This window comes from Amycolatopsis albidoflavus, assembly GCF_039525725.1.
Lineage (GTDB): Bacteria > Actinomycetota > Actinomycetes > Mycobacteriales > Pseudonocardiaceae > Amycolatopsis > Amycolatopsis albidoflava.
Genome location: NZ_BAAAHV010000022.1, coordinates 164,036 through 276,281, shown reverse-complemented (window position 1 = coordinate 276,281; position 112,246 = coordinate 164,036). Strand labels below are relative to the sequence as shown.

The 112,246-nt window shown below is 69.1% G+C and carries 108 protein-coding genes, 2 tRNA genes and 1 pseudogene (2 of these 111 cut by a window edge); 62 read left to right on the top strand and 49 right to left on the bottom strand.

What is annotated here, in order from left to right; all coding sequences use genetic code 11:
* From ndk to ABD156_RS34395, 3 genes are all read right to left on the bottom strand, one after another.
* On the bottom strand, positions 1-280 hold the 5' portion of the coding sequence (ndk, locus tag ABD156_RS34405; protein ID WP_020660996.1) for a nucleoside-diphosphate kinase. Its footprint begins 131 nt before the window's first position; only the first 280 of its 411 coding nucleotides appear in the window; its start codon is at positions 278-280; its stop codon lies off the left edge, out of view.
* 70 nt (positions 281-350) lie between these two features.
* Entirely contained in the window at positions 351-1,910 is a 1,560-nt protein-coding gene (locus ABD156_RS34400) for an alkaline phosphatase D family protein (RefSeq protein ID WP_344283720.1), read from the bottom strand.
* A gap of 97 nt (positions 1,911-2,007) precedes the next feature.
* The gene (locus ABD156_RS34395) at positions 2,008-2,484 is read right to left on the bottom strand and encodes a GNAT family N-acetyltransferase (protein ID WP_344283717.1); all 477 of its coding nucleotides are present in this window, start codon (positions 2,482-2,484) and stop codon (positions 2,008-2,010) included.
* 53 nt (positions 2,485-2,537) lie between these two features.
* Between ABD156_RS34395 and ABD156_RS34390 the strand changes: the two genes are divergently transcribed.
* Positions 2,538-2,918 (top strand): VOC family protein, encoded by a 381-nt coding sequence (locus ABD156_RS34390; protein ID WP_344283714.1) that lies wholly within the window; start codon positions 2,538-2,540, stop codon positions 2,916-2,918.
* Here the strand turns inward: ABD156_RS34390 and ABD156_RS34385 are convergent.
* From ABD156_RS34385 to folC, 3 genes are all read right to left on the bottom strand, one after another.
* On the bottom strand, positions 2,902-3,174 hold the full coding sequence (locus tag ABD156_RS34385) for a hypothetical protein (RefSeq protein ID WP_344283711.1): 273 nt from the start codon (positions 3,172-3,174) through the stop codon (positions 2,902-2,904). The two genes, ABD156_RS34390 and ABD156_RS34385, sit on opposite strands and share 17 nt — an antisense overlap.
* Positions 3,171-3,572, bottom strand: coding sequence for a DUF4233 domain-containing protein (locus ABD156_RS34380; RefSeq protein WP_344283708.1), 402 nt, complete (start codon positions 3,570-3,572; stop codon positions 3,171-3,173). The genes ABD156_RS34385 and ABD156_RS34380 overlap by 4 nt, the downstream gene beginning before the upstream one ends.
* Positions 3,573-3,654: 82 nt before the next feature.
* Positions 3,655-5,334, bottom strand: coding sequence for a bifunctional tetrahydrofolate synthase/dihydrofolate synthase (folC, locus tag ABD156_RS34375; protein WP_344283705.1), 1,680 nt, complete (start codon positions 5,332-5,334; stop codon positions 3,655-3,657).
* 168 nt (positions 5,335-5,502) lie between these two features.
* On the opposite strand from folC, the gene ABD156_RS34370 reads away from it, so the two are divergent.
* Positions 5,503-6,135, top strand: coding sequence for a class I SAM-dependent methyltransferase (locus ABD156_RS34370; RefSeq protein ID WP_344283703.1), 633 nt, complete (start codon positions 5,503-5,505; stop codon positions 6,133-6,135).
* Between the two features lie 94 nt (positions 6,136-6,229).
* Positions 6,230-7,105 carry an SGNH/GDSL hydrolase family protein gene (locus ABD156_RS34365; protein ID WP_344283700.1) on the top strand — a complete coding sequence of 292 codons (876 nt, stop codon included), beginning with the start codon at positions 6,230-6,232 and terminating at the stop codon, positions 7,103-7,105.
* Positions 7,106-7,388: 283 nt separating this feature from the next.
* Here ABD156_RS34365 and ABD156_RS34360 read toward each other — a convergent pair whose 3' ends face one another.
* A complete protein-coding gene (locus ABD156_RS34360; protein WP_344283698.1) occupies positions 7,389-10,016 on the bottom strand; it encodes a valine--tRNA ligase in 2,628 nt (875 codons plus the stop codon).
* A gap of 60 nt (positions 10,017-10,076) precedes the next feature.
* Between ABD156_RS34360 and ABD156_RS34355 the strand changes: the two genes are divergently transcribed.
* From ABD156_RS34355 to ABD156_RS34340, 4 genes are all read left to right on the top strand, one after another.
* Positions 10,077-10,418 carry a hypothetical protein gene (locus ABD156_RS34355; RefSeq protein ID WP_344283696.1) on the top strand — a complete coding sequence of 114 codons (342 nt, stop codon included), beginning with the start codon at positions 10,077-10,079 and terminating at the stop codon, positions 10,416-10,418.
* 316 nt (positions 10,419-10,734) lie between these two features.
* Complete coding sequence (locus tag ABD156_RS34350) at positions 10,735-11,181, top strand: MarR family winged helix-turn-helix transcriptional regulator (RefSeq protein ID WP_344283692.1); 447 nt, start codon at positions 10,735-10,737, stop codon at positions 11,179-11,181.
* Positions 11,182-11,252: 71 nt separating this feature from the next.
* Complete coding sequence (locus ABD156_RS34345; RefSeq protein ID WP_344283689.1) at positions 11,253-12,596, top strand: MFS transporter; 1,344 nt, start codon at positions 11,253-11,255, stop codon at positions 12,594-12,596.
* Between the two features lie 46 nt (positions 12,597-12,642).
* Positions 12,643-14,955 carry an FdhF/YdeP family oxidoreductase gene (locus ABD156_RS34340; protein WP_344283686.1) on the top strand — a complete coding sequence of 771 codons (2,313 nt, stop codon included), beginning with the start codon at positions 12,643-12,645 and terminating at the stop codon, positions 14,953-14,955.
* A 53-nt stretch (positions 14,956-15,008) separates the two neighbouring features.
* Here the strand turns inward: ABD156_RS34340 and ABD156_RS34335 are convergent, their stop codons facing one another.
* From ABD156_RS34335 to ABD156_RS34325, 3 genes are read right to left on the bottom strand one after another with little or no spacing between them, the layout of a single operon-like run.
* Entirely contained in the window at positions 15,009-16,433 is a 1,425-nt protein-coding gene (locus ABD156_RS34335; RefSeq protein ID WP_344283683.1) for an LCP family protein, read from the bottom strand.
* A gap of 56 nt (positions 16,434-16,489) precedes the next feature.
* On the bottom strand, positions 16,490-17,233 hold the full coding sequence (locus tag ABD156_RS34330) for an SDR family NAD(P)-dependent oxidoreductase (protein ID WP_344283680.1): 744 nt from the start codon (positions 17,231-17,233) through the stop codon (positions 16,490-16,492).
* On the bottom strand, positions 17,230-17,652 hold the full coding sequence (locus ABD156_RS34325) for a VOC family protein (protein ID WP_344283678.1): 423 nt from the start codon (positions 17,650-17,652) through the stop codon (positions 17,230-17,232). Before ABD156_RS34325 ends, ABD156_RS34330 begins: the two co-directional genes overlap by 4 nt.
* Before the next feature lie 72 nt (positions 17,653-17,724).
* Here ABD156_RS34325 and ABD156_RS34320 point away from each other — a divergent pair, with 72 nt between their 5' ends.
* Together ABD156_RS34320 and ABD156_RS34315 are read left to right on the top strand one after the other, a co-directional pair.
* Entirely contained in the window at positions 17,725-18,402 is a 678-nt protein-coding gene (locus ABD156_RS34320) for a GntR family transcriptional regulator (RefSeq protein ID WP_344283676.1), read from the top strand.
* A 43-nt stretch (positions 18,403-18,445) separates the two neighbouring features.
* Complete coding sequence (locus tag ABD156_RS34315; RefSeq protein ID WP_344283673.1) at positions 18,446-18,793, top strand: hypothetical protein; 348 nt, start codon at positions 18,446-18,448, stop codon at positions 18,791-18,793.
* On the opposite strand, the gene ABD156_RS34310 is transcribed toward ABD156_RS34315, so the two are convergent.
* From ABD156_RS34310 to ABD156_RS34295, 4 genes are all read right to left on the bottom strand, one after another.
* Positions 18,777-20,021 (bottom strand): MFS transporter, encoded by a 1,245-nt coding sequence (locus ABD156_RS34310; RefSeq protein WP_344283670.1) that lies wholly within the window; start codon positions 20,019-20,021, stop codon positions 18,777-18,779. The genes ABD156_RS34315 and ABD156_RS34310 overlap by 17 nt on opposite strands.
* Positions 20,018-20,560 (bottom strand): ArsR/SmtB family transcription factor, encoded by a 543-nt coding sequence (locus tag ABD156_RS34305; protein WP_344283667.1) that lies wholly within the window; start codon positions 20,558-20,560, stop codon positions 20,018-20,020. The genes ABD156_RS34310 and ABD156_RS34305 overlap by 4 nt, the downstream gene beginning before the upstream one ends.
* Positions 20,561-20,629: 69 nt before the next feature.
* Positions 20,630-20,761, bottom strand: coding sequence for an MFS transporter small subunit (locus ABD156_RS34300; RefSeq protein WP_344283664.1), 132 nt, complete (start codon positions 20,759-20,761; stop codon positions 20,630-20,632).
* The gene (locus ABD156_RS34295) at positions 20,761-22,113 is read right to left on the bottom strand and encodes an L-lactate MFS transporter (protein ID WP_344283661.1); all 1,353 of its coding nucleotides are present in this window, start codon (positions 22,111-22,113) and stop codon (positions 20,761-20,763) included. The genes ABD156_RS34300 and ABD156_RS34295 overlap by 1 nt, the downstream gene beginning before the upstream one ends.
* Before the next feature lie 153 nt (positions 22,114-22,266).
* Between ABD156_RS34295 and fdhD the strand changes: the two genes are divergently transcribed.
* Entirely contained in the window at positions 22,267-23,091 is an 825-nt protein-coding gene (gene fdhD / locus ABD156_RS34290) for a formate dehydrogenase accessory sulfurtransferase FdhD (protein ID WP_116205611.1), read from the top strand.
* Here fdhD and ABD156_RS34285 read toward each other — a convergent pair whose 3' ends face one another.
* The gene (locus ABD156_RS34285) at positions 23,092-24,405 is read right to left on the bottom strand and encodes a carotenoid oxygenase family protein (protein ID WP_344283656.1); all 1,314 of its coding nucleotides are present in this window, start codon (positions 24,403-24,405) and stop codon (positions 23,092-23,094) included. It lies immediately after the preceding gene.
* Positions 24,406-24,470: 65 nt separating this feature from the next.
* Here ABD156_RS34285 and ABD156_RS34280 point away from each other — a divergent pair, with 65 nt between their 5' ends.
* Both ABD156_RS34280 and ABD156_RS34275 read left to right on the top strand, forming a co-directional pair.
* Positions 24,471-25,121 (top strand): TetR/AcrR family transcriptional regulator, encoded by a 651-nt coding sequence (locus tag ABD156_RS34280; protein ID WP_344283653.1) that lies wholly within the window; start codon positions 24,471-24,473, stop codon positions 25,119-25,121.
* Positions 25,122-25,169: 48 nt separating this feature from the next.
* Complete coding sequence (locus tag ABD156_RS34275) at positions 25,170-26,099, top strand: alpha/beta hydrolase (RefSeq protein ID WP_377927188.1); 930 nt, start codon at positions 25,170-25,172, stop codon at positions 26,097-26,099.
* 16 nt (positions 26,100-26,115) lie between these two features.
* Here ABD156_RS34275 and ABD156_RS34270 read toward each other — a convergent pair whose 3' ends face one another.
* The 6 genes from ABD156_RS34270 to tig form a co-directional block, all read right to left on the bottom strand.
* A complete protein-coding gene (locus tag ABD156_RS34270; protein WP_344283650.1) occupies positions 26,116-26,610 on the bottom strand; it encodes a hypothetical protein in 495 nt (164 codons plus the stop codon).
* 42 nt (positions 26,611-26,652) lie between these two features.
* Positions 26,653-27,051: a hypothetical protein gene (locus ABD156_RS34265; protein ID WP_344283647.1), complete on the bottom strand. Its 399-nt coding sequence runs from the start codon at positions 27,049-27,051 to the stop codon at positions 26,653-26,655.
* 70 nt (positions 27,052-27,121) lie between these two features.
* Positions 27,122-28,417, bottom strand: a complete 1,296-nt coding sequence (gene clpX, locus ABD156_RS34260; protein WP_009081145.1) for an ATP-dependent Clp protease ATP-binding subunit ClpX — start codon at positions 28,415-28,417, stop codon at positions 27,122-27,124.
* Between the two features lie 222 nt (positions 28,418-28,639).
* On the bottom strand, positions 28,640-29,299 hold the full coding sequence (locus ABD156_RS34255; protein ID WP_344283640.1) for an ATP-dependent Clp protease proteolytic subunit: 660 nt from the start codon (positions 29,297-29,299) through the stop codon (positions 28,640-28,642).
* A gap of 25 nt (positions 29,300-29,324) precedes the next feature.
* Complete coding sequence (locus ABD156_RS34250; RefSeq protein ID WP_067595252.1) at positions 29,325-29,930, bottom strand: ClpP family protease; 606 nt, start codon at positions 29,928-29,930, stop codon at positions 29,325-29,327.
* 144 nt (positions 29,931-30,074) lie between these two features.
* Positions 30,075-31,466: a trigger factor gene (gene tig / locus ABD156_RS34245; RefSeq protein WP_344283635.1), complete on the bottom strand. Its 1,392-nt coding sequence runs from the start codon at positions 31,464-31,466 to the stop codon at positions 30,075-30,077.
* A gap of 175 nt (positions 31,467-31,641) precedes the next feature.
* Between tig and ABD156_RS34240 the strand changes: the two genes are divergently transcribed.
* From ABD156_RS34240 to ABD156_RS34215, 6 genes are all read left to right on the top strand, one after another.
* The gene (locus ABD156_RS34240) at positions 31,642-32,490 is read left to right on the top strand and encodes a fructosamine kinase family protein (protein WP_344283632.1); all 849 of its coding nucleotides are present in this window, start codon (positions 31,642-31,644) and stop codon (positions 32,488-32,490) included.
* Positions 32,491-32,951: 461 nt separating this feature from the next.
* Positions 32,952-34,472, top strand: coding sequence for a sensor histidine kinase (locus ABD156_RS34235; protein ID WP_344283629.1), 1,521 nt, complete (start codon positions 32,952-32,954; stop codon positions 34,470-34,472).
* A 39-nt stretch (positions 34,473-34,511) separates the two neighbouring features.
* The gene (locus ABD156_RS34230; RefSeq protein WP_344283626.1) at positions 34,512-36,323 is read left to right on the top strand and encodes a glycosyltransferase family 39 protein; all 1,812 of its coding nucleotides are present in this window, start codon (positions 34,512-34,514) and stop codon (positions 36,321-36,323) included.
* Positions 36,324-36,426: 103 nt separating this feature from the next.
* Positions 36,427-37,692 (top strand): bifunctional glycosyltransferase family 2/GtrA family protein, encoded by a 1,266-nt coding sequence (locus ABD156_RS34225; protein ID WP_344283623.1) that lies wholly within the window; start codon positions 36,427-36,429, stop codon positions 37,690-37,692.
* Positions 37,689-39,515 (top strand): ArnT family glycosyltransferase, encoded by a 1,827-nt coding sequence (locus tag ABD156_RS34220; protein ID WP_344283620.1) that lies wholly within the window; start codon positions 37,689-37,691, stop codon positions 39,513-39,515. Before ABD156_RS34225 ends, ABD156_RS34220 begins: the two co-directional genes overlap by 4 nt.
* An 88-nt stretch (positions 39,516-39,603) precedes the next feature.
* Complete coding sequence (locus ABD156_RS34215) at positions 39,604-40,305, top strand: PP2C family protein-serine/threonine phosphatase (protein ID WP_344283617.1); 702 nt, start codon at positions 39,604-39,606, stop codon at positions 40,303-40,305.
* Between the two features lie 6 nt (positions 40,306-40,311).
* On the opposite strand, the gene ABD156_RS34210 is transcribed toward ABD156_RS34215, so the two are convergent.
* The 4 genes from ABD156_RS34210 to ABD156_RS34195 form a co-directional block, all read right to left on the bottom strand.
* Positions 40,312-40,797 carry a DUF2127 domain-containing protein gene (locus ABD156_RS34210; protein ID WP_344283614.1) on the bottom strand — a complete coding sequence of 162 codons (486 nt, stop codon included), beginning with the start codon at positions 40,795-40,797 and terminating at the stop codon, positions 40,312-40,314.
* A 694-nt stretch (positions 40,798-41,491) separates the two neighbouring features.
* On the bottom strand, positions 41,492-41,965 hold the full coding sequence (locus tag ABD156_RS34205; RefSeq protein ID WP_344283611.1) for a hypothetical protein: 474 nt from the start codon (positions 41,963-41,965) through the stop codon (positions 41,492-41,494).
* Positions 41,966-42,128: 163 nt separating this feature from the next.
* On the bottom strand, positions 42,129-42,359 hold the full coding sequence (locus ABD156_RS34200) for an HC3 family zinc finger protein (RefSeq protein ID WP_344283608.1): 231 nt from the start codon (positions 42,357-42,359) through the stop codon (positions 42,129-42,131).
* Between the two features lie 556 nt (positions 42,360-42,915).
* Positions 42,916-43,542: a maleylpyruvate isomerase family mycothiol-dependent enzyme gene (locus ABD156_RS34195; RefSeq protein WP_344283606.1), complete on the bottom strand. Its 627-nt coding sequence runs from the start codon at positions 43,540-43,542 to the stop codon at positions 42,916-42,918.
* Between the two features lie 535 nt (positions 43,543-44,077).
* Here ABD156_RS34195 and ABD156_RS34190 point away from each other — a divergent pair.
* The 5 genes from ABD156_RS34190 to ABD156_RS34170 all read left to right on the top strand — a co-directional run bounded on the left by ABD156_RS34190 (position 44,078) and on the right by ABD156_RS34170 (position 48,385).
* The gene (locus ABD156_RS34190; RefSeq protein ID WP_344283604.1) at positions 44,078-44,368 is read left to right on the top strand and encodes a hypothetical protein; all 291 of its coding nucleotides are present in this window, start codon (positions 44,078-44,080) and stop codon (positions 44,366-44,368) included.
* A 1,206-nt stretch (positions 44,369-45,574) separates the two neighbouring features.
* Entirely contained in the window at positions 45,575-45,862 is a 288-nt protein-coding gene (locus tag ABD156_RS34185; protein ID WP_377927193.1) for a DUF397 domain-containing protein, read from the top strand.
* Positions 45,863-46,016: 154 nt separating this feature from the next.
* Entirely contained in the window at positions 46,017-46,895 is an 879-nt protein-coding gene (locus ABD156_RS34180; RefSeq protein ID WP_344283601.1) for a helix-turn-helix domain-containing protein, read from the top strand.
* A 31-nt stretch (positions 46,896-46,926) separates the two neighbouring features.
* Positions 46,927-47,796, top strand: coding sequence for an SAM-dependent methyltransferase (locus tag ABD156_RS34175; protein WP_344283598.1), 870 nt, complete (start codon positions 46,927-46,929; stop codon positions 47,794-47,796).
* A gap of 40 nt (positions 47,797-47,836) precedes the next feature.
* Positions 47,837-48,385, top strand: a complete 549-nt coding sequence (locus ABD156_RS34170; RefSeq protein ID WP_344283595.1) for a phosphoribosyltransferase family protein — start codon at positions 47,837-47,839, stop codon at positions 48,383-48,385.
* Here the strand turns inward: ABD156_RS34170 and ABD156_RS34165 are convergent, their stop codons facing one another.
* Positions 48,386-49,228: an NAD(P)H-binding protein gene (locus tag ABD156_RS34165; RefSeq protein ID WP_344283592.1), complete on the bottom strand. Its 843-nt coding sequence runs from the start codon at positions 49,226-49,228 to the stop codon at positions 48,386-48,388. It abuts the gene before it with no gap.
* Positions 49,229-49,317: 89 nt separating this feature from the next.
* Between ABD156_RS34165 and ABD156_RS34160 the strand changes: the two genes are divergently transcribed.
* Positions 49,318-49,695, top strand: a complete 378-nt coding sequence (locus tag ABD156_RS34160) for a winged helix-turn-helix transcriptional regulator (RefSeq protein ID WP_344283589.1) — start codon at positions 49,318-49,320, stop codon at positions 49,693-49,695.
* 8 nt (positions 49,696-49,703) lie between these two features.
* On the opposite strand, the gene ABD156_RS34155 is transcribed toward ABD156_RS34160, so the two are convergent.
* Positions 49,704-50,543, bottom strand: coding sequence for a helix-turn-helix transcriptional regulator (locus ABD156_RS34155; RefSeq protein ID WP_344283586.1), 840 nt, complete (start codon positions 50,541-50,543; stop codon positions 49,704-49,706).
* Between the two features lie 101 nt (positions 50,544-50,644).
* On the opposite strand from ABD156_RS34155, the gene ABD156_RS34150 reads away from it, so the two are divergent.
* Positions 50,645-51,409 (top strand): SDR family oxidoreductase, encoded by a 765-nt coding sequence (locus tag ABD156_RS34150; protein WP_344283583.1) that lies wholly within the window; start codon positions 50,645-50,647, stop codon positions 51,407-51,409.
* A gap of 1 nt (position 51,410) precedes the next feature.
* Here ABD156_RS34150 and ABD156_RS34145 read toward each other — a convergent pair whose 3' ends face one another.
* Positions 51,411-52,865: an amidohydrolase gene (locus ABD156_RS34145; protein ID WP_344283580.1), complete on the bottom strand. Its 1,455-nt coding sequence runs from the start codon at positions 52,863-52,865 to the stop codon at positions 51,411-51,413.
* A gap of 499 nt (positions 52,866-53,364) precedes the next feature.
* Between ABD156_RS34145 and ABD156_RS34140 the strand changes: the two genes are divergently transcribed.
* From ABD156_RS34140 to ABD156_RS34130, 3 genes are read left to right on the top strand one after another with little or no spacing between them, the layout of a single operon-like run.
* Positions 53,365-53,700 carry an ArsR/SmtB family transcription factor gene (locus tag ABD156_RS34140; protein WP_344283577.1) on the top strand — a complete coding sequence of 112 codons (336 nt, stop codon included), beginning with the start codon at positions 53,365-53,367 and terminating at the stop codon, positions 53,698-53,700.
* Positions 53,697-54,167, top strand: a complete 471-nt coding sequence (locus ABD156_RS34135) for an SRPBCC domain-containing protein (RefSeq protein ID WP_344283574.1) — start codon at positions 53,697-53,699, stop codon at positions 54,165-54,167. The genes ABD156_RS34140 and ABD156_RS34135 overlap by 4 nt, the downstream gene beginning before the upstream one ends.
* Positions 54,167-54,796: a dihydrofolate reductase family protein gene (locus ABD156_RS34130; RefSeq protein WP_344283571.1), complete on the top strand. Its 630-nt coding sequence runs from the start codon at positions 54,167-54,169 to the stop codon at positions 54,794-54,796. Before ABD156_RS34135 ends, ABD156_RS34130 begins: the two co-directional genes overlap by 1 nt.
* Positions 54,797-54,837: 41 nt before the next feature.
* On the opposite strand, the gene ABD156_RS34125 is transcribed toward ABD156_RS34130, so the two are convergent.
* Positions 54,838-56,064, bottom strand: coding sequence for an alkaline phosphatase (locus tag ABD156_RS34125; protein ID WP_344283568.1), 1,227 nt, complete (start codon positions 56,062-56,064; stop codon positions 54,838-54,840).
* Between the two features lie 134 nt (positions 56,065-56,198).
* Here ABD156_RS34125 and ABD156_RS34120 point away from each other — a divergent pair, with 134 nt between their 5' ends.
* Entirely contained in the window at positions 56,199-56,921 is a 723-nt protein-coding gene (locus ABD156_RS34120) for a dienelactone hydrolase family protein (RefSeq protein WP_344283565.1), read from the top strand.
* Here the strand turns inward: ABD156_RS34120 and ABD156_RS34115 are convergent.
* Positions 56,918-58,051 (bottom strand): ROK family protein, encoded by a 1,134-nt coding sequence (locus ABD156_RS34115; protein ID WP_344283562.1) that lies wholly within the window; start codon positions 58,049-58,051, stop codon positions 56,918-56,920. The two genes, ABD156_RS34120 and ABD156_RS34115, sit on opposite strands and share 4 nt — an antisense overlap.
* A gap of 78 nt (positions 58,052-58,129) precedes the next feature.
* Between ABD156_RS34115 and xylA the strand changes: the two genes are divergently transcribed.
* Positions 58,130-59,278 carry a xylose isomerase gene (xylA, locus tag ABD156_RS34110; protein WP_344283559.1) on the top strand — a complete coding sequence of 383 codons (1,149 nt, stop codon included), beginning with the start codon at positions 58,130-58,132 and terminating at the stop codon, positions 59,276-59,278.
* Between the two features lie 288 nt (positions 59,279-59,566).
* Positions 59,567-60,811: an aspartate--tRNA(Asn) ligase gene (gene aspS, locus ABD156_RS34105; RefSeq protein WP_344283556.1), complete on the top strand. Its 1,245-nt coding sequence runs from the start codon at positions 59,567-59,569 to the stop codon at positions 60,809-60,811.
* 51 nt (positions 60,812-60,862) lie between these two features.
* Here the strand turns inward: aspS and ABD156_RS34100 are convergent, their stop codons facing one another.
* Positions 60,863-61,315, bottom strand: a complete 453-nt coding sequence (locus ABD156_RS34100) for a MarR family winged helix-turn-helix transcriptional regulator (protein ID WP_344283554.1) — start codon at positions 61,313-61,315, stop codon at positions 60,863-60,865.
* A gap of 334 nt (positions 61,316-61,649) precedes the next feature.
* On the opposite strand from ABD156_RS34100, the gene ABD156_RS34095 reads away from it, so the two are divergent.
* Together ABD156_RS34095 and ABD156_RS34090 are read left to right on the top strand one after the other, a co-directional pair.
* The gene (locus ABD156_RS34095; RefSeq protein ID WP_344283552.1) at positions 61,650-62,972 is read left to right on the top strand and encodes a serine/threonine-protein kinase; all 1,323 of its coding nucleotides are present in this window, start codon (positions 61,650-61,652) and stop codon (positions 62,970-62,972) included.
* Between the two features lie 94 nt (positions 62,973-63,066).
* Positions 63,067-63,228, top strand: coding sequence for a hypothetical protein (locus ABD156_RS34090; protein ID WP_344283549.1), 162 nt, complete (start codon positions 63,067-63,069; stop codon positions 63,226-63,228).
* Positions 63,229-63,258: 30 nt separating this feature from the next.
* Here ABD156_RS34090 and ABD156_RS34085 read toward each other — a convergent pair whose 3' ends face one another.
* The gene (locus tag ABD156_RS34085) at positions 63,259-64,770 is read right to left on the bottom strand and encodes a SpoIIE family protein phosphatase (RefSeq protein WP_344283546.1); all 1,512 of its coding nucleotides are present in this window, start codon (positions 64,768-64,770) and stop codon (positions 63,259-63,261) included.
* A gap of 155 nt (positions 64,771-64,925) precedes the next feature.
* Here ABD156_RS34085 and ABD156_RS34080 point away from each other — a divergent pair, with 155 nt between their 5' ends.
* On the top strand, positions 64,926-69,653 hold the full coding sequence (locus ABD156_RS34080; protein ID WP_344283543.1) for a HAMP domain-containing protein: 4,728 nt from the start codon (positions 64,926-64,928) through the stop codon (positions 69,651-69,653).
* On the opposite strand, the gene ABD156_RS34075 is transcribed toward ABD156_RS34080, so the two are convergent.
* A tRNA-Gly gene (locus tag ABD156_RS34075) sits at positions 69,622-69,695 on the bottom strand. The two genes, ABD156_RS34080 and ABD156_RS34075, sit on opposite strands and share 32 nt — an antisense overlap.
* A gap of 100 nt (positions 69,696-69,795) precedes the next feature.
* Between ABD156_RS34075 and ABD156_RS34070 the strand changes: the two genes are divergently transcribed.
* From ABD156_RS34070 to ABD156_RS34040, 7 genes are all read left to right on the top strand, one after another.
* Positions 69,796-69,869: transfer RNA gene (locus ABD156_RS34070), tRNA-Pro, on the top strand.
* Between the two features lie 43 nt (positions 69,870-69,912).
* Positions 69,913-70,431 (top strand): hypothetical protein, encoded by a 519-nt coding sequence (locus ABD156_RS34065; RefSeq protein ID WP_344283541.1) that lies wholly within the window; start codon positions 69,913-69,915, stop codon positions 70,429-70,431.
* Positions 70,432-71,185: 754 nt separating this feature from the next.
* Positions 71,186-71,656, top strand: a complete 471-nt coding sequence (locus ABD156_RS34060) for a hypothetical protein (RefSeq protein WP_344283539.1) — start codon at positions 71,186-71,188, stop codon at positions 71,654-71,656.
* A 100-nt stretch (positions 71,657-71,756) separates the two neighbouring features.
* Entirely contained in the window at positions 71,757-72,566 is an 810-nt protein-coding gene (locus ABD156_RS34055) for a hypothetical protein (protein ID WP_344283536.1), read from the top strand.
* A 596-nt stretch (positions 72,567-73,162) separates the two neighbouring features.
* Positions 73,163-74,104, top strand: a complete 942-nt coding sequence (locus ABD156_RS34050) for an amidohydrolase family protein (protein ID WP_344283533.1) — start codon at positions 73,163-73,165, stop codon at positions 74,102-74,104.
* A gap of 292 nt (positions 74,105-74,396) precedes the next feature.
* Complete coding sequence (locus ABD156_RS34045) at positions 74,397-74,831, top strand: hypothetical protein (RefSeq protein WP_344283530.1); 435 nt, start codon at positions 74,397-74,399, stop codon at positions 74,829-74,831.
* 64 nt (positions 74,832-74,895) lie between these two features.
* Positions 74,896-75,264, top strand: coding sequence for an RHS repeat-associated core domain-containing protein (locus tag ABD156_RS34040; protein WP_344283527.1), 369 nt, complete (start codon positions 74,896-74,898; stop codon positions 75,262-75,264).
* Between the two features lie 62 nt (positions 75,265-75,326).
* On the opposite strand, the gene ABD156_RS34035 is transcribed toward ABD156_RS34040, so the two are convergent.
* Both ABD156_RS34035 and ABD156_RS34030 read right to left on the bottom strand, forming a co-directional pair.
* Positions 75,327-75,947 carry an NADPH-dependent F420 reductase gene (locus ABD156_RS34035; RefSeq protein ID WP_344283524.1) on the bottom strand — a complete coding sequence of 207 codons (621 nt, stop codon included), beginning with the start codon at positions 75,945-75,947 and terminating at the stop codon, positions 75,327-75,329.
* A complete protein-coding gene (locus ABD156_RS34030; protein WP_344283521.1) occupies positions 75,944-77,164 on the bottom strand; it encodes an FAD-dependent monooxygenase in 1,221 nt (406 codons plus the stop codon). The genes ABD156_RS34035 and ABD156_RS34030 overlap by 4 nt, the downstream gene beginning before the upstream one ends.
* 362 nt (positions 77,165-77,526) lie before the next feature.
* Between ABD156_RS34030 and ABD156_RS34025 the strand changes: the two genes are divergently transcribed.
* From ABD156_RS34025 to ABD156_RS34015, 3 genes are all read left to right on the top strand, one after another.
* The gene (locus ABD156_RS34025) at positions 77,527-78,477 is read left to right on the top strand and encodes a LysR family transcriptional regulator (RefSeq protein WP_344283518.1); all 951 of its coding nucleotides are present in this window, start codon (positions 77,527-77,529) and stop codon (positions 78,475-78,477) included.
* A gap of 616 nt (positions 78,478-79,093) precedes the next feature.
* The gene (locus tag ABD156_RS34020; RefSeq protein ID WP_344283515.1) at positions 79,094-80,116 is read left to right on the top strand and encodes a hypothetical protein; all 1,023 of its coding nucleotides are present in this window, start codon (positions 79,094-79,096) and stop codon (positions 80,114-80,116) included.
* A 159-nt stretch (positions 80,117-80,275) separates the two neighbouring features.
* Positions 80,276-81,802 (top strand): GH25 family lysozyme, encoded by a 1,527-nt coding sequence (locus ABD156_RS34015; RefSeq protein ID WP_344285283.1) that lies wholly within the window; start codon positions 80,276-80,278, stop codon positions 81,800-81,802.
* 133 nt (positions 81,803-81,935) lie between these two features.
* Here the strand turns inward: ABD156_RS34015 and ABD156_RS34010 are convergent, their stop codons facing one another.
* A complete protein-coding gene (locus ABD156_RS34010; RefSeq protein ID WP_344283512.1) occupies positions 81,936-82,973 on the bottom strand; it encodes a M48 family metallopeptidase in 1,038 nt (345 codons plus the stop codon).
* 417 nt (positions 82,974-83,390) lie between these two features.
* Here ABD156_RS34010 and ABD156_RS34005 point away from each other — a divergent pair, with 417 nt between their 5' ends.
* Positions 83,391-84,248 (top strand): SAM-dependent methyltransferase, encoded by an 858-nt coding sequence (locus ABD156_RS34005; RefSeq protein ID WP_377927205.1) that lies wholly within the window; start codon positions 83,391-83,393, stop codon positions 84,246-84,248.
* A 27-nt stretch (positions 84,249-84,275) separates the two neighbouring features.
* Here the strand turns inward: ABD156_RS34005 and ABD156_RS34000 are convergent, their stop codons facing one another.
* Positions 84,276-85,232 carry an SMP-30/gluconolactonase/LRE family protein gene (locus ABD156_RS34000; RefSeq protein ID WP_344283510.1) on the bottom strand — a complete coding sequence of 319 codons (957 nt, stop codon included), beginning with the start codon at positions 85,230-85,232 and terminating at the stop codon, positions 84,276-84,278.
* Between the two features lie 103 nt (positions 85,233-85,335).
* Between ABD156_RS34000 and ABD156_RS33995 the strand changes: the two genes are divergently transcribed.
* From ABD156_RS33995 to ABD156_RS33980, 4 genes are all read left to right on the top strand, one after another.
* Positions 85,336-85,917 (top strand): TetR/AcrR family transcriptional regulator, encoded by a 582-nt coding sequence (locus ABD156_RS33995; protein WP_344285277.1) that lies wholly within the window; start codon positions 85,336-85,338, stop codon positions 85,915-85,917.
* A 70-nt stretch (positions 85,918-85,987) separates the two neighbouring features.
* Positions 85,988-86,416, top strand: coding sequence for a HutD/Ves family protein (locus ABD156_RS33990; protein WP_344283507.1), 429 nt, complete (start codon positions 85,988-85,990; stop codon positions 86,414-86,416).
* Positions 86,417-86,424: 8 nt separating this feature from the next.
* On the top strand, positions 86,425-87,252 hold the full coding sequence (locus tag ABD156_RS33985; RefSeq protein ID WP_344283504.1) for an SCO6745 family protein: 828 nt from the start codon (positions 86,425-86,427) through the stop codon (positions 87,250-87,252).
* A gap of 59 nt (positions 87,253-87,311) precedes the next feature.
* Positions 87,312-87,722 (top strand): hypothetical protein, encoded by a 411-nt coding sequence (locus ABD156_RS33980; RefSeq protein ID WP_344283501.1) that lies wholly within the window; start codon positions 87,312-87,314, stop codon positions 87,720-87,722.
* Positions 87,723-87,724: 2 nt separating this feature from the next.
* On the opposite strand, the gene ABD156_RS33975 is transcribed toward ABD156_RS33980, so the two are convergent.
* Entirely contained in the window at positions 87,725-89,437 is a 1,713-nt protein-coding gene (locus tag ABD156_RS33975) for a DUF1003 domain-containing protein (protein ID WP_344283498.1), read from the bottom strand.
* A gap of 467 nt (positions 89,438-89,904) precedes the next feature.
* On the opposite strand from ABD156_RS33975, the gene ABD156_RS33970 reads away from it, so the two are divergent.
* From ABD156_RS33970 to ABD156_RS33960, 3 genes are all read left to right on the top strand, one after another.
* The gene (locus tag ABD156_RS33970) at positions 89,905-90,870 is read left to right on the top strand and encodes a helix-turn-helix transcriptional regulator (RefSeq protein WP_344283495.1); all 966 of its coding nucleotides are present in this window, start codon (positions 89,905-89,907) and stop codon (positions 90,868-90,870) included.
* 188 nt (positions 90,871-91,058) lie between these two features.
* Positions 91,059-91,784 carry a GAF and ANTAR domain-containing protein gene (locus ABD156_RS33965; protein WP_344283492.1) on the top strand — a complete coding sequence of 242 codons (726 nt, stop codon included), beginning with the start codon at positions 91,059-91,061 and terminating at the stop codon, positions 91,782-91,784.
* 100 nt (positions 91,785-91,884) lie between these two features.
* The gene (locus tag ABD156_RS33960; protein WP_344285275.1) at positions 91,885-92,373 is read left to right on the top strand and encodes a DinB family protein; all 489 of its coding nucleotides are present in this window, start codon (positions 91,885-91,887) and stop codon (positions 92,371-92,373) included.
* Here ABD156_RS33960 and ABD156_RS33955 read toward each other — a convergent pair.
* The gene (locus tag ABD156_RS33955) at positions 92,363-93,688 is read right to left on the bottom strand and encodes an outer membrane protein assembly factor BamB family protein (RefSeq protein WP_344283489.1); all 1,326 of its coding nucleotides are present in this window, start codon (positions 93,686-93,688) and stop codon (positions 92,363-92,365) included. The two genes, ABD156_RS33960 and ABD156_RS33955, sit on opposite strands and share 11 nt — an antisense overlap.
* A gap of 185 nt (positions 93,689-93,873) precedes the next feature.
* Between ABD156_RS33955 and ABD156_RS33950 the strand changes: the two genes are divergently transcribed.
* On the top strand, positions 93,874-95,391 hold the full coding sequence (locus ABD156_RS33950; RefSeq protein ID WP_344283485.1) for a molybdopterin-dependent oxidoreductase: 1,518 nt from the start codon (positions 93,874-93,876) through the stop codon (positions 95,389-95,391).
* Between the two features lie 64 nt (positions 95,392-95,455).
* Positions 95,456-96,109, top strand: a complete 654-nt coding sequence (locus ABD156_RS33945; protein ID WP_344283482.1) for a fasciclin domain-containing protein — start codon at positions 95,456-95,458, stop codon at positions 96,107-96,109.
* 64 nt (positions 96,110-96,173) lie between these two features.
* On the opposite strand, the gene ABD156_RS33940 is transcribed toward ABD156_RS33945, so the two are convergent.
* The 6 genes from ABD156_RS33940 to ABD156_RS33915 are packed head-to-tail and all read right to left on the bottom strand — an operon-like array spanning position 96,174 to position 102,693.
* A complete protein-coding gene (locus ABD156_RS33940; protein ID WP_344283479.1) occupies positions 96,174-97,514 on the bottom strand; it encodes an MFS transporter in 1,341 nt (446 codons plus the stop codon).
* The gene (locus tag ABD156_RS33935; protein ID WP_344283477.1) at positions 97,504-97,908 is read right to left on the bottom strand and encodes a RidA family protein; all 405 of its coding nucleotides are present in this window, start codon (positions 97,906-97,908) and stop codon (positions 97,504-97,506) included. The genes ABD156_RS33940 and ABD156_RS33935 overlap by 11 nt, the downstream gene beginning before the upstream one ends.
* Positions 97,905-98,597 (bottom strand): hypothetical protein, encoded by a 693-nt coding sequence (locus ABD156_RS33930; protein WP_344283474.1) that lies wholly within the window; start codon positions 98,595-98,597, stop codon positions 97,905-97,907. The genes ABD156_RS33935 and ABD156_RS33930 overlap by 4 nt, the downstream gene beginning before the upstream one ends.
* Positions 98,594-99,583 (bottom strand): membrane dipeptidase, encoded by a 990-nt coding sequence (locus tag ABD156_RS33925; RefSeq protein ID WP_344283471.1) that lies wholly within the window; start codon positions 99,581-99,583, stop codon positions 98,594-98,596. Before ABD156_RS33925 ends, ABD156_RS33930 begins: the two co-directional genes overlap by 4 nt.
* Positions 99,584-101,236, bottom strand: a complete 1,653-nt coding sequence (locus ABD156_RS33920) for a hypothetical protein (RefSeq protein ID WP_344283468.1) — start codon at positions 101,234-101,236, stop codon at positions 99,584-99,586. It abuts the gene before it with no gap.
* The gene (locus ABD156_RS33915; protein ID WP_344283465.1) at positions 101,233-102,693 is read right to left on the bottom strand and encodes an aldehyde dehydrogenase family protein; all 1,461 of its coding nucleotides are present in this window, start codon (positions 102,691-102,693) and stop codon (positions 101,233-101,235) included. The genes ABD156_RS33920 and ABD156_RS33915 overlap by 4 nt, the downstream gene beginning before the upstream one ends.
* Positions 102,694-102,805: 112 nt before the next feature.
* On the opposite strand from ABD156_RS33915, the gene ABD156_RS33910 reads away from it, so the two are divergent.
* The 5 genes and pseudogenes from ABD156_RS33910 to ABD156_RS33890 form a co-directional block, all read left to right on the top strand.
* Entirely contained in the window at positions 102,806-103,684 is an 879-nt protein-coding gene (locus ABD156_RS33910) for a LysR family transcriptional regulator (protein WP_344283462.1), read from the top strand.
* Between the two features lie 7 nt (positions 103,685-103,691).
* Positions 103,692-104,594: an RNA polymerase subunit sigma-70 gene (locus ABD156_RS33905; protein ID WP_344283459.1), complete on the top strand. Its 903-nt coding sequence runs from the start codon at positions 103,692-103,694 to the stop codon at positions 104,592-104,594.
* A 68-nt stretch (positions 104,595-104,662) separates the two neighbouring features.
* Positions 104,663-105,238 (top strand): dihydrofolate reductase family protein, encoded by a 576-nt coding sequence (locus ABD156_RS33900; RefSeq protein WP_344283456.1) that lies wholly within the window; start codon positions 104,663-104,665, stop codon positions 105,236-105,238.
* 18 nt (positions 105,239-105,256) lie between these two features.
* Positions 105,257-105,892 (top strand): hypothetical protein, encoded by a 636-nt coding sequence (locus ABD156_RS33895; RefSeq protein ID WP_344283453.1) that lies wholly within the window; start codon positions 105,257-105,259, stop codon positions 105,890-105,892.
* Positions 105,822-106,459: pseudogene (locus ABD156_RS33890) on the top strand (transposase); the annotation flags it as partial. The gene ABD156_RS33895 and the pseudogene ABD156_RS33890, both read left to right, overlap by 71 nt.
* A 51-nt stretch (positions 106,460-106,510) precedes the next feature.
* Here ABD156_RS33890 and ABD156_RS33885 read toward each other — a convergent pair.
* The 3 genes from ABD156_RS33885 to ABD156_RS33875 are packed head-to-tail and all read right to left on the bottom strand — an operon-like array spanning position 106,511 to position 108,792.
* Positions 106,511-107,146: a response regulator gene (locus tag ABD156_RS33885; RefSeq protein ID WP_344283450.1), complete on the bottom strand. Its 636-nt coding sequence runs from the start codon at positions 107,144-107,146 to the stop codon at positions 106,511-106,513.
* Entirely contained in the window at positions 107,143-108,225 is a 1,083-nt protein-coding gene (locus tag ABD156_RS33880) for a sensor histidine kinase (RefSeq protein WP_344283447.1), read from the bottom strand. The genes ABD156_RS33885 and ABD156_RS33880 overlap by 4 nt, the downstream gene beginning before the upstream one ends.
* Positions 108,226-108,264: 39 nt before the next feature.
* Positions 108,265-108,792 (bottom strand): DUF1453 domain-containing protein, encoded by a 528-nt coding sequence (locus ABD156_RS33875; protein ID WP_344283444.1) that lies wholly within the window; start codon positions 108,790-108,792, stop codon positions 108,265-108,267.
* A 216-nt stretch (positions 108,793-109,008) separates the two neighbouring features.
* On the opposite strand from ABD156_RS33875, the gene ABD156_RS33870 reads away from it, so the two are divergent.
* The 3 genes from ABD156_RS33870 to ABD156_RS33860 all read left to right on the top strand — a co-directional run bounded on the left by ABD156_RS33870 (position 109,009) and on the right by ABD156_RS33860 (position 111,743).
* Positions 109,009-110,277, top strand: a complete 1,269-nt coding sequence (locus ABD156_RS33870) for a cation:proton antiporter domain-containing protein (protein ID WP_344283441.1) — start codon at positions 109,009-109,011, stop codon at positions 110,275-110,277.
* Between the two features lie 181 nt (positions 110,278-110,458).
* Complete coding sequence (locus ABD156_RS33865) at positions 110,459-111,556, top strand: glycosyltransferase family 2 protein (RefSeq protein ID WP_344283438.1); 1,098 nt, start codon at positions 110,459-110,461, stop codon at positions 111,554-111,556.
* A 25-nt stretch (positions 111,557-111,581) separates the two neighbouring features.
* Positions 111,582-111,743 carry a hypothetical protein gene (locus ABD156_RS33860; RefSeq protein ID WP_344283436.1) on the top strand — a complete coding sequence of 54 codons (162 nt, stop codon included), beginning with the start codon at positions 111,582-111,584 and terminating at the stop codon, positions 111,741-111,743.
* A gap of 132 nt (positions 111,744-111,875) precedes the next feature.
* On the opposite strand, the gene ABD156_RS33855 is transcribed toward ABD156_RS33860, so the two are convergent.
* On the bottom strand, positions 111,876-112,246 hold the end of the coding sequence (locus tag ABD156_RS33855; protein WP_344283434.1) for an alpha/beta hydrolase. The gene runs 2,320 nt beyond the window's last position; the window shows 371 of its 2,691 coding nt (coding positions 2,321-2,691); its start codon lies off the right edge, out of view — the gene reads right to left on this strand; the stop codon is at positions 111,876-111,878.

Sequence of the window (112,246 nt, the reverse complement as noted above, 5' to 3'; positions counted from 1 at the left end):
GGTCGGTGCCGCCGGCCAGCTGGCGGAACGCGGCGATCGCGCGCGGGCCCTCGACGGCCAGCGCGACGAGCGGGCCGGACGTGATGAACTCCAGCAGGTCGCCGAAGAACGGGCGCTCCTTGTGCTCCGCGTAGTGCTCCTCGGCCACGGAGCGCTCGACGGTGCGCAGTTCCAGCGCGGCCAGCTTCAGGCCCTTGCGCTCGATGCGCGAAACGACCTCGCCGACGAGGCCGCGCGCGACGCCATCGGGCTTGACGAGGACCAGCGTGCGTTCAGTCACGACGGTATTTCTCCTTGTGCGGATTCGTGTTATTCGGAGCGGAGCCTATCCGACGCCTTCGCCGGGCCGGTCAGCGACGCTGGGGCTGCAGCGTCTTCGACCACAGCGAGGCCCCGGTCGCGTCGCGCAGGTCGACTGTCAACGCACCGCTGGCACCGTCCACATTCAACTCCCCGAAGTGCTGGAATCCTTGCACCGGCGAGGAATTCTGCGTCTGCGGGGCGTGCACGAACACCGCTTCCGGACCGAAGGTCGGGTCGAGTTTGTTCGGGCCGAACGCGCCGGCGTTGAGCGGGCCGGACACGAATTCCCAGAACGGGTCGAAGTCCTGGAACGCGGCGCGCTCGGGCGAATAATGGTGCGCGGCGGTGTAGTGCACGTCGGCGGTCAGCCAGACGACATTGCGCACGCGATGGCGCGAGATCTGGTTCAGCACCCAGGCCAGTTCGGTCTCGCGGCCACCGGGCGCGCCGGGCAGGCCGTTGGCGACCGCCTCGATGTCCTTGCCGTCCGGCACGACCAGGCCGATCGGCATGTCCGCCTGGACGATCTTCCAGGTCGCGGTGCTGCGCCGGAGCGCGTCGGCCAGCCAGCGGGCCTGCGCGTCGCCGAGGATGTGGCCGGGCTTGGTCTGGTCGGAGGTGTTGGCGTCGCGGTAGGTGCGCATGTCGAGGACGAACACCTCGACCCGGCTGCCGTAGCGGAAGTTCCGGTACACCCGGCCGTCGACGGCCTGGCGGCTGTCGATCGGATGCCATTCGTGGAACGCCTGGAACGCGCGCTGGGCGAGGACATCGGCGCGCTTTTCGGTGTATTCGGGGCGGTCGTTGAGGATTTCGCCCGGATACCAGTTGTTGACTACTTCATGATCATCCCACTGGACATAGGCGGGAACCTCCGCGGCGAACCGGCGGAAGTTGGCGTCCAGCCGGTTGTAAGCGTGCTGTCCGCGGTACTCGTCGAGCGTCTCGGCGACCTTCGACTTCTCCGGCGTCACGATGTTGTGCCAGGTCCCGGCGCCGCCGGGGAGCGTGACGGTTTCGGTGAGCGGGCCGTCGGCGTACACCGTGTCGCCGCTGTGCAGGAAGAGGTCCGGACGGCGGTCGGCCATCGCGGAGAAGATCGTCATGCCGCCGAGCGCCGGATTGATGCCGTAGTTCTGGCCGACGACGTCGCCGCTCCACAGGATCCGCGTGTTCGCGCGGCCGATCGGCGCGGTGGCGAACCGGCCGGCGACCGGTTCGCTCGCGCTGCGGCCGTCGAGGTCGACGGCGGTGACGCGGTAGTGGTATTCGGTGCCGGGGGCCAGCCCGGCGACGCGTACCTTGCCGGTGCCGCCGGTGGCGGGCGTGACGAACGGGCCAGGCACCCGGCGGGCGTGCCGGAACGACGGGTCGCGCGCGACCTCGACCATCAGCCGCGCCGGGCGGTCGGCCTTCGACCACACGATGCCGGAGCCGGCGGTCACGTCCCCGGACGCGACGCCGTGGGCGAGCACCGGACGGTCGCGGCGGACGAGCGGGGCGGCCGAGGCGGAGCCGGGCAGCAGCAGCCCGCCTGCCGCGGCGAGCGCGGGCACGGCGATTCCGGCTTTGAGCACGGAGCGCCGCGATGGGGTCGTTTCGGTCATGGCGGTCGTTCTATCCGGCGACCACGGCCAAGCGGCCAACTCAGGCTGACCGACGGGTGAACGGCTCACTCGTCAGGAGGAAGCTCACAGCCGGTCGTCACGCTCGGTGCGCTTCCCGAACCATCTCGTGCTCGCAGGGGCCTTCCCCGGCCGGACGCGCCACGAACCCGTGCCGTTCGTACAAGGCCAGCGCGTACTCGTTGCCGCCCGCGACCCGCAACGCCAACTCGCCCGCCCCGCGCCCTTCGCTCCAGCGCACGACGGCTCGGACGAGCGCGTCCCCGACTCCCCTGCCGCGCGCCGAGGGAGCGACCCACATCGACATCAGTTCCGCTTTGTCGCCGCGCTCGGAAAGGTGCCCGCTGACCATTCCCGCCGGAACGCCGTCGAGGTCGGCCAAGACGTTGAGCGAGACGTCGCGCAACCGGGCCCGCCAGCGCGGTTCGGCGTCGCCTTCGCCTTGCCAGTCCGCGAGTTTCGAGCTGAACGCCTCCGGGTCCTCGCGCAGTGCCGCCAGCCGGAGGTCGCGCCACTCCGCCCAGTTGTCCACGCTCAGCTCGCGCACCACGATCACACTTGCACCGTCGCCGTGGCGGCCCGGCCGTTACATCGGAATAGGGTGAAACCATGCGCATCGACCGGCTCGACCACCTCGTCCTCACCGTCGCCGACCTCGGTGCGACGGTGAATTTCTACACGCGCGTGCTCGGCATGGCCGAGGTGACGTTCGGGGCCGGGCGCAAGGCGCTGACGTTCGGAGCCAGCAAGATCAACCTGCACGAGGCGGGGCACGAGTTCGAGCCCAAGGCGGAACGGCCGACGCCGGGCAGCGCGGATCTGTGCCTGATCACGAGCGATTCGCTGGAGCAGGTAGTGGAAGACCTGGCCGCGCACGGGGTGCCGGTCGAGGAGGGACCGGTGGACCGCACGGGCGCGACCGGGCCGATCCGCAGTGTGTATTTTCGCGACCCGGACCGGAATCTGATCGAGGTCAGCGTCTACCGCTGAGCCGCACCTCGCGGGAGTACACCGGCGCGGCACCGGGTTCCGCAAAGCATTCCAGGAGGAGATCGCCGCGCAGGTCGTCGAGTTCGTGCGGGGCTTCCTCGAGCAGAGCGTCGGCCCACGCTTCGAGCGATCCGTTCTTCAGCGCGTCGTTCGGGACCTGGCTGAATTCGCCCGGTCCCATCGGCGTCCAGCCCGGTTCGCCGTCCGCGCGGAACGACAGCCGCCACCAATACGGCTGCCAGTAGCGAGCGCTCAAGCCTGCGGCTGCTGCTGACTCGGCAGCGTCCCCGCCGCCATCCGGCGCGCGACGTCGCGGCGCAGCCACAGGAACCACACGAACGCGGCCAAGAAGATGATCCCGATGATCGCGATCGCCGGTTGCGTGACGCCGATCCCGATGATCGCCAACTGCAGCAGCAGGATCGCCGGAACCGCCCAGACGTGCTTGAGCATCCCGCACAGCACGATCAGCACCACGGCCAGCGCGATGACCGTCCAGCCGGTGAAGCTGGTGATGCCGCCGCCGAGTTTCGCGACGACCGGCAGCGCCAGTGCGACCGTGATGGCTTCCATGATCAGCGTGCCCGCCATGACGCCGCGGAAGCCCTTCATCGGGTCCTTCGCGGGCGGCTTCGCCGGGGTCGTCTCGCTCATGCCGTCACCTCCATAAGGAGTTGCACGCTGGCCGATCGGGAGGTGACGGCATGAATAGCGATGATTCGCTTGCAAGCTGCGCTCATGCCGGTTCCTTCCCGAACAGCGTCCGCGCGTCACCAGCGGTGACCACGGATCCGGTCACCAGCACGCCGCCTCCCGCGAGCGGTTCCTCCGGGTCGTCGTTCTGCTCCACGAGGCCGATCGCGGTCTCGATCGCGGTCTCCAGGTCCGGTTCGGCGAGCACGCGGTCCTCGCCGAAGATCGACGCGGCCAGCTCGGCCAGGTCCTCGACCGGCAGCGACCGCGGCGACGAACTGCGCGTGACCACGACGTCGGACACCACCGGCTCCAGCGCGTCCAGGATGCCGCGCGCGTCCTTGTCGGCCAGCACGCCGACCACCGCGACAAGCCGGCGGAAGTTGAACTCGTCGGTGATCGTCGTGGCGAGCGCCCGCGCGCCCATCGGGTTGTGCGCGGCGTCGACCATGACCGCCGGAGCGGCCCGCACGCGTTCGAGCCTGCCGGGGTTCTCGACCTCGGCGAACGCCTCGCGCACCGCCTCGACCACGAGCTGTTTGTCTTTGCCCGCCCCGAAAAACGCCTCGACCGCGGCCAGCGCGAGCGCCGCGTTCGCCGCCTGGTGCGCGCCGTGCAGCGGCAGGAAGATCTCGTCGTACACGCCGCCGAGGCCCTGCAGCTTCAGCATCTGCCCGCCGACCGCGACCTCGCGTTCGAGCACGCCGAACTCGCTGCCCGCGCGCGCCACCGCGGCGTCGACCTCGACCGTGCGCTTCAGCAGGACGTTCAGCACCTCGGGGTCCTGCTCGCCGATCACCGCGACCGAACCGGGCTTGATGATCCCGGCCTTCTCCGCGGCCGCGTCGACCGGCGTCGGGCCGAGGTACTCGGTGTGGTCCAGCCCGATCGGCGTGATGACCGCGACCTGCGCGTCGGCCACGTTCGTCGCGTCCCACGCGCCGCCCATGCCCGCCTCGATCACCGCGGCCTCGACCGGAGCGTCGGAGAACGCCGCGAACGCCATCCCGGTGAGCACCTCGAACTTGCTCATCGGCACGCCGTCCTCGCTCGCGCCGTCCACCATCGCCACGTACGGCGCGATGTCCTGGTACAGCTCGGCGTAGCGGGCGGCGGAGATCGGACGGCCGTCGAGCGCGATCCGCTCGGTGACGAGCTGCAGGTGCGGGCTCGTGTAACGACCGGAGCGCAGGCCCATGCGCGTCAGCAGCGAATCGACCATCCGGGCGACCGAGCCCTTGCCGTTCGTGCCCGCGACGTGCACCACCGGGTAGCCCTGGTTGGGCTCGCCGAGCAGCGTCATCAGCGCCTGGATCCGGGCGAGCGACGGTTCGAGCTTCGTCTCCGGCCAGCGCTGGTTGAGCTCGGCCTCGGCGGCCATCAGGTCGCGGCGGGCCTCCGGGCCGTTCTCGTCGCCGAACTCGGCCGGCGCGCCCTCGTCGTCGAGTTCGTGCAGCTCAGTGCCCTCTTCGGCGTGCAGATCGGGAACCGGGCCGAGCGCCAGGTTGTCGCCGAGCTGGCCGATGCCGCCGATCCCGCCGCGCGACCCGCCGCCGACGGTGTAGGCCGCGTCCGGCGCGTCGAGGTCGGGCTCCAGCTCGCTCCCGGCGTCGTACTCGTCTTCGCTGTGCGCGAGCGCGCCCAGTTCGTCGACCCCCGCGAAACTGTCCGGATCGGCGAGATCCGGCCGCCGGGTCTCCTCGGGCTCCTCACCGCGCGGCACTCGTGCACTCCTTGAAGTCGCTGTCCCGGCGCGGTCGCGCGACCGGGAAGACCAGGCGAAAGGTTCGGCCCGGCACACCCTCGAGCGTACCCGGGGCCGCCTCGCGCCCAGCGGCCCCGGGGCTTCGGCGTGATCACGCCCGCAGCGAGCCGTGGCAAGGTCGGGCGCATGCCCTTCGACCACAACCACCACTATCACCCGACGCTGCTCCGGCTCCTGCCGCCAGGCCCCGGCCGAGCCCTGGACGTGGGCTGCGGCGACGGCCGGTTCGCCCGCAAGCTGGCCGCCGCCGGGATGACCGTCGAAGGCATCGACGCGTCGGACGAAATGATCACGCGCGCGAGCGCCGCCGGTTCGCCAGGACCGGGCACTACCGAATACCGCCGCGCCGACGTGACCACCGAACCGCTGGAACTCGAGTCCTACGCCTTCATCTCCTGCCTCGCGTCGCTGCACCACGTCCCGTTCGAAACCGTCACGAGACTCCGCGACGCCCTAGCCCCCGGCGGCGTCCTCGCGGTGCTCGGCTGTGCTCGACCGAGCCGGCCAAGCGACTACGCACGCGAACTCGTCGCCGCCCCCGCGAACGTCTTGGCCCGCTTGATCGTCTTCGCCGGAGACCAGCTCAACGGCGGTGCGGACCCAGTCGCCAAGGCTCCGGTCCACATGAAATTCCCGCCGCTGAACGACGTCCGCCGGGACGCCGCGCGCCTGCTCCCCGGCAGCACCGTCCGCCCGCTCGTGTTCTGGCGGCACCTGCTGACCTGGCGGAAACCCACAGATCACCCCGCAGCCGGGTGAAACCCCGCCCCGACCACCCGATCGGCGGAGAGCGCTCCGGCCCCGCTTGCCGAAAGGTAAAGCGAGTCGTACCGCTCGGGAGGACGGGGTTCGCATGCGCATCATCCGGATAGTGCTGGCCGCACTCGCGGCGGTCACCATGCTTCTGTCGACGGCGGCGGCCGCGAGCGCCGCGCCCCGGCACTACCGCCACTATGTCGCCCTGGGCGACTCGTACACGTCAGGGCCGCTCATCCCGCTGCCCCGGCTGGATCCGCTGGGCTGCTTCCGCTCGACGTCCAACTACCCGTCGATGGTGGCGGACTCCCTGGACGTAGACCGCTTCACCGACGTCAGCTGCGGCGGCGCGGACACGTCGAACATGACCGCCCCGCAAAACGTGCCGCTGGGCCAGAACGCCCCGCAGCTCTCCGCGCTGCGCCCAGACACCGACCTGGTCACCCTCGGCATCGGCGGCAATGACTCGGGCCTGTTCGGCAAGCTGGTCGACACCTGCCCAACGCTGCGCGACTCGGACCCGACCGGAAATCCGTGCCAGCGGCATTACACCGTCGACGGCGTAGACACCATCAAGGCGCTGCTCCCCAAGACGCAAGCGGCCATCCAGCAGGTCCTGGCCGGAATCCACGAACGCTCGCCCCACGCGAAGGTGCTGGCCATCGGCTACCCCCGAATCGCCCCCGCAGAAGGCTACTGCCCCGACGTCCTGCCCTTCGCCAACGGCGACTACGCCTGGCTCTCCAGCGTAGAAGAAGCTCTGAACAACGCCGTAAGCAACGCAGCAGCCGCAGACGGCCAAACGTCCTATGTGGACACCTACACCCCGTCCTTCGGCCACGACGCCTGCCAACCCCAAGGCGTAGCGTGGATCAACGGCAAAGACCTGAACCTGCTGGCAGCAGCCGCCTACCACCCCCTGTACGCAGGAATGGAAGGCGAAGCAAAAGTAATCCGCCAAAAACTCCGCTAAAAACGACGTGAGGGGAACCCTGAGGGACTCAGAGTCCCTCAGGGTTCCCCTCACGGACTTTGGCCACCCCACCAACCGCCGCCGACGCACCCACCGATGGAAGCACCCACCCCACCCCCAACCCCGATACGAAGCCGCCCTGCGGTTCGGGGGTGCTTGTCAAGGCATCTTTCCCGCCTTGACAAGCACCCCCGAACCGTCAGCACAATAAAACTTCGGGGTGGTGGCCCCACCCGAGCGGGCGCAATGTCGCCGCCAGGCGACGAGCCGAACGCGAGAGAACTCAGGAAGCAGGCAACGCAGCCAGTCGAGCCTCAATCCGCCCAATATCAGCCACCGCAGTCTCCCGCCGCACCTTGATCTTCTCGATCACCTGCTCCGGCGCCTTAGCAATAAACGCCTCATTCCCGAGCTTCCCCTCAGTCTGCGCCAATTCCTTCCGCGCAGCCCCGAGATCCTTCTCCAACCGCTTCCGCTCAGCAGCAACGTCAATGGTCCCGGAAGTATCCAACTCCACAGTCACCACACCGCCAGCCAACGCCACTTCCAACGAAGCACTGACCGAGAACCCGTCCTCCGGCTCAGTAAGCCGCACCAACGACCGAATCGCGCCCGAGTGCCCCTCCGGGAACGCCTCCCCAGCCAACCGGGCAGCAACCTTCTGCCCCGGCTTCAGCCCCTGGTCAGCCCGGAACCGCCGAATCTCGGTAATCAACTTCTGCACATCAGCGATCCGAGCGTCCGCAACCGAATCCGCATACCCCTCAACCGCGGACGGCCAAGCCGCAATCACCAACGACTCGCCACCAGTCAACGCAGTCCACAGCTTCTCCGTCACAAACGGAACAAACGGATGCAGCAACCGCAGCACAGTGTCCAGCACATGCCCAAGCACCTTCCGCGTAGCCTCAACCCGCGCGGAATCCCCTTGGTACAACTGAACCTTGGCCAACTCCAAATACCAGTCGCACAACTCATTCCAGGTGAACTGGTACAACGCATTGGCGACCTTGGCGAACTGGAAGTCCTCGAACAACCCGTCCACGTCAGCCACCAGCGCGGCGAGCCGCCCGAGAATCCACCGATCCGACTCGGTCAGCTCCGAAGCATCCGGCAACGACCCCTCAACAGTCGCCCCGTTCATCATCGCGAACTTGCTGGCATTCCACAGCTTCGTACAGAAATTCCGCGACCCGGCGGCCCACTCGTCCGCCAGCGCCATATCCGTCCCCGGATTGGCCCCGCGCGCCAGAGTGAACCGAGTGGCATCCGCCCCGTAAGCGTCCATCCACTCCAGCGGATCAATGACATTCCCGCGCGACTTGGACATCTTCTTGCCGTTGGCGTCGCGAATCAGCCCGTGCAGATACACATGGTCGAACGGCTGCCGCCCGTCCATCTGCTGCACGCCGAACATCATCATCCGCACGACCCAGAAGAACAGGATGTCGTACCCGGTGGACAGCACACTGGTCGGATAGAACTTCGCCAGATCCGCGGTCTCCCCCGGCCAGCCCAGCGTCGACATCGGCCAGAGCCCCGAAGAGAACCACGTGTCGAGCACGTCCGGATCCTGCGTCCAGCCCTCGCCCGAGGGAGGCTGCTCGTCCGGTCCCACGCACACGACCTCGCCGCCGGGCCCGTACCAGACCGGGATCCGGTGCCCCCACCACAACTGCCGGGAAATCGTCCAGTCGTGCATGTTGTCGACCCAGTCGAAGTACCGCTTCTCCAGCTCCGCCGGGTGGATCTTCGTCCGCCCGTCGCGCACCGCGTCGCCGGCGGCCTGCGCCAGCTCCGCGACCTTGACCCACCACTGCAGCGACAGCCGCGGCTCCACGACCGTGTCGCAGCGGGAGCAGTGCCCGACCGCGTGCACGTACGGCCGCTTCTCCGCGACGATCCGGCCCTGCTCGCGCAGCGCGGCGACCACCGCGGGCCGCGCCTCGAACCGGTCGAGGCCCTCGAACGGACCGGGCACGGTGACCTCGGCGCGCTCGTTCATCACGGTCAGCATCGGCAGGTCGTGGCGGCGGCCGATCTCGAAGTCGTTCGGGTCGTGCGCCGGGGTCACCTTGACCGCGCCGGTGCCGAACTCCGGGTCGACGTGCCGGTCCGCGACCACCGGGATCTTCCGGCCGGTCAGCGGCAGCTCGATCTCGGTGCCGACCAGGTGCGCGTAGCGCTCGTCGTCCGGGTGCACGGCCACCGCGGTGTCGCCCAGCATCGTCTCGGCGCGCGTGGTGGCCACGACGATCGAGGCGTCGCCGTCGCCGTAGCGGATCGACACGAGTTCGCCGTCGTCGTCGTTGTGGTCGACCTCGATGTCCGACAGCGCCGTCTGGCAGCGCGGGCACCAGTTGATGATCCGCTCGGCGCGGTAGATCAGGCCGGCGTCGTAGAAGTTCTTGAACACCGTCTGGACGGCCTTGGACAGGTTCTCGTCCATGGTGAAGCGCTCCCGGGACCAGTCGACGCCGTCGCCGAGCCGCTTCATCTGGCCCAGGATCTTGCCGCCGTACTCGGCCTTCCACTCCCAGACGCGCTCGACGAACTTCTCGCGGCCAAGGTCGTGGCGCGACAGGCCCTCGCCGGCCAGCTGGCGCTCGACGACGTTCTGCGTCGCGATGCCCGCGTGGTCCATGCCCGGCAGCCACAGCACCTCGTAGCCCTGCATCCGGCGGCGGCGGCTCATCGCGTCCATCAGGGTGTGGTTGAGCGCGTGGCCCATGTGCAGGCTGCCGGTGACGTTCGGCGGCGGCAGTACGATCGAGAACGGCGGCTTCTCCGACGAGGCGTCGGCCGTGAAGTACCCGGCCGCTACCCAGCGGTCGTACATCGGGGCTTCCTCGGCGGCCGGGTCCCAGGCACCCGGAAGGTCGGTTTTCTGCTGCGGAGCGTTCTCGGTCACAATGGACAAGTCTACGAACCCGCCGCGGCGGGGTTACGCAGGGGGAAAGGCGGTGCGCCGATGACTCGGCCGGAGGATCCGGACGACCGGATGGAAACCCATCCGGACCTCATGGACCCCGAGTGGCGCAAGCACGCCCAGCGGGACGCGTGGCTCGGCGCGAAGAAGGACATGAAGAAGCGGCGCAAGCGCGAACGCCGCAGCGCCCCGGCCGCGGTCTACGGCCGCGGCGGCGCGGCGCCCAGCCGCTGGCCCGGGATCGCCGCGATCGTCGGCCTGGTCCTGCTGCTCGCGGCGGCGATCGTGGTGCACCAGGTTCAGCCGATCGGGGTGAACGACGAGAAGATCGGGTACATCCTCGGGCTCGGCTCGTCGGCTGAGACCAGCAGCCAGCCGCTCTAGTCCCGACGAAGGTCGTTCGCAGGACATCGCGGGGATTTACAACGACGAGGTGGCGGCGAACTCACCAGCCCTCGTCGCGATGACCACCACGCAGCCCGGTTGAGAGCCGCGCTGAGCAGCGCGCGCCGTCCCGAGGCCGAGGCAGGTTAAGCCGCTGAACTGCTGCCCCGGCGGACTGGTCGCGGGCGGCCCAGTCACGGGACCCGAGCGCTCATCGGGACACCTTCCACTCTGCCCAGGCGACTGTCGCGCTTGGGCACTCCGCCGCGGTCGCCCGAGGATGCACAGCCTGGACTCAACAGGCTAGACTGTGCTTATGTCCGAACACCCGTCCGTCCCGCCGCAGGTAGCCGAGTCCGCCGGGTGGATCCGCGGCGTCGTCGGCCAGTTGCACCGCAGGTTGCGGCAGGTCGACAACGCCGAGATCCTCACGCCGACCCAGACCGCCGTGCTCAACCGGCTGCATCGCGAGGGTCCCGGGACCCAGGCCGAGCTGGCCGCGGTGGAGCACGTGCGGCAGCAGTCCATGGCCGCGACGCTCGGCGTGCTCGACACGCTCGGCTATCTGAACCGCACGCGCGACCCCGCCGACGGCAGGCGCGTCGTGATTTCCCTCTCCGATCTCGGCGCCAAGACCGTCATCGGGATCCGGCAGCACCGCGACGAATGGCTCGCCGCCGCGCTGGCCGACGAACTCACCGAGGACGAACTCGAAACGGTCCGGCGCGCGCTGCCCTTGCTGCAGCGGATCGCCCAGCGCTGACCCCTTGACCCTGAGGAGCACTGACGAACACCGCGACCGCCCCCGCGAAATCCCGCTTCGGCGCGCGCCTGGTGACCCCGCTGGTCGCGAGCGCCGTGCTGAATCCGATCAACTCCACGCTCATCGCCGTCGCGCTCGTCCCGATCGGGCAGGCCTTCGGCGCCGGACCGGGCCGCACGGCCTGGCTGATTTCCTCGTTGTACCTGGCCACGGCGGTCGGGCAGCCGGTCGTCGGGCTGCTCGTCGACCGCTACGGCGCGCGGCGCGTGCTGCTCGGCGGCGCGGCCGTGGTGATGGTGGCCGGGATCGCCGGGATGATCCCGATCTCGGTCGAATGGCTCACCGGCGTACGAGCGGTGCTCGGCATCGGCACCTGCGCCGGCTTCCCGGCCGCGATGGCGGTGCTGCGGCGGCGCGCCGACGAGATCGGCGAAGGCGTGCCCGCGCGGGTGTTGTCCGTGCTGGCGATGTCCGCGCAGACGGTCATGGTGATCGGCCCGACGCTCGGCGGCGTGCTGATCATGCTCTTCGGCTGGCCGGCGATCTTCGCGGTGAACCTGCCGCTGGCTGGGATTTCGCTGGTGCTCACGCTGCTGTGGGTGCCGAAGGACACTCCGGCCGAGAAGCCGACCGAGCGGATCGACGTCGCCGGGATCGCGCTGTTTTCCGCCGCGCTGCTGGTGTTGCTGTGCTACCTGATGGCGCCCGGCATCGGCGACCTGTGGCTGCTGGCCGCGGCGATCGTGCTCGGCGCGCTGTTCGTGCGAGTGGAACTGCGCGCCCGGAAGCCGTTCATCGACCTGCGGATGCTCGCCGCGAACGGCCCGGTCCTGCGCACGTATTTGCGGCAGGCACTGAGTTTCCTCGCGATCTACACGATCATGTTCGGCTACGTGCAGTGGCTCGAAGAGGCTCGCGGGTTCGCCGAATCCGCCGCCGGGTTGCTGCTCCTGCCGATGTCCGGGATCGCGGTGGGCGCGGCCGCGCTCTCCGGCCGTCCGACCGGCGTCCGGCTGCGGCTGCTGCTGGTCGGTGCCGCACTCCTCGCGGGCTCCGTCGCTCTGCTGTTCGTGAACGACGGCACCGCGTTGATCTGGCTGCTCGTGCTCGCGGCGTTGTTCGGTCTGGCGCAAGGGCTCACCAGCGTCGCCAACCAGACGACGCTGTACCGCGAGACTCCGGCCGAGACGATGGGCACCGCGAGCGGGCTCTTCCGGACCGCGCAATACCTCGGCGCGATAGTCGCGGCCACGGTCATCGCGCAGTGCTATGGCGGGCACGCCGACTCCGGCGGACTGCACCGGCTGGCCGTCGTGCTGATCGTGACCAGCGGGTTGCTGCTGATCGTGACCGCCGCGGACCGCGCGCTGCTGCGGGCCGAACGCCGGGAACGGGACCGCCAGGCGGCAGTGTGACGACCCCCGTCTTGGGTTCTGCAAGGCAAAGGCGGACGATGTGCCCATGACTCGCGAAGCTCCGACTGGTGACGTGGACGAAGCCCGCCTCGAAGTGGGCAAGCCGAAAGGCTGGGCGGCCGGGATCCCGGGAGTCGCCGTTTCGCTCGCGCGCGGGGTGGAGCAGATGGGCCCGGTCCGCACCGCGCGCACGCTGCGGCTGCTGAACCAGCGGGACGGCTTCGACTGCCCGGGCTGCGCGTGGCCCGAGCCGCGGCAGGTCGACGGCGAGAAGCGGAAGTTCGCGGAGTTCTGCGAAAACGGCGCGAAGGCGGTCGCCGAGGAGGCGACGAAACGGCGCGTCGGCCGTGAGTTCTTCGCCGCGCATCCGGTGTCCGAGCTGAACGAGCGCACCGACTACTGGCTCGGCCAGCAGGGCCGGCTCACCGAGCCGATGGTGCTGCGCGAGGGCGCTTCGCACTACGAGCCGATCTCCTGGGACGAGGCGTTCGGCGTGATCGCCGACGAGCTGCGCGGCCTGGCGAGCCCGGACGAGGCGATCTTCTACACCTCCGGCCGCACCAGCAACGAGGCCGCGTTCGTGTACCAGCTGCTGGTGCGCGCGTACGGCACGAACAACCTGCCGGACTGCTCGAACATGTGCCACGAATCGTCCGGCGCGGCGCTGTCGGCGACCACCGGCATCGGCAAGGGTTCGGTGTCGCTGGCCGACATCCACCAGGCCGACCTGATCGTGGTCGTCGGGCAGAACCCGGGCACGAACCACCCGCGGATGCTGTCCGCGCTGGAGCAGGCGAAGGGCCGCGGCGCGAAGGTCGTCGCGGTCAACCCGCTGCCCGAGGCCGGGCTGATGCGGTTCAAGAACCCGCAGAACGTGCGCGGCGTCGTCGGCAAGGGCACGCCGCTGGCCGACGAGTTCGCGCAGATCCGGCTCGGCGGCGACCTCGCGCTGTTCCAGGCGGTCGGGCATCTGCTGCTGCAGTGGGAGGACGCCGCCCCGGGGTCCATTGTGGACCGTGAGTTCGTGGAGAAATCCACGCACGGCTTCGAGGACTGGGCCAAGCAGCTGCGCGAGATCGACTGGCCGGAGACCGAGAAGGCGACCGGGCTGGCCCGCGAGCAGATCGAGCACATCGCGCGGATGATCGCGACGTCCGAGCGCACGATCTACTGCTGGGCGATGGGGCTGACCCAGCACAAGCACGCGGTGCCGACGATCGCCGAGGTCGTGAACCTGGCGCTGGCGCGCGGGATGATCGGCAAGCCGGGCGCGGGCCTGTGCCCGGTGCGCGGCCACTCGAACGTGCAAGGCGACCGCACCATGGGCGTGTGGGAGAAGATGCCCGAGCCGTTCATGGACGCGCTGGACCGGGAGTTCGGCATCGCCGTGCCGCGCAAGCACGGCTGGGACACCGTCGACTCGATCCGCGCGATGCTCGACGGCCGCGGCAAGGTGTTCTTCGCGATGGGCGGCAATTTCGCCTCCGCCACCCCGGATTCGGACCGGACCGCGGACGCGCTGCGGGCGTGCTCGCTGACCGTGCACGTGTCGACGAAACTCAACCGCTCGCACGTCGTCCCTGGCCGCACCGCGCTGATCCTGCCGACGCTCGGCCGCACCGAGCGTGACGACCAGGAATCCGGACGCCAGTTCGTGACGGTCGAGGACTCGATGTCGCAAGTGCACGCCTCGCGCGGCCGGCTGGCTCCGGCGAGCGACGAACTGCTGTCCGAGGTCGCGATCGTGTGCCGCTTGGCGGAGAAGCTGCTCGGTGCGGACCACTCGGTGCCGTGGCGGTCGTTCGAGAAGAACTACGACCTGATCCGCGACCGCATCGCCGCTGTGGTGCCGGGCTGCCACGACTACAACCAGCGCGTCCGCGAACCGGACGGTTTCGTCCTGCCGCACGCACCGCGCGACTCGCGCGAGTTCACCGGCACGGCGACCGGCAAGGGCACGTTCACGGTGTCGGAGCTGGAGTATCCTGCGGTTCCCGAGGGGCGGCTGCTGCTGCAGACGCTGCGCAGCCACGACCAGTACAACACCACGATTTACGGGCTGTCGGACCGTTACCGCGGAATTGAGGACGGACGCCGGGTCGTGTTCGTGCACCCGGACGACCTGGCCGCGCTGGGGGTCGCGGACGGCGAGATCGTGGACCTGGTCTCGGAATGGCGGGACGGCGATCGGCGCGCGCCGAGCTTCCGGGCGGTGGCTTATCCGACGGCTCGCGGGTGCGCGGCGGCGTATTTCCCGGAGGCGAATGCGTTGGTGCCGCTGGATTCTGTTGCGGAGAAGTCGAATACGCCGGTGTCGAAGGCCGTGGTGATCCGGTTGGAGCCGCACAACCACGTGTGACCTGCTCGTGAGTGGCGATGCCGGTGAGAACCGGCATCGCCACTCACGACACGTCAGTCGATGCAGTTGTCCCCGTCGGAAGTGACGGGCTGCGGCTGGTCGGTCTTCACCGGCACCCCAGCCGCAGACCCGCCGTCCGACACCCCCGGTCCTGAGTAGACCTTCCCGAGCACCACCTGGATGTGCCCAGCCGGAACGTCTGCTGATTCCTTAATGGACAGTCCGCCCAATTCCTTCGCCACCTCCGCGCCTTCGGCGGCGAGCGCGGCCGGGTAGCGCACGATCGACGTCCGCTGCGACGGCGCGTTTCCGTCGGCGGTGGCGGCGAATCCCTTGCCCTTCAACACATCCGCGACCCGCGCCGCGAGACCGGACGCGCCGCCGGCGTTGGAAATCTCCACCGACGCCTTCGGCGCACCAGGCGGAGCGGCGGGCGGCGCCGCTCCGATCAAGCCCGACGCAAACGCTTTCACCTGCGCCGGATCCACCTGCACCGCGGTCGCCGTGGGATGGGATTTGTCGTACCGGTAGTCCGGGTTCACGACCGGGATCGTCGTGAACTGGATGCCGCCGCCGGACACCCCGCGCATTTTGCTGACGAAGTCCAGGATGTTCCACGACTGGTCCAGCACCACCGACCGCTTCACCGCGTCGATGAGATCGCTCAGCTTCCCCGGGTCGGCGAGCGTCCCGGCCGAGAGCACCTCGTGCGCCATCGAGGCGAGGAACACCTGCTGCCGCCGCATCCGGCCGAAGTCGGTGCCGGGCAGGTTGTCTCGCTGCCGCACGAACGCCAGCGCGGCGCCGCCGGAGAGCCGCTGTTTGCCCGCCGGGAAGTCCGCGCCCGAGTTCTCGTCCTTGGTGGCCTTCTTCAGGCACACCTCGACTCCGCCGACAGCCTTGCTGATCTCGGAAAAACTCAGCAGGTTGACCTCGGCGTAGTGGTCGATGGTGACGCCGGTGAGATCCTCGACCGCCTGCCGCGTCGACTTGCGCGCCGCGGTCATCGAGTCCTTCTCGATCTTGTCCTTGTCGGTCTCGCCGGCCGCGCGCAGTTTCGACGCCTCGGCCGCCTTGCCGCGGCCGAACGCGGCGTTGATCTTGCCTTTCCCGCCGGGCATGGAGACGTACGAATCGCGCGGGATGGAGAACGCCTTGACCTCCTGCTGCCCGTCCGGGATCCGCAGCACGATCAACGTGTCGGTGAGGTCGTCGCCGTTCGCGCCCGCGCGCAGTTCGTCCAGGACGCTCTGCGGCAGCGGGGTCCCGTCCGGGCCTTTGCGCGCGTCCCGGCCGACCAACAGGATGTCCAGTGCCCCGTCGGCGTGCTTTTGGCCTTCTTCCACCGATCCGCCGGCGCCGATGACGTCGCTGCGCGTGATGTCGTCCAGCGCCGACAGCGTCGAGAACCCGTAGGCCGTGCCGGCGAACACCACCATCGACAGCGCGCCGGCGATAACTTTCCCTGCGATCCGCACGCCCCTCTGGACGTCCAGCGGCCCTGATTTGCTGCATTCGTGACACAGCTCACAGCTCAGCGCAGGTGTGAGGCTCCGTTCATGTCCAAGATCGAGCCGGACGCCCAGGGCGTGTCCGACGAGGCCAGGAACACCACCGCTTCGGCGATTTCCTCCGGCTCGGCCACCCGGCCGAACGGGCTCTGCTCCCGCACCTGGTCGGTGACCCTGTCCGCGACGCGCTCGGTCGCGGTGAAGCCCGGAGCCACGGACGTAACCGAAATGCCGTGCGGGGCCAGCTGGACCGCCATCGATTGGCCGAACGAATGCAGCGCGGCCTTGCTCGCGCCGTACGCGAGGTATTCGGGTTCGCCGCGGAACGCCCCGCGCGACCCGATGTTCACGATCCGGCCGGGCACGCCGCGCGCGATGAGGTGGCGGGCGACGTGGAAGGAAACGTTGGCCGCGCCAAGCAGGTTGACGTCCAGCGTGCGCCGCCACGCATCCTGCCAGTCCACGTAGGACATTTCGCTGATCGGCGTGCGCGTGGCCGGGGTAGTCCCGACCGCGGCGTTGTTGACCAGCACATCGACGCCGCCCAGCTGTTCCTCGGCGACGTCGGCGATCCACTGCGCGGCATCAGGGTTGCCGAGGTCGCCGGACACGAGCACGTGCCCGGAACCGGGCAGCGCCTCGAGCGTCTCGCGCGCGGCCTCCCGGTTGGATCCACAGTGGACAGCGACCCGGTCGCCCCTGGTGGCGAAGGCGACGGCGATGGCGCGGCCGATCCCGCGCGAGGCTCCGGTGACGAGGACGTTCATTTCGCGAACAACCGCGTCTCGTCGCGGAAAGCCTTGAACTCCAGCGCGTTCCCGGCCGGGTCGTGCAGGAACATCGTCCACTGCTCCCCCGGCTCGCCGGCGAACCGCTGGTACGGCTCGATCACGAACTCGGTGCCCGCCGCGCGCAGCCGCCCGGCCAGCTCGTGGAAGCTGTCGACGTCCAGCACCAGCCCGAAATGCGGCACCGGCACGTCGTGCCCGTCGACCGGATTGCGGCCCGATTCCGCGCGGGCGCCCGGGACCGCGTGCGTGACGACCTGGTGGCCGTGGAAGTTCCAGTCGACCCACGCGTCCGACGAGCGGCCTTCCGCGAGCCCGAGCACGGCGCCGTAGAACTCGCGGGCCTTCGGCAGGTCGTCGACCGGTATGGCCAGGTGGAAGGCGGGACGGACGGCCATGAGGCACTCCTTCGGCACGGGGATCGGTGTCTCCACGTTGACTGTCCGATGTCTGAATGTCAACATTAGGACGTGGAAGTCACCCCCCTGAGGAAGGCGGCGCGCCGCGGGCTCGCCGACGAGGCCGCCGACCGGGTGCGCGAAGCGATCTTCGCCGGCCATTTCCGGCCCGGCGCGCCTTTGCGCGAGGTCGAGCTGGCCGCGTCACTGGAAATCAGCCGCGGTTCGGTACGCGAGGGCATCGCCCAGCTCGCCCGGGAAGGCCTGGTCCGCTGCGGCTGGCATCGCCCGACCACGGTGGTCGACGTGACCGCCGAGGATGTCGCAGAGGTCTACTCGGTGCGCGCCGCCCTCGACCGACTGGCCGCGGTCACCGCGCGCACCGCTGCGACCGCCGAGGACCTGGACGCGCTGGACGCGTTAGTCGCGGAGTTGGCCACGGCCGTCCGCACGAACGCGGACGGCCCGCGACTGCTGGCGCTGGATATCGCTTTCCATGACCGCGTTTACGCGGCGGCGGGCAACGGACGTCTCACCGAGGCGTGGGAAGCCGTGCGATCGCAGGTCTTCCTGTTCCAGCTGCAGCGGGTTTCGCTCGGGCATGAGCACTACCGGGCTCGAGTGGTAGCTGAGCATCGGGAATTGGCGGAGCTGATTCGTGCCGGAGACCGGGGACGGTTAGCCCGAGTGGCCGAACATCACGTGGAGTCCGCGAGGGAAAGCCTGCTCGACCGCCTCCGAACCGAGTAGTTCCACGCATCCGCCGCGCTTCCCGGCCTGCCAGGATCCTTGCGTGGACCCGGACCCGAGCGAACCGACCCAAGCCCGCCCCGCGCTCGCCGGTGCACTGCACGGCGCGGGCGCGTTTCTGGTCAGCGCCTTGGTGCTCTGCGCGCTCGCGGTCGGAGTGGCGACTGGCTCGAAGGGGCTGAGCTTGCCGGCCGTGCTCGGGATCATCGTGCTCGCTTCCTTCACGCAGTGGGGGCTTTTCGCACTGCCGGTCGCGGCCGGGATCGGCGCGCTGGTCGCTTCGCGGGGCCAGCCGAAACGAGCAGCGCGCCGCGCCTGGCTCACGGTTTGCCCGCTCACCTTGGCATTCCCGATCCTCTTCGCCGCTGTGGCCGCTATGCGACTGGAGTAGCCTCTTTCGCCCGCGCGAGCGCCTCGTCGATCCGCTTGTTGCTCGTCATGCTCATCGTCACCAGAGTCATCGACACGAGCACCCCCGCCGCCCCGACGTACGGCACCCGCACCCCGGCCGTCGCGGCGAGCCAGCCGCCAAGCGCGGCACCCGCCGGTGCCGCTGAGGCCGAGACCAGGCGCGAAGCCGCGGCGACCCGTCCCATCAGCCGCGCCGGGACCACGACCTGTCGCAGCGATCCGCCGAGCACCATGGTCGCTGCCATGGCGCAGCCGCACAGTGCGAACATCGCCCCGGCCAGCCATGGGTCGCGGGCGAGGCCGAACACCAGCACCGCGCCGCCCTCGACCACCGCGGTCACGGTGAGCGCGGTGCCGGTGCCCAGCCATTTCTCCAGCGGCCCGGCGAGCACCATCGCGCCCACCAGTCCCCCGGCGGCTTCCGCGGCGAGCAGGAAACCGTAGCCAGCGGTGTGCAGGCCGAGCGCGTCCTTCGCGAACACCACCAACACCGCCCCGAAAGCACCGAACGCCAGGTTCCCGACGGCGGGCCGCAAGGCGAGGCCCAGCAGCAGCCGATCCTTGACTACGTAAGCGAAGCCCTCCTTCGAGTCCGCCCATACCGAGCGTCCCGGTTCGCGTTTCGGCACCGGGGCCGGCGGCAGCGTCCGGATCAGCACCGCACTGGCCACGTAAGTCAGCGCGTTCACCGCGAACGGCAGCGTTCTTCCCACGGTGAAAAGGAAACTCCCGACCGGCGGTCCGGCGAACTGTCCGGCGGCGGTGGACGCCCCGCGCAGATAGCCGTTGGCCCGGCGAAGCAAAGTCTGGTCCCGCGCGAGCAAATCCGGCAGGTACGCCTGCGCCGCGGTGTCGAAGAACAGCGTGCCAGTGCCGAGGAGGAACGCCACCACGAGCAGGACCGGAATGCTGAGCCAGCCGAACGCACCCGCGGCGACCGTCAGCACCAGCAACACCGCCCGCGCCAGGTCGGCGATCCACATCGTGCGCCGCCGGTCCCACCGGTCGACCAGCGCGCCCGCGAACAACCCGGCCACCGGATACGGCGCGAGCACCGCCACTGTCACCAGGCTGACCACCAGCGGATCGCTGTTCAGCAGCAGCGCCAGCAACGGCAGCGCCGCGACATACGCGCCGTCGCCGAGAGAACTGACCGTCGCGGCTGTCCACAAGCGACTGAACGCGGGAGGCATCTTCGGATTGGTCATCGGGCCGCACCCGGCCCCGGACGGAAGAACGCGACCGCGACGGTGGCGGCTGCCTCGTCGGCGTCGCGCGCGTCCCGCAACTCGTCAAGCAGTTCGGCCAGCCGGCGCTCGAACTCCTCGAACTGCGTCTCACTGATCCGCGTGTGCTGCATCCGGACGTACCGGCGCGAGCCCTCGGGAGCGGTCGAGAGGTCGTTGATCGCGTGCTGCATCAGCACATCCCGCTGTCCCGCGGCGGGTTCGGGCAGCTCGATGCTCTTGCCGACGTGCGCGTAGTAGCGCTCCAGCACGCCGCGCACCTTCCGCGTGCGCACGACGTGCACGAGCCCGGCCCGCTCCAGCACCCGCATGTGGTAGCTGGAACTGCCTTTCGCGATGTCCAGCTGCTCGGCGACCTGCGTGATCGTCGCGGGCCCGTCGCGCAGCACCGCGAGCACGCGGTGCCGCACGACGTTGCTGACCGCGCGCAGCTGATCGGTCGTCTCCACCTGGACAGATTCTTGGGGCGGGACATAGCCCGCCTGGTCGTCCCCAGTCATGGGGACAATGGTCAACGACTCTTGACCATTTGTCCAGTGCTTATTTTCGGAGCAGCGTTCGCCGGCGGCTCAGCCGCCGAAGAGCCCGACCACCTTCCGGATCAGCTCGACCACGCCGTAGGCGAACGGGGCGAGCACCCACAGCCAGGCGATCACCAGCAGGAGGGTCCGGCCGCCGGAGCGGCCCTCGGCACTCGTCATCACGCCTCACTCCCCACCGCGGTCTGCCCGGTCGGCTCGTGGAACTTCTCCTTCACCGGGCGCACGCACTCGTTCGCGACGAACCCGACCACCAGCAGGCCGATCATGATCCAGAACGACAGCTGGTACAGGTCCGGCCCGGTCTTGCCCGCGGCCTTCTGGCTGTCCGCGATCCCGTCCACGATCAGCGGCCCGAGCACGCCCGCCGCCGACCACGCGGTCAGCAGCCTGCCGTGGATCGCGCCGACCTGATAGGTGCCGAACAGGTCCTTGAGGTACGCCGGGAGCGTGGCGAACCCGCCGCCGTAGAAGGACAGGATCAGCATCGCGCACAGCACGAACACGAGCTTGGATCCGTTCGTGGTCAACGCGATCACCAGGTACAGCAGCGCGCCGACGCCGAGGTAGAACCGGTAGATGTTCTTGCGCCCCACGAGATCCGACGTGGACGACCAGACGAACCGGCCCAGCATGTTGGTCAGCGAGAGCAGCGCGACGAACCCGGCGGCGGACGCGGTGCTCACCGGGGCCGAGGTGTGCTTGAAGAAGTCGGTGATCATCGGCGCGGCCTTCTCCAGGATGCCGATGCCCGCGGTCACGTTGAGGCACAAGACAATCCAGAGACACCAGAACTGCGGCGTCTTCAGCGCGTTCGCCGCCGAGACGTTCGCCGTGGAGATCATCGGCTTGGCCGCGGTCTGCGCCGCCGCGCGCGCCGGACGCCAGTCGTCGGCCGGGACGCGGACGATCAGCACGCCCAGCGTCATGAACACCGCGTACACGATCCCATGGATCAGGAACGCCGTCGCGATGTCGCCGGTCGTGGGCGAGGTGCCGAGCATCGCCGACGACCACGGCGACGCGATCAGCGCGCCGCCGCCGAAGCCCATGATCGCGATCCCGGTGGCCATGCCCGGCCGGTCCGGGAACCATTTGATCAGCGTCGACACCGGCGAGATGTAGCCGATGCCGAGACCGATCCCGCCGACGCCGCCGTAGCCGGCCACGACGAGCCAGAACTGTCCGGTCGCGACGCCGAGCGCGGCGAGCAGGAACCCGGTGGAGAAACAGACCGTGGCGACGGCCATGGCCCAGCGCGGGCCGTTGCGCTCCACGAGCGTGCCGCCGAACGCGGCGGACAGGCCCAGCATCACGATGCCGAGCTGGAACGGCAGCCCGGATTGCGTGCCGGACAGTCCCAGGGTCTTCTCCAGCGGCGTCTTGAAGACGCTCCACGCGTAGGCTTGGCCGATCGACAGGTGGATGGACAGCGCAGCGGGCGGCACGAGCCAGCGGGTCCAGCCAGGCGGTGCGACGATGCGGGAACGGGCAAGGAAGCCGGGGACAGCCATCGGCGGTCTCCTCCCAACAGTGACGAGGTGCTGGGAATGGTTTACCAGATCCTCGGCGTTGCGCCGGATGACTGTCGAATGACTTGAGAATGTCTTGTCGATGACAACAAAAATCGACGCCGAAGCGGACAACGAGGACGAGCGGAGCAGGCGATGGGCAGAGTGACGGTACGGCGGCCGGTACGGCGGATCTCCGCGACCGGCGAGCGGCGCCGGCCGGACTCGCTGGCCGCCGAGGAGCCGTTGGAGCTGCGGGTCGGCGGCAAGGCGCTGGCAGTGACAATGCGCACTCCCGGCCACGACGTCGAATTGGCGCACGGCTTCCTGTTGTCCGAAGGCGTGCTGGGGTCCCGTGAGGACGTGGCTGTCGCGCGTTACTGCGACGGCGTCGACGACCAAGGCCGCAACACCTACAACGTGCTCGACATCGCACTCGCCGAGGGCGTCGCCCCGCCGGACACCGGCGTCGAGCGGAACTTCTACACCACCTCGTCGTGCGGCGTCTGCGGCAAGGCCGCGCTCGACGCGGTGAAGCTGCGCAGCCGGTTCTCCCCCGGCGCTTCGGAATTCACCGTGAAGACCGACGTCCTCACCCAGATGCCGGATCGGTTGCGGGAACAGCAAAAGGTGTTCTCGTCCACCGGCGGCCTGCACGCCGCCGGACTGTTCACTTCGGACGGTCAGCTCGTCGTGGTGCGCGAGGACGTCGGACGGCACAACGCGGTGGACAAGGTGCTCGGCTGGGCTCTGCAGGCGGGCCGGATCCCCGCCCCGGACCTGGGGCTGCTGGTCTCCGGCCGCGCCTCGTTCGAGCTGGTGCAGAAGGCCGCGATGGCCGGCATCGGGCTGCTCGCCGCGGTGTCCGCGCCGTCGTCGCTCGCGGTGGAACTGGCCGAGGAGAACGGCATGACGCTGATCGGGTTCCTGCGCGGCGACAGCATGAACCTCTACACCGGAGACCAGCGCCTGCTCACCTGATCACGCTTCGGCGGGCACCCAGTTGCCGTGGAAACCGTGCGGGACCCGGTCCGGAAGATGCACGGCGGCAACGGTTTCGAGGGTGCCCGCGTCGAGCAGGACGAGATCGCTGCGCGCCTCGGCCGCATCGTAGACATAGCCCATCAGCACGCCCTCGTCCTCGCCCGCGTCCGCACGGGACGGAACGAACACGAACTCGCCCGGCTCGCGGCCGGGACCGAACCGGTGCGCCTCCACGGAACCCTTGCGCAGGTCGTGTTTGTACACCGCGCCGACGCTGCGGGACCGGTCGTCGAGCGCCGTCGCGTAGCCGTACCGGTGCGGCAACCCGACGAGACGTTCGTCCACTCGCGGGAACTCCTGGCCGTGCTCGTCGATCCGTTCCTCGACAACCTTCCCGAGCGCGAGGTCGACAGTCCACCGGTCGAGCGTCGGCTCGCCCTCGGCCGGGCCGTGCAGCGCGCGGTCGAACATCTTCGGATGCCGGACGACGTCGAGCACGATCCGGTCGTCCTCGTCGTAGGCGTTGAGCGGGTGGAAGACGTAGCACTGGCCCACGTCGAACCAGCGGACGTCGCTGTTGTCCCCCTCGCGCGGCATCACGCCGATGCGCGCCGGGTAGTCCGGATTCCACCGGTACGGCAAGGAACTCACGCCGCGGCCGGTGCGCGCGGTCAGCGGGTCGGGGACGTCGACCGGCACCGGGACCTGGTCCGGATCGAAGGTGACCGGCAGGTCGTAGAACACGACATACCGTTCGGTGAGCGAGAAGTCGTGCATCATCGGCGCACCGGTGACCTCGACGTCGACTGTGCGCCGCGCCCGTCCGTCGGTGCCGACCACCGAATACTGGACCTTGTTCCCCAGTCCGAATTGGTAGGAGACGGCGTGCAGCTCGCCGGTCTTCGGGTCGCGCTTCGGGTGTGCGGTGTACCCGGAGAGGGTGCCGTCGAAGTCGCAGATCCCCAGCGTGTCCAGCTCCTCGCTGAGCTCCCATTGCGGCAGCCCGCCCTCGACTAGCGCGATCGTGCGCCCGGCGTGCCCGATGACGTTGGTGTTGGCCCCGCCTTCATCGGTGCCGACCCGGCGGCTGCGGTACCACTCGGCCCGGCCGTCACGCAGCCGCACGCCGTGCACCATGCCGCGGCCGATGAACCAGTGGTGCATTTCCGGATCCGGATCGGTCGGGTTCGGCCCGTTGCGCAGGTAGCGGCCGTCGAGGTAATCGGGCAGCTGCCCGGTCACCGTCAGCCGGGTGCTCGTGTACTCGCGCTCGACCGGTGCGAAGTTGCCTTCGAGGAAGTGATTTCCCATGACGCGCTCCGTCCATAACGTGGTTATGGCCACCGGTATAACAGGGTTATGGGATACTGGCAAGCATGAGCGAGCGGACTCGGGGCGAACACGCGCGGACGCAACTGGTCGAGGCGGCGATCCGGCTGCTGGCCGACGGCGGCGCGGAAGCACTGCAGGCCCGCAAGCTGGCGGCCGAGATCGGCGCGTCCACAATGGCCGTCTACACGCACTTCGGCGGGATGGCCGCGCTCACCGATGCCGTTGCGCGAGAAGGGTTTCGGCGGCTGATCGCGAACATGGCGACAGTCGGGCAGAGTGACGATCCGGTGGCCGATCTGTACGGCCTCGCGCTGGCCTACCGCCGCACCGCGGTGGAGCACCCGGAGCTGTTCACGCTGATGTTCCGCGAGGCGGGCGCGCGCGGGCAAGCGGTCGGGGACCTGATGAAGGACAACCCGGACAGCGAGGCCGCTGCGTCCTTCCGAGGCATGGTCGCGGCCGTCTCGCGCACGATCGAGGCCGGACGGCTCAAGGGCGATCCGCTGTCGGTCGCCTCACAGATCTGGAGCGCGATCCACGGCTATGTCACCCTCGAACTGCTGGGCCACTTCGGCCGGGGCGACCGAGGAGTGGCCGAGGTGCTCTCGCCACTCTGCGTGACGCTCGTCGTCGGGCTCGGAGACAGCCCTGCCGCCGCTCGGGCGTCCGTGGGTCTGGTCACAACAACCGTGTGAAGATCTTCTGAAGGCAACGTTTTGTCCCTTCGCCACGTCTTACGCTATATGGGTGAGGGGGATTGGGTGAACGAGGAGACTGAGGGCCGAAGGCGGGTGAGCCGCCGGTCCATGCTGATCGCGGGCGCCTCGGGCCTCGGCATCGCCGGGCTCGCGGTGGGGAGCGCGACCGGCGTGGTGCCGTTCAACCAAGCGATGCAGCGGGCACTGGGCGTGACGTCGTCGACGCCGGTCACCCAGCTCGGCAGCATGCGGGTGGAACGCGTCTACTCGCACGCCCGCGGCCGGGAAGTGGACCTCGTTTTCCAGCTGCCGAGCAAGAAGCCGCCGGCCGGTCTCCCGATGTCCCTGATGCTGCACGGCCTCCACGGATCCGCCCGCTCCGCCGCGCCGAGCGGCCTGCTGAAGCAGCTGGCCAGCGACGTCGCCCGCAAAGCCGTGCCGGCGTACGGCTTCGTCGCGGTCGACGGCGGCGACAACTACTGGCACCAGGTCCGTCCCGGCGACGACCCGATGGCGATGCTCCTGGAAGAAGTCCCGCAGTGGCTGCGCGCCCGCGGCTTCGGCGGCACGGACGGCCTGCCGTTCGCCTGCGCCGGGGTGTCGATGGGCGGCTTCGGCGCGCTGCTGTACGCCCGCCGCCGGGCCGAACGGCGCCAGCCGCCCGCCGCGGTCGCCGCGATCGCGCCCGCGCTGCTCACGTCGTGGCCGGAAATGGCGAAACGCCGCATTTTCACCGGCATGACGGACTGGACGTCGCTCGACCCGCTGCGCCACCAGGCGTCCTTGCAGGGCATTCCGACGGCGGTTTACTGCGGGACGGAAGATCCGTTCATCACCGGTGTGCGGCGGTATATCGCGGAAACGCACCCGACCATTGGCTACACGGCGCACGGGAAGCACAGCGACACGTTCTTCCGGACAACGGTGCCCAGCATGGTGGGGTTCTTGGGCAAGCATTTGCGGCAGAAGGTCTGAGCCTGCTTCTCCGGAATCAGCGGAGAAAGCCCAGTTCCTCGATCGTATGCGTCGGCGTGCCCAAGAAGAGATCCGGCGACACCGGCCCGTACGCGACATTCAGCGTGTCCAACCGGTAATGCCAATTGCCGCTGCGGAACCCGGTGAAGCGGTAATTCACCTGCCACCGCAGCCATTCCCCGCGAGCCAGGCGACGCGCCGGAGGGCGGCGCGGGCGGCCGGACCGCCTCCCGAAATGGGTGGTTTCCAGTTTCACCCGCAGCAGGTCGTCGGCCTCGTCGAGGCGAACTGTCGAATCCAGCGGCGACGGTGCTTTGTCCCGCTCGCCTTCCCAGGCCGCACATCGCGGTTCGAAATCCGTCTCCTCGCCCATCCGCACCACATGGGTGAAGGGCGCGGTCAACGCCGGAAGCGGGAACGCGATCGGGGCCGCATTGCGGCGAGCCGCCTCCGCACCGCCTCGGGATTTCTTCGTCCACGAGGTGCACACCCACTGCACAACCGCATCCATAGCGGCCATCCTCCACCGCGCAGGACGCTCGCCGCGAGCGAGTTACGAGACCCAGCGGGCCACGACGGACATCACCCAGAACCCGACCAGCCCCGCCAGCGCCGTCAGCAGCGACCAGCGCAGCTGAAGCGCCCGGGTCTCCGACGCACGCCACCGGCGCAGGAACAGCCACGACACCACATACAGCGGGATCGGCAGCAGCGGCAGCGCCGACAGCCGGGTGCCGACCGCGACCAGGCAAACCAGCGTGCACAGCGCCAGCATGATCTCGGCCGCGCGGGGCAGCCACGGGAAGCGCGTGAACACCGACGCGGCTACCCGCTCGCTCAACTCCAGGATGCCGACGACCGGCGCGGCGGCGGGCTCGGTCTCGGCGGGCACCGCATCGCCGGGGTCGGCAGTCTCGTCCCCCCGGGGTGCGGTCAGCGGCACGGTTGTCATCCTGTCCATTATCGCGCCTGCCGCCGACACCCGGACAGCCGACTCCTGCTAACGCCCGGCGGACGCCGGGTCAGGCCGACTTTTCGCCGCGCTCGCTGCGAGTGCGGCGGGACGGCTGGCGAGCCACGATCGTGGGGTTGACGTTCTCCCGCACGGTCTGCTCGGTGATCACGACCTTCGCCACGTCCTCGCGGCTCGGGATGTCGTACATGACCGGCTGGAGGACTTCCTCCATGATCGCGCGCAGGCCGCGGGCGCCGGTGCCGCGCAGGACGGCCTGGTCCGCGATGGCCTCGAGCGCCGTCTTGGTGAACTCCAGCTCGACGTTGTCCATCTCGAAGAGCTTCTTGTACTGCTTCACCAGCGCGTTGCGCGGCTGAGTCAAGATCGAGACGAGCGATTCCTTGTCCAGGTGGTTCACCGTCGCCACGACCGGGAGCCGGCCGATGAACTCCGGGATCAGCCCGAACTTGATCAGGTCCTCCGGCATCGTCTCGGAGAACACGTCGCTGCCCTCGATCTCGGCCTTCGTGCGGATCTCCGCGCCGAAGCCGAGGCCGCGCTTGCCGACCCGCTCGTTGATGATCTTTTCCAGCCCGGCGAACGCGCCCGCGACGATGAACAGCACGTTCGTGGTGTCGATCTGGATGAATTCCTGGTGCGGGTGCTTGCGCCCGCCCTGGGGCGGCACCGACGCGGTGGTGCCCTCGAGGATCTTCAGCAGCGCCTGCTGCACGCCCTCGCCGGACACGTCGCGGGTGATCGACGGGTTCTCGCTCTTGCGGGCGATCTTGTCGACCTCGTCGATGTAGATGATGCCGGTCTCGGCGCGCTTGACGTCGTAGTCCGCCGCCTGGATCAGCTTCAGCAGGATGTTCTCGACGTCCTCGCCGACGTAGCCCGCCTCGGTGAGCGCGGTGGCGTCGGCGATGGCGAACGGGACGTTCAGCAGCTTCGCCAGCGTCTGCGCGAGGTAGGTCTTGCCGCAGCCGGTGGGGCCGAGCATCAGGATGTTGGACTTGGCCAGCTCGACCGGCTCGTCCTTGGAGTCCTTCGGGCCGGACTTGTCGTCGGCCTGGATCCGCTTGTAATGGTTGTACACCGCGACCGCGAGCGTCTTCTTCGCGTCGTCCTGGCCGATGATGTACTGCTCGAGGAACTCGTGGATGTCGGCGGGCTTCGGGAGCTCGTCGAGCTTCACGTCGCCGGCTTCGGCCAGCTCCTCTTCGATGATCTCGTTGCAGAGGTCGATGCACTCATCGCAGATGTAGACCCCTGGCCCGGCAATGAGCTTCTTCACCTGCTTCTGGCTCTTGCCGCAGAAAGAACACTTCAGCAGGTCGCCGCCGTCACCGATCCGTGCCATGGCCGTTGACCTCGTCCCCTCCGGTGCGCGGGCGCACCTGCACAACTGTTTGGCGACCCCGGGACTGCCAGGCGTTCCCGGGACCAACACGCATTGCCACCGACGGTACCCGCCCGAAGGCGCGGGCGGGAACACCCGACCCCCATAGGGCACGTCGACGACCGACAGTAGACCAGCGGACCGGTGCGCGTCGCGGATTCGCCGCGCACCGGCCCGTCGCGGTCAGTTCGCCGAGGCCTTCCGGTACGGAAGCACCTCGTCGATCAGGCCGTAGGCCTTGGCTTCTTCGGCGGTGAGGATCTTGTCCCGCTCGATGTCGGCCTTGATCTCGTCCGGTTCCTTGTTCGTGTGCTTCGCCAGGATGACCTCCATCTGGCGGCGCACGCGCTGGATCTCGTTGGCCTGGATCTCCAGGTCCGAGACCTGCCCGTAGGTGCCCTCGGTGGCCGGCTGGTGGATCAGCACGCGCGCGTTCGGCAGCGCCATGCGCTTGCCCGGCGTGCCCGCCGCCAGCAGCACCGCGGCGGCCGAGGCGGCCTGGCCGAGGCACACGGTCGAGATGTCCGGGCGGATGTACTGCATGGTGTCGTAGATCGCCATCAGCGACGTGAACGACCCGCCCGGGGAGTTGATGTAGATGCTGATGTCGCGGTCCGGGTCCTCGTGCTCGAGGTGCAGCAGCTGGGCCATCACGTCGTTCGCCGACGCGTCGTCCACCTGCACGCCGAGGAAGATCGTCCGCTCCTCGTACAGCTTGTTGTACGGGTTGGACTCCTTCACGCCGTAGCTGGTGCGCTCGACGTAGGACGGGAGGATGTAGCGCGACTGGGGCGACAGGGTATTCGGGGCCCGGAAGTCACCCGGGAGCCGGAAGTTGCTCATGATGCTCTCCTGTGTGCTTCGGGACTCAGTTGCTCGACGTCAGGCCGCTGTCGCGGGTCAGCACGTGGTCGACGAAACCGTAGTCCTTCGCCTCCTGCGCGGTGAACCAGCGGTCGCGGTCGCCGTCCTTGATGATCTGCTCGGTGGTCTGGCCGGTCTGCTCGGCGGTGATCTTCGCGAGCTCCTGCTTCCACTTGTTGAACAGGTCGGCCTGGATCGCGATGTCGGAGGCGGTGCCGCCGACGCCCGCGGAAGGCTGGTGCATCAGGATGCGCGCGTGCGGAAGCGCGTAGCGCTTGCCGGGGGTGCCCGAGGAGAGCAGGAACTGCCCCATCGAGGCCGCCATGCCCATCGCGTAGGTCGCCACGTCCGGCTTGATCAGCTGCATGGTGTCGTAGATCGCGAACCCGGCGGTCACCGAGCCGCCCGGCGAGTTGATGTAGAACCGGATGTCCGATTCCGAGTCGTCCGCGTCGAGCAGCAGGAGCTGCGCGGTGAGCCGGTTGGCGACCTCGTCGTTGACCTCGGAGCCGAGAACGACGATGCGCTCCTGGAGCAACCGCTCGAACACCGAGTCGGTGAGGTTGAGCCCCGCGGTGCCGGTCCGCCCCTCGGGCATGTGCTGCTTCACGTCTGCCTGCCTTTTCACCGGCGACGGGCCGCCTGTGAGAGCCGCGCCGCCGCTGTCGTGTTCAGATGCTTGAGATCTTGCAACCGACCCTAACGAACTTGGGCGGTGCAGAATGCCTGACACCGCCCAAGTTCGCTTACAGCTTTACTCCGCGGGGGTCGCCGCCGCTTCTTCGGTGACCTGGGTCTCCTCTTCGGCCGCCGCGGTGTCCGACTCGTCGGCGCCGAACAGCTCGGTCAGGTCGACCTCGGACCCGGACGCGTCCTTCACCGTGGTGCCGCGCACGACCGAGGCGAGCGCCTTGCCGCGGCGGACGTCGGCGTAGATCGCGGTCAGCTGGCCGGACTGCTGGGCCCGCTGCACGTACTCGTCCGGGCTGACGCCGAAGCGCTGCGCCTGGTAGATGATCCGCTCGGTGAGCTCGCCGTCGTTGACCGACGTCTTCTCCTTGTCGGCGATGGTGTCCAGCAGCAGCTGCGTGCGGACGGCCTTCTCCGACTCTTCCTTGACCTCGGCGTTGAACTCGTCGAGGGTGCGGCCCTCGGCCTCGAGGGCCTTGGCGAACTGCTCCTCGTCGTGGTCGAACGGGTGGATCGCGTCGTGCTTGCGGTTCTCGATCTCGGCCTCGAGGACCTTCTCCGGCAGCGGCACCTCGGTGCGCTCCAGGAGGATCTCGAGGACCTTGTCGCGCGCCTGGACGCCCTGCTGCATCGTCTTGACGCGGCCGAGCCGGGTGCGCAGGTCCCCGCGCAGCTCGTCGATCGTGTCGAACTCGCTCGCCAGCTGGGCGAATTCGTCGTCGGCCTCGGGCAGCTCGCGCTCCTTGACCGACTGCACGGTGACGGTGACCTCGGCGTCCTGGCCGGCGAACTCGCCCGCGACCAGCTTGGTGGTGAACACCTTGGTCTCGCCTGCGCGCGCGCCGACGATGGCCTCGTCGATGCCGTCCACGAGCTGGCCGGAGCCGATCTCGTAGGACAGCCCCGTGGTGGAGGCCTCCTCGACGGGCTTGCCGTCGACGCTGGCCGAGAGGTCGATCGACACGAAGTCGCCGGTCTGGGCCGGGCGCTCGACGCCGCTCAGGGTGCCGAAGCGGGCGCGCAGCTCGTCGAGCTGCTCGGCGACCTCTTCGTCGGTGGTCTCGACGTCGTCGACGCTGATCTCGAGGCCCTCGAGGTCGGGCAGCTCGATCTCCGGCCGCACGTCGACCTCGGCGCTGAACTCCAGCACCTCGCGGTCCTCGAGCTTGGTCACCTCGAACTCGGGCTGGCCGAGCGTCCGGACCTCGCCCGCGCGGACGGCCTCGATGTACTTGGCCGGGATGGCCTCGTTGACGACCTCGTCGAGCACCGGCGCGCGGCCGATCCGGCTTTCCAGGACGCGAGCGGGGACCTTGCCGGGACGGAAACCGGGGACCCGCACCTGCTGGGCGATCTTCCGGTACGCGGCGTCGAAGTTCGGCTTGAGCTCGTCGAACGGCACCTCGACATTGATCTTCACTCGCGTCGGGCTGAGCTGCTCGACGGTGCTCTTCAAGGTCTTCTCCTCGAGCGGTAAACGATGGGGGCGGGCAGTCCCTCAGGACCGCCCCGGTCACCTGCTGACCGGGATATCCGAGTCTAGGCCAGAGGGTTGACAAGACCGGCTGCGGGGCACCTGCCGAGGCAGAGCCGATCAGCACGCGCCGGTGCGCGCCCGTAGCGTCGAGGACGTGGTTTCCGGGCAACAGAGCGAAGGTCCGGCCGCGGCGGCGACGCGGCTCACCGGATTCGAGGCAGCCTCACGAGGCCCCTCAGGCACCCTCAGTGAGGTCGTATTGACCGACGGCCACCAGCATTTCGACGCGGTGGTGAAGCGCGGCCACGCTCCAGGCGCGACCCGAGCCGAGGCCGCCGGACTGCGCTGGCTGGCAGCGGCGGACGCAGTGCGGATCCCCCACGTGCACGGCGCCGACGACACCTGGCTGGTACTGGACCGCGTAACCGAAACGAGCCCGTCGCACGCCGAAGACTTCGGCCGCAACCTCGCCCGCCTGCACTCGGCCGGAGCCCCCGCTTTCGGCGCCCCTCCCCCGACCGGCCCGGCGGACGCATGGATCGGGACCGCGCCGATGCGCAACTCGCCACGCGAATCGTGGCCGGAGTGGTACGCCGAGCACCGAATTCTCCCCTACGTCCGAATGGCGTCCGAGATCCTCGACACGACGGTGTTCGAACGCGCCTGCGCCCGAATCCCGTCGGTAGCCGGCCCGGCAGAACCGCCCGCGCGGCTGCACGGAGATCTGTGGAGCGGCAATGTCCTGTGGGATGCCGGCGGCGCGATACTGATCGACCCAGCCGCACACGGCGGACACCGAGAGACAGATCTCGCGATGCTGCACCTGTTCGGCTGCCCACACCTGGAGCGAATCGTGGCCGCCTACGACGAAGTAGCGCCACTGGCGGACGGCTACCGGGAACGAATCGCCCTGCACCAGCTTTTCCCGCTGCTAGTGCACACAGTCCTGTTCGGACGGTCCTACGCAAGACAAGCAACCGACGCCGCCCGCTCCCTGGGCTAACCCCCCACTTCACCGTCCGTGAGGGCCACCTTCACGGACTCAGAGTCCCTCAGGGTTCCCCTCACGCCCCGCCATTCCCTCAAGGAGCCCCTCACGGAACAGGATTCCCTCAAGGAGCCCTTCACAGCCCCCCGAGCGCACCCGATGCACCCAACCACCGAGGCACCCGGCCTTCCCCCAACCGCACCCGATGCACCCAACCAACGAGGCACCCAGCCCTCCCCCAACCCCGATACGAAGCCTTCCCTGCGGGCGGCGGGTGCTTGTCAAGGCATCTTTCCCGCCTTGACAAGCACCCGCCGCCCGTCAGCACAATCGAGCTTCGGGGTGCCCCACGCAACCAACGCCTGCAATGTCGCCGCCAGGCGACGAGCAGTCACCCCCAGCCCCCAGCACCCCCGCACAGCGGACTCACAGCAAGCACACATCGCCCCCACACCCGCAAACCGCACCCTCGGGTCATGACCCTCCGCGCACGATTAGCCGCCGCTCACCCAAGGCGGCAATCCCTGCGCACCAAACTCACCGTCTCGGTAGTAATCCTCCTCTCCCTGGTCTGCCTGACCATCGGCGTAATCAGCGAATTCGCCCTGCGCGCCTTCCTCCTGACCCAAACCGACACCCAACTCTCCGCGGCCACCGCCCGCGCCCTCGACTTCGCCACCCACCCCGGCCCTCCCGGCAACGAACGCAACCCCCTCGACGCCCCAGGCCAAGGCGCAGGCACAGTCACCGCCCACTTCGACTCCGAGGGCCAAGACGGCACCGGAGGCTGGCTCTCCCCACACGGCCAGCGCATCACCCTCACCCCAGACGAACTGACGGCGCTGCAAGACCCGCCGGCAAGCGGCCGCCCCTACACCCGCACCCTCGGCAACCTCGGCGACTACCGCCTGACCGCCATCTCCATCCCCGACGGCACAGTCATCACCGGCGTCCCGCTAGCCCCCATGCAACAGACGCTGCTGACCGTCGGCCTGATCCTCTTCGGCGTAGCCGCAGCCGGAGTAACCGGCGCAGCCTTCCTAGGCGCCTTCGCAGTCCGCCGAACCCTCCGCCCACTGGAACGCGTCGCGGAAACCGCCTCACGAGTCTCCGAACTCCCCTTGGATCGAGGCGACGTAGACCTGTCCGTCCGAGTCCCCGCCCAAGACACCGATCCCCGCACCGAAGTAGGCCAAGTCGGCGCAGCACTGAACCACATGCTCGGCCACATCTCCTCCGCACTGGAAGCCCGCCACGCCAGCGAACTGCGCGTCCGCCGATTCGTCGCCGACGCCAGCCACGAACTGCGCACCCCGCTAGCCGCCATCCGCGGCTACGCCGAACTCGCCGGCCGCTCCGACAGCCACGCCCCACCAGACGTCGCCCATTCGATGACCCGGATCGAATCCGAAGCCGACCGGATGACCGCGCTCGTCGAGGACCTCCTCCTGCTCGCCCGCCTCGACGCGGGCCGTCCGCTCGACGTCGCCGAAGTAGACCTGACCCGCCTGGTCGCGGACGCGGTCAGCGACGCACACGTGGCCGGCCCGCACCACGTCTGGCAACTCGCCTTGCCCGACGAACCGATCCTCGTCCTAGGCGATGTCCAACGACTGCACCAAGTTCTGGCGAACCTGCTAGCGAACGCCCGCGTCCACACACCACCCGGCAGCACAGTCGTCACCGCCCTCACGAGATCGGTCGACGGCAGCGCCGTGGTGACCGTGACCGACGACGGCCCCGGCATCCCGCCCGAACTTCAGCCCGCGGTGTTCGAACGCTTCGCCCGCGGCGATTCGTCCAGGTCGCGGGCAGCCGGGTCGACCGGACTAGGCCTGGCAATCGTGTCGGCAGTACTGACCGCGCACCACGGCACCATCACGATGCACAGCCGCCCAGGCCAGACGTCCTTCGCCGTCCGTCTGCCGATCGCAGTCCCGGCGCAGCGCACACCGCTCGCCTATGACCCCAAGTCCCACAGCGGACACACAGGGTAGGCACATCCCGACCCCAGGTCGCGCCGCGAGGCTGACCGCATGACCGCAGTCGCGACCCACCCAGCCGTTCCCACCGCGCCGCTACAGCGCGCCGAACCGAGGTGGGTGCGCCCGAGCCTCGTGTTGCTGCTCGTCGCGACCGCCGCGCTGTACCTGTGGGATCTGAGCGCATCCGGCTGGGCCAACGCGTTCTACTCCGCCGCCGCGCAAGCCGGATCGCAGAGCTGGAAAGCACTGTTCTTCGGCTCCACCGACGCGGCCAACGGCATCACCGTGGACAAGACGCCCGCCGCACTCTGGGTGATGAGCCTGTCCGCGCGGCTGTTCGGGGTGAACGCGTGGAGCATCCTGATACCGCAGGCATTGATGGGTGTCGGCTCCACGTGGCTGCTGTACGCGACCGTACGACGCACTTCCGGTGCGGCGGCGGGATTGCTCGCTGGCGCAGTGCTGACGCTCACTCCGGCCGCGGCACTGATTTTCCGGTTCAACAACCCAGACGCATTGCTCGTCCTGCTGCTGATCGCCGCTGCTTACTGCACGGTGCGGGCGATCGAGAAGGCCAGCCCGCGATGGCTCGTTTTCGCAGGCATGGCAATCGGATTCGGCTTTCTCGCCAAGATGCTGCAAGCGTTTCTCGTTCTGCCCGCCTTCGCTCTCGCGTACCTCGTGGCCGCACCGATCGCGCTCGGCAAACGTCTGCTGCACCTGCTCGCCGGACTTGCCGCCGTGGCGGTTTCGGCAGGCTGGTACCTCGCCGTCGTGGCATTGTGGCCAGCCGCCGCCCGGCCGTACATCGGCGGCTCACAGAACAACAGCCTGCTCGAACTTACCTTGGGGTACAACGGCTTCGGCCGCATCACTGGCGACGAGACCGGCAGCGTCGGCGGAAGCCCGGGCGGCGGCTGGGGCAGCACCGGACTGTTCCGGTTGTTCGGCACCGAAATGGCGGGCGGCATCGCCTGGCTGCTGCCCGCCGCAGTGCTCGGGCTCGGCGCTGGCCTGTGGTTCACCCGCTACGCGCCCCGCACCGACCGCAGTCGCGCCTCGCTGCTGCTCTGGGGCGGCTGGCTGCTCGTGACCGCCGTGGTGTTCAGCTTCATGGGCGGGATCATCCATCCCTACTACACCGTCGCGCTCGCTCCGGCGATCGCCGCGCTCGTCGGGATCGCCGCCGTCCAGTTGTGGCGGATCCGCGGCAATCCGGCTGCCGTAGGGCTGTTGAGCGGCGGTGTCGCGCTGACGACGGTCACGGCCTACCTGTTGCTGGACAATTCGTGGCAGCCGTGGCTTACCCCGGCGGTGCTCGTCCTCGGGATTTTGGCGGCTATCGCCCTGTTCTTCGTCCAGCACTTCGGCCGGATCGCCGCCGTGCTGGGACTGGTCGTGCTGCTCACCGGAACCGGCGCGTACAGCCTCGCCACCGCAGCCACTCCGCACACCGGCGCGATTCCGTCGGCTGGACCGAATACGCGGCAAATGTTCGGCGGCGGCGGATTGCTCGGCACCACCCTGCCCGGCGCGAACCTGACAGCGTTGCTGCGGAAATCCGGCGAGCACCGGTGGGCCGCGGCGACCGTCGGGTCCAACAACGCCGCCGGATACCAGCTCGGCAGCGGCAAACCGGTACTCGCGGTGGGCGGATTCAACGGCACCGACCCGTATCCGACGCTCGAGCAGTTCGAGCAGTACGTCCGCGAAGGACAGATCCGCTACTTCCTCGGCGACGGCCTGACCATGCGCGGCTCCAGCAGCGGAAGCGACGCCGCCGCCCAGATCGTCCAATGGGTGGCCGAGAACTACCAAATGACCACAGTGGACGGTGTGACCGTCTACGACCTGGCTGCCTGATTCCGTGCCGTGCGGCCAAGATCACCGGATCAGGCGTACGTCGCACAGCGCAAGCACAGGAACACCACAAGGTGGCCAAAGCCCCGCGGACCACGGTGAACGCATGAACGCCACCGCCCCCTCCCGCAGCGGCGCCCCGCGGCCCGGGACGACTCCGGTCGGCCTCGGCGGCCCGCATCCCGTGCTCGACGTCGTCATCCCGGTCTACAACGAGGAAACCGACCTCGAACCGTGCATCCGCAGACTGCGGGCGCATCTCGCCGAACGCGCCGGCTACCCGTACCGGATCACCGTCGCGGACAACGCGAGCACCGACAAAACCCTTGCTGTCGCCGAAGAACTGGCCAGAGAGTTCCCCGAGGTCGAGGTGCGCCACCTCGACGAAAAGGGCCGCGGCCGGGCGCTGCAGGCGGTCTGGTCCTCCTCGGACGCCGCCGTGCTGGCTTACATGGACGTGGACCTGTCCACCGACCTCGCCGCGCTGGACCCGCTCGTCGCGCCGCTGTTGTCCGGGCATTCGGACGTCGCGATCGGCAGCCGCCTCGCCCGCGGCGCCCGGGTGGTGCGCGGACCGAAGCGCGAGTTCATCTCCCGCTGCTACAACCTGATCCTGCGCGGCACGCTCGCCGCGAGGTTCTCCGACGCGCAATGCGGGTTCAAGGCGATCCGCGCCGACGTCGCCCGCGCGCTGCTCCCGCACGTGCGCGACACCGGCTGGTTTTTCGACACCGAGCTGCTCGTGCTCGCCCAGCGCGCCGGGCTGCGCATCCACGAGGTGCCGGTGGACTGGGTCGACGACCCGGACTCCTCGGTCGACCTCGTCGCGACCGCCACCGCCGACCTCAAAGGCATCGCCAGGGTCACCCGCGCGACCTTCACCGGTGAGATTCCCGTGCACCGGCTGCGCGAACAGCTCGGCCGCGAACCGATCGGCGTGGAGGCCCCCGGAGTGTCCCCGAGCCTGGTGAAACAACTCGTGCGCTTCGCCGCGGTCGGCGTCGCCAGCACTGTCGCGTACCTGCTGCTTTTCCTGTTGCTGCGGACGATGGTCGGCGCGCAGGCGGCCAACTTCACCGCGCTGCTCGTCACCGCGATCGCGAACACCGCGGTGAACCGGCGGGTGACCTTCGGCGTCCGCGGGCGGGCAGGCGCCGGACGGCATCAGTTCGAGGGGCTGATCGTGTTCGGCCTCGGGCTGGCGCTGACCAGCGGTTCGCTCGCCTTGCTCAACCACACCACCCATCCCGGGCTCGTCCTGGAGACGACCGTGCTCGTGCTGGCGAACCTCGCCGCCACGGTGCTGCGCTTCCTGCTGCTGCGGGGCTGGGTCTTCAATCCGCGCCGCACCGCTACCGAGGAGTCGTCTTGAGCACTGTCCTGTCCGCCCGGCCCGCTGCCCCGGACGCGCCGGATCGCGCGACGCCTCGCTGGATCCGTCCGTCGGTGTTCGGACTCTTGGCGCTCACCGCTGTCCTGTACTTCTGGGACCTGACCGCTTCCGGATTCGGCAACTCGTTCTACGCCGCCGCCGTGCAATCGGGCACACAGAGCCTGAAGGCGTGGCTGTTCGGCTCGCTGGACGCCGGGAACGTGATCACTGTCGACAAACCGCCTGCTGCGTTGTGGGTGGGGACGGCTTTCGCACGAGTCTTCGGGTTCTCCAGCTTCACCGTGCTTGCACCGCAGGCACTCATGGGCGTCGGCTCGGTCGGGCTGCTTTACCTGACGGTGCGTCGCGTTTCGGGGCCGCTGCCGGGATTGCTGGCCGGTGCGATGCTCGCGCTGACGCCGGTCGCCGCACTGATGTTCCGCTTCAACAACCCGGACGCGCTGCTCACGCTGCTGCTGATCGCCGGGGCGTACTGCACGGTGCGGGCGATCGAGAAGGCAAGCCCCCGGTGGCTGGTTTTCGCTGGTGTCGCAATCGGATTCGGGTTCTTGACAAAGATGATGCAGGCGTTCCTGGTGCTGCCCGCGTTCGCCCTCGCGTACCTGATCGCCGCGCCGACCGGACTGGGAAAACGGTTGCTGCACTTGGTTTACGCCGGGGTCGCGGTGGTCGTCTCGGCCGGCTGGTTCGTGGCGCTGGTGGAGCTGTGGCCGTCGGGGTCACGGCCGTACATCGGCGGGTCGACCGGGGACAGCCTGTTGGAGCTGGCCTTGGGGTACAACGGGCTCGGGCGGATCTTCGGCGGGCAGGGCAACGGCGGCGGGATGGGCGGTTTTGGCGGCGGAGGGAACAGCGCGTTCGGCGGCAGTTCCGGTCTCGGACGGATGTTCGGCGCGAGTTTCGGCACTGAGGTCTCGTGGCTGCTGCCCGCCGCGCTGATCGGGTTGGCGGCCGGGTTGTGGTTCACCCGGCGCGCCGCGCGCACCGACCGGACCCGGGCGTCGCTCGTCGTCTGGGGTGGCTGGCTGCTCGTGACCGGGCTGGTGTTCAGCTTCATGAGCGGCACCGTGCACCCGTACTACGCGGTGCAGCTCGCGCCCGCGATCGCCGCGCTGGTCGCGATTTCCGGGCACGCGCTGTGGCGCGGCCGGGCGCACTCCGCACCGAGGATGGTGCTGGGCGGGATGATCGCGGCGACCGCGGTGTGGGACTTCATCCTGCTCGACCGCACGCCGGACTGGTTCCCCTTGCTGCGCTGGACGATCGTGGTGCTGGGGCTGCTGGTGAGCACCATCGTGGTGGTCGGGGTGCCGCGGGCGCGGACCGTTCTGATCGGGCTGGCGGCGGCGATTGTCGTGACGCTCGGGGTCGGCACCGCCGGGTACGCCGTGGAGACGGTTTCCTTGCCGCACAGCGGTTCTATCCCGACTTCGGGTCCGCGTACCGGGGGCGTGGGCGGCTTCGGAGGCGGCATGGAAGAAGCCAACGGCTCCGTCGGTCAGCTGCTGGGCGGCACGACGACGAAGTGGGCCGCCGCGACGACCGGGTCGCAGTCGGCGGCGAGCCTGGAGCTGGCGAGCGGCAAGTCGGTGATCGGCATCGGCGGCTGGGACGGCAGCGATCCGGCCCCGACGCTGGAGGAGTTCAAGCAGTACGTCGCGGCGGGCGAAGTGGCGTACTACGTGGACGGCGGGCGCGGCGGCGGTCCTGGCGGCGGGTCGAACGACATCTCCGAGTGGGTGGCCGCGAACTTCACCGCGACCACGGTCGGTGGCGAAACTGTCTACCAGCTCACCCGGTGAGACCGCGGATCCTCAGCCTCCTCCCAGGAACGAGGCGCATTCTGGAAAGCACGGAGAGTCATCCGCAGGGAACGCCCGGGAGGTCACGATGGCCGGATATCCACGCTGGCACACCGCGAGCGAGCAGGGGCCGCGCGAGCGCAATGCCGACGCGGTGAGCGCCTACGCGGCCGCCGGGGCACGCGGAATCACCTTCGCGCTCGCCGACGGCGTCGGGGACGACCCCGGCGCCGGCCGGGCCGCCCAGGTCGCCGCCGCGGCCGCCGCGCGCACTCCTGTCGAATCCGGCCCGGTGAAGGCGATTTTGGCCGCACAGCAAGCAGTTCACCGACTCGGCGGCACCGGAGACGCGGTGCTGGTCGTGGCGATGCCCCACGCCGGCGGCTACCGGATCGCGTGGGTCGGCGACGCGCGGGCGTACGCCTGGGACGGGTCGATGATCCACAAACTCACGCAGGACCACACGATGGCGGAGTACTTCCGCTCGCGGCACCAGCCGTACTCGCCGCGGATGGAGCACCTGGTGACCACGAGTGTCCGCACGACGAAACCGGAGGAGATCGGCACGACGGAGACGTCGAGCGGAGGCCTCCTGCTCACCAGCGACGGCGTCCACAAGGTCCTGACGCCCGCCACAATCGACGAAATCCTGGCCGATCCCGCCCGCGGCGCGTCCGCTCTGGTAGCGACCGCCATCGCACTGGGCGGCCGCGACAACGCGACGGCCCTGTTCGTGGAACCGGCGGACGTGGCGACGTTGGTGACGGAAAGGTTTCCCGCTGCCGCCTGAGCGAGGTCAGGCGTGATCGCGTTTGAGATTCCGGTACTCGCGAAAGACAAGCACGATGATCACCGCGTCGAGCGCGGCGAAGAAGGGCAGCGCGATGGAGTGGGTTTCGAAGGCACGGTAAATCTCGTACACGACGAACGCGGCGAGCACGACCATCGCGACCGGGTAGGCGCGCACCCACTTACGCGCGAGCGCCCACACGAGGCCGAGCTTGAGCAACCCGTGCGCCAGCAGATACGCGACGGCGAACGTCTTGGTGCCCCCGCCGGCAAAGTGCTCCGCGGCGGTTTCGAGATGCCGCGCGAGCGTGCCGGAGGGGTCGCCGAGCAGGTCGCGGGTGATGACCGCGTTCACGAACCCGGTGACGACCGTCGCGGGGATGAACGCCAGGATCAGCGCCCCGATCAGCTGAAGGGCCCCGTCGAGGCCCTTCAGCGTGATCGCGATCCGGAACAGCCGCTCGGTGGAACGGGTGGAGGTCTCCTCGCTCATCGGTACAGGAAACCGGAAAATCCCGAGGGTTGCTGGGTTGATAGCCGGGTTTCGGACGGGTGATCCGGTTTGCGTGCCTGTCGGGCGTCCTGTGGTTCGGGGTTTCGGCCTGGTGTTCTGGCCCAGGTGCCCTGCTGGCTCGGGTGCGGCCCAGCGCTCTGCCACAGCTGCCTAGTGGCCCGGGTGCAGCGCAGTGCTCTGGCACAGCTGCCTGATCGCCCGGGTGCTGCCTAGTGCTCTGGCACACGTGCCTGGCGGCCCGGGTGCGGCCCAGTGCTCAGGCACAGCTGCCTGATCGCCCGGGTGCGGCCCAGTGCTCTGCCACAGCTGCCTGATGGCTCGGGCATCGGCCTAGTGATCGGGTTTGGGCACCTGGCAGCTCAGTCCTCAGCCCAGCGATCCGGTTTGCGCACCCCGACAGCTCGGATCTCGGCCAGCTCTCCGACCCATGTGCCCGGCGACCGGGGCCTCGGGCCTCGGGCCTCGGGCCTCGGGCCTCGGGCCAGTGATCCGGTTCGCGCATCCTGTGGCTCTGATTTAGCCGAGCATGCTCAGCCCGCACCGATCAGCCTTCCCCACAGCTCACGACCCCGAATTCGCACACCGGTCATGCCCGCTGGCCGCTCCCAGCCAAGCCCGTCCGGCCCGCTGGGTTCAGGCTCCATCGCCCGGCCCGTTCCCGCTGCCCGGCCCTTCACTCGCGACGCATCGCAGCCCCGCCCTTGCTCTGGCATTCCGGGCACCGCACGTACCTTTTCGTGTGATCGTGCGGATCCTGCCCGAACACCGGAAAACACGCCGCCCCGCACAGTCCGAGGTACACCGGCCCACACCGAAGCGGGCGGCGGCCGACTTGATGCGCCAGCCGTGCCGCGTTCTCCGGCGCTCCCGCCTGGGGCAGCCAGCCGTGCGCGGGCAGGCTCGCCAGGACGGCCTCGTTCAGGTGGTCGGCCCGACGGACCAACGCCCGGCCGAGGTCAAGGAGACGCTCGCCGAGGTCCCGCACCGCGTCTGGGCGCGGGGATCGTTCGTCGAGCGCCCGGGTGAGGAACGCGAGGTCGAGTGCCAGGGTGGCTTGCAGGTCGCGAATCCAGGTGACCAGTTCGGGTCCGGTGAGCCCCACCGCCGAACCGCGCTGCTCCGGCAGCCTGCTCCAGCGTCCGGTCATGCGCCGTTCCCGGTAAGCACCGCGCGGTCACTTCCCGCGCCGTTCACTCGCCAGGCGCAGGTTTCACCGCGCCTCGATCCCGATTTCGGCACCGCGGCCATCGTCCCGCGCGCCGAATCCGCCTCCGCCGCGACCCGCGCGCGCAAGGCGGTCACCGCACCGCTCACGCCAGGCACCGATCTTCGATCGAGCGGACCTGTCCTTCCCGGCGGAGCCATTCCTCCGCGCATTCGGGACACGTCGGATCGAACCAGTGCCCGCCGAGTTGCGGCACGTCTCGGCGGGCGACCGTGACTTCGGCCCCGCACAGTGCGGTGAACGTTTCCCCGGGTCTCGGCGCGAACGGCCCGTCCAGCGCGTGCCGTTTTCCTTCCGCCTGCTGCCACCTGAACACCGGACTCCTCCCCTTGTGGTGCTTGGAGTCCTATTTGGGATGTCGCCCACGCGTAACGCAAGCCCCCGGTCCGGGTGATCATCTGGGCCGGGATTTTCCCGTAGCCGCAAGCATTTTCGCCTTGCGACGGAGGGTTGAGCGCGGGTTACCGCCGGGTTAGCTGTCACCAGCTGGTGACACCCCGGAGGGCGGACGCCGCCGCGGTTGCCGACGCCTGTGCTGCCTGAGCGATGCGAGGCGCGGCGGCAGGCACGGGTGCCGCGAGGGGGAAGGCGGCGGGCGTCCGGTCGGGCATCACCTCGCTTTCGGGAGTGCGGTCGCCGACATGACTGCTGTCGCCAAGCGCATACGCAACCCCCGCGCGAGGGTTGTCACACGACAGTGGTGCAAAAAGTCAGGAAGCCGGGTGGCAGCACGCCGCGGTGACGCAGGGGCGCGCGGGCGAGAACAACGGCCGCAGATCGAAGGGCCAGCGCGCTGGAATCACTCCGCAGCCGTCCGGCTGGCAACCCGCGGCAAGCCAAAGATCCGCGGCAGTCCAGCACGCGATGCCGGATCAAGCCACGACGGTGCGGCTGATCAGCACGTCGAGTCCCGGGCCGGTCAAGTCGTCCGCCGCCGCGCGACGGCCTGCCAGCGCCAGCAGCAACGCCTCCGCCGGGCCGCGGACCTCGATACCTCTCCCGGACGCCCAGTCCAGGTCGGTCGCGACCGCGCGCAAACCGGTCAGCCGGCGCGACACCCCGATCGGCGGCGCGCGCAGCGACAGCTCCAACGCCCGGCGCAACCGCGCCGCCGGGATCGTCCGCGGCAGGCCGAGCGGGCGGCGGATGTCCTGCTGGTGGATGAAGCCGTCGAGAAACCCGACCATCCCGCCGAACTTGCCCAGGATCCGGCCCGGCTGCGGGTTCCGCCGCATGACGCCGATCAGTTCCTCCGGCGCGCGCACCCGGTACTCGGCGAGGCCGGTCTCGTTGGACCGTTTCAGCGACAGCCCTGCCCGGACGAACCGCTGCGCCAGCTGGCGTCCGCTGAGTTCGTCGTAGCTCACGACGTGAGCGATGACCGAGCGCACGTTCCAGCCCGCACACAGCGTCGGCTCGTCCCACTGCTCCGGCGTGAGCGTCTCGAGGAAGTCCGCGAAGTCGGCGCGCTCCTCGCGAGCCAGCGTCCGTACGTCCATGCCCTCCCCCATCCGCGGCGGACACTCACCGTAGCAGCGACCCGGTCGCGTTCGCCGGGTCGAACAGGACAGCGGACCCCAAAGTGGGTCTCTGCACACATTCACCCGATCAGGTTGAAGAGGTGCGCATTGATAACACTCGGAATAGTCCGGCAGATCGCGAATACCCGTTACTCGAAACACCAGGCAGGAGAGCCTCGGAGAAGATTTTTCCGCCCCGGGTTAGCGCGATCGGCGGCGGCCGTGCAAAGATAGCGTTGCCGCAGGCAGGAGGGGTTAAGAGGGTGGAATATTCCATTCCCCGGACGCCCGCCGCGGCCGCCGGAACCAGTTCCCCTCGGGGGCGGGCTGGGAACTGTGTTCCGGCACTTTTCCGGCGGACAAGAAAGGATCCACAATGACCGGTCCTGGCGCGGAAAATGCAGGCCAGGCATACCGTCGGACAGAAAAATCGGACACTGGCGACGACAGACAGTATGCCGTCGCCGTAAGTCAACGCCCCGGCCGAGTGACCGTGACCTTTCACGAGCCAGGCATGCCGCAACCAGCGCCGGCCGTGCCGTCGCCGCGGCCGAGCACGCGCCCGGCTTACCCGTCGTGGAAGACCGCGCGGACGTCGGTCGAACTGGCCGCGCGGCAACCGGACGGCGGGACCCGGCCGTGGCAGCTGATCGCGCTGCTGCTGACCCTGCTCGTCGGGGCGACCGCGATCGTCTTCGCGACCGCCGGAGTCCTGGCCGGACTCGCCACCGCGGGCGGAGTGGCGCTCGTGCACGTCACCGGAGCCGTGCTCCGCAAGCGGCACACCGCGAACCGGGACGCCTGACCACCCTCGAAGCGGACGCCGGCGGCGGCTCACGGCCGCCCGCGTTCTGCGCTCCCGGTGCCCGGCTGGGCAGGGCCGGGCACCGGGAGACGAGGGTCCGCTGTCGCGAGGATTGTTTCCGGGCTGGCGGCGGATGCTGCTCAACGCCCGGCAGCGACCGGGCGACGACGGTTGGCGGTGAGGGCCACGCCGCGGGCCGCTCAGTAATCGGCAAGACACGGGCTCGACTGGGCTCGGTTCGAGCTCGGCTCGGGCTCGGGCTCGGTTCGAGCTCGACTGAGCTTGGTTCGGGCTCGACTGGGCTTGGTTCGGGCTCGACTGGGCTTGGCGCCGCGCATCAGCTTGATTCGCTCTGCCCATCCGCACAGGTCAACCCGCCGCCGTGGCCTGCCCAGCCCGCAGGCGCGCGGCGGTCGGCTCGACCGCTCGGCTCACCCTGCACTCTGCCTCGCTCCGCCCGCACCGAGTCGGCTTGATTCAGCCCGCCAGCCCGGCTCCTGACCACCGGCCCGACTCGACTCGGCCGCAGCTCGGCCAGACTCAGCCCAGCTCGGCCCACAGCTAGGCCAGGCACAGCCCGGCCTAGCCCCGCTCGGCTCGGCCAGACCCGACTCTGCCCGGCACGACACGCCTCGGCTCCACCCAGCTCAGCTCAGCTCGCCCCGGCCGGACCTGGCTCTGCCCGATATGACACAGCTCGGCTCCACTCAACTCCGCCCGGCCCAGCTCGTCCCGAGCAGACCTGGCTCTGCCCGGCTCGGCACAGCTCGGCTCGGCACAGCTCGGCTCGGCCCGGCCCAGCCGACCCGATCCGAGCCGCAGCCACCCCAACCGCAGCCGCCGGTGCTCATCGCGTCGGATAGCCGCATCGCAAGCGGCGCAACCGAAACAGCACCGAACAGCCCGCCTAATCAACCGCTCAACAGGTGTTATCAACTGCAGACACCCCTACTCGCTCCCCACCCCCAAAAAACCACGAAAAAAGCAACCCCAACCCCAATCGCCAACGAAATCCGTAAAACAAATTCCACATTGCACGTGCGAAAGCACCCCCCAATGCACGAGAAGTGTCCATTCAGGTGAAATCCCCGAAGCACAGCGCGAATGATCCACCAGACCACTACCCTCAGGAATATTCCGAACACATTCCGTGCATCGCGGAATATTCCATTACCCGAACCGAAAACAAGAAAACGAGGGGTTGCAGTGGACACCTTCGACCCGCACGACCCGCACGAGCACCGGCACGCGCACCCGGCCGTGGCGCATCGCCTCCCGGCGGCGGGCCCGGGGGCGAAATTCCCCGACCACGCCTGGCGGAAACCCGCCGCCTGCGGGCCGAATTCCGGCAACTGCGTCGAGGTCAACCTGGCCGCCCACGGGCTCGTCGGGGTGCGGGACAGCAAGATCGACAGCTCCCCCGTGCTGGTCTTCGACCGGGGCGAGTGGACCGAGTTCGTCGCCGCCGTGCGGCGCGGGGAATTCGACGGCTGACCAGGCACGACGACAAACCCGCCCTGCCGAAACCGCCGTCCGGCCGCAAGGAACCTTGCGAAAAAGGCGCCGACCCGGAGTATTGTCCGCCGGGTCGGCGCATTATCATCGGAGGTTCTCACATCGGCCCCTGGACGAAATGACGGAGCCCCTGGTGACCTCGCCGATCCGGCAACCGCCGCCCTCCCTGCGGACCCAGCGTTCCCGGCTGGGCTCCCGGATCCTCAAGTGGCGCACCGAACGCGGGCTGACCCAGGTCGACCTCGCCGACGGGATCGGCTGCAAGCAGCCCAAGATCCAGAAAATCGAATGCGGCAAGGCGGGCACCCGTCCCGACGACCTCGAGCGGATCATCGAGGTGCTGGACATCCCGCCCGCCGAGGCCGACCAGCTGCGGGAACTCAACCAGGCCAACGATCCTTCCGCGCGCCGGGCCGAGCGGAGGATGATCACGCCGCAGTGGTTCCGCGAGATCCTCGAACGGGAGCAGGCCGCCGCGGAAATCCTCAGCTGGACCGGAAACCGCATCCCGGGGCTGCTCCAATCGGAGTACTACATGCTCGCGCAGTTCCAGGCCAGCCGCCAGGAGCGGGTCACCGACCGGGTCGCCGAACGCAAGGCGCGGCAACGGCTTTTCGACGCCTGCCCCGGCCCGCGGGCGATCTTCATGATGGAGTACAGCTGCATCGAAAAGCTCGTCTACGGCACCAAGGCCAGCATCGCCACCGATCAGCTCGAGCACATGATCCGGATCGTCGAAACCCACCCGTTCGCCGAGGTCCGGATCCTCCCCCGCGACGCGGCCGCCTACCCGGACGAGGACTTCACCATCCTCCGCTTCGGCCACCCCGACCTTCCCGATTTCGCTTACCAGGAAAGCAAGGTCAAGCTGATCACCGTGGCGCAGGGCCAGGACGAGTTCGCCTCCTACGAGGAATCGTGGGAAGCCCAGCTCGCCGCCACCCTGTCGCGCGATCTGTCCCTGCAGTACCTCAAGGAATGGGCGAGCCGCTGCGCTCCGCCCGCCCGCTGACCGCAGTCCCGAACGAAAGGAACAGCCACCGGTGGCCGACGAACCCTTCCCGCCTCCCGGGGTCGATCTCGACCACCCGAGCGTCGCGCGGGTGTACGACTACTACCTCGGCGGCACCACGAACTGGACGATCGACCGGGACTTCGCCGACGAGGTGATCCGCGAGTTCCCGCTGATCCGCCCGATCGCGAAGGCCAACCGGCTGTTCCTGCACCGGCTCGTGCGGCACCTGGTGAAAAAGGGCGTCCGCCAGTTCGTCGACATCGGCTCCGGCGTGCCGACGATGGGCCACGCGCACCAGGTCGCCGACGAACTCGCGCCGGGCGAGAGCCACGTCTGCTATGTCGACTACGAACCGGTCGCCGTCGCGCATTCGGAAACCCTGCTGCGCGAGGCGGGCGACCTCGACCGGCACGCGGTGATCCACGCCGACATGCGCGATCCGAAGCGGCTGTGGGAGCAGATCGCCGCCACCGGCGTGATCGACGTCGAGAAACCGCTCGCGCTGCTGCTGATCGCGGTGCTGCACGTCCAGCAGCCGCCCGCCGAGGACAGCGGCGGCACCGAAGACCTCGGCCCGTCCATCGTCGCGCAGTACCGCGATCTCCTTGCCCCCGGCTCGTTCCTCGCCATCTCGCACATCACCGACCAGGGCGTTCCCTCCGACGTGGACGCCGGGCTGGTCGAACTGAAGCAGCTCTACGACCGGTCGAGCAGCCCGGTGATCTGGCGGTCGCGCGAGGAGATCCAGGCGCTGTTCGGGCCGTTCGAGATGCTGGAGCCGGGGCTCACCTGGACTCCGTCGTGGCATCCGGAGGAATCCGGCGAGGGCGCGCCGCAGGTGGAGTTCCTGACGCCGGCGCATTCGGTGATTCTCGCCGGAGCGGCGCGGAAGCCGTAAATCGCTCGCTTCGGGCAAACGCCGCTGCGACCATCGACGCATGCGTACGAGCACCGTGGCGGACCGGATCCGCGAGGCCACCGTCGTGCTCGGGGACCGGACGGACCGCCACCGTTTCCCCGACCCGACGGGATGGTGGCGTACGCCCGAACTGCTGCGGGAACTCGGGCCTGCGCTCGCCGGGTTGTTCGCCGACGAACGGCCGAATGTCGTACTAGGCCCCGAATCCCGCGGGTCGCTGCTCGGGCCGCTGGTCGCGGTCGAACTCGGCGCGGGCTTCGTCGAGGTGCGCAAAAACCGCTACCCGGCCTGCGATTCGGACCGGTGGCTCCAGCGCACCTCGCCGCCGGATTACCAGGACCGCCACCTGAGGCTCGGCTTCAGCCGCCGTCTGCTGCGGGCGGGCGATCGCGCGCTGCTGGTGGACGACTGGATCGACACCGGCGGCCAAGCCTTCGCCGCGCAAGCCCTGGTCGCCGACGCCGGGGCGACGTGGATCGGGGTCGCCGTGATCGTCGACGGGCTCGTCCGCCACGAACCCCGTCGACAGCTCGGCGTGCGATCCCTCCTCCACTCCCGCGATTTCTGATCACCGGAACGCGTCGGCGTTACGGCTGGCCCACGATGCGAACGACGTCGCCGGACGGCCCAGCACCTTCTCGACGTCGGGGCTGACGCGTAGCTCCTCCGGCGTGGGCTCGCCGAGGATGGCGAGCGTCCCGTCGGCGACCGGCTCCGGCATCTGCTGCAGCATTTGCTCCCGGGCCTGCGCACGGCCGAGTTCGACAAATTCCAGCGGCTCGCCGAGCGCAGCGCCGAGGATCTCCGCGCGCTGCCGCGGGCTCGTCGCCTCCGGTCCGGTGAGGACATAAGTCCGACCCGCGTGACCGCGTCCAGTCAGCGCAGCCGCGGCGACTTCAGCGATGTCGAGCGGATCCACGGCAGGGAGCGCGACGTCGCCAAACGGCGAGAAAACCCTGCGCTGCGCCCGAATCGACGGAATCCACGCGAAGGTGTTGGTCGTGAACCCGCCGGGACGGATGACCGTCCACTCCAGACCGGACGACCGGACCGCCTCCTCCAACGCCGCCAGCGGCGCGTGCGAAACCGCTCCGGGCCGAGTACCGGCGGCCTGCGACGACTGCAGAACGACCCGGGTGACACCAGCGTCGACGGCAGCCCGCAGGACGGCTTCCCCGTCGACGTGCGCTCCCGCGCCGGAGACCAGCAGAAACAGGGCGTCCGCGCCCTTCAGCGCCGGGACCAGGCTGTCCGCATCAGCCAGATCCGCGACCATCGAGGTGACACCGGGCAGCGAAGGCGGCGGGGAGCTCACCCCACGGGACACGGCGGTCACGGCGTGTCCGGCTCCGGTCAGGGACTCGACAAGCAGGCGGCCGACGTTGCCCGTGGCACCAGTGACGACGATCATGACTTGCTCCTCAGCTAGGGGTCGAAAGCGACACAGCGAGGCTAAAAGCCGCCGTACAGTAGGTTCCCCAGGGAAAGTATTGGAGCCGCATGACCACCACCGAGCGCACCGCGGCCGATCCGCTCGCCGCGTGCCGGATCAGCCCGGCCGTCGACCTGCTGTTCAGCCGGTGGACGACCCCGATCCTGTGGACGCTCAGCCAGTCCGGTCCGGTGCGCTTCGTCGAGTTGGAGCGACGGCTCGGCGCCACCGGGAAGGTCCTCACGCAACGGCTTCGCCAGCTTGAGCGGGACGGACTGGTGGAGCGGCGCTACTACGCCGAAGTGCCGCCGCGCGTCGAGTACGAGATCACTGAGCTCGGCCGGAGTCTGTCGCCGGTGTTCGCCGCGCTCGCGAACTGGACGGACGAACACCTGCCGGCCGTCGAGAAGGCCCGCGACTCCTACACCGGCCCGCTTCCGCGCTGATGCCCTAGCTAGCCCGCGAACTGCTCGTTCCCCAGCACGCCCAGCAGCTGGATCTTCTCGAACGCCTCGCTGCGCGGCGGCGCGGTCAGCACCAGCAACGCCTGCGACTGGTCCTCGGTGAACAGCACCTGGCAGTCCACCTCGATCTCCCCCAGCTGCGGATGCACGAGCACCTTGTGGTCCTCAAACCGTTTGGCCACTTGATGTTCGTCCCACAGCCGCGCGAACTCGCGGCTCTCGCGAGTCAACGCGCGCATCAGCTCGCCCGCGCGCGATCGCGGCCCCATCGACCCGTGCACCACCCGGAGATTCGCCACCAGCGCGCGGCTCTGCCGGTCCCGGTCGTGTTCGGGATAGACCAGCCGCTCGTCCGGGTTCGTGAACCACCGGTAGATCTCGCTGCGCGCCAGCCCGGTGTACTGCGACCGGTCGCCGTACAGCGCCTCCGCGAACCGGTTTTGCACCAGCACCTCGCCGAGGTTCGACAGGATGAGCGCGGGAGTGTCCGACAGCCGGTCGAGCACCCGCAGCAACGCCGGCGCGACGTGCGTCGCCGCCACAATCGGGGACGGCGCGGTGCGGCCCGCGAGATGGAACAGGTAGTCGCGTTCGTCGTCGGTCAGCCGCAGGGCTCTGGCCAGCGCGGCCAGCATCTGCTCGCTCGGCTGCGGTCCGCGCTGCTGCTCCAGCCGGGTGTAATAGTCGGTGGACATCGCCGCCAGCGCCGCGACCTCCTCGCGCCGCAACCCGGTCGTCCGCCGCCGCGCGCCCGCGGGCAGCCCCACGTCTTCGGGCCGCAGCCCCTCGCGACGGCTGCGGAGGAAAACCGCCAGCTCAGCTCGATCCATGTGTCCAGTATCGGCTCGGCCGGGCGCGCCAGCCAGGGATCGCCGATCCCCCGATATGCGGTCTCTGCCGCCGCTGGTCCGACCCACCGAGACTCAGTGGCATGAACATCACCGGAAACACCGTCTTCATTCCCGGCTCGACCAGCGGCATCGGCCTGGCCCTCGCTCGCGAACTGCAGGCGAAGGGCAACACCGTCATCGTCGGCGGCCGGCGGACCGAACTGCTCGCGCGGATCGCCGCCGACAACCCCGGTCTCGACACTGTCCAGATCGACACCACCGACCCGGCGAGCATCGAAGCCGCGGCCAAGGAGGTGCTCGCGAAGCATCCGGAGCTCAACGTGCTCGTGCCGATGGCGGGCATCATGCGCGTCGAGGACTGGCACCACCCGGAGTCCTTTGTGGACAGTACGGAAGCGACCGTGACCACCAACGTCCTCGGCCCGATCCGGCTCATCGCCGCGTTCGTCGAGCACCTGCAGACCCGTCCGGACGCCACCATCCTCACCGTCTCGTCCGGCCTCGCCTTCGCGCCGCTGAAAGCCACCCCGAGCTACAACGCGTCCAAGGCCGCGATCCACATGCTCAGCGAATCGCTGCGGCTGCAGTTGGCCGACACCTCGGTGAAGGTCATCGAACTGGAGCCGCCGTCCGTGCGCACCGCTCTTCTCCCCGGGCAGGAAGAGAGCGAGTTCGCGATGCCGCTGGACACTTTCGTCGCTGAGATCCTGGAGTTGCTCGAAACGCAGCCGGACGCCACAGAGATCCAGGTGGAGAACGTCAAATTCCTCCGCCATGGCGAAGCCCGCGGCGACTACCACCAGGTCGTCGCGACGCTCAACGCCGCCGACCCGCACGGAAAATGAACTACGCCAAGTAAGTCGGCCGCCCCGCCACGATCGTCGCCGACACCGGCATTTCCCGAAGCTCCTTTGTGGACAGTCCACTCGGGTCAGCCGCCGTCAGCACCAGATCAGCCACATCGCCGACCCGGACGCCGCGGCGGCCGCCCGAGGACGCCGCCAACGCGTCCGCGAGCGGGATGGCTTGTTCCGGATGCCACGGTTCCCGCTCGTCGTCAGTCCGCCCGACCGCGGCGGCGATCCCGTCCCACGGATCCAGCGGCGCGACGGGCGCGTCCGAGCCGAGTTCCAGCCGTGCCCCAGATTCCAGCAGGGCGCGATAGGCATACGCACGCTCGGTGCGACCGTGCCAGTGCCGGTCGGCGACGTCGCGGTCGTCGGGCTGGTGCGCGGGCTGCACACTCGCGACCAGCCCGAGCGCGGCGAACCTCGGCACATCCTCGGGCCGCAGCAACTGAGCGTGTTCAATCCGGCCCGGACAGCCGATCTCAGCGAACGCGTCGAGCGCGATGGTGTTGGCGTGGTCACCGATCGCGTGCACCGCCGGAGTCAACCCGTGTTCGTGCGCGCGGCGTATCAACGGCACCAGTTCCTCCGGCGGCAGCTCCAGCAACCCCTTCTCGCCGGATCCCGGGTACGCCTCGTGGCAGTAAGCAGTGCGAGTGTTGAGCGATCCGTCGACGAACAGCTTGAACGGGCCGACCGTGAGCAACCCTTCGCCTGCTTCTAGAATTTCGCCGGTCCGGTGTCCTCTTTGGATGGTCTCGTCCAGCAGATACCGGGCGATGACACAGGAAACCCTTGTCGCTGGTTTCGCGGTGGCTGCCCGACGAGTCCAATCCGCGACCGTGTCCGCGTATTCGTAGTCGACCACCGACGTCACGCCCCGCTTGGCCGCGGCCGTCAGCGCGTCCGCGACCCAACCGTCCTGAACCTCGACCGGCGCGGAGGGCAACGCGGCAGTAGCGCTCATGCAGTCGTTCTCCAGCAGCACGCCGGTCGGATGCTCTCGCCCGATGAGCTTCAACGCCGCCGGGCTGAGCCACAACGTATGCAGATCCGCGCTGAACAACGCCACCGCGCGGCCAGGGAGCGCCCGCTGCAGCAGATCCTTGTGCGGCTTATCCGGCCAAAGGCCGTCCCGGAACCCGACTCCGACGACGAGTTCCCGCGCCGGAGCGTCGAGCAGTTTCTCCATCAGCAACTCGACCGCTCCCACGGCGGACTGCGCGCCGTCCACCGGGATGCGCCTGCGGAAACCCGCCCACTGGACCAGATGCGCGTGCGCGTCGACCAGCCCGGGCAGGAGCGTGCCGCCATGCCCGTCGAGCACGCGCGCGGCGAACCCGGCCCCAGCACCCGGTTCCTCGACGGCCGACACGACGCCGTCGCGCACGCGGACGTCGGCGAGCGGCCCCTGCAACCCGACCCGCACCCGGCGGAGGAGAAGATCGTCCATGTGCCCAGCCTGCCAGGCCGCCCCCGTTCGGGTGAAGCGGGAATTCCGGTGCGGGGGCGGACGTTGGAATGGGTATCCACAAGCCAGGCAGCCGTCGCCCGCCGAAGGGTCAGGGCCGGTCAGGAGCGCCGCCTTCACAAGCCGCGCAGGGTTCGACTCCCTCGGTTGCCACTTCTTTTACCCGCTGAAACGCGGTTGTTTGCGCGGACTGCCGGGTTGCCAGCGTTCGACGGGCGCAGGCGGGGAGATCACCGGGCCCTCGGCGACCGCGGTCAGCCTCAGCCGATCTTCGCGCCCGCCCGCCGCCAGTCCAGCTCTCCCAGCGCTTCCTCCGAGCAGATGTCCGGCCCTCATCCGTCACACGGCCAGCGACGGGCTGTTCGGCCAGCCCGCGCAGATCAAGCGAAGGCCATGCTCGCCGAACCCGAGCGCAATCCACCGCGTCACCCCCAACACTTAGCCCTTGCGCTAACTATCCGCACCCGCAATACTTAGCCCCATGGCTCAGTATTCGACCACCCTCGACGGGGTCTTCGCCGCCCTCGCCGATCCGACTCGGCGGGCGGTCGTGCGGCGGCTCGGGCGGGGTCCGGCAAGCGTGGGCGACCTCGCGGGCGAGGCGCCGATGACCTTGCCCTCCTTCATGAAGCACGTGCGGATGCTCGAGTCGCACGGGCTGATCCGCACCGCGAAGTCCGGGCGGGTGCGGACCTGCGAGCTGAACCGCGAGCGGTTCGCGCTCGTCGAGGACTGGCTTGCCGAGCAGCGGCGGATCTGGGCCGGACGCACCGACCGGCTCGAGCGATTCGTTACCAGCCAGGAGGACCAGCCGTGAATCCCGACCTCGATCTTTCCCTCGACCGCGTCATCCGCGCGCCCCGCAAGCGCGTCTGGGACGCCTGGACCGACCCGGCCAGCCTCGCGCGGTGGTGGATTCCCGAGCCGCTGCGGTGTCGCGTCGACGAACTGGACGTGCGCGCTGGGGGTGCGTTCGTCACGCGGATGAGCGAGGACGGCGACACCTTCGTCCCGCATCTCGACGCGTGCTTCCTCGTCGTGGAGGACTACGAGCGGATCGTTTTCACGAACGCGCTCGACAGCGGCTGGCGGCCGGCGACGCCCCAGCCGGTCGCGATGACGGCGGAGGTCGTTCTTCGCGATCATCCGGATGGCACGGACTATCGCGTCGTCGTTCGGCACGGGGATCCAGCGGCCCGGGAACGGCACGCCGATCTCGGATTCGCGGACGGATGGGGCACAGTCACCGCCCAGCTCGCACGAGTAGCGGAAAGCGGTTCCTGATGCAGGTCACGATCACGGCGTTCGTCACCCTCGACGGCGTCAGCCAAGGGCCTGGATCGTCCACAGAGGACACCAGCGACGGGTTCTCCCGCGGCGGCTGGTTCGTCCCGCATCTCGACCAGAGCTTCGTCCAGCGCGCCTCCGAGTGGCTGGACCTCGCCGACGGGCTGCTGTTCGGCCGCCGTACCTACACCTCGTTCGCCCGGGATTGGCCCGCCGTCGACGATCCGGACGATCCGTTCGCCGAGCGGATGAATTCGCTGCCGAAGTACGTCGTGTCGAACACGATCGAAACCGGCGGCTGGGCGCCGACCACGGTGTTGCGCGGCGATCCGGCGGCCGCAGTCCAGAAGCTCAAGGAGCGGCCGGGCCGGGAGCTGCAGATTCACGGCAGCGCCCGGCTCGGAAACACGTTGCTGTCCGCCGGAGTCGTGGACAAAGTCCGGTTGGTCATGACGCCGACGGTGCTTGGCGCGGGACGCCCGCAGTTCCCGCATCCCGGGTCGGCGACCGGGTTACGGCTGACCCACCACGAAGCCACGCCCAGCGGGTTGGTGCTGCTGGAGTACGACGTCACCGGAGAAGCCGCTCTCGGCGACTACGACGGGGTCACGAATCTGGCCTCGTGAGCGGCGATCCCGGTGAGAACCGCGATCGCCACGCACGAGGGTCAAAGGTGCGCGGCGGAAACCATCGCGCGGTAGACGTCGGTGTTGTCCAGCGTTCCGTCGAGCCGGTCCGAGCCGGGGCCGGTCGCGGTGACCGGGGTCGGCACGCCGCTGTGGTCGCCGGTCGTCCAGTCGACGGTCAGCGAAAGTTTGGTGCCGGGAACGGGAAACGGACCGTCCTCGTTGCCTTCGGGGGCACCGTCGGTGTCCTCAATGGCCAGTCCGCCGGTCTCGTGGTCGCCGCCGATGATGACCAGGGTGTCCGGGTGCGAGCGGGTGAAGCGAAGCACTTCGGAGACAGCCGCGTCGAGCGCGCGGCCCGCGTCGAGGACGCCGTGGGCGTTGTTTTCGTGGGACATTCCGTCGATGCCTTCTTCTTCCAGGAACAGGAAGAAACCGCGCGGGTTCGCGGAAAGCGTGTCCAGCGCCTTCCGCGCCATCACCGGCAGAGCGACCTTCGGCTGGTACGCACCCTTGCCGTCCGGGCCGTAGTCGACCATGTCCTCGTTCGCGAACAGCCCGAGCAGCCGCGGCGCGCGGGTCGCGGCGAGTTCACCGGCGTTCCGCACGTAGGTGTAGCCGGAGCGCTTCGCCTGTTCGATGAGATTGCCGTGCGTGCTGCGGCTTTCCTCGCCTGGCTTGTCCGGCCACGCACCCGGATCGTCCTTCGGCAACCACCAGTCCTCGCCGCCGCCGAGGAGGACTTCCGGGCGGCTTTCGGTGATGTACTGCTTGGCGATGTCGCTCTGCAGGTCACGGGAAGGTACGTGGGACGCGAACGCGGCCGGCGACGCACCGGTGACCTGCGCGGTCGTGACCAGGCCGGTCGATTTCCCGGCTCGTTTCGCCTGTTCGAGCACGGTCAGCAGCCGACGGCCCTGCGCGTCCTGGCCGACCGCGCCGTTGCGCGTCTTGTGCCCGGTGGCCAGCGCGGTCGCCGCCGCGGCCGAGTCGGTGACGAGTTCTTCCGGGTCGGCGGGGTCGGTGTGCACCATGCCGGTGACCGGGAGCCGGTTCATCACCAGGTCGCCCGCGCGGCCGGTCGTCGCCAGCCGGACGAACTCCCGCTGCGCCGCGCCCATGCCGTCGCCCTGGATGTAGACGATGTTGCGTGCCTTCGGATGCCAGCCGCTGGAGTCCGCGGCGGGACTGTCCCCGGCCATCGCGACCGCGGGCACCGCTCCGGCCACCGCGAGCACGGCCGCGGTGAGCACCATCGTCTTGCGCATCCGGATCCTCCTTTAATTAGGAAGCTTTCCTAACATGTTTCTGAGAGCACCGCGAGAGGGTCACCTGAATGGACGTGTCCGCCGACGGTGAACAGGACCCCGCCGAGGCACGGTGCTCATTACGGTGGGTTCTCATGGAGACCGTCACGACGCGCACCGTCGAGTACCAGGCCGACGGACTCACCATGGTCGGGCGCCTCGCGCTCCCCGCGGGCACCGGCCCGCGGCCCGCGGTCCTGATCGGGCCCGAAGGCACCGGCCTCAACGACTTTCAGCGCGCCCGAGCCGACGCACTGGCCGAACTGGGTTATGTCGCACTGGCCTTCGATATCCACGGCGGCCGCTGGTTCACCGATCCCGACGAGATGCTGGCCCGCTGCCTGCCGCTGCTCGACGACCCCGACCGGATGCGCGACATCGGCTACGCGGCGCTCGACGTGCTGCGCGCCGAACCGCGGACCGACCCGAACCGGATCGCCGGGATCGGGTACGGCACCGGCGGCGCGATCGTGCTGGAACTCGGCCGCGCCGGCGTCGATCTGCGCGCGATCGGCACGGTCAACGGGCTGGTCACCGGACGGCCGGGCGAGGCCGCGAACATTCGCTGCCCGGTGTGGGCGGGCGTCGGCTCGGAAGACCCGATCATGGCGCCCGCGCAACGGGACGCGTTCGCCGCCGAGATGCAGGCCGCGGGCGTCGATTGGCAGCTGACGGTCTACGGCGGCGCCCTGCACGCCTTCCACCACCCGCCGGTCGGCCCGAAGCAGAGGCTCGTCCCCGGCGTCGGCTATCACGCGCGGCACGCCGAGCGAGCCTGGCGCGACGTCGTGACTCTGCTTGCCGAGAACCTGGGCTAGCGGGCGAGAAACGGCCCCGGATCGGCCAAAACCTGATGGATCGTCCGGCCTGCCGCACCCAGCGTCGCGGCGGAATCGCCGAGGGCGGACGGGTTCAGCACCGGCACCGAACCGCGCAGGCCGGTCAATCGCGCCCGCAGCACCGCCTCCGCAGCGGGGGCGAGCCTGGGAAACAGCTGTCCGAATATCCCGCCGAGCACCACGCGGTCCACGTCGACCAAATTGACCGCCGACGCCAGCGCCAGCCCCAGTGCCTCCCCCGCCGCCTTGACCGCTGACAACGCCGCGTCGTCGTCCGTGCGCAGCGCGGCGGAGAGAGCGTCCACTGTGGATACTCCGGCCGCGGTGAGCATCGCTTCCTGCCCGGCGTAGGTCTCCAAACAGCCGACCGCGCCGCAGCGACAGGACGGGCCGGACGGGGAAACGAGCACGTGCCCCAGCTCCCCGCCGGTGCCGCGGAACAACCGCGAGTCGACGACCAAACCCGCACCGATGCCGATTTCTCCGGAGACATAAAGGAAATCTGCCGTACCGGCACCGAACCACAGCTCGCCCAGCGCGCCGAGGTTGGCCTCGTTGTCCACCGAAACCGGGACCGGCAGCTCCAGTTCGACCGGAATGTTCCGCCACCCCAGGTTGGGCGCGCTCAGCACCACGCCGTCCCGCACCGGACCGGACACCGCGAGCACCGCCCCAGCAACGGTCAGTCCCAGCTCGCGTGCCTCCGTCAACTCCGCGGAAGCCAGCTCCCGCACCGCCTCCAGCACAGTTTCCGCTGGCACCCCACGGTTGTCGCGCTCGATCCGGACCGACCGGCGGACCGTGCCGGTCAGGTCCAGGACGCACGCGGCGAGATAGTCCACATTGGCCTCAAGCCCCAGCGACGCGATCCGTCCGCCGCTCAGCGACACCTCCACGCCAGGCCGGCCGCGCTCTCCCGCCCGCACCGCCGCGGTCTCGGCCAGGAAGCCCGCGTCCACCAGCGAACCGACCAAAGTGGACACTGTCGATTTCGTCAGCCCGGTGAGCTCCGCCAGCGCGGCGCGGGTCAGCGGACCGCCGCGGCTGATCTCGCCGAGCACCAGCTCGAGGTTCCGCGCACGCATCGCGTCATGCCGAACCGGCTCCATCCGAACCTCCGCTCTTGACGGCCGGGCGGCCGCGGCGCAGTATTTAGTCTACATCGTGAACTAAATGAAGGGACGGGCATGGCCGACTACGCCCCCGCGCCGGAGGACAAGTTTTCGTTCGGGTTGTGGACCGTCGGCTGGCCCGCCGCCGACCCGTTCGGCGTCGCCACCCGGCCGCCGCTCGACCCGGTCGAGAGCGTGCACCGACTGGCCGACCTGGGCGCGTACGGCGTCACCTTCCACGACGACGACCTCCTCGCCACCGAGCCGGACCGCGACGCCGCGATCGGCAAGTTCAAGAAGGCGCTGGCCGAAACCGGCCTGCGCGTGCCGATGGCGACGACGAACCTGTTCAGCCATCCGGTCTTCAAGGACGGCGGCCTGACCAGCAACGACCGCGACATCCGGCGGTACGCGCTCACCAAGGTCCGGCGCAATCTCGACCTAGCCGCGGAACTCGGCGCGCAGACCTACGTCCTGTGGGGCGGTCGCGAGGGCGCGGAATCCGACGCGGCGAAAGACGTCCGCGCCGCGCTCGCCCGGTACAAGGAAGGCCTCGACGTCCTCGCCGACTACGCCGTTTCGCAGGGCTACGACCTTCGCTTCGCCCTGGAGCCGAAGCCGAACGAACCGCGCGGCGACATCCTCCTGCCGACGATCGGCCACGCACTCGGCTTCATCTCCCAACTGGACCGGCCCGAGCTGTTCGGGCTGAATCCGGAGGTCGGCCACGAGCAGATGGCCGGACTGAACTTCGTGCACGGCATCGCGCAGGCGCTGTGGCAGGGCAAGCTGTTCCACATCGACCTCAACGGCCAGCACGGCCCGAAGTACGACCAGGACCTGATCTTCGGCCACGGCGATCTCACCAGCGCGTTCTTCCTCGTGGACCTCCTGGAACACGGCGGCTACGAAGGCCCGCGCCACTTCGACTACAAACCGCTGCGCACTGAGGATCCCTCAGATGTCTGGGTCTCTGCGGCGGCGAACATGCGCACGTACCTGATCCTGCGCGAGAAGGCACGGGCGTTCCGAGCCGATCCGGAGGTCGCCGAAGCGCTTGCCGCGTCTCGAGTTCCGGAGCTGGCCACGCCGACGCTCTCGCCCGGCGAGACCTTGGACGATCTGGCCGCCGACGAGTTCGACGTCGAAGCGGCTGGTCGACGCGGCTATCACTTCACCCGGCTCAACCAGCTCGCACTGGAGCATCTGCTGGGCGTCCGGTAAATCAGGCGACGCAAGCGGCAGCACTGTTCTACCGTTGCGAGCAACACGTTGAAGGAGACGAGTAGCGCGGGGCACGGCGAGGGACAGAGAGCTGCCGCCGGTGAGAAGGCAGCGTCGCGGCCCCGCGCGAAGACACTCCTGAGTGCGGGGAGGAAATGCCCCGCCGGCCCGGCCGCCGTCATCCGGTCAGAACGAGGCCGCCCGTTGGCGGCGAAGGTGCGGTGGCACCGCGAGTGTCCCTTCTCGCCCGCACCCCCAAGGGGTCGCCGAGTGCGCTCAGGAGAAGGAATGAGTACCCGCACCCCGGTGGCCTGCCTGCGTGACCGCGTGGGCTCCACCGCAACGATCGCCGGTTGGGTGCACCGCCGGCGAGTGCTGAAATCCGTGGCGTTTCTCGTCATTCGCGACCGGTCAGGGACCGCGCAGGCGGTTTTCACCGAGCCGCCGGAGGTCGCCGAGGAGACCGTCGTCCGGCTCACTGGCGAGGTGGTCGCCAATCCTCAAGCGCCGCAAGGCGTTGAGCTGCGGGAGCCCGCGGTCGAGGTGTTGTCCACGCCGGAGAAACGGCCGCCGTTTGACCTTTATCGGCCCGAGGTGACCGCCGGTTTGCCGGTAGTGCTGGACAATGCAGCGGTCGCGTTGCGGCATCCGCTGCTGCGTAGCCGGTTCGAGGTGGCCGCAGCCAGTGTCGCGGCGTTTCGGCGAGCGCTGGACAATCAGGGGTTCACTGAGATTCATACGCCGAAGATCGTTGCTACCGCGACGGAATCCGGCGCGAATGTGTTCCAGCTGGACTACTTTGGCCGTCCGGCCTATCTCGCCCAGTCGCCGCAGTTTTTCAAGCAGGCCATGGTCGGAGTGTTCGAGCGAGTGTATGAGGTGGGACCGGTTTTCCGGGCCGAACCGCACGACACCGCCCGGCATCTGGCTCAGTACACGAGTCTCGACGCGGAACTGGGCTTCATCTCCGACCATTGCGACGTGATGGCGGTGCTGCGCGACGTCGTAGCGGAGATGGCCGCCGCGGCTGGACCGGACGCGCCAGCGGTGCCGGACGAGATCCCGTCGATCGATTTCACCGCGGCACAAGAACTTCTCGCCCGCAACACCGGCGAGGACCCCCGTGGCGAACCGGACCTCGCGCCCGCGCACGAACGATGGCTGTGCGAATGGGCCGAGCGGGAGCACGGGTCGGAATTCTTGTTCGTGACCGGATACCCGATGGCGAAACGGCCGTTCTACACCCACCCGGACCCGGCGAACCCGGCCAGGTCGAACAGTTTCGACCTGCTGTTCCGCGGCCTGGAACTGGTGACCGGCGGCCAGCGGCTGCATCGGTACGCGGACTATCTGGCCGCACTCGGCGAGGCGGCCGGCCAGTACTCGGACTACCTCGACGCGTTCGCGTACGGAATGCCGCCGCACGGCGGGTTCGCGATCGGGCTGGAGCGATGGGTCGCGCGAGTGCTGGGCGTGCCCAACGTGCGCGGGGCGACCCTTTTCCCTCGAGACCTGCACCGCCTGCGGCCGTGACCGCCCCGTGAGGGGAACCCGGCGGAAATCAAGGTTCCCCTCACGGGCAGCTCACTTGGCGGCGAAGGTGAGCGAGCCCAGCGCGGTCACCAGCGGAGCCAGCTCAGGCAGTTCCTCCGCCTCGCCCAGCGCGGCGGAAAGCGCCGCGTCGTGCGTCGGGCGGGCGGCGGCCAGCAGCTTCTGGCCGGACGGGGTGACCTCGGTGTAGATCCCGCGCCGGTCGTCCTGGCACAGGTACCGCGACAGCAGGCCGCGCTCCTCCAGCCGCGTGACCAGCCGGGTCGTCGCGGACTGGCTCAGCACCACCGCGTTGGCGAGCTGGCTCATCCGCAGGTGGAAGCCGTCCTGGCGGCCGAGCACGTCGAGCACCGTGTACTCGCTCACCGACAGCTCGTGCTCGCTTTCCAGCGCGCGGTTCAGCCGGTCTTCGATCCGCGCGTGCAGCGCCGCCAGCGTCCGCCAGCCTTGCGCGCGCGCCTCGACGGCGTCGTCCGACACCGACATGGTGCACCTCCTCCAGGCGGCCCAGGTTGCGGGCGGCCGCTGCCCCGAGCGTCCTCGGCGCGTGCCCGTCTCAATGTAGCTGCAAGTATTGCGCGCGCCGGTAGTATCCAGATGCCACTGTACTCGCGAAACGCCAGACGGGTCGCCGCGGAACCTGGGCCGCACCGCCCGCGAGGCCAATCCGCTGTCCGGAGCACGGCTGAACAGGCATTACACCCCGCGCGCGGACGGCGGCGCACCCTCCTCCGGCGTCCCCCGAACCGTGCCACCGCTTTTGCCCTCGCCGTCCGGCGAGTAAGTTGTCCCCGCTACCCGGGGGAAAGGTGATCGGCGAATGACCGGCGCTGGCGATTCGGACGCGGCCACGACCGCGAGACGGTTCGCGCTGGGCCGGTACGGGCCCGCGCCGCTGGTCCTGGCCGGCCGGTACGAGGTGGGCGAGCGGATCGGCGAAGGCGCGACCGCCTGCGTGCACCGGGCCGAGGACCGCGAAACCGGAGCCGCGGTCGCGGTGAAGCTGTTCCACGCCGGAGCGGTCGACCTGTGCCGCAACCGCCGGGACCAGGAGATCGCGGCACTGCGCGCGGTCCGGCATCCGGGGCTGGTCGGGTTCGTCGACGCCGGGGTCGACGAAGGGCACGCGTACCTCGTCATGGACTGCGTGCACGGCCCCAACCTGTCCGAATGGCTGCGCTCCGGACCGCTGCCCGCCGACCGGGTCGTGGAGCTGGGCGCACAGCTGGCCGAGGCGCTCGCCCACGTGCACGCGCACGAGGTGACGCACCGGGATCTCAAGCCCGCCAACATCCTCATGTCCGACGACGGCCCGCGGATCGCCGACTTCGGCGTCGCGCGGATCGTGGACGCGACCCGCGTGACCGACACCGGCGCGGTCGTCGGGACGGCGGCCTACCTCTCGCCGGAGCAGGTGCTCGGCGAGCACCCAGGCCCCGCTTCGGACGTCTACGCACTGGGGCTCGTTCTCCTGGAATGCCTCACCGGCGTCCGCGAATACCCGGGCACGGCGGCGGAAACCGCGGTGGTGCGGTTGCATCGGGCGCCGCGAGTGCCGCCGGGCACGCCGGAACCGCTCGCGAGGACTCTGCGCGCGATGACCCTGCGCGATCCGGAAGAAAGACCCTCCGCGACCGCTGTGGCGCGTGCGTTGCGCGGCACGGAAACGTTGCGGCTCCCGATCAAAACGCGACTGGCGGTCTTCTGCCGCCGTCACCGGGTATCCCGGCGGCGCGCGGTGCTCGCCGCCGGCCTGCCGGTGGTACTGGTCGCGGCCGGGACCTTGCTGCTGGCGACCCCGCTCCGTCCGGGAACCGGGTCCGCGCCCGGCCCCGAACCGGCTCCGGTTCCGGTTTCTCCGCCCTCTTCCGCTCCGTCCGATTCACCGGATTCCGCGCCCCGGCACTCGTCGTCCGCGCCGCCGGTCCGTTCGACGAACGCGGCCACGCCCGCGCGGACCACGACTGTTCCGCCCGGCACGCCGGTCAGCACCGGGCCGTCGCTGCCCAGCCAGGCGAGCCAGGCGAGCCAGGCCAGCCAACCGGGCCAGCCCGGCCACACTCCGCCGAAAACCCCGCCAGGACAGACAAAACGGCCCCGGGACCCCGGTGCCGGCCCGCCGAGCGAGAAGACTCCACATTAGACACACCGACCACCCGGTCGGCTGACCCGGCGCAATTCGGTGGCGAAGTCGTTCCCGGCGCGCGATCCTGGTGGCGAGCGGGGAGGTGGAGGCGATGACCGCGCACGCACGCCGGTTCGGACGGCAGTGCCGAGAACACTTCGAGCACCCGGAAACAGCCCGCGCGACCGAGCCGAAGCAGGACGTCAAGACCGCTCGGGAGCCGGAGCGGGCGGCGAAGGCCGAACCGGAGCCGGAAGTCCAGCCCGGAAAGTGAATTTTCCGTGCCGGGCAAGGAAAGCCTGAGCTACTCCGCGCGCGGCGCGGCCTCGATCGCCAGCACCGCGATGTCGTCGTGGCCGGAATTCCCGAGCCACTCCCGCACCGCCTCGCGCAACCGGCGCACGACTTCCCGCGCCGGTTGCCCGACGCAATCCTCCAGCACCGTGTAGAGCCGTTCGTCGCCGAACAGCTCGGTGGATTCCGTGCGGTTGCGGGCTTCGGTGACGCCGTCGGTGTAGAGCAGGCAGACGTCGCCCTCGTCCAGATGCGTCGTCGCCTCGGCGAAGCGCGCCTGCGGCGACACGCCGACCAGGGTGCCGGGCACGCTGATCTCCTCGACGCCTCCCCCGCGCCGCAGCACGAGCGGCGCGGGATGGCCGCCGGAGGCGAGCGTGACGTCGAGGCCGGACTCCGCGGCCGCGACCGAACCGAGCACGAGCGTCGCGAACCGGTTGCTGCCGCCGGAGATCAGGAGTTCGTTGAGCAGCCGCAGCATCGTGCGGCCGTCGCGTTCGACGAGGTGCAGCGCGGCCAGCGAATGCCGCACCCGGCCGGTCAGCGCGGCCGCCTCGGCTCCCTTGCCGCAGATGTCGCCGACGACCACGAACGCGCTGCCGTCGTCGCGGGACAGGACGTCGTAGAAATCGCCGCCGACGCCGAGGACTCCGCCGGCGGGTTCGTACCACAGCTCGAAGTTCGCGCCGTCGACCTGCGCGGGCGGCGTCGGCAGCAACGTCGATTCAAGCCCGCGAGTGGCTTCCTCCTGGCTGGCGTAGCGCTGCGCGTTGGCCAGCGCCGTGCCCGCCGCGTCCGCGAACGCCTCGACCGCCTGGCCCTGCGCCGGCCCGAACGCGGGCTCGCCGCGTCTGCCGAGCAGCACCGCCCCTGCCATGCCGGAGCCGAACGAGACCACCGAAACCTCGAGATGCCCCTCGAACGGCTCGGCGACCGCCGCGGGCAGCGCCGCGACCTCCGTGGCCGGCACCGCGCGAATCTCGGGCCGGGCGACGTCGGCGATCGCGTCGGACACCACCGGCGCGAGCTGCGCCGGCACCCGCCGGATCCGGCCGTGGCCCGCCGCGCCGTGCTCGGTGCAGCTCCACCACTCCCAGCGGCCGCGGGTCGTCGGCAGCAGCACGAAGGCGCAATCGCCCAAAGCGGACGCCGCCAGCTCCGCGATCACCCGCGCCGTGCCGTGCCGTCCGCGCGCGAGCGCCAGTTTCGGACCGGCCTCGGCGAGGAACTCTTCCGGACGGCGGCGGCCGTCGTCGACCACGGTCCAGGCGCGCCAGCCGCCGGGAAGCACCCGGATCTTGGCCGGCCGGTGGCCGACCTTGCCGGTGGTCTCGGTCACGCCGACGAGCTCCGCCGGGCCGAGCCGCTCGGCGGCCGCGTTCGCCCAGCGCAGCGCCCCTTCGGGATCCTGCAGGAACACCGGCTCCCGCACGTCGTCGAGCACCGAGCGCCAGAATCCGGCGTGCCCGGGCAGCTCGGCGCCGGGTGGCAGGGCCGACGCCGGAGCGGGCCGTGACACCATGCACGAACCTCCTGCCTCCGGGTCGACCTGACGGTCCTGGTCCTTCCAGGTTGGCACAGTGTGCGCGGGCGGACTGGGTCGAAGTGTAGGGCGAACCATGGCACGCTGGGTCGACGACCATGGCTGGCACACGCGTGGTGGGAAGGTCGGCAAAGATGACAGAGTCCCCACAGACTTCCGGGAGCCCCCGGAACTCCGGGGCCCAGGAACCGGAATTCGTCCCGGCGAGCGAGGTCGCGGCGCTGGAGCGGCTGCTCGGCGCGGTCCACGACCTCGGGGACGGCAACTTCCGGCGGCGCTTCGTCGCGCACGGGGACGGGATCACCGCCCGGCTCGCGTCGGCGTTCAACGACATCGCCGAACGCAACCAGCGGCTGGTGACCGAACTCATGCGCGTGCGCGGCGAGGTGGGCCAGGAGGGCAAGCTCACCGAGCGCGTGCGCACCGAGATCGGCCCCGGCGGCTGGGCCACCGCGGTCGACACGGTCAACGGGCTGATCGAGGACGTCAGCCGTCCGGTCGTGGAGCTGGACCGGGTGCTCGGCGCGGTCGCCGAGGGCGATCTGTCGCAGCCGATGGCGCTGCAGCTGGACGGCCGTCCGCTGCGCGGGCAGTACGCCGAGCTGGCGAAGACCGTCAACGGGCTCAACGCGCAGCTGTCGCGGTTCGCCGCCGAGGTGATCCGGCTGTCCCGCGAGATCGCCGGAGAAGGCCGTCTGGGCGGTCAGGCCGAGGTCCCCGGCGTGGCCGGCACGTGGCGCGACCTGACCGACTCGGTCAACTTCCTCGCCGACAACCTCACCGAGCAGGTCCGCAACATCGCCTCGGTCACCACCGCGGTGGCCCGCGGCGACCTCACGCAGAAGATCAACGTCGACGCCCGGGGCGAGATCCTCGAGCTCAAGAACACCATCAACACGATGGTCGACCAGCTCTCGTCCTTCGCCGACGAGGTCACCCGGGTGTCGCGGGAGGTCGGTTCCGAAGGACGGCTCGGCGGCCAGGCGCGCGTGCCGGGCGTCGCGGGCACCTGGCGCGACCTCACCGACTCGGTGAACCTGATGGCGGACAACCTGACCGACCAGGTCCGCAACATCGCGCAGGTCGCCACGGCGGTCGCGGCGGGCGATCTGACGAAGAAGATCGACGTCGACGCCCGCGGCGAGATCCTGCAGCTCAAGACGACGCTGAACACGATGGTCGACCAGCTCTCGTCCTTCGCCGACGAAGTCACCCGGGTCGCCCGCGAGGTCGGCAGCGACGGCCGCCTCGGCGGTCAGGCGGAGGTCCCCGGCGCGGCGGGCACGTGGCGCGGCCTGACCGACTCGGTCAACCAGATGGCCGACAACCTGACCGACCAGGTCCGGAACATCTCGCACGTGACCACCGCGGTCGCGAAGGGCGACCTGACGCAGAAGATCACCGTGGACGCCCGGGGCGAGATCCTCGAGCTCAAGACCACGATGAACACGATGGTCGACCAGCTCTCGTCCTTCGCCGACGAGGTCACCCGAGTCGCCCGCGAAGTGGGTACGGAAGGGCAGCTGGGCGGCCAGGCCACCGTGCCCGGGGTCGCGGGCATCTGGCGCGACCTGACCGGCTCGGTGAACTTCATGGCGAACAACCTCACCGCGCAGGTCCGCAACATCGCGCAGGTCGCGACGGCGGTGGCGCGCGGCGACCTGACGAAGAAGATCGCGGTCGACGCGCGCGGCGAGATCCTCGAGCTCAAGACGACGCTGAACACCATGGTCGACCAGCTCTCGTCCTTCGCGGACGAGGTCACCCGGGTGTCGCGAGAGGTTGGCACGGAAGGAAAACTCGGCGGTCAGGCGACCGTCCCGGGCGTGGCAGGGACCTGGAAGGACCTCACCGACAACGTCAACTTCATGGCCAACAACCTCACCGACCAGGTGCGGAACATTTCCCAGGTCACCTCCGCCGTGGCGCGCGGCGACCTGACGCAGAAGATCACCGTCGACGCGCGCGGCGAGATCCTCGAGCTGAAGAACATCCTCAACACGATGGTCGACCAGCTGTCCGCCTTCGCGGACGAGGTCACCCGAGTCGCGCGTGAGGTCGGCACCGAAGGCCGCCTCGGCGGCCAGGCGCGGGTCCCCGGCGTCGCGGGGATCTGGAAAGACCTGACCGACAACGTGAACGTCATGGCCGACAACCTCACCGTGCAGGTGCGGAGCATCGCCACGATGGCGAGCGCGGTGGCGAACGGCGACCTGTCGAAGAAGATCTCCATCGACGCGGCGGGCGAGGTCGCGGCGCTGGCCGGGACGCTGAACGACATGGTCGAGACGCTGCGCGCGTTCGCCGACGAGGTCACCCGGGTCGCCCGCGAGGTCGGCACCGAAGGCATCCTCGGCGGTCAGGCGCGGGTGCCGGGCGTGGCCGGGACCTGGAAGGACCTGACCGAGAACGTCAACTTCATGGCGCACAACCTGACCAGCCAGGTGCGGAACATCTCGCAGGTCACCACGGCGGTCGCGCGCGGCGACCTGTCCCGCAAGATCGACGTCGACGCCCGGGGCGAGATCCTCGAGCTGAAGACCACGATGAACACGATGGTCGACCAGCTGTCCGCGTTCGCCGCGGAGGTCACCCGGGTCGCCCGGGAGGTCGGCACCGAGGGCAAGCTGGGCGGCCAGGCCGAGGTCGAGGGCGTGTCCGGCACCTGGAAGCGGCTGACCGAGAGCGTGAACCAGCTGGCGGGCAACCTGACCACCCAGGTCCGCGCGATCGGCCAGGTCGCGACGGCGGTGACCGCGGGCGATCTGACCCGGCACATCACCGTGGACGCGTCCGGCGAGCTGGCGGACCTCAAGGACAACATCAACCAGATGATCGCGAACCTCAAGGAGACCACCTCCGCGAACCGCGAACAGGACTGGCTGAAGACGAACCTGGCGCGGCTGTCCGGCCGGATGCAGGGCCACCGCGACCTCGCGTCGGTGGCGACGCTGATCCTGTCCGAGCTGGCCCCGCTGGTGAGCGCGCAGCAGGGCGCGTTCTTCATCGCGCACGACGAAGAGGACGCGGGCGACCCGGACAAGCTGCTCGACTGCATCGCCGCCTACGGCCTCGCCCAGGCCCGCACCGGCCTGCGCTTCCGGCTCGGCGAATCGCTGATCGGCCAGGCCGCGGTGGACCGGCGGACGATACTGGTCAACGGCGCTCCCCCGGAGTACGCGCTGGTGTCGTCCGGGCTCGGCTCGGCCCCGCCGGTGAACGTGATCGTGCTGCCGGTGCTGTTCCAGGGCGAGGTGCTGGGCGTGCTGGAACTGGCGTCGGTCAACGAGTTCTCCGCGGTGCACCTGGACCTGCTGGAGCAGCTGCGGCACACGATCGGCGTCAACGTGAACACGATCCTGTCGAACTCGCGCACCGAGGCGCTGCTGACCGAATCGCAGCGGCTGGCCCAGGAACTGCGCGCGCGGTCCGAGCAGCTGCAGGCCCAGCAGGGCGAACTGCGCCGGTCGAACACCGAACTGGCCGAGAAGGCGGCGCTGCTGGCCCAGCAGAACCGCGACATCGAGGTCAAGAACATCGAGATCGAACAGGCGCGGCAGGAGCTTGAGGAGCGGGCCGGGCAGCTGACGGTCGCGTCGCAGTACAAGAACGAGTTCATGGCGAACATGTCGCACGAGCTGCGAACTCCGCTCAACAGTGCACTGATCCTCGCGAAACTGCTGTCGGAGAACCCCGAGGGCAACCTCACGGAGAAGCAGATCCAGTTCGCGAAGACGATCTGGGCGGCGGGGTCTGACCTTCAGCAGCTGATCAACGACATCCTGGACCTGGCGAAGGTCGAGGCGGGCAAGCTGGACCTGCAGATGTCCGACGTGACGCTGCCGGAGCTGGTCAACTACGTCGAATCGCTGTGCCGCCCGCTGACCGCGGACAAGGGCCTGGAGTTCGCGGTCCTGATCGACCCGCCGGTGCCCGGCAGCGTGCACACCGACGAGCACCGCCTCCAGCAGGTGCTCCGGAACCTCCTGTCGAACGCCGCGAAGTTCACCGACGAGGGCGGCGTACGCCTGCACATCCGGATGGCGGAGCCCGAGGAGGTCGAGCAGGAATCCCTGCGCTCGGCGGCCGGGATCATCGCGTTCGGCGTCGAGGACACCGGAATCGGCATCCCTGAGGAGAAGCTGGAAGTCATCTTCGACGCCTTCCGCCAGGCGGATGGAACGACCAGCCGCAAGTACGGCGGCACGGGCCTCGGCCTGTCGATCAGCCAGCAGCTGACCGAGCTGCTGAGTGGCGAACTGCGCGTCAGCAGCGTCCCCGGCCGTGGCAGCACCTTCACGCTGTACCTGCCGGTCGGCGCCGCGAACCTGATCGCCCCGACGACCCCCGTGCGCCCGACGCCGAAGCTGCCGGTCCTGCCGAGCACCATCACGGTGGCAGAGCCGAACAGCGCCCCGAAACGCTTCAACAGCGAAAAGGTCCTCATCGTCGACGACGACCTGCGCAACGTCTTCGCCCTCGCGGCGGTCCTGGAACAGGCCGGCCTGGAAGTCATCTACGCCGACACCGGTGTGGCCGGAATCCGGGCGCTGGAACGCCATGAGGACACCGCACTGGTGCTGATGGACGTGATGATGCCGGAACTGGACGGCAACGCGACCATCGCCGCAATCCGAGCCGAAGCGGCCCACGAAGACCTGCCCGTGATCGCCGTCACAGCGAAGGCGACGGAGGAAGACCGCGAACGAACCCTGGCCTCGGGAGCGGACGACTACATCACGAAGCCGGTGGACACAGACCTGTTGCTGGACGTGATCGCCGCCCGCCTGGAGGCGGACGCGGCGTCGTCCTCTTCGGAGGTGGAACCGCTGGAGCGGGTGACGGGAATCGAACCCGCGTAGCTAGTTTGGAAGACTAGGGCTCTACCATTGAGCTACACCCGCAGCGCCCTCGGTGACCCGGGAGCGAAGCCAGCTTAGCGTGCCCGCTAGGGTGGGTCGTACACCCCCCGGGTACCGGGGTTTCCGGAGGCTTCGGGGGTGCCGGGATGTGGCGCAGCTTGGTAGCGCATCCGCTTTGGGAGCGGAGGGTCGCAGGTTCAAATCCTGTCATCCCGACGTCGCGTTGAGGGGCTGGACCTGCGGGTTCAGCCCCTTTTTCGTGCCGCGGGACGCGGCGCGGGAGCTGGTGCGGGGCTCAGTGACACTCCTCTTTGAGGATTTTCACCTGCGCACCCGAGCTCTGAAGCCCGCTCCGCCGGCCTGGCAGGCGTTGATCGACGAGTGGGCCATGTCACTCGAGGCCGAGACCACCTGGCTCGCCGACCCGGTCGCACTGCCGGAAGCCGACGAGACTGCTCCGCCGGAACCGAGCACCACCCGATGGCCGCATGAAACCGCCGCACATCCCGGACCAGCCGATTCCTATCACCCCGGCGGAATTCATCAAACAGACGCTCCGGAACTGCCAAGGCCGCGACTTTCACAGCCGCCGCGGCGAAGCGATCATCCGACTCATCCGGGACACCGGCGTCGCCTCGCCGAAATCGCCAACATCGACCTGGAACGCGACCTCGACCTCTCCCATCGTCTCGTCAACGTCCTTGACAGAGACGGCAAATGGCGCGAACCCATTCTAGCGGGGCCGACAAGCGCGAAGATCTGCGCGAATGAATACTAGCGGGCGAGACATGCGAAATCGTCACGGCTCAATGAAACCGTTTCTCCAGACAGTTTCTCTTGCGGTTTCTCCTGACTGTCCCGCGCACAACGAACCGATTCGAAACAGCCGATGGACGGCGTCGATGTTCGCTCGTCCATAGTGCACCAACCGCCCTTGCGCCAATCATGGCAGTTATGGGAATGTCAGGACCGAGCGCAACGACCGGGAGAATCATCTGCATGCAGGGGATTAATTCGCCTCACCGCTGCGAATATGCGGTGTCAGCATCACTGCGAGGTGCGGATCGGCGCGCCAGCCGACGCTTCGCGCCTGCTCGCATGTGCTCGGTTCCTTGAGCAACGGGGAGAATAGCTGTGATCGGAACAATTATCGACGAAGAGCCATCCTGGCGGCGCTCGCCGCCGCGACGCTTGCGGCATCGCTTGCGCACGGAACCGCGTCCGCGCAGGAATCACGCGGCTGACACCAGCAAGGCCTTGTTTGACATCGGTTTTCCCTTAGGACTGCCGGAAGGTGCGCATCGACCATCGCACCGGCGGTTGCGCTCGCTCCTGAGCCTACCCGCCGCCAGATGATTTCAAGCGACCGCCGTGTGGCCGGAATGAGGACAGGAGCATCGCAAGAACTACTGCCGACGCGGGATCAGTCAGGCCCGCCCAGGGTCGTGACGTTGATCTGATCATTCGTCCTGGAGAACAGACGGACACCTGCCCGGCAAACTGGTGTCCAACCGGCCAGGGAGAATTGCGCCATGACTGACGACGTCACGTTCGAATTCCGCTCGGCCTGGTGCAGGCTGACGATGGGCTCCGGCCCGCAACGGCAAACCTTCCACGCAACGGGGCTCAACGACGCCTTCGGAGACCTCGCACAGGCCGTCGCGAACCTGGCCCGCCCGAGGCCGGTGGTGGAGTTGCAGTCCGTGCTGTGGGGCGATGAACCAGGCGGAGTCTTCCTGGACTTCGCCTCGCCGGTAGCGGACCACCTCGCGCTGGTGGTGCACGCGGTGGCGATCCGCACCTGGATCACCGCGCCGGACTGGACACCCGAACGAGGCGAAGTGCTGCTGCGACAGGTCGCGCCGCGCCACGAACTCGCCAGCGCCTTCCTGCGCGGCTTCGAAACCGTCAGCGCGGCCACGAAACCGGGAGGCATCATCCCAGGCTGGCCACACCCATTCCCAGACACAGCTGTCACCGAGCTCCGCCGCGCACTCGGCTGACATCCTCCAGAAACCGCAGTGCTTCGTCCATGTCGTCAGGAAGGATTCGGGAACTATCATGAGATCTCCGGGCTTTGCCGACATTTTCAGACGCCTCGGAATGCTGGCCATCATCACGACAGGGGCGCTGCTCGCAGCGAACACCACCGCGACTGCGGCCGCGCCGATCAAGGGATATCAGGACTGCTTCAAACCTGCCACCGCCGAGGACTACTTGGTCACATCGGTGCGCAACACGGACACCTACCGCACCGTCAACCTGCGCTGCGGCCGCCATGACGTCGGCGACAAAGCCGGCTTCGGTGTCCGGCACATCAACGACCGCCGCCCGCCAATCACCACGGCGACAGTCCAGTGCATCGAACATGTGCTGAGGAGCGCCAAGTACGAAGGGCCGGCCAGCGGAAAGAACAACGTCTCGTACACCATCTCGTCGCCGAACATCGACGCCGTCGTGATCGTCAATGTCGAGACCGACAACGTGGTGACCGCCTACACGTCGCAACCCGGCTCGTCAACGAGCAACAACTGGGAGGGTTGCTTGGGCATCCCGGCCGCTGCGCAGCACACACCGGACTTCGCGAAGAGCGGCATCACGCCGTATTCGGGAGACAGCTGCTGGTTGGGGCCCTTGGGTTTCCGCTCAGTCTGCGAGAACGTGCACGGTGAGAAGCTCCACGTCGACACTCTCGATGCGAGCGAGGGCCTTCCGCCTTGGGCGGACTCCAGTTGCGCGACACCAGTGCTGTACGCCAACGGCCGAATGTTCCGCCTGGGCTTCTACACCTGCAGCAAACTGGGCACATTGAAGCAGCACTTCGCCATGAACAACGACTTTCCGAACAACCTGCAGCTGTGTCTCGGCTGGACCGACATCGATCACCAGGCCTGCCTCACCGTCCACGACTGACGCGGGGCCGTACATCCAGCGACCGCAGGCCCGCGTCCATCGCCGACGAGACCGCTGCAGTCCCAGATCTCGCCTCGACATTCGATAACAAGGCCGCGATACGCCACGACCCTCCTATTTGAGGATTCTCGCTCATCGCCGACCAGCAGCTGTCGCTGATGCAGCACTGCGCTGAGCCGTTCCCGCTTTGGGAGCGGAGGGTGGCAGGTTCAAATCCTGTCATCCCGACCCTGGTGGGGCTGGACCTGCGGGTTCAGCCCCTTTTTCGTGCCGTCGCGCGCGCGGGGGCGGGAGCTAGCACGGCGCTCAGTGACACTCCTACTCCTATCTGAGGATTTTCACCCCTGACCCTCGCTCCGCGACCGATCTGGGACACCGGCGGTCGCCTGTCCGAATCGCCAACATCGATATGGAACGAGACCTCGGCCTCTCTCGCCGCGTCGTCAACGTCCTCGGCAAAGGCAGCAAATGACGGGCGTGCAGGAACGCCCCGAGCTGCGCCAGCCGCGGGTCGCGGGCCATCAGCGTGGCCCGATCAGGTGGGGGATCGAATCCTCCCCCTCCCGCCGCCGGCTCCCGGGAGAGACGGTGGAGTCATGAGCGAACACGAACGCATCGACGTCCACACCCACCTGGTCCCTCCCTTCTGGGGCGAGGCCCTCGCACAGCACGGCGGCGACCCCTCGGGCTGGACCGTTCCACAGTGGACGCCGGACGACCACCTGAAATTCATGGACGCCAACGGCATCGCCACGAGCGTGCTGTCGCTGACCGCCCCGAGCGTCGTCGGCTGGGAAGGCGCGGCACGTCGCGAGATGGCGCGGCGGGTCAACGACTACACCGGCGGACTCGTCCGCGAGCGCCCGGACCGGTTCGGGAACTTCGCCACTCTCCCGCTGCCTGACGTCGAAGGCGCGGTCGCCGAAGTCGACTACGCCTTCGACCAGCTGCGCGTCGACGGCGTGGTGCTGCTGTCGAACTACGAAGGCGTCTACCTCGGCGACGACCGGTACGCGCCGTTGTGGGAAGCGCTGGACCGGCGCCGCGCCGTGGTGTTCATCCACCCGGGGCACCCGCTTCTCCCGGTGCTGCCCGAGGTTCCCGGGCCGATGGTGGACTATCCGTTCGACACCACCCGCAACGCCGTGCACATGGTGGTCCACGGGATCACCGAGCGGTACCCGAACGCGCGCATCATCCTCTCGCACGCAGGCGGCTTCGTGCCCTACGCGGCCCTGCGGTTCTGCCAGGTCCAGACCGCGATGGATCCCACCGGGCCCACCGAAGACGAACTCCTCGCCCGGTTCCGCAGCTTCTACTGGGACACCGCGCTGTCCTCGGGCGAATACGTCTTCGGCGCGCTCACCCGGTTCGCCGACCCCGCAAAGATCCTCTACGGCAGCGACTTCCCTTACGCCCCACTGCCAGTCGCCACCCACTTCACCGAAATCCTCGACACCCAGAGCGGCCTGACCGCCGAGCAATCCCGCGCGATCGACTCCGAGAACGCCCGAGCGCTCTTCACCCGGCTGGGCTGACCGGGCTGCCCTGCGGCCCTCCCGCCCCGAGCAGCGGCGGGAGGGCCGCGGCGCGTTCAGGCCAGCGCTCGTTCATCGGTGCCGTCGAGCCCTTCGGCATACCGGACGAGAGCGGCGGTCGTGCGTTCGATGTGGTCGCGAAGCGCCTGGGTCGCACCGGCTTCGTCGCGCGCGACGGTGAGTTCGGCGATCAGCTTGTGCTCGGCGGCGACGTCGCTTGCCCGGTGTCCCCGTAACCCTGCCGCGTATCGACAGGTGCAGACAACAAATTGCTGAGAACAGGGAGGATTCCGTGCGGTACAAGCACATTGCGGCGACCATGGTCGCCGCTGGTTTGCTCAGCCTTGTCGGCATCGGGAACGCCGAGGCCAGCCGGCGGTGCGGTCCCACGTCGGAGGCCGACGGCGTCGGGAACATGGGAACGTCGTGGACGCTGAAGTCCAAGCACGATGACGACGGGCCCGGCGGAAGCTTCGTCGTCGGCGAGGAGTTCGAGATCCACACCAACGTTCCCAACCAGCTGTGGTCGATCACGTTCGCCGACAACGGACAGGTCTTCTTCACCGGCGACGACCTCTCGACCGCCACCGGGATCAGGGAGCAGCACCCGACCGCCAACCACCCCGGCACCAACCAGCACATGACCGTGCACGCGGTCAACCACACCACCGGCGAGATCATCGACGCCGCCGTGGACGTCGCCCCAGTCCCCGCCTGCGGCGGCTGACCACGGATCCCGCCACCACCGTCCCCTCAGCGGCAACCCGCTCCGGGGGCGGTGGTGGCCGAGCGTGTCGAGGAAGGTCACGTTGCCGCGCGACACCGCCGGGACGACCGGTCATCCCTCCGACGACGAATTCCGTCGCCTCACCGACAAGTCGATGACGAACCTGCACCGCAGCATCTTCGACGGCTGCGGCGGACACTACGCCTACGCACAGAACGACCCCGCCAACAACAGCGACCCCACCGGAGCTTCGATGCTGGGAGGCATCGGCAAGCTGATCGTCGCCACCGGAGCGGCTATCGTCGGGGGCACCGCGGTCGCCGCGGAGAGCCAGGCCATGCGTCTCGGGCAGTCGAAGCGGCCCCCGTGCACGGGGCAACGTGCCCAAGGTCGCCCTGCGCTTGGATCAGCCCGCCGACCTGACAGGACCTGATCAACGATTAAGCCATGTCCCTGGAGGCGGAGACCAAGAGCGTCGGAGGTGATCGATGCCGCTCACTCCAGCAGCGTGAAACCCGACTCGTAACGTGTCTTTCCGAGCGCTGCCAGCACGATCTGGAGGAATCCCATCGCCTCGAGTTCCCGTGCGCGGGTGAGCGGGCCGACGTCGACCGCGCGCATTCCCGCCGCCTCGATGAACTCCGCGACGGCGATCTTGGCGTCCGCGTAGTCGCCGGCGAACAGGACGGTCGTGCGCGTCGTGCCGTTCGTGCCGCTGGTGAGCGTGTCTCCCAGATTGACGTTGAACGCCTTGACGACTGCCGTGCCCGCCGGCAGCAGCTTCACGAGTTCGGCCGCGGTGGAGGAATCGGCGGGCGACTTCAACCGGTCGTAGGTGGAGAAATCGATGGGGTTGCTGATGTCGATGACGATCTTTTCGCGGAGCTGGTCCCGATAGTGCTCGACGATGCTCGGGTACGCCCCGTAGGGAACGGCGAGCACGACCAGGTCTCCGGTGAGTTTGTCGCCCATGGCGCCGTAGTCGAGACCAGGACGTGCCGCGGACATGCTCTCCGCGCTGCGCTTGATGATCTGAATGCCGGCGCCGGCCCGGGTCGCGACTTCTGCGATCGCTCCGCTCATTTTGCCGCTGCCGATGATGCTGATCGAGGTCATGCGACCGGAACCCCCTGGAATCGGTTGAGCGCTTGTTCGGCCACTTTTTGTGCGTCGTAGTCGAATACCGCGCTTCGCCGGAAGTCGCGCCCGACTCGGAGATCGGCGTCACGCTTTTTGAGGTCCGCGAATTCGTACTGTGCGTCGAACATGGCACCGGCTCGGCGAGAGCCGTTCTGCAGGATCGCCGTGCGTTGCATGCGGACTGAGGTGTAGCGCCGGAACGCCTCGGGAATGTCGGCGACATTGTCGGCTGCCGCGAGGAAAGTGGCGAGCGCCATGCTGTCCTCGATCGCCTGGTTCACCCCCTGACCCTGGTGCGGCAGCATCGTGTGCGCCGCGTCCCCGAGCAGGGTGATCGGTCCCCTGGACCAATTGGTAAGCGGGTCGTGATCGAAGAGGCCCCACCAGAAGGTGTGCTCGATGCACTCGATGAACTCTTGGAGTTTCGGGTCCCAGTCCGCGCCCGCGAACTCGGCGGCGAGTTCGCCGACCTCTGCCGGGCCGGACCAGGCGCCGGCGAGCGGGCGGTCGCTCGGGATGCCGGCGACGAAGTTGAACAGCTTCCGCTGCTGCAGCGGATAGCACATGAAGTGCCGCCGGTTGCCCATCCACACCTGGCTGATCATGCGCCAATCGGCAGGCAGGCGGGACGCGTCGACCACTCCGCGGTAGACGATGTACCCGGAGTAGACCGGGTCGGGGAACTGGCCGACGGCTCCGCGCACCACCGAATGGATGCCGTCCGCACCGATCACGGCGTCGAACACGTCGTTCGCGCCGTTCTCGAACTCGACGCGGACGCCCGAGTCCAGGGTTTCCACCGAAACCAGCCGATGGCCGGGACGGATTGTCGCCGGATCGATCTCCTGCGCCAAGGCGTCGATCAGGTCCGGGCGGTACATCCCGATGTTCTGGTACTGCTTGGCCGAGTCCTCCCATGCCGCGTCGGTCACCAGACCGCCCATGGCGTTCTGGTAGACGCCGTGCCCGTCCGGGACCGCTCCGACGCGCCTGATCCGATCGAGCACGCCGAGTCTCTCGAGAACGCGCGCGGCGTTCGGCGCGACCGTGACACCCGCACCCACTTCGCCCAGCTTGCTAGCCTGCTCGAACACGGTGGCCTGGACGCCGGCGATCTTCCGCAGCGCGATCGCGGCCGTCAGCCCGCCCATCCCTCCGCCGATGATCGCGATTCGAGTGTCCTCACTTGCCACTGCTTCTCCTTGCCTGACTTCGCTTCTACTTGACTGATTTGCTGGCTTGCGCGACACACGCGGCTCTCACCGGAGCCCGCGGCGAGGCGGTTCCGGCGGCCGACGAGCACGACACGGAGGAGGAGCGCCAGGATCGGCGCCGATGATCGTCGCGGAGGCGATTCGCCGTGGTGCGACGGAGTCGCCTGCGGCACCAGAGGAGCACACCGTTGTCCCCAAAGTCCTTGCCAGCCCTCCGTTCGGAGGGATCGGGAAGCTGTTCCTCCTATGATGCGAGGCCATCCTCTGCGTGTAAATCATGGTAATCTGAGGATGTAATTCAGTTGAACTGAAGAAGCGGGAAGAAGGCAGCCATCTCCGACGTGAGCCTGCGGCAGCTCGAGCTGTTCGCGGCACTGCCGAACTTCCCCACGCTCAGCGCGGCCGCAGCCCATCTGCACATCTCGGAGTCCGCGTTGTCGCAGGCCGTATCCAGCCTTGAGAGCGCTGTGGGCGAGCAGCTGTGCGTGCGCCGCAAGGCCAGAGGGCTCACGCTCACTCCCACCGGTCAGGATTTCGCCAGACGGGCTCGGCAGATCGTGGCCGACACGCACGAGCTCGTCCTGAGCGCCGGGCGCGAACACGAACTGCGGGGTCCGGTGCGGCTCGGCTGCTACTCGAGCTTCGCCGCGAACGTGGTGCCGGAGCTTCTCGAGGGCTTCCCCCGAAGGCATCCCGGCGTGAGCATCGGAATCACCGCGGGCACCAACGAAGAGCTGCTCTCCGCTCTCGAGGCGGGACGTCTCGATGTCGCCCTCGTCTACGACGTGTCGCTGCCGACCGGATACCGCCGCCGCAGGATCTACCCGACCGAACTCGAAGTGCACCTGCCTCCCGGACATCCGCTCGCGGCAGCCGAAACAGTGGACCTGGCGGACCTCGCCGACGAGCCCTACATCCAGTACGACGCGACACCGGGCCTCCGCAATGTGACCGACGCGTTCACCGCGCACGGCCTGGAGCCCACGATCGAAGCCAGGGTCTCCCAGATCGGCCTCGTCGAGGCGCTGGTGGGTCGCGGACTCGGTTACGGACTGCTCATGTCCCGGCCGCATGCGCTCCCCATGAGCATCGAGGGGCGTCCGGTCGTCATCCGGCCCCTCGACCCCCCTGTCACGGTTTCCCACGTGGTGGGGGTCTGGCCGGCGGACATGAAGCTCACTCCGCGCGCCTCGGCCCTTCTCGACTTCGCGGCGGAGCGGCTCGGGCCCGCCGATGCGATTCCGGCTCGGACCGCACCCGAGGACACGGCCGCGTCCGTACCGGAGCGTTAGGAATTCCTCGACGCTCCATCTTCGGCCAGCCTGCGCAAGAAAGGCAGCACTCGTTCCAGGTGCGGCCGCGACGTTGCGGATCGCCCGCGCGACGACACCGCGGTGGTTGCCCGCCGGGACGCTGAAGGGGCCTTCGCCGTCCTCGGTGGCTCCCTGATGTAGGTCCCCGCCGGTCAGCTCCGGGGCGATCTGCAGGTAGCCCTATCGGGACACCGCATTGCAGCCCTCACGACGTCTGAAGCCCTTAACGAAATCGTGGTCCCGGGCCGGAAATTGCCTGGGTTCAAGGAACGCTTCGCGCAGTTCCAGCGCTTCCAACCGCGTGCGGACTGAGACCAGTGACGACCACTGCAGAATGAGCCTCCGCGGATCGCGCCAACCCAGCACCCGCCGTGCCGCACGACACCGGCCGGAGAAGCTGCTCCTTCAGCCCGCGAACCAATCATCGTTTTGTCCGCATTGGTCCGTTACATCCGGAACAGAGAGCAAGGACACTCTTGTCCAGACCGTCCCTGACGCGGTAAAAGCAGCAAGTCACATCGAAAAATCCGCAATCCGCAGCGGGCAGGTCCGGCAAGCGCCGACCGGGGTGACATCCACTTCGCTAGGAGAGGCCTTGACCGCGCTCGTTTCCCCCGCCGCCACCGTTCCCGTCGTCCGAAGACCCCGCGCTGGGATCGTCGTGCTGGCCGCGTTCGCCGCAGTTCCCGCCATGCTGGCGTTGTGGACCGCCGTGCGGGCGCCGCGCGGTCATGTGCTGCTCGACTACTGGCATGTCCTGGCGAAAATCACCGACGACCAAGGGCACCTTCTGCTGGGCCAGGTGTTCACCTACCACCTCGACCAGCCCTTCGTCATCCCCTCGCTGCTCTTCTACGCCGACGCCGCCTGGTTCGGCGGCGACAACCGCGTCCTCACCGTTCTCACGGTTGTACTGGTCGCCGGAATCGGCGTCTGCCTGTACTCGATGCTGCCCCGATCCCTGTCCCCGCAGCGGAAAGCCGCGCTGGCGGCCGGGATGTCGTGGCTGCTGTTCTCCTCGCACCTGGCCGAGATCTGGCTGCAAGGCACCAACGGCATCAGCTGGATCCCTGCGGTCTTCTTCAGCGTCCTCGCCGCCGCCCAAGCCCACCGCGGCCGCCTGTGGACCGCCGCGGCCGCAGCACTGCTGGCCAGCCTCAGCTTCGGCGCCGGACTGCCCGCGTTCTTCGTCGTCGCCGCGATCTTCCTGCTCCGACACGAAAACCGGGCCAAAACCGTCGCCATGGCCGCCGCCGGAACGATCGTCCTCGCCGGGTGGCTGCTGACCAAACCGAGCGGCGCCCAATCGCTGGCCACCACCGCACTCGATCCCGACGGCCGCCTCTCCGCCGCCGCAGCCGCGCTCGGTAGCGTGTGGTCCGGCGACCAAGCCGTCATCGCCGTCCTCGCCGGAGCACTTACCACCCCGACGGCAACGCCTGGCAAGCCACCGCACACCCCGGAGCCGGACCCGTCACCGTCTACGCGGTACTCGGCGGCCGCTTCTACCGCCTCCACGACTCCGTCGCTGCACCCCAGTGACCGCGAAACGGGGACTTTCGTCGGATTTCCCGCTCAGCTCGGTAACGCTTCCGGGATCCCGGCGATAGCGGTGTGAACGGATACCGGGTGGAGGTTTGCGGTGGGATGGATTCGTGGTGCGGTGGCCGCTGGCGCGGTCACCGCGTTGCTCGCCTGTGTACTGGCCGGGACACCGGCCGCGGCATCGACTAGTTCACCCAGCCCGAGCGCACCCGCGCATCCGGGTTCTGACTACATGGGCTCGACCATCGGCAAAGACCCCGCCGCAAAGCCGAAAACCGCCCCGCGTGCGGCCATGGCGGCGGGCGTGACGACGCCGGGCATGGACGTATCCCATTACCAGGGCACAGTGGACTGGGGCGCGGCAGCGGGCAACGGCGCGAAGTTCGCGTACATGAAAGCCACCGAGAGCACGACCTACACCGACCCGCAGTTCGCGACCAACTACGCCGGGGCCGCGAACGCCGGGATCCTGCGCGGCGCCTACCACTTCGGCCTGCCCGACACCTCGACCGGCGCGGCGCAGGCGCAGTTCTTCCTCAGCCACGGCGGCGGCTGGGTCTCCGACGGCAGAACCCTCCCGCCCGTGCTCGACATCGAGTACAACCCCTACAGCACCGCGGACTGGACCGGCTGGTGCTACAACATGACCCCGGCCCAGATCACCGCCTGGATCACCGACTTCACCACCACGATCCACGACCGCACGAACCGGTGGCCGGTCATCTACACCACCAACGGCTGGTGGAACCACTGCACCGGCAACAACCCCGGCTTCGCCCACGATCCACTGTGGATCGCCGCCGCCATCACCATGCCCGCCAGCTGGACCGACTACACCTTCGCCCAGACCACGACGTCGGGCACCTTCCCCGGCGACCAGGACGTCTTCAACGGCACCCTCACCGACCTCCAGACCCTCGCCGCCGGCACCGAACCGGACAAGATCACCGAGCACTACAACGCGCTCGGCGGGTCGGCCTCCTACCTCGGCACCCCGACCGGCGGCAGGTACCCGGCCGGCGGCGGCTGGGCGCAGAACTACCAGTACGGCGTCATCGGCTACAACCCGCCCACCGGGGCCTACGCAGTGCACGGCGCGATCGCCCAGCACTACCAGGAACTCGGCGGCCCCAACGGCTTCCTCGGCCTGCCCACCACCGACGAAACCCTCACCCCCGACGCCAGCGGCAGCTACAACCACTTCACCAACTCGGGCTCGATCTACTGGACCTCGACCACCGGCGCGCGCTCACTCCACGGAGCCATCCGGGACAAATGGGCCGCGCTGGGCTGGGAACGCGGGCTGGGCTACCCCACCACCGACGAAACCGGCACGCCCGACGGAGCCGGCCGCTACAACCACTTCAACGGAGCCCAAGGCTCCTCCATCTACTGGACCCCCGCCACCGGCGCGCAGTCCATCCAAGGCGCCATCCGGCAGAAATGGGCCGACCTCGGCTGGGAACGCGGCCTCGGCTACCCCACCACCGACGAAACCGGCACCCCGGACGGAGCCGGCCGCTACAACCACTTCAACGGAGCCCAAGGCTCCTCGATCTACTGGACTCCCGCCACCGGCGCGCAATCGATCCACGGAGCCATCCGGCAGAAGTGGGCCGACCTCGGCTGGGAAAAGGGCGGCCTCGGGTACCCGACCAGCGACGAGTACGGCGTCACCGGCGGCCGCCGCAACAACTTCCAGCACGGAACCATCACCTGGTACAGCGCCAACGGAACCACCCAGGTCGCCTACAGCTGATCAGAACCAGCGCGATCTTCCTCGCAGTCAACGGCGAAACGGCTGGCCCGCAGGCGATCTGCGGGCCAGCCGTTCTTGGCTCAACGAGCCGGATTCGCGACGCAGAGCACGGATCCGGCACATCGCGGCCGAATCAGCCGTTGCCATTTCCCGAATCCCCGCCGAACTTGGTCCAAACCTTGCTGGCCGCGCCGGCAACAGTTTCCCCGACTTCGGTGAAGACCTTCGTCAGCGGATCCGCCGAAGCATTCCAGGAATCCTTGTACGACTTGGCCGCGGACTTAAGGTCGTCCTTCCAGTCCGTCGTCGGCGCGTCGTCGTCGCGGCGAGGGTAATCGCCCGACAGGATCGCCCGGTACTGCTCCGACGCGGCCCATTTCTGCAGCTGCGTCGCTCGCACCACAGCGAACGGATGGGTCTCGGTCTCGACGTTTTTCAGCTTCAGCAAGCTGTCCCGGATGTCTTCGACCGACTCGTATTCCGCTCCCTGCTGGAGGAAGGACGGAATGTCGATGCGAGACGGATCCACGCCGCCCGCCAGCTGGATCTGCGCCCGCAGCGCCGCGGCCGGGTCCTGGCCGCAGAGCAGGCCCGCGCGGTCGCAGGACAACTCCGCCTTGCGGTACCACTCGCTCAGCGCCGCGATGATCGCCCGGATGCCGAGCGCGCTCACCGGGGTCCAGGACATCGACAGCTGGAGGCCGATCAGGCGCACCATGATCGTGCGGTAGACCGCGTGCCCGGACAGCACGTGCCCCATCTCGTGCCCGATGGCGAACCTCAGCGATTCGTGGCTCATCTGGTCGACGAGCGCGGTGCTGATCCGGATGAACGGCTCGTCCATGCCCAGCGCGGACGCCTGCAGCCGCGGATCCTGGTAGACGAACAGGTTCGGCACGGCGGGGAGATCCAGCGTCTCGGCGCATTCGTGACGCAGCCGGTCGAGTTCCGGATACTGCCGCGGCCCGACGCGGATTGACGAGGCCAGCGCCATCAGCCGTTCGCCGCGTTCGTTGTAGAAGCCGGAGACCGCGCGGATCACCTGAGCGAATCCGGGCACCGCGCGCAGCGTGGCGAGCGCGCCGCGATCCACCGGATGTTCGTAGGCTCTCGGGCTGATTCCCGGAAAACGGACGGCGTCCCGGCGCGCGGGTTCGATTTCGTCAGTCATGACTCCCCCATAAAAGTTTCTGCCCGCAGCCTACTCAACGCCCGCCGACAGATCGTTCCGCGGCCCCGGAATGCGGCGCTTCCCGTTGCGGGCTGGCGGAAACCTTGTTGTCCAGACCACAGCAGACTGCTGTACGGGGCGGGGCGGATGGGCCGAACGGAGCATTCTTTTGCCGACGTCTTCGCGCGCGGGGAATTCGGGCACGCGATTTCGGCGGCCAAGGACCAAGGCAAGCCAGACCGGGCGAGTGGGCCGGTGTCGCCGGGCGGGAGCGGACCTGGTTCGGCTCCCCGCGGCCTCGGTCCCGCTGCGCTGGTGGTCGCCGCCAACCCGGACAACCCGCACTCGGGCAAGCACGCCCGTCCGGCGCGATCGCCCGGATTGGATACGATTGGTCACGACTGCGGGGGAGGCAGCGTGGCGCAAGGACCTGAAGAGCCCATCCCGGGCGTGGACCTCGACCGCCCCAGCGTGGCGCGGGTTTACGACTGGTATCTCGGCGGCACGGCCAACTGGGCCATCGACCGCGAGTTCGGCAAAATGGTCCTCGCGGCGTTCCCGGCGGGCATGTACTGCGCCAGAGCCAACCGAGCCTTCCTGCACCGCGCGGTGCGGCACCTGGTCCGGCTTGGCGTGCGCCAGTTCGTCGACATCGGCTCCGGCGTCCCGACGATGGGCAACGTGCACCAGATCGCCGACGAGGTCGCGCCGGACTCCCGTGTCGTCTACATCGACCGCGAGCCCGTCGCGGTCGCGCATTCCCGGATCCTGCTGGAGCGCCACGGCGATCCCGAGCGCCACGCGGTCATCCAGGGCGATCTTCGCGAACCGGACGAGCTGTGGCAATCCGTCGCGGACACCGGCGTCGTCGACCTCGACGAACCGCTGGCCCTGCTGGTCACCGCGGTCCTGCACATCCAGCAGCCCGGCCCGGACGGCCGCGACCTCGGGCCCGAGGCCATCGCGCGGTACCGGGAAATGCTTTCCCCTGGTTCGTATCTGGTCCTGTCGCAGATCACCCACGAGGGCCTGCCCGACGACATCGCCCGCCAATTGCACGCGGTCATCGAGCTGTACGACACCAACGTCAGCAAGCACGTGCTGCGCTCGAACGCGGAAATCCACGCCCTGTTCGGCGACTTCGAGCTCCTCGACCCCGGCGTCACGTGGACCGCCGCCTGGCATCCGGAGGAGAGCGGGGCCAACACGCCGGTCATCGACTTCGCGGACCCCAGCGAGGCGGGGATGCTGGCCGGGGTCGCGCGCAAACCCTGAAACCGCTGTAGCGCAACGATAATCGGCTCACTGCCTGTGCAGGTCGGCCCGCAGCAGCATCGCGTTCCGGAAGACGCCGTCCGGAGGCGCGGTCGTCCCGCCGTCCGTGGTCACGTAGAGGGCTCGCCCCTCCTCGCCGGGCACCCAGGCGGCGCTGGACGGCCCGATCAGGCGCTCGTCGAACGGCTCGCCCGCGACGTGCCGGACCTCGCTGCCGTGCCGCGGGATCAGCGGCACCCGGTCCAGCGTGTTGGCGCGATGCCTGGTGACGTAAGCGAAACCGGCCTCCTCATCGAGCGCGAAGTCGTCGGCGTTGTCGATCGCGGCGACGAATTCCGCGTCCCCCGCCGGGTCGAGGGTGGCGGGGTCCACCGGCACTCGCATGAAGACTTTCTGCGCCGTCGAGGTGTAGTAGAGGTATCCGGTTCGCGCGCTGTACCGGATTCCGTTGACGCCTGGCTGGCGCGGCGGGGCGACCTCGGCGTCCGGGTCGTCGGCCATCGTGTCGTGCTCCAGCCAGATCCGGGCCTGGCCGCCGCGGGCCTCGGCATCGAGGTCGACGCGCCAGATCAACCCGGCGAAGCAGTCCGCGACGGCCAGCACTCCGTCGCCGAGCAGACAGCTGCCGTTGAGCGCGCGCACGCGGTCGTCGAAGGTGAAGACGATCTCCGGGGACACCGGTTCGCCGGGCGTCCAGCCGGTGAGGTCGAGCCGGGCCAGGTGGGATTCGTGGGTGGTGTAGCCCTCGGTCAGGCTGATCAGGAAGACGTCCGGCAGCACCTCGGCGATCCCGGTCACGGGGTGGTCGAAGCGGTGCACGAGAACGGGCCGTCGCGGTTCCGCCACGATCCACAGCTCCTGCTGCAGAAGGACGGTGACCAGCACCGACCCGTCGGCGCGGACGGCGAGATTCTCCGGGAAGTACTTCTCCGGGAAGGACGCGACCGGGGTCAGCGTGACGTCGGGGACGGGGGTCATCGGCATGAGGGGCGCTCCCTGAGTTAAAAGAGGACGGACATCCGCTTTTCTTTCACGCTAGGCTGCGGACGCGAGGAGTGTCAAGGCGAGGGAGCGGACGTTGCCGAGGGTGAGCCAGCAGTACAAGGACAGCCAGCGCGGGGAAATCCTGGCGGCCGCGCGCCGCTGCTTCCTCCGCAACGGCTTCCACCGCACGTCGATGCAGGACGTCTTCGCCGAGGCGGGCAAGTCGGCGGGCGCGGTCTACCGGTACTTCCAGAAGAAGGAGGACATGATCGTCGCCGTCGCCGCGCAGAATCTCGACGACGTCACCGGGGTTCTGCACGCCGCCCTCGACCGAGGCGCCGGCGAGAACGGCGTCGGCGAGGTGATGGCGGAACTGCTGGAGGCCGTGACCGATCTGCACCGCGACCGGCAGCTGGCGGGCATGGCGGTGCTGGTCTGGTCGGAAGCGCAGCGCAATCCGGAACTGGCCGATCGGCTCACCGCGGCGTCGGTCGAGATGAGTGCCGAGGTGGCTGGTCTCGTGCGCAGCAGGCAGGAGGCCGGGGCCTGGGCCGGTGCGTCGGCCGATGCTCTCGCGCAGGCGATTTTGGCGCTCCTGCCCGGGTTTCTCTTCAACCTGGCGCTGTCCGGACCGGACGGAGTGGCCGGATTCCCCGACGCGGTTCGCACGCTTTTGCCGCAGTGATCCCGCCTAGCGCGCGGAGGACGGGCGGGGGCCGTTTGCGTCCGCCCTCGAGACCGGGTGAGATACTCTGATGCTCATCCCGTCCGAAGTCACCCCGGTCCCCTGGCGCAACGGAGCAGGCACCACGCGGGAGCTCGCCGCCGATCCCTCGGGGGAAACGCTGTGGCGGATCAGCGTCGCGGATCTTCTCGAAGACGCCCCGTTCTCGGCTTTCCCGGGAATCGACCGGCTTTTCACCGCCCTCGGACCGCTCCGGCTGACGATCAACGGGACAGCGACGGACCTCGAGCGCGGCGACCAGATCCGGTTCGCCGGCGAGGACACCGTGACGGTCTCCCTCGATCAGCCGACCCAGGCCCTGAACGTGATGACCCGGCGCGGGCGGTACCGAGCCGAGGTCGTCCTGCGCTCCCCGGAGGCAGACCGCGCGGACGGGGTGGCCGCGACGGTCGATCTCGGCGGGCAAATCGCCGAAGTTTTCCTCGCCGCACTGGCATGATGCAGCCCATGACCAGCACCGCCCGGCGCATGTTCGAGCTCCTGGAGCCGATCTGCCTCGTCACGTTCTTCGCCGACGAATGCAACGAGGAACTGGCCGCGCTCGGCCACCGCACCTACTGGGACGGCTATTTCGCCAGCCGCGCCGCGCCGTTGGGACGGCCGCCGGCGGAGGTCGTGCACGCGGCTTTCTACAACTTCGCCGAGGGCGAGGCCGCGCGGCACATCCCGAGCGCGTGGGAGACGATCCCGGCCGAGGCGTCCGTCGCCGCACGCGAACGGGGCAGCGCGGCCTCGGTGCGCCGGATTCTCGGCGACGAACTGGCTAGCTCGCCGGGGTTGGTGCGGGCCGCCGACCTGACCGCCAAAGCCGCGACGAGCGCATCCACCGTGGGGCGCGTCATGTACGCCGGAATGCGGAGTCTTCCGGTGCCGAGCGACCCGGTCGCCCGGCTCTGGCACTCCGCGACCATGCTGCGCGAGCACCGCGGGGACGGGCACATCGCCGCGCTGGTCGGCGCGCGGATCGGCGGGACCGAGGCACACATTTTGTCGGCGCTCGAGATGGGCATCCATCCGCCGGAGTCGTTCGGGCGCGTGCATCACCTGCCGAAGAAGCGACTGGCGGCGGTCATGGACGGATTGCGCGAGCGGGGGCTTGTGGACGCTGACGGACATTTCACGGACGCCGGTCGCGAGCTCAAGCAAAGCATCGAAGACCTGACCGACGAGCTGGCTGCCGCACCGTACGAAGCCCTCACATCCGCCGAACTCGACGAGTTGATCGCTGTGCTGGAGCCGATCACCGCCACGCTGGTGGCTGCTGGGTCGAAGTGACGTAACAGCACCACGCCTCGCCGCGACTTCGGGGAATCCGAGTCACAACGAGGTGTCTCATGTCCCTGGCCAAAGCCTTCGCCACCACCACCCCGACGGCCGAACCGACGAGCGGCAACCTCGGCGACTCGGCGCCGGCGGGCACCAAGAACGTCAGCGACTTCGTCACCGTCCAGTCGCTGACCAACTTCGCCGCCATGACCGGTGCCGTGTCCGCCGCCTGGGGCGGCGCGCAAAGATTCTGGAATCCCTTGCACGGCCAGTGGTTCCCGTTCACGCTCTGCGCCCTGTTCGGCCTGGTCTCGCTGCTGGCCTCGCGGCCGGGCGAGAAAATGCTCGACGCCAACGGCACCGCGTTGCCCGGCCAGCCGTCGAGCCTGATCCGCTGGCTGCAGCCGTCGTTCATCGCGCTGGTCAACGTCTTCGTGCTCTACGGAGCCGTCGTCGGAGCGGCCTCGGCGATCAGGTGACCTCAGTCGTGCCGGGCGGCCAGGCGGACGGCGTCCATGGCCGCGACCTCCTTGGGCGTCCGGCGTTGCGCGCCCACCCCGAGGAATCCGCCTTCCTGGTTCACTTCGGCGACGACCGTGGCGATCTCCACCAGGAACTCGCGGAAGTCCGGCAGTTCCGCCGGCGCGGTGCCGGCGACGATCGCGGCGGCTGAGCGGATGGTCTTTTCCGCGTACGGCAGGTATTCCGAGTACTTGACGCCCGGCCGCAGGCCTGTGTCGAAGGCCGACGAGGCCGCCACCTCGCGGATGAATCGCCTCGGGTGCGCGACGCTGGCCTCGCGCAGGGTTTTCACCAGCGCGAACATCTCGTCCGAATCGACCCCGCCGACCGACAGCCCGACCAGGATTCCCGACGCCATCATCGCCCGCTGCAGCGTCGCCCATTCCTCGGCGGTGAAGTCCTCCTCGCCCGCGCCGCCGCGAGCGCGCCCGTCGCGGACCACCTGCATGCCCACGCTGGCCACCAGGCCCGGGATGCTGCGCGCGACGTGCAGTTTCCGCGTCCGCGCCGGTTCCGGCAGGTCGTCCCAGGCGACCAGGTCGGGGTCGGGCAGTTCGCCGGAGGACTGCTCGGTCCGCCACCGGTCGTGTTCGCGCTGGGCCAGCAGGAGGACCTCGTCGTCGCCGAACGCGACGGTGAGGGCGGGGTCGAACGCGGGCACCATCACGCAGCCGACCAGCGCCAGATGCTCGCCCAGCTGCCGGGCCTGGGCGCGGGTGACCGCCTTGTGCTCCTCGGGGGCCTGGTCCCAGCGGGGCGGGACCCAGGCGTGGACGGTCCGCTGGGCATGGCCGTCGACGTCGTGCAGGGCCCGCGCTAGATCCTCGATCAGCTCGCCCCGGGTGTAGCGGCTGAGGTCCTCGATCAGCCGGTCCTGCGCCTCCAGCCGGGCCTTCATCCGGCGGCATTCGTGCAGCACCGCCTCGCCGTTGAGGAAGGTCTGCTCGGAACGCCGGTCGCCGGCCTGGCCGAGCACGCCCTGGCCGACCATGATCACGATCATGAAGATCAGCTGGACCAGCGTGGACAGGAAGGTCATGAACGCGAACGGGTACGGGTCCAGCGTCTGCACGCCCAGCCCGGCCAGTCCCATCCACACCACCTGCGTCCCGGCGGCCAGGTAGAACGCCCACATGCTGCCGAGCCGCTGCGTCAGCCAGGCCGCGATCCGGCCGTTGACGCTCACCGCCTGGTCGAGCGCCTGCGGCGGCCGCTGCACCCGGTGCTGCTGGATCCACGGATGCGGGCTCGACTCCAGCAGGCTCACGCCGCGGCTGAGCGCCCGGTCGTGCTGGTCGAGATGCCGCTGCAGGTCCGCGATCTGCTCGAAGACGGCCTCGGCGTTGTCGTAGGTCTGGATCGAACGCCGGTCCGCCGCGCCGCCCAGCACCCGCTGGCCGACCAGGATCACCAGGCACAGCACCAGCTGCACCACGTTGTCGAGGAACAGCAGGAACGCGAAGGGATACGGGTCGGCCGCCCGCAGCGGGCCCCAAGTCGCCAGCGCCATCCACCCGGCGACGAGGGCGAGCACGACGTACAGCGCGGGCATCGAGCCGATCGCCCGGGTCAGCGCGGCCGCGAACGCGCCGTTGAAGCCGATCTGCTCGTCCGCGGTCGTGGCCGGACGCCGCGGCAAGCGCGGCAGCCGCGGCATTCGGCGGCGGTTCACCCGATCCGTCCGGATTCGGTGGTCGCACCGGTTTCCCAGCACGCTTTCGTTTGCTCCGTGGATCCGCGCCGCGTCACCGTCGAGCCCCTTCCGCATTCCGCCGGTCTCTGCGCACCAGTATCCCGGCGCGGCCCGGGAGGGGTCCACGGCGCCCGTGCTCGACTGTCCACTGAGGACCGTCGACGGCGGCGGCGGCGCGAAACAGTACGGGCATTCGGAAAAGAAATCGTTTTCCCCGACCATTACCGCGCGGCGGGAGAAAACGCGGTCTCCCGGCTTTCCCCGGCAGGCGGTACCGTTGCGGAAGCGCTGGCACGGCGGAAAGGCAGGTTCCGGCAGTCCGGCGATGGTGAGGCGTTTTCGCATTCGGCGCACTGCCGGGGGACGGCTATTTCCGCCGGCCCGGAATTGCCTGCCCGGCAGGCAGCGCGGCGGTGTTCGGACGCCCCTGACCGGCGGGAATCGTGATGAAAGAGCTCGATTTCGACAGCGAAGACCTGGAAGTCACCGAGGAGTTCCTCAGCAGGGCCTACACCAGGATGCAGATCGGCGGCGACGTCGAGCAGACCCGGGCGCACGTCTCCCGCAATGTCGTGGGACCGGTGAGCGTGGACGATCTCGAGTTCGATTACGACATGAGCCACGACGCCGGGACGCTCGGCAAAATCTGCCTCGGAAACGTGCATTCCGGTTCCATCGTCCGGCAGTACTTCCCGGACGGGGAGGAAGGGTTCTTCGGGCCCGGCGACGTATTCGTCTACGCCCCGCACGACCGGCCTTACGCCGGGGTGATCCGCCGTTCCGGCTACAACCTCGTCATGTTCGACCCGCACCTGCTGACCCGGGTGGCCGCCGGGCTCCCCGGCCGCAGGCCCGATCCGGTGCGGCTCACCGGCGACCGGCCGGTTTCCCCGGCGGCGGCACTGCATTTGCGGCGCACCATCGCTTACCTGCGCGAGGGCCTCTGCGCCGACGCCGAACTGAGCCAGCAGCCGCTGCTCGTCTCGGCCGCGTCGCAACTGCTGGCCGCGAGCGTGCTGACCGCGTTCCCGAACACCGCGACGACCGAGCCGACCGGCGAGGACCGCCACGACGCGCACTCGGCCACCCTGCGCCGCGCCGTCGCCTACATCGACCAGCACGCCCGCGAAGACCTGTCCGTAGCCGACATCGCCGAGGCCGTGCACGTCAGCGTCCGCACGGTGCAGGTCGCCTTCCGGCGGCACCTGGACACCACCCCGATGGGCTATCTGCGCCGGGTCCGGCTCTCCCACGCCCACGCCGACCTGGTGGCCGCCGACCCCGCGGGCGCCGTCACGGTCACCGCTGTCGCCGCCCGATGGGGCTTCTTCCAGCTCGGCCGATTCGCCGCCGCTTACCGCGCCGCCTACGGCTGCTCCCCGCACCAGACCCTCGTGCAGCGCGGTCCTTGAAGAGGGAGGCTGCGTTTTCTGCATGCCCGGCGCGGGATGCTGCGTTCCCGGCATGGCCGCGCCGGGCCGATCCGGGCTTCACTTGACGGATGCGGCAAACCGCCGCGGACGCCGGCGCCGTACCGCCGCGCAGCCGGTCGACTCGTTTCGCCGCACGCGCCCGGTTCCCGCCTGCCCGGAGGGGAACCATGCCTGCCACCGAACGCGAAACGCTGGTCGCCGAGGCCGTGCTCAGTCTGACCGCCTGCGACCGGCCGGTCCCGGACCTGCTGCACGACCTCACAACCAGCGTGGCCGAGCTGCTCGGCCTGCGGGCCGCCGGGGTCGCGGTCCTCGACCAGGCCGGGAAAGCGGACTGCCTCACCACCTCTGACGAAACGTTCCTCCCCTTGGCCCGCAGCCAGTTCGAACTCGGCGAAGGCCCGGCGGTGGACACCATCCGCACCGGTGCGGTACTGCCCCCGGTCACGCTGCGGCCCACCGGACCGCGGCGCTGGCCCCGTTTCACCGCCCGGGCGCTGCGGGCCGGGGTCGTTCGCGCCGCCGCCGTGCCGCTCAGAGCGGGCGAATACACGGTCGGCGCGGTGACGTTGTTCAGCGGGACGCCGTCGGTTCCGGCCGCCCACGACCTGCGGCTGGCGCAAGCCCTGGCCGACGCCGCCGGGACCGGACTGTCGCAGCGCCAGGCGTTGCGGACGAGGGACGAGATCATCGGCCAGCTGCAATCGGCACTGGACTCCCGGGTCGTGATAGAACAGGCCAAGGGGATTCTGTCCGCGCGTCTGGACGTCGATCTGGGAGAAGCCTTCGAGCGGCTCCGTTCGTACGCCCGCGGGCAGCGGCTGAAGCTGAACGAACTGGCCGGGCTGGTGGTGCGGGGAGAAATCCCGTCCGAGCTGAGGGCGATCGCCTGAAGCTTCCGCGAGCGGAAGGTCCACAGAGGACGGTTCAGCCGAAGCAGTCCGGCGGGGGCTTTGCCCGGCCGCGACGATCCGGCAAGCTGGACCCGTGTCCATGGAATCAGTGATCGGCGACGCCGCCAAGAAACAGTTCGAATTCTTCATCGACGAGCACCGCGAAGCGCTCCAGCGCTGCCTCGACGGGCTCACCGAGGAGCAGGCCCGCCGATCGCTCGTGCCGTCGCGGACCACGTTGCTCGGGCTGGTCAAACACGTGACCTTCGTGGAGAAGGTCTGGTTCGACGAAGCCGTCACCGGCCGTCCGCGCGCCGAGATCGGGATCCCGGAGACGCCGGACGAATCGTTCGCCCTCGGCGACGACGACACCATCGCGTCCGTCCAGCAGGCGCACCGCGAAGCGTGCGAGAACGCCCGCCAGGCCACCGCGTCGCTCGAACTGACCGACATCCTTCCCGGCAACCGGCGCGGCCCGCTGCCGCTGCGGTTCGTCTACCTGCACGTTCTGCGCGAGCTGGCGCAGCACTGCGGCCACGCGGACATCCTCCGCGAGCAGATCCTCGCCGACGACGGAGCTACTTCTTGACCGGATACGCCTTGGGCACGCCGTCCTTGTCGACGCCGGCCGCGGCGTACTTGCTGACCCAGTCCGGCACGTAGCCGACGTTGGTGGACAGGTCCTTGCCGGTCTTGGCGTCCAGGACGATCGGCTGCCGTCCGTTGGTGTAGCCGTACAGCGCGCCGTGCCAGGCGGCGGTCAGGCCGCCCGGCGGGACGCGGTTCGCGGCCTGGTCCGGCAGGCTCCAGAGCTTGGTCCCGGCCTTGGCGTCGTAGGCGGTCAGCACGCCGGAGTCGGTGCAGGCGAGCACCGACTGCTCGTCGTACAGGCAGTCGCCGTACGAGTCGGGGCCCAGGTTGCGGGTGCCTTCCACGGAGAACTTCTCGGTACCCGTCGCCGCGTCGAGGAACTTCAGGAATGCGTGCCCGCTGCTGTACTCATTCGCTTTCAGGACCACCATCGCCGGGTCGCCCCGCATGATCTCGACCGCGCTCGATTTGGCGGCCGCGACCCACTTCTGCGCGCCGCTCGCGACGTCGAGGGCGGTCGCCTGGACCATCGAGGAGTTCTCGGCCACGTTGGAGTCGACGCCGACCACGACGTCGCCGTTCAGGCTCCCCGCGTCGAATTTCTTGCGCTCCCACAGCTGTTTCCCGGTCGCCGGGTCCAGTCCGACGGTGAGGTTGCCCTCCGACTGCGTGAAGCTGGCGACCACGGCCTTGTCGGTGGCCGCGACAACGTGGGTGACCGAACGATTGCCGCTGATCCCGTACTGGTCGTCGGCGATCTTGGTGTTCGTCTGCCAGGCCTTGACGCCGGTCTCGGGATTCACCGCGATGACGGCGAGCGCGAGGTAGCCCGGCGTCGTGCCCTGCTCGGGCATCCGCAGCGGGACGGCTCCGACGACCAGTTTGTCCGTGACGAGCGGCGGACGCGGGCCGCTTTGCTCGACGAACGGGCCGTTGTGCGCGTTCGGGTCCGCGGCCGGGCCTTCGATCTTGATATTCCACTTCTCGCCGCCGGTGAGCACGTCGACCGCGCTCAGCGATTCGGGGGCGATGATGTAGCCGGTACGGTCGCGCAGCGTCATGAACTTCGACGTCACGGAGCCGCCCAGGTTGGCCTGCAGCGCCGTGCGGGGCAGCGTGACGCCCTTGCTGGTGTCGAACGCCAGCGGCGGATCGGCGGTCACCGCTTCCGGCTGGGCGGACGAGGCTGGCGGCTGCTGCCCGGCCGGTCCGGCCTGGTCAGTGGGCAGGTTGGTCGGGAGCGACCCGCCGCCGCACGCGGCCGTCGCGGCCAGCACCCCCAGGCAGGCCGCAATGCTCAACATTCGCCGCATCGGTGTCCCCGTTCTCCCGATCCACTGCTCCATTCGGAGTCGTCCGGGAACTTAGCCGACAGAACGGCCGCGTGTGCACGAGATCACACAAATGCGGCGAAAAAGGTGACCCGGGCCCTCGCCGCGACCCGGACGGGTGAGCAACGGGCACCCATCCGCAGCCGGTCCGGCCGCGAATGCCTGGCATGACCTCCCGTCTGCGGATCCTTCCGGCGGCGCTCTGCGGCGTCCTCGCTCTGGTGTCGGCGCTGGCCGCCGGGCACCTGGCGGCGTCCTTCGGCAACGTCAACGCCTCGCCGTATCTCGCGGTCGGGAACGGGGCGATCGATCTGACGCCGCTGCCGGTGAAGGACTTCGCGGTGCGGACCTTCGGCACCTACGACAAAGCTGTCCTGCTCGGCGGCATGGCGGTGGTGTTGCTGCTCGTGTCCGCCGCGGCCGGGGTGCTGTCGCGGCGATCGCCGTGGCCGGGAGTTTCGATCATTGTCGCGTTTGGACTGATCGGCGGGGTCGCGGTGGCCGCGCGGCCGGATCTGACCGCGGTCGCGTTGCTGGCTCCGCTGGTCAGTTTGGTGGTGGGAGCGGGAGTTTTCCTTCTGCTGCACCGGATCGCTATCCGGCAGCAGAGGACGGACGTTTCACGACGGTCGTTCTTGCTCGGCAGCGTGGGGACCGTCGTCGGGGCCGGAGTGCTCGGCGGTGCCGGGCAGGTGATCAGCGGGACCCGGGACGCCACCGCTTCTCGGGCGGCGGTCGGCCCGCTCGTGCCCGCGGTCTCGGCGCCGCCGATCCCCGCCGACGCGGACTTCGCCAAGCTCGGGACTCCGCCGTTCCTCACGCCGAACCGGAACTTCTATCGCGTCGACACCGCGTTGTCCGTTCCGCAGGTTCGCACCGAGGATTGGAGCCTGCGGATCCACGGGATGGTCGAGCGGGAAGTCCGGTACCGGTACCGCGATCTCCGCGACCGGCCGCTGGTCGAGCGGACCGTGACGATGACGTGCGTGTCCAATGAGGTCGGTGGCGACTACGTGTCCACTTCGAACTTCATCGGGGTCGATCTCGCCGATTTGCTCGCCGAAGCCGGAGTACGGCCGGGCGCGGAGCAGTTGTTCTGCTCCAGTGTGGACGGTTGGACATCTGGCACCCCGGTCGCCGCCGCAATGGATCGTTCGCGTGGCGCGATGCTGGCTCTCGGGATGAACCGCGAGCCGTTGCCGCTGGAGCACGGCTTTCCCGCACGGCTGGTCACTCCTGGGCTTTACGGGTATGTCTCGGCGGTCAAGTGGGTCGTGGACATCGAGGTCACGACGTGGAAGGCCCGGCAGGCGTACTGGCTCCGCCGGGGCTGGGGCGAGCAGGCGCCGATCAAGACCGAATCGCGGATCGACACTCCCAAAGGCTTCGCGACCGTTCCGTCCGGCGCGGTGCGGATCGCTGGCGTCGCTTGGGCACAGCACACCGGGATCGCCAAGGTGGAGATCAAAGTGGACGGTGGAGCCTGGCAGCCGACCACGTTGTCCGCCGAGGTGAATCCGAATACCTGGCGGATGTGGTGGACGCAGATCTCGGTGAAACCCGGTACGCACCAGGTTTTCGTGCGGGCGACCGACAAATCCGGCTACACCCAGACCGAAGCCCGCGCCGGCACCGTGCCCGACGGAGCCACCGGCTGGCATTCCACGACTTTTATCGCCTCCTGACCAATCCGGTCCCCACCTGGTTCCGAATCCCCGGTGAACAGTCCACTGTGAACGGAGAATTGCCGTGAAGTCCCTTCGCCTCGCCGGTATCGGTGCCGTCGCTGCTCTCGCCCTCACCGCGTGCGGCAGCAGCACCGACAACACCGCCTCGAGCAGCGCCCCTTCCGCGACGCCCTCGTCGGCGGCGCCGATGTCCAGCAGCAGTTCCGGCGTCACCACCAACGACCAGGTCTTCGGCCCCGCCTGTTCCCAGCTCCCGCAGGGCAGCGCGCCGGGTTCGCTCGACTCGATGGGCCCGCAGCCGGTCGCGTCCGCCGCCTCGACGAACCCGCTGCTCACGAAGCTGGTCGCGGCGGTCAAGGCCACCAACCTGGTCGACACGCTCAACAGCCAGCAGGCCATCACCGTCTTCGCCCCGGCCGACCCGGCGTTCAACGCCCTCGGCGACGCGAAGTTCAAGGAGCTGGCGGCCAACCCGAACCAGCTCGCCCCGATCCTGCAGTACCACGTCGTCGGAAAGCGCTACGACGCCAAGGGTCTCGAACAGGCCGGCACCTTGACCTCGTTGAACGCGGCGGGCGGGCCGCTGAAGATCGAGGGTTCCGGCGACAACCTGACGGTCAACGGCGCGAAGATCCTGTGCGGGAACATCCCGACCAAGAACGCGACTGTCTTCGTGATCGACAAGGTGCTCACCCCGGGCACCAACAAGAACTGAGCCACCGGGCCCGGCGCGCCTCCCCCGCGCCGGGCCCGGTTTCCGTTCCGCTGAGTCAGCTGAGTCAGCTGAGCGAAGAAGCCACGTGCAGGTCGATGTTCTTCGTCTCCGGGGCCATGAACGCGCTCACGATCGCGCCCAAGGCGGCGATACCGGCGGCGATGTACATCGTGGCCGACAGCCCGAGGTTGGTCAGCGACCACGGGGTCGCGAAGGTGCCGACGGCCGCGCCGATCCGGCTGATCCCGGTGCACAGCCCCACCGCCGACGCGCGGACCTCGGTCGGGAACAGCTCGTTCGGGTAGATCCATTCCAAAATGGACGGTCCGCCGTTGAACACCGCGTACACCGCGAAAGCCAATGCGATCAACCACAGTGCGGCGCCCGGTTGCAGGCCGAGATAGAACAGCCCGGCCGCGGAAATCGCGAAGCCCCAGATCAGCACGGGGCGACGGCCGAGCCGGTCCACCAGCAGCAGCGCGGCGATGTTTCCGACGAAGAAGAAGAAATTGATCAGCCCGTACCCGAGGTGCGACAGATTGCCGCCGCCGAGGTTGAACAGTTCGAGAATCCGCGGCCCGAACGCGTAGATCGCGAACAGCGGGACCACCGTGCACGTCCAGAAAATCGAGATGAACACGACTCGTTTGAGGTACCCGCGGCGCCACAACGCGGACATCGGGGTTTTGGTCTCGGCTTCCGGAAGATCGTCCAGCGTCGCGTGCTCGCCGATCGTCGTGCGCAGCACCTCCAGCGCTTCGGCGTCGCGGCCCTTGCTGTGCAGCCAGCGCGGCGATTCCGGGATGCTGGTGCGGGCGATCACGATCAGCAGCGCGGGCACCGCCGAGGACAGCAGCATCCACTTCCAGCCCTGGTCCACGTTCAGCAGGAAGAACCCGACGAACGCGGCGACCGTCGCGCCGACGAACCACATCGCGTTCAGCCCGCCGACCAGCCGAGCCCGCCACGCCTTCGGCGCGAACTCGGTGACCAGCGCGGTGGCGATCGGATAGTCCGCGCCCACCGCGACGCCGATCAGCAGCCGCAGCACGAACAGCTGCGCCGCGTCGGCCACGAAGAACTGCAGCACCGAGCAGACGATGATCGCGATCAGGTCGATCGTGTACATCAGCTTCCGGCCGATCCGGTCGGTGAGCGGGCCGAACACCGCTCCCCCGATGAACACGCCGACCAGCGCGGACGCGCCGATCAGGCCGGACCACAACGAGTCCATCTGCCATTGCGGGCCGATCTGCACCAGCGCGATGCCGATGATGCTGAGGATGTAGCCGTCCAGGAACGGCCCGCCGGAGGAATACAGCGCCAACTTGCGGTGAAACCCGTTGAGGCGGGCGGAATCCAGGGTCGCCCGGACAGCGGTGTCCGGTGCGCGGTCAGTCTTCATTTCGGTTGGTCTCCTCGCTGCCGACCGCCGCCACGGCGTCGATCTCGATGCGTTTCGTCCCCCGGAATCCGGCGACCTGGACCGTGGTCCGCGGCGGCAGGTCGATGCCGGCGAAACGGTCGAGGTAAGCCTGGTGGTAGGCGTCGAACTCGCCGAGATCGGCGAGGAACACCGTCAGTTTGAGCAGCGTGCGCAGGCTCCCTCCCGCGGCCCGCAAAGTGTCCTCGAGGTTGTCGAGTGCCACCCGCACCTGCTCGTCGATTTCCTCCGGGACGCTGCCGTCCCGCCGTGCCGGAACCTGCCCGCACGCCCAGATCACGCCGCCGAACACAGCGGCGCCGGCGTAGGGACGAGGTCCGTGCGGATGCGCTACCAGCTCACGCGACGCGGTCATCGGCCCTCCCGGTGGTCCGGAATCAGGAACCCGCGCGCGATCGAATACACGTGGGTCCACAGTGGAGTTTTCACGGACACGCCATGGGTGACCGCTTCGCGATACCGCTGCTTTCGTTCCGCCGCAGTGGAAACGACTTCACCGGCGGGAACGTCGGACAGCGGGCGGATCACCAATCCCGCGACCGGCGGACGCGGTTCGGCTTCAGCGGGAAGCCTGAGCAGATGCCCGTCCGGAGTAACAATAGTGCGTTGCGATCCGTCCGAAAGGGACAGAACCCGGCCGGATCGTTCTGCGATGTCCAGCGCGGCCCAATCCAACGCCGGGGCTCCCGCCATGCCGGGCACGACCAACGTGCCCACCACGGCCGCGGTTTCGCACGCAGGCACGAAGGCCTGCAGCGGACCGCGAGAAGCCGGGTCGTGCGCGACGGCGTAACCGTCGCAATGTTCCAGCCGCAGACCGACTCGCCCAGCCGGAACCCGCGCCGTCTCCGTGACCAACGCGTCGAGCCCGGCGCTCTCGTGGACCTCAGCGGACGCGATGACCTCGGCCAGATACTCCGCCTCGCCGCTGCTCAGCCCCGAGGCCCGCAACGCACGCAGCGAAACCTCGTGGATCTCCCGCACGGACACCCGGGTAAGGACGGTTTCGGCGGTCGAAACGCGCTCGGCCCTCGCCGCGGTCATTGCCCGGCTCCGGGGAAAACCGTGTCGAACAGCCGGAGCCAGTTGCCGCCCAGCACCTGCGCCACCACGGTTTCGTCCAGGCCCACCTCCAGCAGTCCCTCGGTGAGCACCGGGAAATCAGCGGGTCCGCCGAACCAGTTCGGCCACACCGGCCACTGCGGTTCCACCGGCACCGCGGACGCGGGCCGCCACCGGCCGTTGCGCAGCCAAGCGACGTAGTCCTGCGACCAGTTGCGCGTGCAGTCGCTGCCGAGCGCGACGTGGTCCGGGCCGATCCTCTCCACCAGTGCGGCGACCATCTCGCAGAACTGCCGCCGGGTCGTCTTCTCGCCGCCGATCACGTTGGGGTACAAGCAACAGCCGAGCACGCCGCCACGCGCGGCGAGGGCGTCGATGACATCGTCCGGCTTGTTGCGCGGCGAATCGGCGAACGACAGCGGGTTCGCGTGCGTGATCGCGACCGGTCCGGCCGAGGCGTCGATGGCGTCGCGGCTGGTGCGGTTCCCGACGTGCGAGAGGTCGACGAGCATGCCGACGCGGTTCATCTCCGAGATGATGAACCGGCCGTACGCGGTAAGCCCGGAATCGTGCTCGTCGTAACAGGCGCCGCCGACGAGGTTCTGGATGTTGTAGGTCAGCTGCGCGATGCGCACGCCGAGCCGGTGGAACACCTCGACCATCCGGTAGTCGTCGCCGAACGGCGAGGTGTTCTGGAAGCCGAGCAGCACGGCGAGCCTGCCGTCGCGCTTCGCCTGCCGGATGTCGTCGGCGTTCTCCGCCAGGACAACCAAGTCGGCGTTGTCCCGGGCGAGTTCGTACCAATCCGCGACCGCGCGCAGCGTTTCCTGCGGGCCTTCCCACACCGCACAAGTCGCGTTGACGCCGGTGACGCCGCCCGCTTTCAGCTCCTCCAGGACCTTGCGGTCCCAGTTGTTGATCTGCAGTCCGTCGACGACCGTGAGGTCGCCGTGCTCCAGGGGGTCCACTCAGGACTCCTTTCCGGGCTTGCGGGTGAACAGCCAGTCGTCGTCCACTCCGGACTCCACGTCGCTCGCCCGGGGCGCGCCCGAGAACAGCGTGACGCGCAACCAGTCGGTCGACTGCGGGCTGTAGTTCTCCATGCCGTAGAGGGCCAGCTGGAACCGCTGCAGGTGCAGCGGAAGGAAATCGTCGGCGAGCAGGTTCGCCCGGACCTCGCCGTAACGGAGCCCGGCGACCGACTGCACGCGCGCGACAATGCCACGATGCCAAGGGAATTCCAGCAGGAACTCCGCCACCGAACGGTCGGCGTCGGCGGCTGCCAGATCGTGCCGGAGGGCGTGCACGGCGCGGGCGATGTCGATCGGGTGTTCCATCGATTCGCCCGGGTCCTGACCGCGCTTGCCGCGCCGCGGTTCTTCGTTGTCCTCCGCGGAGAACCAGAACCTGGCTTGTTCGTTCGGGTCGGTGAAGTCGAATGCGCGGGTCCAGCCGTACCGGTCGGCCAGTAGGTCGCGCAGCTGCCCGCAGGTCTGGGTGATCTCGACTCGCCGACGCTGGTCGCAGGTCAGCAGGTGCTCGATCTCCGCGTCGAGCGAGTCGTCCAGTTCGACCAGAACGGTGTGCAGCACTGCCTGTGCTTCGGCGCCGAACTCCGCGGCTCGGTCGTCGAGGTCCCGCCAGCGGAAGCCGCCCGCCGGGAATTCGCTGAGCAGAGAAGCGATTCCGTCGATCCGTTCGGCCATTTCCGGTCCGGTCAGGTACGGCGCGGTCGTCAGGGTGTCGCGTTCGCGGAAGTACCGCCGGGCGCGGTCGAGCAGCTCGCCCGCCCGCCGTACGGAACCGGGATCGGCTTTCGCGTCGAGGGCATGGGCCAGTGGCAATTCCCGCGCCGAGCACCAGGCGTCGAGGATGCTCGGATGGTTCACCACGAACGGAACCATGCCGAGTCCGGTCGCGTTGCCCAGGCCGAGGTAGCGCCGCCAGTCGCCGGAAAGCCTTGCCGCAGCAGGGTTTCGTCGCACCGCACAGTGCTCGGCCAGGTCGTAGCTGAACTCGCGCAGCAGCCACGCGGCCAGCATCTGCGCCCGGTACGGCACCCGCAGCGGCGGGACTTCGGCAAGCCGGTCGAAGTCGGCGAGACCGAACTTTCCGTTGCTGTAGAAGGCGGTGCTGCGCAGGATGTAGCACGCGTCGCCCATCGTGGCGCAGTCTGGCTGTTCACCGGCAGCTAGTTGAGCCACCACGTAGTCGAAGAATCGCTCGCTGCGGTTGGCGCGGGTCCACACCAGTGTCGCGGCGTCAGCACGGCCAGCTTCCTGCCGTGGTACTTCACGACGCAGCTCCGCCAGTCGGGAATCCGGAACTGGACCTTCCACCAGGGCAGCCGTGACATCCCACCGCTTCGCGATGACCCGGTCGGTGCGCTCGTTTTCTTGCAGCACAGTGGAAAACACCGCGAAGTGCAGCAGCGTGCCGTCGGCGTCGATCCGGTATACCGCTTCGCCGTGACCGTTGTCGTCGAACTCCCAGCGGACGGTGGAGACCGTCCAGCGCTCCCGAGCCGCCTGGCGGAGGAACGACCGCGCGAAACTGTGCCGGGTGTAGCGGGCGGCGCCCAGTTCCTTCGGGGCGAGCGCCGTGTCCGCGGGCCGGGTCACGATCGGTCCCGGGGCGCGGACGTCCGCAGGTACGCGGTTTTGGTCCAGGTGAAGAACTCCGCGGCGGATTCGCCGTTCTGCTCGCGGGGCGCGGGGAACGACGAGTCCTTGAGCCCGCCGAACGGAGCGTGCACCTCGGACCCGGTGTTCGGCGCGTTGACCTTCACGATGCCCGCGTCCAGATCGCGCAGGCACTGGCGTACGGCGCGCTCGTCGTCGGTGAACACCGCGGCGGTGAGCCCGAAGCGGGTCCCGTTCGCCAGCCGGATCGCCTCGTCCAGGTCGGCGGCGCGCAGCACCGTGGCGACCGGGCCGAACACCTCCTCGTGGCTGATCGTCAGTTCGGGTGTCCCGGCCAGCAGCGTCGGCGCGACGAACGCCCCGCCCTCCGGGCTGTCCGCGCGAGCCAGCACTGTCGCGCCTTCGTCCACCGCCTGCTGGATCGCGTCCTCGACCTCTTCAGCCGCCCGCGCGGACACCAACGGTCCAATCTCGACTCCCGGCGTCGTCCCCGGCCCGACGACGAGACCCTTGACCCGGGCGGACAGCTCAGCAACGAGCCGGTCATAGGCATCCCCGACCGCGATGATCCGGCGGGCGGCCGTGCACTTCTGCCCGGTCCCGCTCATCGACGCGGTGACCAGCGCCGCTGCCGCCTCCGCCGGGTTGGCGTCGGGCAGGACGATCGCCGCACTGTGCCCGCCGAGTTCAAGCTGCACCTTCGCCCCGCGCGGCACGACCGCGGCCTGGATCGCCCGGCCGACCGGCACCGACCCGGTGAAGGTGACGCCGGACAGCTCCGGCCGTTCCACCAGCTCCGCGCCGAGCGAACCGGGCGCGAGCAGCAGGTTGAGCACGCCGTCCGGAACCCCGGCCTCGACGAGGATCTCGGCGAACGCCACCGCCAGCGCGACCGTGTCGCTGGCCGGCTTCCACACCACGGCGTTGCCCCACAGCAACGCGGGCGCCAGCTTCCACGCCGGAATCTGCACCGGGAAGTTCCACGGCGTGATCACCCCGACGACACCGAGCGGACGACGCACGGTCCGCACGACCTCGTCCGGGTTGCCGGACGGGTAGAGCACGCCGTCAGCACTGCGTGCCCGGCCCGCGTGATAGTGCAGCGTCTCCACCGAAGCGGCCACCTCGCCCCGCGACTCGGCCAGCGTCTTGCCCTGCTCGCGGGTCATCAGCGCGGCCACCGATTCGGCGCGCTGGGCGAGCAGTTCCGCGGCCCGCCGCAGCACGAGACCGCGAGCGATGGTGCCCTGACGGTCCCACTCCGGCTGTGCCGCCACCGCCGCGCGCACCGCCTCGTCGAGCAGCTCCGGACCGGCCGTCCGGTACTCGGCCACGATGTGCGCCGGGTCCACGGGATCGACACTCTGCGCGACCGGTCCGTCGCCGGGAACCCACCGTCCCGCTACGAAGTGCTGCAACGACAATGCGTGATCCACGGGTGCTCCTCGACGTTCGCGACGGTGCTTGTCGTCCATGACGCTAAGTCGCGCGGAACACAGAGTGAAGTATCTATTGCCTACTCACTGATAAGGAACCATTATCACCGGCGTGGAACTCCGCCAGCTTCGCTACTTCGTCGCGGTCGCCGAGGAACGCAGTTTCCGCCGCGCGGCCGAACGGCTGCACCTCGCCCAGCCCGCGCTCAGCCAGCAGATCGCGAAACTGGAGAAGGAACTGTCCGTACGGCTGCTCCTGCGCACGACCCGCAGCGTCGAGCTGACCGAACCGGGCCGGGTGCTGCTCACCGAAGGCCGTCGCGTGCTCGCGGGCAGCCAGCACGCCCTCACCGCGGTCGCGCACGCCGCGCGCGGCGAACTCGGGCTGTTGCGGATCGGGTTCGTCAGCTCGGCCGCACTCGAAATCGTGCCCGCCACAGTGCTGGAAATGCGGCGGCAATGGCCGAATGTCCGTTTCGAACTCACCGAATCGACCACCGACGCGCAAATCGCCGCACTCGGCGACGGCCAGCTCGACGTCGGGATCGCCCGCGAGGTCGGCGAAGCCGCCGGACTGACCGTGCACCCGCTGGGCCAGGAACGGTTGATCGTGGCCGTGTCCGAGACGCATCCGTTGGCGGACAACGAAACCGTCGAGATGGCGGAGCTGGCCGACGAGCCCTTCCTCGCCTTCCCGCGCACGCGCGTCTCGCGGCTGCACGACCACATCGAGACGCTGTGCCTGCGCGCCGGATTCCGGATGCGCGTGGTCCAGGAAGCCGTCCAGTTCCCGACCATGCTCGGCCTCGTCGCGGCCGACACCGGCATCGCGATCGTGCCGAACGCCTTGCGCGCCTTGCAATTGCCCGGATTGCGCTATCTCGCGCTCACCGACGCCGGCGCGTTTTCGACTGTTTCGGCTATCTCGCGCACCGATCACGAGAACAACCCGGTGGTCGACCGTTTCCTCAGCGTCGCGCGTGCCGGATGATGTCCCGGTGGACTTCGAAGCGCACCGCGGCGAACTGACCGCCTACTGCTACCGGATGGTCGGCTCGTTCCACGAGGCCGAGGATCTGGTGCAGGAAACCCTGCTGCGCGCGTGGAAGGCCCGCGACCGGTACGACGCGGCGCGCGCTTCGGTCCGGACGTGGCTGTACCGGATCGCGACCAACGTCTGCCTGACCGCCCTCGAAGGCCGGACCCGGCGTCCGCTGCCGTCCGGTCTCGGCGCCGCGAGCGACGACCCGGGCGCACCGCTGCAACCGGCGACGGACATCCCGTGGCTGCAACCGTTCCCCGACGCCCGCTGCGACGCCGACACCCGCGCCGGACTGCGGCTGGCGTGGGTCGCCGCGACGCAGGTTCTCCCCGCGAAGCAGCGAGCGGTCGTCGTGCTGCGGTCGGTGCTCGAGTTCAGCGCGGCCGAGGTCGCGACGCAGCTGGAGACCACCGTTCCGGCCGTCAACAGCGCGCTGCAACGAGCCCGCGCCGCGCTCGCCGACGCGGGCGCGATGGACGAGATCGCCGAACCGGACGACGCGGAGACCCAGGCCGTGATCGACCGGTACGCGCAAGCCTTCGAGGCCGCCGACGTCGAGGCGCTCGTCAAGCTGCTCACCGACGACGCGATCCTGGAGATGCCGCCGGTCCCGCTGTGGTTCCAGGGCAGCGACGACTACGGCCGGTTCATGCACCGCGTGTTCGAGATGCGCGGGGTCGGCTGGAGCGTCCGCACGCTCACCGCCAACGGGCAGCCCGCGCTCGCCGCCTACACGCCCGACGGGCAGGTGCACACGCTGCAGGTCTTCACCGTCGTCGGCGGGCGGATTTCGCACAACGTCGTCTTCGCCGATCCGCGCGTTTTCGAGGCGTTCGACCTGCCGCCGAAGATTTTTTAGCCGGGAGCGATGAGTTCTGGCGGGGCCGCCGGTAAGTACTGGCGACACCGATTGAAGGGATCTCCGCCATGAGCGTCATCGTCATCGCCTTCACCACCCTCGACGGCATCTCGTCCGACCCGGACGGCTCCTCCGGCTCCGCCGGCGGCGGCTGGGCGTTCCGGCACGGCCCGGAGTCCGTCGCGGGCGACAAATTCCGCCTCGGGAGCAGGCTGGACGACGGGGTGCTGCTGCTCGGCCGCAAGACCTGGGAGCTGTTCTCGAACCTCTGGCCGCACCGCGACGACCCGTTCTCGCAGCGGATGAACGCCGCGGCCAAGCTGGTCGCCAGCAGCACTCTGACCGACACCAGCGCGTGGCAGAATTCCGCTGTCCTCGACGGCGACCTGCTCGATGCAGTGAAGCGGGAAGAGCGCGACATCATCGTCATCGGCAGCCTGAGCATCGCGCACACGCTGATGGCAGCGGACCTGGTCGACGAGTACCGGCTGCTGACCTTCCCGACCGTCCTGGGCACCGGGACCCGCCTTTTCCCGGACGGCACCGGACTCGCGCACCTGGAATGCGTGTCGGCCGAACGCGTTGGCGCGGCGACGCTTTCGCGGTATGTGCGCGAAAATTCAGTGGAGGGCTCCGGGCGGTAAGCCGTAACGTCGCTGGCCATGTTGCTGCTCGTTTCGGGCGCGTCCAGCGTCGGCAAAACCACCGCTCGCCTGCACGCGCGGCCTCTGCTCGACGACACGTACGAGACCGCCGAGCTGAGCACGCTCGGCCCGATCCCGGCCGTGCAGACCGTCGCGTGGCGACAGGAGCGGGTGGAAGTCGCGGTGCGGCGGGCGATCGCGCTCGAAGCCGCGGGCAAGCATCTGCTGCTGGCCGGCGATCCGGTACCGCTCGGCGAAGCGCTCGCCGCGCCGAGTGCCGACCGGATCGACATCGCCGGCTGTCTGCTCGACCTCAGCGACGAGGCCCACCTGGCTCGGCTCGCCCGCCGCGGCGAGCCGAGCCACGCGAATCAAGCCTTCGCAGCCTGGCTGCGCGCGCACGCGCACGATCCCGGGCACGTTCCGGAAGCCGTCACGAACGACTCCTGGCCGGAGATGCGCTGGGACCGCTGGGTCGGCCGTCCGCCGGGCCCGGAGTGGGCGATGACGGTGCTCGACACGTCCGCGCTCGGCCCGGAAGAGGTCGGCCAGGCAGTCGCGAGTTGGTGCCGCCAGGCAGTAGCCCGGACTGCCCCGGTCTTCCCGGCCGGGTGGTTCAAGGAGGTCCGTGAGGGCAACCCTGACGGACTCTGAGTCCCTCAGAGGGTGTTGTGGAACCTGGTGTTCGGTTCGGTGTGTCGGCTGTGCGCCCCGCGATCTCGCGCCGTGGACCACCGCGTATCGCGTGTTCGCGGCGTGGACCGCGGACGGCACCTGGCAGCGCGTGCACGGCGTGCTGCGCGGGCGGGTCCGCGAACGCGACGGGCGGGACCCGCAGCCCTCGGCCGCGATCCTGGACTCGCAGTCGGTGGAAACCGTCGAGGGCGGGGAACAGATCGGCTACGACGCGGGGAAGACACCACCCTCGTCCGCTGGGCCAAGGACCACGAAGACCTGGAGATCGTCGCGGTGCCCCGCAACGCCGATGTGAAAGGGTTCCAGGTGCTGCCCCGCCAGTGGGTGGTGGAACGAACCTTCGGCTGGCTCACGAGGTGCAGACGCTTGACCCGCGACCACGAACGCACAACCGCCCACGCCGAAGCGCTGATCCAGTTCGCGATGATCCGGCTCATCGCCGCCCGCCTCGCCGACGAACACATCGAACCCCGCGGCCCCATCGAAACCGAAGCCGCCCGCCGCCTAACAGAAGACACCACAACTAACCACCCAGGTTCCACAACACCCTCTCAGGGTTCCCCTCACGGACACGGCTCAGTCCGCGTATCCGTGCTCGTGCGCGTAACGCACCGCCTGCGCCCGGGTCCCGCATCCGGTCTTCGCGAAAATCCGGTTCACGTGCGTCTTCACCGTCGCCTCGCTGACCTGCAGTTCCCGCGCGATCTCCCGGTTCCCGCGCCCCGCCGCGACCAGCTTCAGCACGTCCACCTCGCGCGCCGTCAGCCCGTCCTCCGGCGGCGCGGCCGGACGGCGGGCCGCGGCCAGCAGCGTTCGCTGCACCGACAGGTCCATCACGGTCTGCCCAGCCGCCGCGGCATGAATGGCTCGGCCGATCTCGTCGCCGTTCGCCGCCTTGGTCACGTAGCCGACCGCGCCCGCGTCCAACGCCCGCACGATCGACGCGCTGTCGGCATAGGTGGTGAGCACGACGACCCTGGTGCCCGGCAGGTCCGCGACAATCCGCCGAGTCGCCGCCGCCCCGTCGCAGCGCGGTAGGTCGAGGTCCATCAGCACCACGTCGGGCTGCAGCCGCACGGTTTCCTCGATCGCGGCGAGACCGTCGCCCGCCTGTCCGACGACCTCGATGTCCGGCAGCAGCCCGACCAGCAGCACCAGGCCCTCCCGCACCGCGGGCTGGTCCTCAGCCACGAGCACGCGCACGATCGTCATGCCGGGATCCTCACCGACAACCGCCAGCCCGCGCCAGCCGGGCCCGCGCTCACCTCGCCGCCGACCAGTTGCGCGCGCTCGCGCAAGCCGGTCAGGCCATATCCGGCACCGGACAAGCCCGAGCTTGACCCGGTCCGGTTGACGACCGTCATCGTCACCTCGTCGTCCAGATAGGACAGGTCGACCGACACCGGCGCGCCCGCCGCGTGCTTGCGGGCATTGGAAAGTCCTTCTTGGACAGTGCGGTACAGCAGCAGGGTGACGTCCGCGGGCAATTCACGCGGCTCGCCGGTCACCTGGATCGACGCGTTGTCCGGCAGCGAACCGAACAACTCCGGCAACGCCATCGGATCGCCGCGCAACGCGTGCACCGCCCGCCGCGTCTCGATCAATCCGTCCTGCGCCAACTGCCCGGCCTTCTGCACACAGGCGGCGAGTTTTTCGTCCGGCGACGGCAACTCCGCCACCAGCCGCGCGGCCGCCTGCAAATGCAGTGACAGCGCCGAGAGCGAATGCGCCTGGATGTCGTGGACCTCCCGGGCCAGCCGGGCGCGTTCCTCCAGCGTCGCGCCCCTGGCCACGGCCTCCTGGGTGAGCCGGGTCTGATCAAGCAGGTCACGGGCTTGGCGCGCCTGCACCCGGTACTGCCGCCGGTTCAGCCCGAGCAGCACCACGACCGCCACCGCGAGCGCGTTTCCCGCCACGAGCCCGCCCGGCTGTCCAGCGAGATACCCGCCGGCGGTGGCTGCGACCCCCACGACCGCAGCCACCGTGATGATCTCCGCCGGGCGGATCGCCGCCAGCGAGGACAACACGAGCAAGGACAGGCAGATCAACGACGGCCCGGTGAGACTTTGGTCCGCCACCGTCACGACCGCGCCGAACAGCGCGGCCAGCGAAAGCAGCACGCCAGCCGCGCGCGGCCAGCGAAGGTCCAGCAGCCCGAACGCGAGGCCACTCGCCGCGGACGCCGCCAACGGCACCCACTGCCACTCCGCGCTGGGCCGGGCGGTGACGAGGATCGCGACGAAGGCGATCGGCGTGAGCAGCCGCATCACCACCAGCGGCAGCCGATTCATCGCATCCCCTCCCCTGGGCTTCTTCGCTGCTCAGCGTAGTCAGACCCGCACCGGATGCGTGTCGCGGACGGCGTCCAGCCGCCGGGCGCGCCACAGCACCCCGCCGGCCCGCACGGCGACCATGGCCAGCGCCATCAGCACGAAGAACAGGCCCACGCCGTCCTCGTCCAACTGCGCGCTGACCAGGAACTCGCCGACCTTCGCGGCGAACGAATGCACGTTCTCCACCGCCCACACGAACACCAGCCGCCCCACCAGCACGGCGAGCCAGATCAGCAGGTACGGCCAGCCCGCCCAGGTCTGCACGCGCCCGGTGACCGGACTGCGCTCCACCCGGGTGGTGGCGATCAGCCCCGCGCCGGCGATCGCCCCGACGACGGCCCCGACCAGGCCGGCCGCCACGTTCGGGCCGGTCAGCGAGATGCCGCCGGTGAAGTACAGGACTCCGATGACGGTGCACGAAACGAACGGCATGATGCCCATGACCAGGTTGTGCCGATGGCGGCCCACCTGGGTGAAAAGAACGAGGGCGAGCAGGATCCCGCCCATGATGAGAGCGTCGGTCATCGCGGCCTTCTTCTCGAATCAGGCGGGCCGGAACACCCGCCTTGCCGACGCTAGGGCGCGGAGCCCGCCGGATCGTCCAACCATCGACCGATTCCGGGTGGACGTGACGTACACCCGGAATGCCGGGAAAGGCGCGCCGCCGCCGGTACACTGTGGAGCGTCAGCGGCCGAAGACGGCTGGGCGCAATCAAAAAAAGCCGTGGAGCCGGACGAACGATGATTCCCGCATTGCTGGTCCTCTCGGCCGCGGTCCTGATGCGCGCGCTCGCGGCCAAACAGCTCGACCGGTGGAACATCGCCGCACCCGTGCTGATGGTGGTGTGCGGAGTCGCGACCGCGCTGTTCGCGAATCCGGGAAAACTGCTCGAGCTCTTCGACACCGAAATCGCGCAGCACGTCGCCGAGCTCATTCTCGCCATGCTGCTTTTCGTCGACGCCACCGAGGTTCGCGGCGGACGGCTGTGGGGCCACGCGCCCGGCCTTGTCGCGCGGGTGCTGTTCCTCGCGCTGCCGCTGAGTCTCGGGCTGGCCATGCTGGTCGGCTGGGCGTTCTTCCCGGAACTGCCGTGGCCATTGCTGCTGATCGTCGCGTGCATCGTCATCCCGAGCGATTTCGCCGCCGCCGAACGCGTGGTGCGGGACAAGACTCTGACGCCGCAAGTGCGCAGCGTGCTGAACGTCGAAAGCGGTTACAACGACGGATTGGTCTCGCCGCTGTTCCTCTTCGCGCTCATTCTCGCGCGCAGTGACAATACGGCGAATACCGCCGGAAAAGCGCTCGCGACCGCATTGCCGTTCGCGCTGAAGGCCATCGCGGCCGGCGCGATCATCGGCGCGGTGATCGGTTTCCTGCTGTTCCTCGCCGTCCGCTCCGGCTGGACTTCCGGGCAGGGGCGGCGCATCGCGATCCTGACGACTCCCCTGCTGACCTATGCGGCCACCGTCGCCATCGACGGCAACGGGTTCGTCGCCTGTTTCGTCAGCGGGATCGCCTTCCGCTACGTCTACCGCGCCTTCGCCGCGCGGCACCTCCGCACCTCGGACAGCGCCGCCCGCGAGCACTTCGCCCGGCCGTCGGAGGATCTGCAGCTGCTCGAAGAGGTCACCGGGATCCTGACGATGGCGATGTGGTTCGTCGTCGGCGGGGCCGCGGTGGTCATGGTGTCCTTCGGCGTGCCGTGGGAGCCGGTCGTGTTCTGCCTCCTCGCGCTGACCGTCCTGCGGATCCTCCCGGTGATGCTGTCGCTGACCCGCACCCGGATGCCGCTGCGGGACCGGTTCCTCGTCGGCGCGCTCGGCCCGCGCGGCACGACGTCGATCGTGTTCGGGCTGCTCGCGATCAACGGCCTGACCGGCGAGGAAGGCGACCTCGTGCTGACGCTGACGGTGGTCTGTGTCCTCGGCAGCGTCGTGCTGCACGGGCTCGGGTCGACGCCGCTCATCGCCCGGTTGATGGCACCGCGGGCACACCGACAGTCCGAATAGTATGCACTCACAGTAGTCACCGTTCGCTGCCGTAATTCCCAGCTATTACCCAGGTTTCGCGGGAAAATCTCCCCCGCGCGGGTGGTCTCCGGGCTCTTCCCGTAGCGTTCTGTGACCGCCAGCAGAGGTAAGGGGCAAGCGCGACGCATCCCGTCGCAGTTCCGCGCAGAGGACCCCGCCCATGTCTGCACCCACGCTCGCCGAACCACGAGCCGGACGGCATCGTTCCGGCAGCGTGCGCGTCGTCGCCGTGATCCCCGCGCACGACGAAGAACCGCAGATCGCGCACACTGTCGCCGCGCTGCGCAGGCAGGACCGGGCCATCGACGAGGTTTTCGTCGTCGCCGACAACTGCACCGACGACACCGCCGGAGCCGCTTCGGCAGCCGGGGCCCGAGTCCGGCTGTCCGAGAACAACACGCACAAGAAAGCCGGTGCGCTCAACCAATTGCTCGCCTGGCTCCTGCCGCGCCTGGACGATGACGATGTCATCCTCGTCCAGGACGCGGATTCCACTTTGGACCCGCAGTTCGTGAGCACCGCCCTGCTTCATCTCGACCACGGCTACGGCGGCGTCGGCGGCGTGTTCCGCGGCGGGCCGGGCGGCGGGTTCGTCGGACACCTGCAGCGCAACGAATACGCCCGCTACGCCCGCGACGTCCACCGGCTGCACGGAAAATGCTTGGTACTGACCGGAACCGCGGCGATGTTCCGCGTCAGCACCCTCCGGGAGGTCGCCGCCGCACGGCTCGCCGGGCGGCTGCCCGCAGGCGATGCCAACGGCGGGATCTACGACACCACCGTGCTCACCGAGGACAACGAACTCACCTTCGCCCTGCTGCACCTCGGGCACCGGGTGATCTCGCCCAGCGACTGCACGCTGGAAACCGAGGTGATGACCAGCTGGAGTGCACTGTGGACGCAACGCTTGCGCTGGAAGCGCGGCGCGGTGGAGAACTGCGTCCAATATGGACTCACGCGTGTCACGTGGCGGTATTGGGCCAGGCAACTGCTGACCATCGCCGGAGTGCTGGTGACCGGGATTTACCTGACAACGCTCGCGATCGCCCTCGCACGCGGCGGCCTGCAGCTCAATCCGTGGTGGCTCGGCATCTCGGCGGTCTTCGTGGTGGAACGAGCGGTGACCGTCCGGTACCGCGGCTGGCGCAGCATGCTGCTCGCCGCGTCGATGTACGAACTGGTGCTCGACTACTTCCTGCAGGCCTGCCATCTCAAGGCGTACGCGGACGCGCTCCTGCGCACCCGCAAGAACTGGTGAACACCGAGACGGAAGAGAGAAAGCCATGTACCAGAAAATCGGCGCGGCCTCCGCGGCCGGAATGACCGGCGGCCTCGCGTTCACCGGAGTGAACGCGTTGTGGCTGCTGCTGGCCGGATTCGCTTTGCTGGCAGCGGGGACCGCGCTGCTGCGGATCTTGCCGAGGGTGCGCAAGCACAGCCTGTGACCTCGCTGTCCTGAGCGCCGCTACGACCGCGCCTTCACTCCGCTGGCAGAGGCAGACGGCTGCTCAGGGGCGTCGCGGCGAAAACGAGCGGAAAATCCTCCTGGCCCGGAGCCCGGACCAGGAGGATCAACCTCATCCCGCGTCCGTCACCGTCCCCGTGACGTCGACGTCCGGCCCGGATTCCTTCGGCTCGCCCGTCACATGCAGCAGAACGTGCTTAGCCGGATCGGCCCCGGCATGCCGCAGGGTCGGGATCGTCAGGTCGCCGCTCGTCTTCCCCGCCGGAATCTGCAGCACCACCGTCAATCCGGTTTCCGACAACGGCTGCTTCTTCTCCGGATCGATGCCGTGTTCGATCAGCCACTTCGGGTCGACGTCCGACGTCATCAGTTCCGGCCCGGTCTTCGGCGCCTTCACCTCCCCGAGCACGCTGATCTCCGAATCGGCCGCTGTGGACAGTCCGATCGGCCACGTCAGCGCGCCGCCCTCAGCGGTCGACACAT

What these genes read in the sequence shown, in the direction of transcription:
- ABD156_RS34400 (WP_344283720.1), bottom strand. Translation starts at nt 1,910, where the DNA reads ATGACCGAAACGACCCCATCGCGGCGCTCCGTGCTCAAAGCCGGAATC.
- ABD156_RS34390 (WP_344283714.1), top strand. Translation starts at nt 2,538, where the DNA reads ATGCGCATCGACCGGCTCGACCACCTCGTCCTCACCGTCGCCGACCTC.
- ABD156_RS34380 (WP_344283708.1), bottom strand. Translation starts at nt 3,572, where the DNA reads ATGAGCGAGACGACCCCGGCGAAGCCGCCCGCGAAGGACCCGATGAAG.
- ABD156_RS34370 (WP_344283703.1), top strand. Translation starts at nt 5,503, where the DNA reads ATGCCCTTCGACCACAACCACCACTATCACCCGACGCTGCTCCGGCTC.
- ABD156_RS34365 (WP_344283700.1), top strand. Translation starts at nt 6,230, where the DNA reads ATGCGCATCATCCGGATAGTGCTGGCCGCACTCGCGGCGGTCACCATG.
- ABD156_RS34355 (WP_344283696.1), top strand. Translation starts at nt 10,077, where the DNA reads ATGACTCGGCCGGAGGATCCGGACGACCGGATGGAAACCCATCCGGAC.
- ABD156_RS34350 (WP_344283692.1), top strand. Translation starts at nt 10,735, where the DNA reads ATGTCCGAACACCCGTCCGTCCCGCCGCAGGTAGCCGAGTCCGCCGGG.
- ABD156_RS34340 (WP_344283686.1), top strand. Translation starts at nt 12,643, where the DNA reads ATGACTCGCGAAGCTCCGACTGGTGACGTGGACGAAGCCCGCCTCGAA.
- ABD156_RS34330 (WP_344283680.1), bottom strand. Translation starts at nt 17,233, where the DNA reads ATGAACGTCCTCGTCACCGGAGCCTCGCGCGGGATCGGCCGCGCCATC.
- ABD156_RS34325 (WP_344283678.1), bottom strand. Translation starts at nt 17,652, where the DNA reads ATGGCCGTCCGTCCCGCCTTCCACCTGGCCATACCGGTCGACGACCTG.
- ABD156_RS34310 (WP_344283670.1), bottom strand. Translation starts at nt 20,021, where the DNA reads ATGACCAATCCGAAGATGCCTCCCGCGTTCAGTCGCTTGTGGACAGCC.
- ABD156_RS34305 (WP_344283667.1), bottom strand. Translation starts at nt 20,560, where the DNA reads ATGACTGGGGACGACCAGGCGGGCTATGTCCCGCCCCAAGAATCTGTC.
- ABD156_RS34300 (WP_344283664.1), bottom strand. Translation starts at nt 20,761, where the DNA reads ATGACGAGTGCCGAGGGCCGCTCCGGCGGCCGGACCCTCCTGCTGGTG.
- ABD156_RS34295 (WP_344283661.1), bottom strand. Translation starts at nt 22,113, where the DNA reads ATGGCTGTCCCCGGCTTCCTTGCCCGTTCCCGCATCGTCGCACCGCCT.
- fdhD (WP_116205611.1), top strand. Translation starts at nt 22,267, where the DNA reads ATGGGCAGAGTGACGGTACGGCGGCCGGTACGGCGGATCTCCGCGACC.
- ABD156_RS34285 (WP_344283656.1), bottom strand. Translation starts at nt 24,405, where the DNA reads ATGGGAAATCACTTCCTCGAAGGCAACTTCGCACCGGTCGAGCGCGAG.
- ABD156_RS34280 (WP_344283653.1), top strand. Translation starts at nt 24,471, where the DNA reads ATGAGCGAGCGGACTCGGGGCGAACACGCGCGGACGCAACTGGTCGAG.
- ABD156_RS34275 (WP_377927188.1), top strand. Translation starts at nt 25,170, where the DNA reads ATGGGTGAGGGGGATTGGGTGAACGAGGAGACTGAGGGCCGAAGGCGG.
- ABD156_RS34270 (WP_344283650.1), bottom strand. Translation starts at nt 26,610, where the DNA reads ATGGATGCGGTTGTGCAGTGGGTGTGCACCTCGTGGACGAAGAAATCC.
- ABD156_RS34265 (WP_344283647.1), bottom strand. Translation starts at nt 27,051, where the DNA reads ATGACAACCGTGCCGCTGACCGCACCCCGGGGGGACGAGACTGCCGAC.
- clpX (WP_009081145.1), bottom strand. Translation starts at nt 28,417, where the DNA reads ATGGCACGGATCGGTGACGGCGGCGACCTGCTGAAGTGTTCTTTCTGC.
- ABD156_RS34255 (WP_344283640.1), bottom strand. Translation starts at nt 29,299, where the DNA reads ATGAGCAACTTCCGGCTCCCGGGTGACTTCCGGGCCCCGAATACCCTG.
- ABD156_RS34235 (WP_344283629.1), top strand. Translation starts at nt 32,952, where the DNA reads ATGACCCTCCGCGCACGATTAGCCGCCGCTCACCCAAGGCGGCAATCC.
- ABD156_RS34230 (WP_344283626.1), top strand. Translation starts at nt 34,512, where the DNA reads ATGACCGCAGTCGCGACCCACCCAGCCGTTCCCACCGCGCCGCTACAG.
- ABD156_RS34225 (WP_344283623.1), top strand. Translation starts at nt 36,427, where the DNA reads ATGAACGCCACCGCCCCCTCCCGCAGCGGCGCCCCGCGGCCCGGGACG.
- ABD156_RS34215 (WP_344283617.1), top strand. Translation starts at nt 39,604, where the DNA reads ATGGCCGGATATCCACGCTGGCACACCGCGAGCGAGCAGGGGCCGCGC.
- ABD156_RS34210 (WP_344283614.1), bottom strand. Translation starts at nt 40,797, where the DNA reads ATGAGCGAGGAGACCTCCACCCGTTCCACCGAGCGGCTGTTCCGGATC.
- ABD156_RS34205 (WP_344283611.1), bottom strand. Translation starts at nt 41,965, where the DNA reads ATGACCGGACGCTGGAGCAGGCTGCCGGAGCAGCGCGGTTCGGCGGTG.
- ABD156_RS34195 (WP_344283606.1), bottom strand. Translation starts at nt 43,542, where the DNA reads ATGGACGTACGGACGCTGGCTCGCGAGGAGCGCGCCGACTTCGCGGAC.
- ABD156_RS34190 (WP_344283604.1), top strand. Translation starts at nt 44,078, where the DNA reads ATGCCGCAACCAGCGCCGGCCGTGCCGTCGCCGCGGCCGAGCACGCGC.
- ABD156_RS34170 (WP_344283595.1), top strand. Translation starts at nt 47,837, where the DNA reads ATGCGTACGAGCACCGTGGCGGACCGGATCCGCGAGGCCACCGTCGTG.
- ABD156_RS34165 (WP_344283592.1), bottom strand. Translation starts at nt 49,228, where the DNA reads ATGATCGTCGTCACTGGTGCCACGGGCAACGTCGGCCGCCTGCTTGTC.
- ABD156_RS34160 (WP_344283589.1), top strand. Translation starts at nt 49,318, where the DNA reads ATGACCACCACCGAGCGCACCGCGGCCGATCCGCTCGCCGCGTGCCGG.
- ABD156_RS34155 (WP_344283586.1), bottom strand. Translation starts at nt 50,543, where the DNA reads ATGGATCGAGCTGAGCTGGCGGTTTTCCTCCGCAGCCGTCGCGAGGGG.
- ABD156_RS34150 (WP_344283583.1), top strand. Translation starts at nt 50,645, where the DNA reads ATGAACATCACCGGAAACACCGTCTTCATTCCCGGCTCGACCAGCGGC.
- ABD156_RS34145 (WP_344283580.1), bottom strand. Translation starts at nt 52,865, where the DNA reads ATGGACGATCTTCTCCTCCGCCGGGTGCGGGTCGGGTTGCAGGGGCCG.
- ABD156_RS34140 (WP_344283577.1), top strand. Translation starts at nt 53,365, where the DNA reads ATGGCTCAGTATTCGACCACCCTCGACGGGGTCTTCGCCGCCCTCGCC.
- ABD156_RS34130 (WP_344283571.1), top strand. Translation starts at nt 54,167, where the DNA reads ATGCAGGTCACGATCACGGCGTTCGTCACCCTCGACGGCGTCAGCCAA.
- ABD156_RS34125 (WP_344283568.1), bottom strand. Translation starts at nt 56,064, where the DNA reads ATGCGCAAGACGATGGTGCTCACCGCGGCCGTGCTCGCGGTGGCCGGA.
- ABD156_RS34120 (WP_344283565.1), top strand. Translation starts at nt 56,199, where the DNA reads ATGGAGACCGTCACGACGCGCACCGTCGAGTACCAGGCCGACGGACTC.
- ABD156_RS34115 (WP_344283562.1), bottom strand. Translation starts at nt 58,051, where the DNA reads ATGGAGCCGGTTCGGCATGACGCGATGCGTGCGCGGAACCTCGAGCTG.
- xylA (WP_344283559.1), top strand. Translation starts at nt 58,130, where the DNA reads ATGGCCGACTACGCCCCCGCGCCGGAGGACAAGTTTTCGTTCGGGTTG.
- aspS (WP_344283556.1), top strand. Translation starts at nt 59,567, where the DNA reads ATGAGTACCCGCACCCCGGTGGCCTGCCTGCGTGACCGCGTGGGCTCC.
- ABD156_RS34100 (WP_344283554.1), bottom strand. Translation starts at nt 61,315, where the DNA reads ATGTCGGTGTCGGACGACGCCGTCGAGGCGCGCGCGCAAGGCTGGCGG.
- ABD156_RS34095 (WP_344283552.1), top strand. Translation starts at nt 61,650, where the DNA reads ATGACCGGCGCTGGCGATTCGGACGCGGCCACGACCGCGAGACGGTTC.
- ABD156_RS34090 (WP_344283549.1), top strand. Translation starts at nt 63,067, where the DNA reads ATGACCGCGCACGCACGCCGGTTCGGACGGCAGTGCCGAGAACACTTC.
- ABD156_RS34085 (WP_344283546.1), bottom strand. Translation starts at nt 64,770, where the DNA reads ATGGTGTCACGGCCCGCTCCGGCGTCGGCCCTGCCACCCGGCGCCGAG.
- ABD156_RS34080 (WP_344283543.1), top strand. Translation starts at nt 64,926, where the DNA reads ATGACAGAGTCCCCACAGACTTCCGGGAGCCCCCGGAACTCCGGGGCC.
- ABD156_RS34060 (WP_344283539.1), top strand. Translation starts at nt 71,186, where the DNA reads ATGACTGACGACGTCACGTTCGAATTCCGCTCGGCCTGGTGCAGGCTG.
- ABD156_RS34055 (WP_344283536.1), top strand. Translation starts at nt 71,757, where the DNA reads ATGCTGGCCATCATCACGACAGGGGCGCTGCTCGCAGCGAACACCACC.
- ABD156_RS34050 (WP_344283533.1), top strand. Translation starts at nt 73,163, where the DNA reads ATGAGCGAACACGAACGCATCGACGTCCACACCCACCTGGTCCCTCCC.
- ABD156_RS34035 (WP_344283524.1), bottom strand. Translation starts at nt 75,947, where the DNA reads ATGACCTCGATCAGCATCATCGGCAGCGGCAAAATGAGCGGAGCGATC.
- ABD156_RS34015 (WP_344285283.1), top strand. Translation starts at nt 80,276, where the DNA reads ATGGGCTCGACCATCGGCAAAGACCCCGCCGCAAAGCCGAAAACCGCC.
- ABD156_RS34010 (WP_344283512.1), bottom strand. Translation starts at nt 82,973, where the DNA reads ATGACTGACGAAATCGAACCCGCGCGCCGGGACGCCGTCCGTTTTCCG.
- ABD156_RS34000 (WP_344283510.1), bottom strand. Translation starts at nt 85,232, where the DNA reads ATGCCGATGACCCCCGTCCCCGACGTCACGCTGACCCCGGTCGCGTCC.
- ABD156_RS33990 (WP_344283507.1), top strand. Translation starts at nt 85,988, where the DNA reads ATGCTCATCCCGTCCGAAGTCACCCCGGTCCCCTGGCGCAACGGAGCA.
- ABD156_RS33985 (WP_344283504.1), top strand. Translation starts at nt 86,425, where the DNA reads ATGACCAGCACCGCCCGGCGCATGTTCGAGCTCCTGGAGCCGATCTGC.
- ABD156_RS33980 (WP_344283501.1), top strand. Translation starts at nt 87,312, where the DNA reads ATGTCCCTGGCCAAAGCCTTCGCCACCACCACCCCGACGGCCGAACCG.
- ABD156_RS33970 (WP_344283495.1), top strand. Translation starts at nt 89,905, where the DNA reads ATGAAAGAGCTCGATTTCGACAGCGAAGACCTGGAAGTCACCGAGGAG.
- ABD156_RS33965 (WP_344283492.1), top strand. Translation starts at nt 91,059, where the DNA reads ATGCCTGCCACCGAACGCGAAACGCTGGTCGCCGAGGCCGTGCTCAGT.
- ABD156_RS33960 (WP_344285275.1), top strand. Translation starts at nt 91,885, where the DNA reads ATGGAATCAGTGATCGGCGACGCCGCCAAGAAACAGTTCGAATTCTTC.
- ABD156_RS33955 (WP_344283489.1), bottom strand. Translation starts at nt 93,688, where the DNA reads ATGCGGCGAATGTTGAGCATTGCGGCCTGCCTGGGGGTGCTGGCCGCG.
- ABD156_RS33950 (WP_344283485.1), top strand. Translation starts at nt 93,874, where the DNA reads ATGACCTCCCGTCTGCGGATCCTTCCGGCGGCGCTCTGCGGCGTCCTC.
- ABD156_RS33940 (WP_344283479.1), bottom strand. Translation starts at nt 97,514, where the DNA reads ATGAAGACTGACCGCGCACCGGACACCGCTGTCCGGGCGACCCTGGAT.
- ABD156_RS33935 (WP_344283477.1), bottom strand. Translation starts at nt 97,908, where the DNA reads ATGACCGCGTCGCGTGAGCTGGTAGCGCATCCGCACGGACCTCGTCCC.
- ABD156_RS33930 (WP_344283474.1), bottom strand. Translation starts at nt 98,597, where the DNA reads ATGACCGCGGCGAGGGCCGAGCGCGTTTCGACCGCCGAAACCGTCCTT.
- ABD156_RS33900 (WP_344283456.1), top strand. Translation starts at nt 104,663, where the DNA reads ATGAGCGTCATCGTCATCGCCTTCACCACCCTCGACGGCATCTCGTCC.
- ABD156_RS33895 (WP_344283453.1), top strand. Translation starts at nt 105,257, where the DNA reads ATGTTGCTGCTCGTTTCGGGCGCGTCCAGCGTCGGCAAAACCACCGCT.
- ABD156_RS33885 (WP_344283450.1), bottom strand. Translation starts at nt 107,146, where the DNA reads ATGACGATCGTGCGCGTGCTCGTGGCTGAGGACCAGCCCGCGGTGCGG.
- ABD156_RS33880 (WP_344283447.1), bottom strand. Translation starts at nt 108,225, where the DNA reads ATGAATCGGCTGCCGCTGGTGGTGATGCGGCTGCTCACGCCGATCGCC.
- ABD156_RS33875 (WP_344283444.1), bottom strand. Translation starts at nt 108,792, where the DNA reads ATGACCGACGCTCTCATCATGGGCGGGATCCTGCTCGCCCTCGTTCTT.
- ABD156_RS33870 (WP_344283441.1), top strand. Translation starts at nt 109,009, where the DNA reads ATGATTCCCGCATTGCTGGTCCTCTCGGCCGCGGTCCTGATGCGCGCG.
- ABD156_RS33865 (WP_344283438.1), top strand. Translation starts at nt 110,459, where the DNA reads ATGTCTGCACCCACGCTCGCCGAACCACGAGCCGGACGGCATCGTTCC.
- ABD156_RS33860 (WP_344283436.1), top strand. Translation starts at nt 111,582, where the DNA reads ATGTACCAGAAAATCGGCGCGGCCTCCGCGGCCGGAATGACCGGCGGC.